Here is a 115,343-nt window from a genome sequence, read left to right on the forward strand (position 1 = left end):
CCTCACCGTAAGTCTCGCCAGTGCGACGCTGCACGGCCGAAATCGACGGCAAAGCGGTAAGGCGATCCCTCTCTTCGCCCAGCGTGACCATCCTGGCGGCCAACTCCATCACGTCCGCTCCAGGACGGTTCATCGCGGCATGGGTCTGACTGATTGCATCGAGCACGTTGTCCAGCCCCTCTGGCACGACCTCCTCACTGACAGTTTCGATAACTTCGACGTCACCCCACGCGTCGAGGAACTGCCGTTCGGCTTCCGCTTCCGCCGGATTGGCGGTCACCGTCTGGGGCCTTTCGCATGTGCGGCCTCGGTTCCGCGACTGGCACATGTAGACAGGAGGCTGTGTCGGGTGAGCGAAATGTCTGGGGGTCAACGGCATGCCACAGGATGAGCAGATAGCCAGTCGTTGCAGTAGCGGCACCCGTCCTCCTTCGGGAAGGCGGGGCGCTGCGATGTTCCCACTCAGAGCGCGCGACAGTGCATGCCACTCCTCGTCACTCACGAGAGGCGGCCATACGACCACCGGTAGCCCGCGGTCATCTCGCACCGCGTCCCCACCCTGCGTCGCATGTCCCCGAAGAGATCCGCGACGAAGGATGCGGGAGAGAGACGGGGGCGACCAATGAGACCCGCGGCGCGACGGGATGCCGTCGGAGTTGAGGCCGCGCGTCACCTCTGAGATGCCCTTTCCGCTCATCACCTCGTCCACGACTCGTCGGATGACCTTCGACTCCTCCGGGTGGTGCACAAGCGTTCGACCCGCAGTATCGGGGTGAGGTGCAGTGGTGAAACCGTAGGGCGGTGGTCCTCCTGGCCAACGCCCTACAGTTGGCAGGTGCCGGCGCATGGAACGAACTCGCTCGCCAATGGCCGTCGCTTCCAGCTCCGCGAAGACCTGCGCCATCTGGACCATGGCTTTACCTGTCGCAGTGGAAGCATCGAAGTTCTCCGTAGCGGAGACGATGACGAGGCCCTCGTCGAGTAGCTGGGAGATGTCGGCAACGGACCTTGCCATGCGATCCAGCCGGGACACCACGACAACGTCCGCTTCGCCAGCGCTGATGCGGCGACGCATCTCATGTATGCCTGGCCGGTCCAGTCTCTTTCGAGTGGCGGACTGGTCTATGTCCTCGATGATGTCTACGAAGTCCCACCCGCGCGCGTCGATCTGCCGGCGGATGTCCTTTCGCTGACGCTCGGGCGAGGTCGATGCCTCCGTGTCGCGAGAGAGTCGGACGTAGCCGAGCGCGCGGGTGGAAGACATGGGCTCAGTGACCCGCAGGGATGCCCTCGCCATGCGCAGGCTCCGCGGGCTTACGAACGAAAAGCGCCAGCAAGACTGCAGCCGAGGCGACGATGGCACCAACGAAGAACGCGGTGTGGACACCGTTCGCGGTCGCCGTCACCTGGTCAGCGCCAGAGCTCAGCGAAGATGCGAGCGTGACCGACATGAGCGTGACGAAGAGCGCAGTCCCCGCGGCACCAGCGACCTGCTGAACCGTCCCTACGACGGCAGAGCCGTGCGGGTACAAGTGCGACGGGAGCGATCCGAGAGCCGAGGTCATGAGCGGCGTGAACACGAAGCCGAGACCGAGGTTCAATGCCAAGTGCACTGCGATGATCCAGACGATGCTCGTGCCCTGGTCGAACGTCGCCATACCCCACAGTGCACCGGCCGCGATAGCCATGCCCGGGATGACCAACGGCGTCGGGCCGAACTTGTCGAAGAGGTTGCCCACGACGGGAGCGATGGCACCCATCAGAACGCCGCCAGGCAGCAGCATGAGCCCAACGCCGAGAGTGTCGAGCCCGAGCACTTGCTGCAGATAGATGGGAAGCAGGATGAGCGAACCGAACAGCGCGCTCATTACGATGACGACGAGTCCGACGGCGAGGCTGAACGACTTGCTCTGGAACACTCGAAGGTCAAGCAGAGCGCCGTCGACTTTCTGGAGCTGAAGTTGACGAAGCACGAACACAGTGAGTGCGACCGCGCCGATGACAATCGGGATCCACACGGGCACGGGGGCGTGGCCCGATGCTGCTTCACCGATGCTGCTAAGTCCGTAGATGAGACCACCGAAGCCGAGGGCCGAGAGAATCACGGACAGCACGTCGAATCGAGCGTGAGGGTTAGTCTCCGTGACGTTCCGAACCCAGATCAGTCCGAGTCCGATGGCGAGCAGCGCGATGGGGAACATGATCCAGAAGATCGCGTGCCAGGTCAGCGCCTGGAGGATCAGACCTGACACGGTCGGGCCGACTGCCGGCGCGACCGCGATGACGATGGTGATGACACCCATCATGCGGCCGCGATGACTCGCGGGGACGATTGTGAGGACCGTGGTGAAGAGCAGCGGCATCATCACGCCAGTGCCGAGCGCCTGCACGACGCGACCAGCGAGGAGGAACTCGAAGCCGGGCGCCAGCGCTGCGATGAGTGTGCCAAGTGCGAACAGGCCCATCGCAGAGAAGTAGACCTGACGAATGGTGAATCTGCTGAGAAGGAAACCGGTCAGCGGAATGACCACGGCCATAGTTAAGAGAAATCCTGTGGTGAGCCACTGACCCACCCCGGCGGTGATCCCGAGGTCCTTCATGATGTCGGTCAGCGCGACACCCATGGTGGTCTCGTTGAGGATCACGACGAACGCGCTGACGACGAGCAGCGCGATAACTGGGCCGGGCTTCGAAACGGTGTGAGTTGGGACGGACCCGGTCTGAGGCGAGGAGTCTTGGAGGGTCAAGGTGGATCCTAAGAGAGTGGTTCTTGCGGTGAGGGAGCTGTCCCGAAGATCGACGCTACCCGACTGCTAACGAGTTGGCGGACGCATCTAAAGGAGAACAGGATCGAGGCGGCGCGGCGTTCTGCCGCGAAACTCAGCCTAGTAACGCTGGTGCGTTCGTCAGCATGAAGGCGCTCGTGAGCCACTGGCCGAGCTCGGGCGGAATGCCCAGGTCGGTGTTCAGATGAGGGATCGCGATCCCCATCGTGGTCTCGTTGAGGATGGCGACGAAGGCGGCGACCAGTAGCAGCCAGATCACCCGCATGTCCTTGCGGGAGATCTCGCCCCCTGCCGCTGCGGGGGTCGTCGAGATGGAGCCGGTATCGACGGCAGACATGGGCGGCCTCCAGGGCGAAGAAGAAACGGAGTATCGCGAGAGTTCGCAAGAGTCACTCAGCGTAACGGCAGCCGCGGACATTTCATTCCGAATTCACAGATATCCGCCGACGGCGGAGGCGCGGGCCTCGGTGTCCCCGCACGTGAGTACGCTGGCGCCATGAGCATGGGCGGCGGCATGGGCGGTGGCCCGCGGGGTGGTGGCTTCCGCGGGGTCGACGAGAGCGCGCAGCGGAAGCTGAATGCCGAGGCCCCCCGGATCAACGGCCTCGGTGCGCGGGTCGTCTCGCTGTTCCGCGCGTATCGCTGGCGCATCTTCTCCACCGGCATCCTGGTGGTGGTCGGCGCCGCGATAGCCGTCGTGCCGCCGCTGATCGTGCAACGGATCTTCGACGATGCACTCTTCCCCGTCGCCGGGGGAGGGCCGCACCTCGAACTGCTGGCCTGGCTCGTCGCCGCCATGATCGGTCTCTTCCTGCTCTCCGCTGCTCTCGGAGTGGCCCAGACCTGGCTCACGGCAACCGTCGGCAACAGTGTCACCGGCGACCTGCGTGTGAAGCTGTTCGAGCACCTGCAGGCGATGGAACTCGGCTTCTTCACCCGCACCAAGACGGGCGTCATCCAGTCACGCCTGCAGAACGACGTGGGTGGCGTCTCCGGCGTGCTGACGAACACCGTCACCAGCATCCTGGGCAACGTCGTCACGGTGATCGCCTCGCTCGTCGCGATGATCCTGATCGACTGGCGTCTCACGCTCATCGCCGTGATCATGATGCCGTTCCTGATCTTCGTCCAGCGCAAGGTGGGCCAGGTGCGGGCACGTATCGCGGGAGAGACGCAGGAATCGCTGTCCGAGCTCACCTCGATCACGCAGGAGACGCTGAGCGTCTCGGGCATGCTGCTGTCGAAGGCCTTCAACCGCCAGCGCACCGAGTCGGAGCGCTACCAGGCGGAGAACCGCAACCAGGTGGTCCTCCAGGTGCGCCGGGCGATGAGCGGCCAGGGTTTCTTCGCCGTCGTGCAGGTGCTGATGGCCAGCGTTCCTGCCGTGATCTATCTCGTCTCCGGATACCTGATCGCCGGCGGCACCGGGGCGATCACCGCAGGAACCGTCGTCGCGTTCACCACGGTGCAGGCGCGGCTGCTCATGCCGTTGATGGGTCTGATGCGGGTGTCGCTCGATCTGCAGACGTCGTCGGCGCTGTTCGCGCGCATCTTCGAATACCTCGACCTCGTCCCGGAGATCCAGGATGCGCCCGACGCGATCACGGTCGACGACGCACCCGGGCCGCGAGGACGCCTGGAGTTCGCCGAGGTGGTGTTCCGCTACCCGGACGCGTCCTCCGACGCCCGTCCGACGCTCGACGGAGTGTCCTTCGTGGCGGAACCCGGCCAGCACGTCGCGTTCGTGGGCCCCTCGGGCGCCGGCAAGACCACGATCCTGTATCTGGCTCCTCGCCTGTACGAGGCGAAGGGAGGAGCCGTGATGTTCGCCGGTGCCGACGTGCGCGCGCTCACGCAGGAGTCGATCATCGACAACGTCGGCATCGTGTCGCAGGAGACGTACCTCTTCCATGCCACGATCCGTGAGAACCTGCGCTACGCCAAGCCCGATGCGACCGAGGAAGAACTGATCGCCGCTTGCACCGCCGCGAACATCCACCACATCATCGCCGGCTTCGAGCAGGGCTACGACACCGTGGTGGGGGAGCGCGGCTACCGGCTCTCCGGCGGCGAGAAACAGCGCATCGCGATCGCCAGGGTGCTGCTGAAAGACCCTCCGGTGCTGCTCCTCGACGAAGCGACCTCGGCACTCGACACGGTCTCGGAGCGCGTGGTGCAGGAGGCGCTCGACGAGGCCGCGAAGGGGCGCACGACCCTCTCCATCGCCCACCGGCTCTCGACGGTGATGGGCGCGGACGTGATCCACGTTCTGGAGGCCGGGCGCATCGTCGAGTCGGGTTCGCACGTCGAACTGCTCGCCCGCGGCGGTCTGTATGCCGAGCTCGCGGCCGAGCAGGTGGCGGCGTCGCGCGTGCTCGAGACCGAGGCCGCCGTCGAGGAGGAAGTGACCGGGGGCGCCGTGGCACCCCTCGACGATCGCCGCGCGGACAAGGCGCCCGCCGATTCCGCGGGGGCCGATGCGGTCGCGACCATCACCGCTGCGGTGCCGCTGCTCGCCGAGCCTCGACCGGACGAACGGGTCTACCCGCCTGAGCCCTGAGCCCTGAGCCCTGAGGAGGCGTCGTGGCACCGCGCGTCAGTGCACCGAGAGGCCGCCGTCGACGAACAGCGACTGGCCGGTGACGTAGGCCGAGCCGGCTCCGGCAAGGAACACCGCCGCTCCCGCGAAGTCGCTCGGCAGACCGTTGCGCCCGATCATCGTGCGCGCGGCGAGCTCCGCGACCTTCTCCGGGTCCTGCTGCAACCGGGCGTTCAGAGGGGTGAGCACGAAGCCGGGGACGAGCGTGTTGCTGGTGACGCCGGTTCCACCCCAGGCCTCGGCCTCGGAGCGCATGAGCGATTCCACCGCGCCTTTCGACGCGCCGTAGATGCCGCTGCCCACGAAGGCGCGGTGGGCCTGCTGGGAACTGATGTGAATGAGTCGACCGTATCCGCGTGCGGCCATGCCCTGCGCATAGCGCTGACCGAGCAGGAACGGCGCGAGGGCGTTGACTGTCATCGTCGCGTCCCAGTCGTCTTCGGTGATCTCCGCGAACGGCGGGCGGATGTTGATGCCGGCGGAGTTGACGAGGATGTCGGGCGCGCCGAACGGTGCGGCCGCTGCTTCGCCGACCGCGTGGATCCCGTCCCTCGTGCTGAGGTCGCCGATCACGCCGTGGGCGCGGCATCCGAGCGCGCGCAGCTCGTCGACCGTCTCGCGGACGCGATCCTCACCGCGCGCGACGATGACCGTCGACGCTCCGGCGCGAGCGAGTGCGGTGGCGATGCCCCGGCCGATCCCGGAGCTGCCGCCGGTGACGACGGCGGTGCGACCGTCGAGTGAGAACAGGGAGGAGAGGTAGTCGTTCATGTGTTCACCGTCAGGGGTTCGGAGGGTGGGGGTCACCACGCGAGCGCGGCGGCGATGGCGGGGTCGGGTGCGGCGTCGGCGAACTCGGGGAGGGCCCGCAGCTCCGAGATGAAGGCGTCGACCTCGGCGGCGTAGGTCGGGTCGGCATGGCTCTCGGCGATCTCGAGGAGCGAGGCGACGTCCATCGCGAGGATGAGTTCGATGCGAGCGGTCACCGAGGCGTGGGCACCGGCCTCGTGCAGCACGTGGAGGCCGCCGCGGAGGGCCGCGAGGTAGTCGCGCAGCACCGGCAGCTGTGCCTTGCCCTGAGTGATCGAGGTGCCATCGGCGCGGATCCGCCAGCGCACGACCACATCGGGGATCACATCGAATGCGCGTGCCCGGGTGTACATGAGCTGCGCGACCACCTGGTCTTCGTAGGCGACCCCCTCGGGGAAGCGCAGGTCGTGCCAGAACGAGGTGCGGCTCACCTTCGACCAGGCGACGATGTTCGAGACCGCCAGGGGGTGCGCGGCGAGGGTCGTGCCGAGTCGCTCCGGAGACGTGGCCGCAGCGACCCAGGGCTGCACGCGGCCGGCGACGTAGCCGTCACCGCGGACCCGCGAGCGTACGTAGGCGCCGGCGACGAAGTCGCTTCCGGTCCGGCCCAGTGTCTCCGTCATGCGGGCGAGGGCGTTCGGCAGCAGTTCGTCGTCGCCGTCGAGGAAACCGAGGTACGGGGTGTCGACGAGCTCCAGACCGACATTGCGCGCGGCGCCGAGACCGCGGGAGGCCCCGTGGCGGATCGTCGTGAAGCGGGGGTCTTCGGCTGCGGCGGCGTCGAAGATCGCTCCTGTGTCATCCGTCGAGCCGTCGTCGATGAGGATCGCCCGCCATCGTGACTCGGTCTGCGCGCGCAGCGAGTCGAGTGCGGCGGGGGCGAAGGCCGCGATGTCGCGTCCGGGGACGATCAGCGTCACGATCGGGGCGGAGGCAGTCACCTGCTGAGTCTATGACCGTGGCTCAGCCGCGGGCCGCGCGCACCGACTCGGCGACGAGCACAGCCAGCCATTCGGGAGCATCCGGGGGCAGAGCCGCGCGATCGAACGTGAAACGTACGGCGGTCTGCGCCACTTCGGGGGTCACACCGCAGGCGAGCAGCACGTGCGACGGCTCGTCGCTGCCCGCCGCGCATGCCGATCCGCTCGACGAGATGACCCCGCGGCGCTCCAGCTCGAGCAGAATCGACTCCCCGCTGGTGCCGGCGAACGTGAAGCTCGCCGTTCCGGGCAGACGGCCTCGGGAATCCCCGGTGAGCGTGGCTTCGGGGATGCTCGTGAGCACCCGGGCGATGAACCGCGCGGTCGCCGAGCCGACCTGCGCCGCAACCGTCTCGCGTTCCGTCTCGGCGAGTTCCAGCGCCGTCGCGAGTGCGACGGCGCCCGCGACGTTCTCGGTGCCGGAGCGTCTCCCGCGCTCCTGGCCGCCGCCGTGCAGCAGCGGCTCCACCGGCACGCGCCCGCGTACGGCCAGGGCGCCGATGCCTTTGGGTGCCCCGAGCTTGTGCCCGGCGATCGACACCGCGTCGGCGCCGAGGTCATGCAGAGGGAGCCACCCCGCCGACTGCACGGCATCCAGATGCAGGGGGACGCGGGCGGCACGGGCGACGGCGGCGAGCGCCGACACATCCTGGACGGTGCCGATCTCGTTGTTGGCGTGGCCGATCGAGATCAGAGCGGAGTCGTCCCTGATCGCCGCAGCCAGGTCATCCGGGTCGATCCGTCCGCGCGAGTCCACGGGCAGGAGGGAGACCTCGATGGCGTGGAAGCGTCGTAGATAGTCGGCGGATCCGAGGATCGACTCGTGCTCGATCGGCGAGGTCACCAGATGCCGCCGCCCCGTCTCGAGAGCCGCGAGCATGATGCCCTTCACCGCGAGGTTGTTCGCTTCGGTGCCGCCGGCGGTGAACACGACGTCGCCCGTCCGCATCCCCAGCACGCGCGCCACCCGTGCACGGGCATCGTCGAGCGCGCCCGCCGCGGCCTCGCCGGCCGTGTGATGGCTCGACGGGTTTCCGAACACGCCGGAGAGGAACGGCCGCATCGCTTCGAGCACCTCCGGTCGTACCGGGGAGGTCGCGGCGTGATCGAGGTAGAGCATGCCGGTGCGGGGCAGGTCCGAGGGCGACATCGCGGTCAGTCGATCCGCAGATCCAGGCCCAGATCGAGGGCGCGCGCGGAGTGTGTCAGCGCCCCCACCGAGATCACGTCCACTCCGGTGCGGGCGATGTCGCCGACCGTGTCGAGGTTCACGCCTCCCGAGGCCTCGACCGTGGCACGGCCGGAGATGAGGGCCACCCCCGCGCGCAGGTCGTCGAGCGAGAAGTTGTCGAGCAGCACGGTGTGGGCACCGCCGTCGAGGACGGCGGGGATCTGGTCGAGCCGGTCGACCTCGACGACGACGTGGGTCGTGTGCGGGAGGCGGGACAGTGCCTCGCGGAGCGCCGTCGCGAGGTCGAGCCCCGAACGCGTGAGCACGGCCAGGTGGTTGTCCTTCGCCATCACGGCATCCGACAGCGAGTACCGGTGGTTGTGTCCGCCGCCCGATTCGACCGCATGCCGTTCGAACGCCCGCAGTCCCGGCGTGGTCTTGCGGGTGTCGGCGATGCGAGCACCAGTGCCCTCGATCGCGGCGACGTACGCGGCGGTGAGGGTGGCGATACCGCTCATCCGCTGCGTGAAGTTCAGGCCAACGCGCTCTGCGGTGAGCACACTGCGGGCCGACCCCGAGACCGAGGCGAGCACGTCGCCCGCGGCGAACTCGTCGCCGTCACCGACGTGCAGGTCGATGTCGAGAGTCGCGTCGGTGAGCCGGAACGCGGCGGCGAAGACCTCTCCACCACTGAAGACTCCGGGTTCCCGGGCGACGAGATCGGCGGTCGCGGTGGCATCCGCTGGCAGCAGCGTGGTACTGGTGACGTCCCCCCAGGGCGCGTCTTCTTCGAGGGCCGCGCCGACGACGCGGTTCATGGTGGCGGTGGTCAGCATCAGACGGGCTCCAGGATCGATGAGGGGAGGCGAGAAGAGGCATCGGCGGCGGGTTCCGCCGCATCGACACGATGGTGGGCGCCGACGGATACCGTGCGGGCGAGCGCTGCGGTGGCCGTCGCCTGCGCGAGCAGCAGCAGATTCGCGTCTTCGTGCGCCGACACGGTCGTCGGCGCCGAGCTCTCCGCGGTCCAGGTCTGCAGGACGTCGAGCGCGCGGGAGAGACCGTCTCTGTTCCGCAGCAGTCCGACGTCTTCCCACATCAGCCGCTGCAGCGAGGCGCGGCTGAACGCGGGGGCGATCGCACCGCGGCTCCCTTCCGCACGGGGGCGGGCCTGAGGGGAGCCGTGCGCGACATCCGCCCAGGGTCTCGTCAACGCCGCCGCCGCACGGGCCCCGAACACCGCGCCTTCGAGCAGCGAGTTCGACGCCAGACGATTTGCCCCGTGCACCCCGGTGCGTGCCACCTCTCCCGCGGCGAAGAGGCCGGGCACGGTGGTGCGGCCGTCGAGGTCGGTGACCACGCCACCCATCAGGTAGTGCGCGGCCGGCGTCACGGGGATCGGTTCGCGGGCCCAGTCGAAGCCGCGTTCTCTGGTCACCCGATCGATCGTGGGGAACCTCCGCGCGAGGGTCTCGGCACCGAGCATCGTGGCGTCGAGCCTGACCGGGGCGGCCTGAGCCGTGGCGCGGCGTGCGATCGCTCGCGCTACCACGTCGCGCGGTGCGAGCTCGCCGTCGGGGTGGCTGTCGAACACGAACCGACGGGCGTCGTCGTCGATCAGTGTCGCGCCCTCGCCGCGCACCGCCTCGGAGATGAGGAACGCGGGGCCCTTCGCCAGGATCGTCGGATGGAACTGGACGAACTCCAGGTCGGCGACCGCAGCGCCCGCCCGTATCGCGGCGGCGATGCCGTCTCCGGTCGTCCCCGCCGCGTTCGTCGTGTGCGCGTAGAGGTGGCCGGCGCCGCCGGTGGCGAGGATGACGGCATCGGCGGGGATCTCGGAGACCTCACCGTCGAGGAGGATCCGGATTCCGCGCACGGCGCCTTCCTGCCTCAGCAGGTCGACCAGGAAGGCATGTTCGACGAGGGGGATGTCCGTCCGCCGCACGGACGCGACGAGCGCCGCGGAGATCGCCGCGCCCGTGGCGTCACCTCCCGCGTGCACGATGCGGGCGTGGCGGTGGGCGGCTTCACGCCCGAGCAGCAGAGTGCCGTCCACCGCACGATCGAAGCCGACACCGCGTGCGATCAGCTCGGCGATCCGTGCCGCTCCGTCCGTGACCAGCACCTGCACGGCGTCCCGGTCCGACAGCCCGGCACCGGCGTCTCGGGTGTCGGCGGCGTGCAGTGCGGCAGAGTCGTCCGGACCGTAGATGCCGGCGACGCCACCCTGAGCGAGCCCGGTGCAGCCGTCTCCGAGGTCGCGCTTGGTGACGATCGTCACGTCGTGTCCGGCCTCGTGCGCATGAAGCGCCGCGGTGAGTCCCGCAATGCCCGACCCGACGACGATGACGTTCATCGTGCGCCCGCGACCACCGGAGGCCTCGCCGCGAGCATCCGCTCCAGCGCCACACGCGCGGGGTCGGCCACATCGTCGGAGACGGTGATCCGGTTCGGCGTGCGGCCGGCCACCAGCTCCTCCAGAACCCAGGCCAGGTATCCGGGGTGGATGCGGTACATCGTCGAGCAGGGGCACACCACCGGGTCGAGGCAGAAGATCTCGTGCTGCGGGTACTGGGCGGCGAGCCGGCGGACGAGGTTGATCTCCGTGCCGATCGCGAATGTGGTCGGCTCGGTGGCCGTGTCGATCGCCCGGCGGATGTACTCGGTCGAACCGGCCTCATCCGCGGCGTCGACGACCTCCATCGGGCACTCGGGGTGCACGATCACGCGCACGCCGGGGTGCTCGGCACGGGCCTGGTCGATCTGGCCGACGGTGAAACGCCGGTGCACCGAGCAGAAGCCGTGCCACAGGATCACGCGCGAGTCGAGCAGGTCTGCGGCCGAGGATCCGCCGAGCGCTCGCCGTGGGTTCCACATCCGCATGTGTTCGAGCGGCACCCCCATCGCCTTCGCGGTGTTCCGACCCAGGTGCTGGTCGGGGAAGAACAGCACGCGGCGCCCACGCTCGAAAGCCCACTCGAGCACGGTCTCAGCGTTGGACGAGGTGCAGACGATCCCGCCGTGCCGTCCGACGAAGCCCTTGATCGCCGCTGAGGAGTTCATGTACGTCACCGGGATCACCGGCACGCGGCCGTCGGCGTCGACGGCGTCGAGGTCGCCGAGCACGTCTTCGAGCTGTTCCCAGCAGTCCTCGACCTGGTCGATGTCGGCCATGTCCGCCATCGAGCATCCGGCGGCGAGGTTGGGCAGGATCACCGCCTGGTCGGGCTGCGAGAGCAGATCAGCGGTCTCGGCCATGAAGTGCACGCCGCAGAACACGATGGCTTCGGCATCCGTCCGTCCCTTGGCCGCGGTCGCGAGCTGGAACGAGTCGCCGACGTAGTCCGCATGCTGCACGACCTCCTCGCGCTGGTAGAAATGGCCCAGGATCACGACGCGGTCGCCGAGGGTGGCCTTCGCGGCGCGGATCCGTCTGTCGAGCTCCTCCTCCGTCGCCTCGCGGTACTCGGTGGGCAGCTCTCCCTGACGCGGCGCCCCCGTCGGGATCACGTCGCCCATGGAAGAGCCGGGTCCGTAGCCCGGTCGCGCGTCGAAGTCCCACGGACCGGCGGCGAGGTCGGTGGTGCATGTGGCGTCGGTCGACGCGCCGCTGACGATGGCCTGGATCGCATGGTCGACCGAGGCGTCCAGCGGCGGGACGGCCGGCGCGGGGACGAAGGTGATACTCATCGGGTGCTCGTTTCTTCGGGACCGAGCGGGCCGCGATCGGCCAGCTCGACGTCGGTGTTGTCGCGGTACAGACGTGCAGGTCGATGGCTTCCGGTGCGGAACCGGTCGGTGGGGAGCAGGTTGCCCGCGGCCTCCACCTGACGCCGGAAATTGGCGGGGTCGAGGGTGCGGCCGAGAATCGCCTCGTAGGCTTCGCGCAGCTCGGCGAGGGTGAACTCCGCAGGAAGGAATCCCTGGGCGACGCGGCTGTAGCCGACCTTGTTGCGCAGACGCCACAGCGCGTACTCGATGATCTTCGCGTGGTCGAAGGCCAGCTGCGGCAGCTCGTCGATGTCGAACCACTCCACGTTCTCGGGCGCGTGACCGGACGCGCGATGCGCCGCGCTCTGCGCTGTCACATCGTCCTGTCGCAGCAGCGCCCAGTAGACGATCGACACGACCCGGGTGGGGGAGCGGTCGACGGCGCCGAAGGCGTAGAGCTGCTCGAGGTAGCTGGGGGAGAGTCCTGTGGTCTCGGCCAGGGTGCGTGCCGAGGCGTCGACGGGCGATTCGGTCGGGGTGAGCCAGCCGCCGGGGAGAGCCCATCGATCGGCGTACGGCTCGCGGGTGCGCCGCACGAGGGGCAGCGCGAGGACCGCGCGTCCGTCGTCCGTGCGACGCAACGTCAGGATGACCGTCGAGACGGCGACCCGGATGTCGCTAGTTTGAGTCATGGACACCTTAACCTCCGACACCGATCTTAGTGTCATTCGGACACTTAGTGGGCGCCGATGACGGCGGTCCGCGTCGAGTCCGAAACGTTATCTCGTGGGCGCAGGGAAGCTTGTTCGGCGGGGCGGGGTTTGTTAGGTTACTGTCCTAACAAACCCCTTCGGGAGGAGCCGACCGGCTGCCTCCCAGGGCCCAGGAACCCCACCTCCGGGGTTCTGCTCCATCCGGAGCGATCCCTCCTGCAGTGCAGCACCGAGAGGAAACAAGAGAAATGATCCGTAACGGAAGGCGCAAGATTGCGCTCACCGCGATTGCCGGAGCATCCGTCCTCGCCCTGGGCCTCACGGCCTGTGGTGGCGGCAGCGACAGCGGCAACGCCGATGGCGACCGGGCCCTGCGTGTCTGGGCCGGCAGCCAGACCCCGATCGCCGCGAACTACAACCCGTTCGCACCGACAGTGCTTCATGGCGCGCTCGGACCGATCTACGAACCGCTGTTCTTCTACAACAAGACCGCGGACTCCGAGCCGGTCGGCCTGATCGGTGACTCGTTCGAGTACAACGAGGACGGCACGGTCATCACCGTGACCATCAAGCCCGACCTCAAGTGGAGCGACGGCGAGCCGCTCACGGCCAAGGACGTGGCGTTCTCGTTCAACTACGAGGCCAACAACCCCGAAGGCAACGGTCTGGTCTCCGCCGAGGCCACCGACGACACGACCGCCGTCCTGACCTACTCGTCCGCGCAGTACACCACGGAATTCCAGCGGATGGGGTCGAGCTACATCCTCCCCGAGCACGTGTGGAAAGACGTCAAGGACTTCGCCAACTTCACGAACGAGGACCCCGTCGGATCCGGCCCCTACGTCGTCGACAAGACCACGAGTGAGTCCTACACGCTGGTGGCCAACGAGAACTACCGTGATGCCGACAAGCTCGGCATCAAGAAGGTCCAGTACATCGCGGTCGACAACAACCAGACCGCTCAGGATCTGCTCGCCGCCGGCAAGCTCGACTGGACCGGCATGTTCATCCCGAACCCGGACGACGTGACCGGCAACGGCAAGATCGACTGGATCAACACGCCCCAGGACCCGACGGTTCTCTACACCTGCTCGAACGCCGACCTCGGCTGCACCGGTCCGCAGACCGACGTCGCCGTGCGTCAGGCGCTCAACGTCGCGATCGACCGCTCCACCATCAAGGACAAGGCGTTCGTGGGGCTGACGGGCGACATCTCTCCCGCGTTCACTCTGCTGCCGCGCGACGAGAAGTGGCTCGCCGATCCGGCCAACGAGGTCAGCCCGCAGGAGGCGAACGCCGCCGAGGCTGGTTCGATCCTCGAGGCCGCCGGCTATACCAAGGGCTCCAGCGGCATCTACGAGAAGGGTGGCGTGCCGCTCGAGCTCACGCTCACCTCGGTCGACGGGTGGACCGACTACAACGACGCCGCGAAGCTGATCGCCGAGCAGGCAGAGGCGGCCGGCATCAAGATCACGGCATCGACCGTGCAGTGGCAGGAGTTCTCCGACTCCCGTCAGGGTGGCGACTTCCAGCTGATCATGGGTGGTGTGATCGGCACGTCCGTCGCCGACCCGTTCCAGATCTACCGCGACTGGTTCGGCGGCACCGCCGTCGAGTCGACGAGCCCCGTCGGCACGGAGGTCCCGGCAGGCCGTTGGAACTTCAGCCGTTACAGCAACCCGGTCGTCGACACCGCGATCCAGTCGGCGATCAGCACGAACGACGAGGCGACGAAGAAGGAGCTGTACGCGACGATTCAGACCGAGATCGTCCGTGACCTGCCCTACATCCCGCTCGTGATCAACGCGACGCAGACCTTCTACAACACGAAGGACTACACGGGCTGGCCGACCGAGGAAGACCTCTACGCCTTCCCGCCGTCCTGGGGTGCGATCGCGGCAGGCTACGTGCTGACGCAGCTGCAGCCGGTCAAGTAGTAAAGGAGTCGGGGAAGAAGGAAGTCAGGAAAACAGTGACATGAAGTTCTATGCACGAAGAATCGGGTTCTACGCGTTCACGCTCTGGGCCGCGATCTCCATCAACTTCCTTCTTCCCCGGCTCATGCCGGGGAACCCGGCCGACATCATGATCGCCAAGATGCAGCGAGCAGGCGGTGAGGTCTCCGAGACCGCCATCCGCAACATCAAGCTCCTGCTCGGCGGCGACGATTCCTCTCTCTGGGAGCAGTATCTGTCCTACTGGGGACGCATGTTCCAGGGCGATCTCGGAGTATCGGTCACCAAGTTCCCCACTCCGGTGACGGAGCTCATCGCCGGTGCGCTTCCCTGGACGCTCGTCCTGGTCGGCACCGCGACCGTCATTTCCTTCGTCCTCGGCGTCGTGCTCGGCGCCTGGGCCGGATGGAAGCGAGGCACCTGGGTCGACCACCTGATCCCCGTCACGACTGTGCTCCAGTCGATCCCGTACTTCTGGTTGGCGCTGATCCTCGTCTCGGTGTTCGCGGTCGGTCTCGGCTGGTTCCCGATCTTCGGCGGGTACGACGTCTTCGACTACCCGGACGGCCCCGAGCCGACCTGGGCGTTCTTCACCGACGCCGTCGCGCACGCGATCCTGCCCGCTATCACGATCGTGATCAGCTCGGTCGGCGGGTGGATGTTCGGCATGCGCAACATGATGGTCTCCACGCTCGCCGAGGACTACGTGCTGACGGCGGAGGCGAAGGGTCTCCGGCCCCGTCGCGTGCTCACCACCTACGCGGCCCGCAATGCGGCGATCCCCTCGATCGCGGGCTTCTCGATCACGCTCGGTTTCGTGGTCGCCGGCTCGATCGTGATGGAGCAGGTGTTCACCTACCCCGGAATCGGCAAGCTGATGTTCCAGGCCGTGACCAACAACGACTACGCGCTGATGCAGGGACTGTTCCTCGTCATCACCCTGACGGTGCTCGCCGCCAACTTCATCATGGACCTCGTCTATGGCTTCATCGACCCGAGGGCTCGCCAGAATGTCTGACACGAAGAACCCGCTCCTGACGCAGGAGCCACCCGTCACCGCCCCGGCCAGCACGGTCTCGCTCGCCACGCAGCAGGGGCGCAAGCGTCGTCGCATCCTTCCCAGCACTTCGCCGAAGTTCATCGTCGGCGTGATCCTGGTCGCGGCCATCGTGCTGTTCGCGATCATCGCGCCGATCTTCTCGCAGGACCCGCGCAGCACGGCGAACCCTGCGCTCCAGCCGCCCTCCGCGGAACACTGGCTCGGCACCACCAAGCTCGGCAACGACATGTTCGCGCAACTGGCGATCGGCGCTCAGGGGTCCCTGCTCATCGGTGTGACCGCCGGCGGCATCGCGATCGTGCTGTCGTTGTTCTTCGGCGTTCTGGCCGGATATCTGGGCGGCTGGCGCGAAGACGGTCTCGCACTCCTCACGAACGTGATGATCGTGATCCCCGGGCTTCCGCTGGTGATGGTCATCGCCTCGTTCGTGCCGCAGCGCAGTTGGCAGCTCGTCGCGTTCGTGCTCGGCATCACCTCCTGGGCCGGGGCGGCATATGTGCTCCGGCTCCAGACACGATCGCTCCGTACGCGTGACTACGTCTATGCGTCGAAGGTCGCAGGGGAGCGGTCGTTCCGCGTGATCCTGGTCGAGATCATGCCGAATCTCCTGCCGCTGCTCACGGCCCAGTTCCTCTTCGCGATCATCTTCGCGATCCTCGGAGAGGCCGGCCTGTCCTACCTCGGTCTCGGCCCCAACTCCTCGATCACGTGGGGGTCGATCCTCAACGACGCGCAGTCGGGGCAGGCCCTCGGACGCGGTGCCTGGTGGTGGTTCGTCCCGCCGGGGCTCATGATCGCGATTCTCGGCGCCGGCCTGTCGCTCATCAACTTCGCGATCGACGAGGTCATCAATCCGAAGCTACGCAATGCGCCCGAAGCCGCGCGGCGTGTGCGCAAGGCCGCCAAGACCAAGGGAGTCACCGCATGAGCGAGCCGGTCCTGACGGCGCGGAACGTGTCGATCGAGTATGAGGTGGATCCGCCGGTGAAGGCCGTGCGGGATGTGTCGCTGACGTTGAACCGGGGCGAGATCCTGGGGTTGGCGGGGGAGTCGGGCTGCGGGAAGACGACCCTGGCCTACGGCATGAACCGTCTGCTCAAGGCTCCGGCTCTGATGACGGGCGGGGAGATCGTGTTCCATGACCGGGATGGTCATGACATCGACATAGTGGGACTGGACGGCGAGGGTCTGCGCGCGTTCCGGTGGGACAAGATCTCGATGGTGTTCCAGGGGGCGATGAACTCGTTGAACCCGGTGATCAGTGTCAAGGCACAGATCTTCGACATCTTCGACACGCACCGGCCCGGGATGAGCAAGAAGGCGAAGACCGCGCGGGCGGAGGAACTGCTGACGCTCGTCGGCGTGGACCCCAACCGCCTGTCGAGTTTCCCGCATGAGCTGTCGGGTGGCATGCGGCAGCGCATGATGATCGCGATGGCTCTGGCCCTCGATCCGCAGGTGATGATCATGGACGAGCCGACCACGGCGCTGGACGTGGTCGTGCAGCGGGGCATCATCCGGGAGATCATGCGGCTGCGGGAGAAGCTCGGATTCGCGGTGATCTTCATCACGCATGATCTGCCGATGCTGATCGAGATCAGTGATCGGATCGCGATCATGTTGCAGGGGCAGATCGTCGAGGAGGGAACGGCGGAGGAGATCTACCGGACTCCGCAGCACGAGTACACGAAGCGGTTGCTGTCGAGCTTCCCGTCGCTCAAGGGCGAGCGGGGCGACTTCGTCCGCACCGGTGTGAGCCAGGAGGGCGTCCGATGACCACGAGCATCACGAGCTCCACCGCGGCCGTGCCGCAGGTGGCGACGTTGGAAGCGCGGAATCTGGTGAAGGATTTCCACCTGCGGTCGGGATTCAAGACCAGCATCCTCCATGCGGTGAAGGACGTGTCGTTCACCATCGAGGCGGGCAAGACGGTCGCCCTGGTGGGGGAGTCGGGGTCGGGGAAGTCGACGATCGCCCGGATGCTGATGAAGCTGGAGACGCCCACCAGCGGCGAGATCCTGTTGGACGGGAAGGCGTCCGGGGCTCGGGGGCGGGCGTTGGAGCGCTACCGCGCGGACGTGCAGATGGTGTTCCAGGACCCGTTCGCGTCGTTGAACCCGTTCCACACGATCGTTCATCATCTGGAGCGGCCGATCCGTCTGCACCACCCGGAGCTGTCGCGGGCGCAGGTGCGGGAGCGCGCGGTGGAGCTGTTGGAGCGGGTGCGTCTGACCCCAGGGGAGAGTTTCGCGGAGCGGCGCCCGCACGAGCTCTCGGGCGGGCAGCGACAGCGTGTCGCGATCGCGCGGGCTCTCGCCCCGGGCGCCCGGTTCATCGTCGCCGACGAGCCGGTCTCGATGCTGGACGTGTCGATCCGGCTGGGGGTGTTGAACCTTCTCGCAGATCTGCAGCGCGAGGAGAACCTGGGTGTGCTGTACATCACACACGACCTGGCCACGGCGAGGCACTTCTCGGATGAGATCATGGTGCTCTACAAGGGCGACGTCGTCGAGCGCGGCCCCGCGGACGAGGTCATCCTCAACCCGCAGCACGAATACACCAAGACGCTCCTCGGTGCAGCACCAGAGCCCGACAACCTCGGCCGCCTGCGCGACGAGGTGCGGGCCGAACTCGGCATCACCCGCTGACGGCCGGCGCTCCGCCTTCGAATCGCGTGAATGGTCGCGTCTGACCCCGGAACGGGACCATTCGCGCGATTCGAACGCGCTTCCGGAGAATCCGGCACCGAGGATCCGACCGGCTAGACTGGACCCACAATTGAAGACAGGCCGAATGAACCACGCGGGAGAGCCCCGGCGAACGCAGCCGGGCACCGAAGGAGCAAGCCTCCCCGCCAATCTCTCAGGTACGCGTACCGCGCGGTTCCGGCCACTCTGAAAAGCGATCCGGCGACTCTGCGGATCCGCCGACGGTGAAAGCCCCGCCTCCGCGCACGGGTGAAGCTCTCAGGCCCATGACAGAGGGGGAGTTCCGAGGAACGACGGTGCCGCCGTTCCGCCCGACACAGCCCGGGAGAACTCCATGTCCGACCCCCGCTACACCCCGCTGCGCGCATGCCATGAGGCGCTGGGCGCATCGTTCACCGACTTCGGCGGCTGGCAGATGCCGGTGCGGTACACCTCCGACCTCGCCGAACACCACGCCGTGCGCCAGAGCGCGGGCATCTTCGACATCTCGCACATGGCCGAGTTCACGGTCCAGGGCAGCGGAGCCGCCGATTTCCTCGACAACGCCCTGGCCGGCCGCCTCTCGGCGCTGGCCGTCGGGAAGGCGAAGTACTCGCTCCTGCTCGCCGAGTCCGGCGGGATCATCGACGACGTGATCGTCTATCGCCTCGAGGGCGATGACTTCCTCATCATCTCCAACGCGGGCAACCGCGACGCCGTCTCCGCTGCTCTGCGCGATCGCACCGACGGCTTCGACGTCGTGGTGCAGGACGTCTCCGACGACTATGCACTCATCGCCGTGCAGGGACCGAACGCCGAGGCCATCCTCGCCGAGACCCCGGGCATCACCGACGTCAGCATTCCCTGGACCGAGCAGAAGTACTACGCCTGGGCGTCCGCGAACTACGACGGCGTGCCCGTCCTCCTCGCGCGCACCGGTTACACCGGCGAGGACGGCTTCGAGCTTCTGGTCGCCGCCGACCGCGCCGCGTCGCTCTGGGATGCGCTCCTCGCCGCGGGCGCACCGCACGGCCTCGTCCCCGCCGGACTCGCCGCGCGCGACACCCTGCGGCTCGAGGCGGGTATGCCCCTGTACAGACACGAGCTGAGCCTCGACACTCGGCCGGCGCAGGCGGGCCTTGGCCGGGTCGTCGTGAGCGCGAAGGAGCAGTTCGTCGGCAAGGCCGCTCTCTCCGCCGCTGCGGAGTCGGCCGAAGCACCGGAAGCGCCGGTCCTGGTCGGACTCGTCGCCGAGGGCAAGCGCGCCGGTCGCGCCGGCTACGCCGTGGTCGACGAACACGGGTCGGTGCTCGGTGAGATCACGAGCGGCGCGCTCAGCCCCACGCTCGGTCATCCGATCGCGATGGCCTACGTGACCCCGTCTTCCGCGGAAGAGGGAACCGCAGTATTCCTTGATGTGCGGGGAACCAGAATCCCCGCGACCGTGACCGCCCTGCCTTTCTACCGGAGGACCAAATGACCGATCTCGCCGCACTCCACTACACCGAAGAGCACGAGTGGATCGCCGCTGACGGCGACACCGTGACCATCGGGATCACCGACTACGCCGCCGAGAAGCTGGGCGACGTCGTGTTCGTCGAGCTCCCCGCAGTCGGCACCGAGGTCACCGCAGGAGCGGTCGTCGGCGAGATCGAATCGACGAAGTCGGTCGGCGAGCTCTACGCTCCCGTCTCGGGCACGGTCGTCGAGATCAACGACGCAGCGGTGGATGACCCGTCGCTCGTCAACGCGGCGCCGTTCGAGGGCGGATGGCTGCTCAAGGTCACCGTCGCCGCCGGTGCTCTCGACGGTCTGCTCGACCGCGACGCCTATGTCGCTCTCACGGAGGGCTGATTCTCCAGTGGTCACTTTCGCCGATCGTCACATCGGACCCACGGATGCCGCGCAGCGCACGATGCTCGCCGCCCTCGGTCTCGACACCACCGCAGCCGACTCTGCGCTGAGTCCGGTAGAGGCGCTCATGCGCCAGGCCGTGCCGGCGTCGATCTACACCGGTCCGTCTGCCGAGGCCACGGATGCGCCCTCGCTCATCCCGTCCGCGGCGAGCGAGACCGAGGCTCTCGCCGAGCTCCGGACGCTCGCGTCGCGCAACACCGTGAACCGCCCGATGATCGGCTTGGGATACTACGGCACCATCACGCCGCAGGTGATCCAGCGCAACGTGCTGGAGAACCCCTCCTGGTACACGGCGTACACGCCGTACCAGCCGGAGATCTCCCAGGGGCGTCTGGAGGCGCTCATCAACTTCCAGACGATGGTCGCCGAGCTCACCGGGCTGACCACGGCCAACGCGTCGATGCTCGACGAGTCGACCGCGGTCGTCGAGGCGATGCTGCTCGCCCGTCGTGCCTCGAAGTCGGCGTCGACCGTGTTCGCGGTCGACGCCGATGCCCTCCCGCAGACGAGGGCGATGCTCGACACGCGTGCTGAGGCCCTGGGTATCGAGATCGTCACGGTCGATTTCGCCGCTGGCGAGGAGCTGCCGGCCGACCTGTTCGGTGTGTTCGTCCAGTACCCCGGGGCATCCGGACGGGTCTGGGACCCGTCCGCCGTCTTCGACGCCGCGCACCTCTCCGGTGCTCTCGCCGTCGCGGCGGCGGATCTGCTCGCACTCACCCTGATCGCCTCGCCCGGATCCCTCGGCGCCGACGTGGCGGTCGGCACGACCCAGCGCTTCGGCGTGCCGATGGGCTTCGGCGGGCCGCACGCCGGCTACATGGCGGTCCGCTCCGGCCTCGAGCGTCAGCTGCCCGGTCGACTCGTGGGAGTGTCGGTGGATGCCGACGGCAAGCCCGCGTACCGGCTCTCGCTGCAGACGCGCGAGCAGCACATCCGTCGCGAGAAGGCGACGTCGAACATCTGCACCGCCCAGGTGCTGCTGGCCGTCATGGCATCGATGTACGCGGTGTACCACGGCCCTGACGGGCTCCGGGCGATCGCCCTGGACGTGGCCCGCAAGGCGGACGCTCTGGCCACGTGGCTCATCGAGCTCGAACTCGACATCGAGCACAGGGAGTTCTTCGACACTCTCCGTGTCCGTGTGCCGGGCCGCGCCTCCGAGATCGTCGCCGCCGCGCACGACGCGGGCTATCTCCTCCACGAGGTCGACGCCGACACCGTCGGCGTCTCGGTCGATGAGACCACGACGTTCACCGACCTCGATCGGGTCGCGGGCTGCTTCGCGTCGGGTACAGGGCGCTCTTTCGGCTACATCGCCGCCTCCGAGCACGGCCGGCTTCCCGAGGCGCTGCGGCGTCAGGACGAGTACCTCACGCACCCGGTCTTCCACTCGCATCGCTCGGAGACCGCCATGATGCGGTATCTGAAGAGCCTCTCCGACCGCGACTACGCGCTCGATCGCGGCATGATCCCCTTGGGGTCGTGCACCATGAAGCTCAACGCCGCCACCGAGATGGCTGCCATCACCTGGCCCGAGTTCGCCGGCATCCACCCGTTCGCTCCGGCCGCCGATGTGCAGGGCTACCTCGAGCTCATCGGTCAGCTCGAGGGCTGGCTCGCCGAGGTCACCGGCTACGACGCGGTCTCGTTGCAGCCGAACGCCGGCTCGCAGGGCGAGCTGGCTGGTCTCCTCGCCATCCGCGGGTACCACCACGCGAACGGCGACACGCATCGCACGGTCTGCCTCATCCCGTCGTCGGCACACGGCACGAATGCGGCTTCGGCCGTGCTCGCCGGCATGAAGGTCGTCGTCGTCGCGACGGACGAACTCGGCAACGTCGACCTCGACGACCTGCGCGCGAAGATCGCCCAGCACGCCGACGACCTCTCGGCCCTGATGATCACCTACCCCTCCACGCACGGTGTGTACGAGGAGCAGGTCGTGGAGATCACGTCCGCCGTGCACGACGCCGGTGGGCAGGTGTACGTCGACGGCGCCAACCTCAACGCCCTGCTCGGCTATGCGCGCTTCGGTGACCTGGGCGGCGACGTCTCGCACCTCAACCTGCACAAGACGTTCGCGATCCCGCACGGCGGTGGCGGCCCCGGCATCGGGCCGGTCGCGGCGAAGTCGCACCTCGCACCGTTCCTGCCTTCGCACCCCCTCGCGCAGAGCGCGGAGCACTTCGGCGGCTTCACGTTCGAGGGCGGTGTGATCTCCGCCGCTCCCTACGGGTCCGCGGGGATCCTGCCGATCTCGTGGGCGTACGTGCGCATGATGGGCGCCGACGGGCTGCGTCGCGCCACGGCAGCAGCCGTGCTCTCGGCGAACTACATCGCCGAGCGCCTCGGCGGCCATTTCCCGGTGCTGTACACCGGCGAGAACGGTCGGGTGGCGCACGAGTGCATCCTCGATCTGCGTCCGCTCAAGGAAGCCACCGGCATCACGGTCGACGACGTCGCCAAGCGCCTCATCGACTACGGCTTCCACGCGCCGACCATGTCGTTCCCCGTCGCGGGAACCCTGATGGTCGAGCCGACGGAGTCGGAGGACCTCGACGAGATCGAGCGCTTCATCGAAGCGATGATCATGATCAAGGCCGAAGCGGAGGCCGTCGCTGCCGGTCGCTGGCCGGCCGATGACAACCCGCTGGTGCACGCGCCGCACACCGCTGTCTCGCTCATCGCGGGGGAGTGGAACCACGCGTACTCGCGCGAGGACGCCGCCTACCCGGTGCATGCGCTGGTCGCCGGAAAGTACTGGCCGCCCGTGCGCCGCATCGACCAGGCCTACGGCGACCGCAATCTGGTGTGCGCCTGCCCGCCCGTGGAGGCCTTCGCCTGAGCCTCGTGCTCATCCGAGCAGGCGGTGTCGCGCTTCCGAGTGGAGCGCGGCACCGTCTTCTGTTTCGTGGTGTTTCCCCGGTGTTACAGATGGTCACCACTCAGTAACAGTTCGTTAGCTGAGGGCGGCTGCGACAGAGGCGCGGGTTACTCTCAGGTATCCCTGCGTGCTCGACGATGCGCACGCAGAACCCCGAATGTCCACAGGAGGACACAAAGTGAAGCGCAACAAGATCGCCCTTGCGGGCACCGCGTTGTTCGTGATCGGCGCGCTGGCGCTGGCGGGCTGCGCCAGCGGTGGCGGAAACGACTCGAAGGGCGACGCCGGCGGCAACGTCGACGCGGACGCTATCATCACGACGAACGGATCCGAGCCGGAGAACCCGCTCATCCCGACCAACACCAACGAGGTCGGTGGCGGAAAGATCCTCGACGAGATCTTCGCTGGGCTGATCTACTACGACGCCGACGGCAAGCCGGTCAACGACGTGGCTGAGGAGATCACCACCGAGGACCCCCAGCACCTCACGGTCAAGCTCAAGAAGGGCGAGACCTTCACCGACGGCGAGGAAGTCACCGCCGACAACTTCATCAAGGCGTGGAACGAGGGCGCGAAGCTCTCCAACGGCCACCTCTCCAGCTACTTCTTCGAGGACATCGAGGGCTTCAGCTACGACGAGGACTCCGAGCTGACCGGCCTGCAGCAGGTCGACGACTACACCTTCACCATCGCGCTGAACAAGCCTGCGTCTGACTTTGCTCTGCGTCTCGGCTACTCCGCGTTCTACCCGCTGCCCGATGTCGCTTTCGAGGACATGGACGCCTTCGGGCAGAACCCGATCGGCAACGGTCCGTACAAGATCGCCGGCGATGACGCGTGGCAGCACGACGTCCAGATCGAGCTCGTCCGCAACGACGACTACGACGGCGGTCGCAAGGCAGCCAACGGCGGTCTCACCATCAAGTTCTACGCGACGCAGGAAGCGGCTTACGCCGACCTGCTGTCGAACGAGGTCGACGTCATCGACGCGATCCCGACGAACTCCCTGGCGGTCTTCACCGACGAGCTCGGCGACCGCGCCGTGAACCAGCCCTCCGCTGTGTTCCAGTCGTTCACGATCGGCCAGTTCCTGCCGCACTTCAGCGGCGAAGAGGGCAAACTGCGTCGTCAGGCGATCTCCATGGCGATCAACCGCGACGAGATCACCAAGACGATCTTCTCGGGTACGCGTACGCCCGCGAAGGACTTCACGTCGCCCGTCATCGACGGCTGGTCCGACTCGGTCCCCGGCAGCGAGGTCCTCGACTACGACCCCGAGAAGGCGAAGGAGCTGTGGGCCAAGGCCGACGCCATCGCCCCCTGGGACGGCGAGTTCAAGATCGCGTACAACGCAGACGGCGGGCACGACGCCTGGGTCGACGCGGTGAGCAACAGCATCAAGAACACGCTCGGCATCGAGGCGTCCGGCGACCCGTACCCGACCTTCCAGGACCTGCGGACCAAGGTCAACGACCGCACCATCACCACCGCTGCACGTTCGGGATGGCAGGCCGACTACCCGGGTCTGTACAACTTCCTCGGACCGCTCTACGCGACGGGCGCCGGTTCCAACGACGGCGACTACTCGAACCCCGAGTTCGATGACCTGATCAAGGCCGGCATCAGCAACCCCGACGCCGACGCACAGATCGAGGACTTCACCAAGGCGCAGGAGGTTCTGTTCAAGGACCTCCCGGCGGTCCCGCTGTGGTACTCGAACGTGACCGGCGGCTTCAGCGAGAACGTCAGCAACGTGACGTTCGGCTGGAACTCGGTTCCGCTGTACTACGAGATCACGAAGGCCGGCGAGTAAAGCCCGACGGCACTTCACCTGTGAGGCGGTGACGATTCTTCGTCACCGCCTCACAGGCTTGTGTTCGCCTCGCTTCTCTCACCCCTCTAAGAAGGGACAAGCGGATGCTCGGTTACATTCTGAGACGTCTTCTGCAGGTGATCCCGGTCTTCTTCGGAGCCACCCTGCTCATCTACTTCCTCGTGTTCGCCATGCCTGGCGATCCGATCCTCGCTCTGTTCGGGGACAAGACCCCGAACCCGGCTGTCATCGAACAGCTCCGCGAGCAGTACCACCTGAACGACCCGTTCATCGTGCAGTACTGGTACTACATCACCGGCGTCTTCCAGGGTGACCTCGGAACGACCTACTCGGGTCGTCCGGTCTCGGCGGTCCTGGCAGCCACCCTCCCCGTCACCGGGCGCCTCGCTGTCATGGCGATCGGGATCGAGTTCACGCTCGCGATCATCATCGGAACGATCTCGGCGCTGCGCAAGGGCAAGCTGTTCGACAACGTGTCGCTCGTCGTCGCCCTCGTGGCGATCGCGATCCCGATCTTCGTGGTCGCGTTCCTCGCACAGTACTTCCTCGCGATCCAGCTCGGATGGTTCAAACCCACCGTGGGTGCGGATAACGACTGGGGCGGTCTGTGGCTTCCGGCGATCGTGCTCGGATTCAGCCTCTATGCCGTGAGCATGCGTCTGATGCGCAGCTCCGTCATCGAGACCCTGAACCAGGACTGGGTACGCACCGCCTACAGCAAGGGACTGTCCAGGGGTCGCGTGCTTCCCGTGCACGTGCTGCGCAACTCGCTGATCCCCGTCATCACCAACTCCGCCACGAACTTCGGCGTGCTGCTCGTCGGTGCGACCGTCACCGAGGGAATCTTCAACGTCCCCGGTGTGGGTAACACGCTGTTCCAGGCGATCCAGCGCGGCGAAGGCCCGACGGTGGTCTCGTTCGTCACGGTGTTCGTCATCCTTTACGTGCTGGTGAACCTTCTCATCGACCTGCTCTACGGTCTGCTCGACCCGAGGATCCGCTATGCCTGACACCACTCCGCAGCACTACGTCGCCCCGGTCGAGACCGAGTCGATCTCTGTCGACGCCGTCCGCATCTCGGACAAGCCCAGCAACCTGTGGAGGGATGCCTGGGCCGACCTGCGCCGTCGTCCTCTGTTCTGGTTCTCGATCGCGCTCGCGCTGTTCTTCCTCGTGATGGCGTTGTGGCCGACGCTGTTCACCACGACGCCGCCGAACGACGACTGCCAGCTGTCCAACAGCAACGGCGGCCCGACCGAGGGACACCCCCTCGGCTTCACGTTCCAGGGATGCGATATCTACGCCCGCATCGTGTGGGGATCGCAGACGTCGCTGGCCGTGGGCCTGATCGCCACGGTGATCTCGTCCGTGCTCGGCCTGATCATGGGAGCCCTCGCCGGTTTCTACGGCGGCTGGCTCGACGGGCTGCTGTCGCGCATCGGCGACATCTTCTTCGCCATCCCGTACATCCTCGCGGCCGTCGTCGTGATGACGGTGTTCCGTGACGCCCGTTCGGTGTGGACCCTGGCATTCGCGATCGGCGCCTTCGCCTGGGCCTCCACTGCGCGAGTCGTGCGAGCGGAGGTGCTCCGAGTGCGACAGGCCGACTTCGTGATGGCGTCCCAGGCTCTCGGGCAGTCGAAGTTCCGGATCCTCGTGAATCACGTCGTCCCGAACGCGATCGCTCCGCTTCTCGTCGTCTCGACCCTCGGGCTCGCCGCGGCCATCGTCGCCGAAGCCACGCTCTCGTTCCTCGGAGTGGGTCTCGGCAGCAATGTGATGTCGTGGGGTAACGACATCGCGAAAGCCCAGGCCTCGCTTCGCGTCGCTCCGATGGCTCTCATCTATCCGTCGATCGCCCTCACCCTGGCGGTGCTGGCGTTCGTGACCCTGGGCGAGCTCATCCGAGACGCCCTCGACCCGAAGGCGAGGGCACGCCGATGAGCGAGCGCATCACCGAACAGGTCCCTCTGCTGAGCGTCCGCGACCTGAAGGTCGCCTTCCGCACCCAGGAGGGGCTGCGCGAAGTGCTCCACGGAGTCAGCTTCGACATCATGCCGGGAGAGACCGTCGCCATCGTCGGCGAGTCCGGGTCGGGCAAGTCCACGACGGCGACCGCCATCGTGAACCTGCTTCCCGGAACCGGACAGGTCACCGGCGGGTCCATCACGCTCGAGGGGCGAGAGCTCACGACGCTGAACCGTCGCCAGATCGAAGCCGTCCGCGGCCGGGACATCGGCTTCGTGCCGCAGGACCCGATGTCGAACCTCAACCCGGTCTGGAGCATCGGCTTCCAGGTCAAGGAAGCGATCCGAGCGAACGGCATCGCGGGAGATCGTGGGAGCGCCAAGGCGCGCACGGTCGAGGTCCTGCAGCAGGCGGGGCTGGCTGACGCTGAGAAGCGACTGCATCAGTTCCCGCACCAGTTCTCGGGCGGAATGCGACAGCGCGCGCTGATCGGGATCGGTCTCGCCGCCGACCCGAAGCTGCTGATCGCCGACGAGCCGACCTCCGCGCTGGACGTGACGGTGCAGCGCGTGATCCTCGATCACATGGCTTCGCTCACGCGCGACAAGGGCACCTCGATGCTTCTGATCACGCACGATCTGGGCCTCGCAGCCGAGCGTGCGAACAAGATCATCGTGATGAACAACGGCAACATCGTCGAGGCAGGTCCGAGCCGGCAGATCCTCGAGGACCCTCAGCACCCGTACACGAAGCGTCTGGTCGCCGCGGCGCCCAGCGTCGCCTCGCAGCGCATCCAAGCGGTGGTGGAGGACCGGGGCATCGAGACGACCGAAGACCTCGCTGCCATCCCTCCGACGGTGCGGGTCGCCGGCCTCACGAAGGACTACAAGATCCGTCAGGGGAACTTCCGCAGCGAAGCCTTCCGTGCTGTCGACAACGTGTCCTTCGAGATCCCGCGCGGCAAGACCCTCGCTCTCGTCGGAGAGTCGGGATCGGGCAAGTCCACGGTCGCCAAGATGGTCCTGAAACTCGAGGAGCCGACCAGCGGCACCATCGAGATCGACGGCGTGGACGTGTCAAAGCTGTCGAATGCTCAAGCATTCGGCCTGCGTCGACGGATGCAGCCGGTCTTCCAGGACCCATACGGTTCGCTCGACCCGCTGCGCAACATCGGCAACACCATCGCCGAGCCACTGCAGATCCACGGCGTCGGCGATCGCTCGTCGCAGCGCGAGCGGGTCGAGGAGCTGCTGGATCAGGTCTCGCTGCCGCGCGTGCTCGCCACCCGGTACCCGAATGAGCTGTCGGGTGGGCAGCGTCAGCGCGTCGCGATTGCTCGAGCGCTGGCCCTCAAGCCCGACATCATCGTGCTAGACGAGGCGGTGTCGGCGCTTGACGTGCTGGTGCAGGATCAGGTCCTGCAGCTCCTCGCCGAGTTGCAGTCCGAGCTCGGCCTAACCTATCTGTTCATCACGCACGACCTTGCCGTCGTCCGCGTATCGAGCGACCTCGTGTGCGTGATGGAGAAGGGGAAGATCGTCGAACAGGGCACTGTCGACGAGATCTTCGCCAACCCGCAGCAGGAGTACACCGACCGTCTGCTCAAGGCGATCCCCGGGGCGTCGATCCCTCTCGGCGGTCGCTGACGGTGATCGAGCCACAGCACCCCGAGGGCGCGCGTACCTATCGCGCGTCCTCGGGACTGGTCATCCTGATCCCGAGCACGCTACTCGCGCTCTTCCTTCTTGGCGACGCCGTTGTCCGAGGGAGCTGGGCGCAGATGCTGCTCCTCGCGCCTTGGGTGCTGCTCGCACTGTGGATCGTGTACGAGTTGAGCTACGTCTCCTCGGTCCGGGTGGACTCCGAGGGGGTCGTGGTGCAGAACATGCTGCGGCGGACCAGCTTCGGTTGGGCCAATGTGCGCGACATCGATCTTCGCTGGCAGCTGCAGTTCTCGCTCACTGACGGACGTGAACTGACCTGTTACGGCGGTCCTGCTCGTGCACGACCACCGCGTCCGGTGAGGGGCGGTGAGAGCGATACCAAAGCCCCGTCCGGACTGCGAGAGCTCACGTCGATCCGCGATCTGTGGGAAGCGGCCCCCGCTGGGGACTCGTCGATTCGTCGCACCTGGGATGTCCCCGGGCTCATCGTGCTCGCTGTGATCGCAGTCTGGGCAGCCGGCGCGGTCCTGGTCGTCAAGTCCACGATGCTCTGAGCGACCGGTATCCCCCCGCGCTCGTCGGAGAAAGGCGATCCCGGATACCCTTCCTTCGCCCTTTCGCAATCCTCCCTGTGTCAGGCTTTGTTCCTGCGCGCGTTCTAGACGTAGACATACGAGTTCGTTTCCTGGCTGAAGGTCGCTTTTCACTGATGCGCAGAGTGACATTTACTTGAGTTCTTCGGTGGCAACGAGATCGGGGCATAGAAGTCATTGCCGCCAACGACAAAGGAGGGGCAATGATGCTCAGAAAGAAGATTGGCTCTATCGTTGCGGCAAGTCTCTTGGCTGCGGGGCTCGTGGTCGGGACTACGATCCCCGCTTCCGCGGCTTCGTCCACGACCATAAACCTCGCTGATACCGCCGCAATTCAAGACGCCACACGAGATATGTCGATCGTGGACTCGGCCGGGAAGACGTGGTGGATCACCGTGACAACTTCCTGGCAGCGGCAGTCGAGTACGAAGGGTGTGCTGAGGACCATCATTCTTCGGCCGAAGACATTTCCAAGAAACGAGTGTCTATCGATCTCCGTCGGATCGACATCTAACATAAATTACAGCTCTTCACCACGCACATTGTGCGGCTCCGGAACTTTGACGTACACGCCGATGAGAACCACGACTGCGAATGCGGGATCGACGAACTTGGGTCAGCTTTGGTTCCAGATGCCCGACCCTTGGGCGCCACTCAGTGGCGGCTCGAGGACGATCACGATTCAGTACAACTCCTAGTGGCTTCGCGACACGCTTGTTTGGGATCTGTTCACATCTGAGGCGCGTCTGAACTGTCCCGGTCATCGGCGTAACTGCGCCGGTGACCGGGCCGGTGCGAGTGTCCAACACTCAGCCCGGCAACCCGAACAACTCCGGCCACATCGACGCTGCCCACGGATACCCGACGAACGCGGCGGCGTCGATCACGAAGTGCGCCACGAGGAACGGCATCAGTCGGCCCGTGCGCTGGTACAGCCAGCCGAAGAGCAGCCCCATCACCAGATTCCCGATGAAGGCGGGGTATCCCTGGTAGAGGTGATAGCTCGCGCGGAGGATCGACGTGGAGATGATGATCGCCCACGGACTCCACCCGAGCTGCCGGAGCCGGGTGAAGAGATAGCCGAGCACGACGAACTCCTCCTGCAGGGAGGCTCGGGCGGCGGCCAGCAGCAAGACGGGAACGGTCCACCAGAAAGCGCCCACCCCTGCGGGGTCGATCGCGACCGTGAGCCCGAGGGCGCGGCCGGCGAGGTAGAGGCCGAGTCCGGGGATTCCGATGGCCAGGACGAGGAGCACCCCACGTCCGACATCCTTCGCGATCCCCGTGCCGTCCAGCCCCAGCCGCGCCAGGTGCGGGCGACGCGAATGCCACAGCAGGAAGCACACCAGCAGGACGGGGACGAGGGAGAAGCCGATGGCGAGCACCTGGTAGATGAGGTCGAAGATCTCCCGGTCGCTTCGCGAGGGGTTGAGCGCGGCCACCTGGTCGGCGATGGGGGTCTCGTCGGTGAGCCGGTAGGCGAGCTGCACGATCGCGTATACCGCCGACTGGCCGAGGCCCAGCGCGAGGACGATGGCGATCTCCCACCACAGTCGTGCGCGGGAGGGAGCGGGGGAGAGGTCGGGGAGGTCCCACGGAGCCTGCGGTCGGGTCACGATCTCGATGCTACGACCTGCTTTTCAGGAACAAGCCCTGAGCTTGCGTTATCCTGGAACGTCGGCTTCCCGGCGAAACCCCACATCTTTTAGGACACCTGCATGGCGCACGCCCTCCGTTCTGACCTCCGCAACGTCGCGATCGTCGCGCACGTCGACCACGGCAAGACCACTCTCGTCGACGCCATGCTGCGTCAGACGGGCTCCTTCGGCGAACACGCCCACGTCGATGAGCGCGCCATGGATTCGAACGACCTGGAACGTGAGAAGGGCATCACGATCCTCGCCAAGAACACGGCGATCACATACAAGGGCAAGCACGCCCAGGGCAAGGAGATCACGATCAACGTGATCGACACCCCCGGTCACGCCGACTTCGGTGGCGAGGTCGAGCGCGGCCTGTCCATGGTCGACGGTGTCGTGCTGCTGGTCGACGCGAGCGAGGGTCCGCTGCCGCAGACCCGCTTCGTGCTGCGCAAGGCGCTCGAGGCGAAGCTCCCCGTCATCCTCCTGGTCAACAAGACCGACCGTCCTGACGCCCGCATCGCGGAGGTAGAGGAAGAGGCGCACGACCTGCTGCTGGGTCTCGCCTCCGACCTGGTCGACGATGTGCCCGACCTCGATGTCGACGCGCTCCTCGACGTTCCGGTGGTCTACGCCTCCGGTCGTGCCGGTGCGGCATCGCAGAACCGTCCCGCCGACGGCTCGCTGCCGGACAACGACGACCTCGAGCCGCTGTTCGAGGCGATCCTCGAGCACGTTCCCGCTCCGGAGTACGACGACGAGCACCCGCTGCAGGCCTGGGTCACGAACCTCGACTCCAGCCCCTTCCTCGGCCGTCTGGCGCTGCTGCGCGTCTTCAACGGCACGCTGAAGAAGGGCCAGACCGTGGCCTGGGTCCGTTCCGACGGCACGCACCAGAACGCGCGTATCACCGAGCTCCTGAAGACCCGCGCGCTCGAGCGCTACCCCGCCGAGTCCGCCGGTCCCGGCGACATCGTCGCCATCGCCGGCTTCGAGAACATCACGATCGGCGAGACCATCGCCGACCCCGAGGACGTGCGCCCGCTGCCGGCCATCACGGTCGACGACCCCGCCATCTCGATGACGATCGGCACCAACACCTCGCCCCTCATGGGCAAGGTCAAGGGGCACAAGCTCACTGCTCGCATGGTCAAGGACCGTCTCGACAAGGAGCTCATCGGAAACGTCTCGCTCAAGGTCGTCGACATCGGGCGTCCGGATGCGTGGGAGGTGCAGGGCCGTGGAGAGCTGGCCCTCGCCATCCTCGTCGAGAACATGCGTCGCGAAGGTTTCGAGCTCACCGTCGGCAAGCCGCAGGTGGTCACGAAGAAGATCGACGGCAAGACCTACGAGCCGTTCGAGCACCTCACGATCGACACTCCGGAGGAGCACCTCGGGGCGATCACCCAGCTGCTCGCGAACCGCAAGGGTCGCATGGAGAACATGACCAACCACGGCACCGGCTGGGTGCGCATGGAGTTCATCGTCCCGTCGCGCGGCCTCATCGGCTTCCGTAGCGAGTTCCTCACCACCACGCGTGGTACCGGAATCGCGAACGCGATCTCGCACGGGTACGAGCCGTGGGCCGGTTCCATCACGACGCGTCAGAACGGCTCCATCGTCGCCGACCGCCAGGGCGTCGTCACCCCGTTCGCGATGATCGCCCTGCAGGAGCGCATGTCGTTCTTCGTGCAGCCCACGCAGGAGGTCTACGAGGGCATGGTCATCGGCGAGAACTCCCGCGCCGACGACATGGACGTGAACATCACCAAGGAGAAGAAGCTCACCAACATGCGTGCGGCGAGCTCCGACACCTTCGAGTCGATGACGCCTCCGCGCCAGCTGACGCTGGAGGAGAGCCTCGAGTTCGCCCGCGACGACGAGTGCGTCGAGGTGACCCCCGAGGTCGTCCGCATCCGCAAGGTGAACCTCGACGCGAACACCCGCGCGCGGGAGACCGCTCGTCTGAAGCGTCAGGACGCGAACGTCTGAGACCACACTCGGCGAAGCTCCGAGTGAGAGGGCCTCGTGCCGCCGGAAGGCGTGCACGAGGCCCTCTTCTCATGTAAATCCCAGGTGAGGGATGGTTTTCGCTCAGGTTCGTGGTTCAGAGTGGTTGACTTGCGCCTGGGACGAGCTCCCGATGAGTCTCCTGCAAGGGCGTACGACCACCCGAAAGTCGAACCCATGCTTCAGAAAACCCGTGCGCTTCGGCGCGCCTCCGCGGCGGCGTCCGCCCGTTCCGCCGCCCACCGCCCCATGACCCTCCTCGGCCTCGCCTCCGCCACCCTGGTCGGCATCACCCTCAGCGTCGGCCTCGCGTCCGCGCCGGCGGTCGGAGCCATCAACCCCGCGGTGGCCGTCACCGCCCCCGCGCTGGCCGGTGCAGAACCCCTCGCGCAGATCACCGAGGATGCGGCCGCCACGCTGGCGAAGGCGAAGGATGCCGCGACGGCGGCATCCACGCTGGAATCCGAGGTCGTCGCGTCCGGGCTCGACGTCGGCGCGGTGACGTCCGTCGACACCACCGACCTGCAGTACGACATCGACAAACTCGACGACATCGACGTGACGCCGGTGCTCCTGGTGGGGGTCCTCGCCGACGAGGTCGAAGAGGAGACGGCGAACGTCGTCTCCGATACCGACGAGCTTCGGAGCGCGCTCACCGCTGCGCAGCAGAAGCAGGCCGAGGAGGAGGCAGCCAGGGTCGCGGCGGAGCAGGCCGCTGCGCAGGCCGCGGCGGAACAGCAGGCCGCGGCTGCTCTGGCCGCAGCCAACACTCCGGAAGGCGCCAAGGCAGCCGCGCAGCAGATCATGTCGAGCACCTACGGATGGGGCGGCGATCAGTTCTCCTGCCTGAACTCGCTGTGGAACAAGGAGTCCGGTTGGAACTACCAGGCGTACAACCCGAGCGGCGCGACCGGCATCCCGCAGGCCCTTCCCGGCAGCAAGATGTCGTCCGCGGGCTCCGACTGGCAGACGAACGCGGCCACCCAGGTCGCCTGGGGTCTCGGATACATCTCATCGGTGTACGGAACGCCGTGCAGTGCGTGGTCGCATTCCCAGGCCATGAACTGGTACTGACCCCGGGTCATCCCGCCGAGGATTCTCTAGCCGAAGGCGGCCGTCGAGCGCTACGGTGACTCTGACGGCTGGGGGCGTCACGGATCCGAGGAGGAGATGTGCTCGACCCGACGGCGTGGCGCGGTGTTTCGCAGGAGGTGTCCACCGGCACCCTGCCGGGATGGGATCGCGTCGAGGAGCTCGTACGCGAGGCGCACTCCCGCTACGCGTGCGAGCACTCGGGCGGCGTCGCCGACTACATCCCCGTGCTTGCGGAGGTGGATCCGGAACTGTTCGGGCTGGTGGTGATCGAGGTCGGCGGCGGGCTGCACGACGCCGGCGATGCCCTGCACCCGTTCTCCATCCAGTCGATCTCGAAGATGTTCGTCTACGCACTGGCGATCCAGGAGCACGGCCACGAACGTGTGCGCGACATCGTCGGCGTGAACAACACCGGACTCGCGTTCAACTCCGTGATGGCGGTCGAGCTCAACGATGGGCACCCGATGAACCCGATGGTCAACGCGGGTGCCATCGCGACGACCGCGCTCATGCCGGGCGGCACCACCGTCGAGCAGTGGGAGCGCGTGCGGGAAGGACTCTCGGCCTTCGCCGGGCGGCCGCTGAGCCTCGACGGCGTCGTCTATGCCTCGGAGGCGGAGACGAACGACCGCAATCGTGCGCTGGGGCGTCTGCTGCGCAGCTACGGTCGGCTCGAGGGGGATCCCGATGAGGTGGTCGACGTCTACACGCGTCAGTGTGCTCTGGCCGTGACGGCTCACGATCTGGCGGTGATGGGGGCGACGCTCGCCGACGGGGGAGTCAACCCCGTCAGCGGTGAGCGGGTCGTCTCGGAAGAGGTGTGCCGAGACACCCTGGCCGTGGTCGCGTCGACCGGGCTGTACGAACGCTCCGGCGACTGGCTGTTCGAGATCGGGCTCCCGGCGAAGTCCGGCGTCTCCGGAGGCGTCGTCGCGGTCGCCCCCGGGAAGGGCGCGGTGGCCGGCTTCTCGCCACGGCTCGACGAGGCCGGAAACTCGATCCGATCGCAGATGGCGATCGGCTATCTGTCGCGCGTCCTGGGGCTGAACCTGTTCGCCTCCGCCCCGGCGCGCAGAGACCCACCCGCTTTCTCGACCGCACCGCAGGAGCACTCATGATCCAGCCGTTGCAGAGCCCGACCAAGACCTCGTGGCTGCCGATGGTCAGCCTGTTCCTCGCTCAGGTGCTGATGTCGTTCAACGTGGCGGCGCTGCCGATCTCGCTCGGCGGCATGGTGAGCGAATTCGGTGTTCCGCCCACGGTCGCGAGCACCACCATCGTCATGTACGGCCTCGCGGTGGCCGCCCTCGTGATGACCGGAGCGAAACTCGGCCAGCGGATCGGCTGGGTCGTCATCTTCCGGATCGTGATCGCGCTGTTCGCAGGCTCCTCGGTCATGATGATCCTCGCTCCCACCGTGTGGTGGGCGATCGCCGGCCAGGCGGTCGCGGGAGCAGCCGCGGCGATCATCGTGCCGTCGATCGTCGCACTCATCGCCGAGAACTACCGCGGACCGCAGCAGGCGACCGCCATCGGCGCGATCGGTTCGGCCCGCGCGATCTCGGGGGTGAGTGCCTTCCTCATCGGCGGCACCCTGGGAACGCTGGTCGGCTGGCGCCCGATGTTCTTCATCGTCCTGGGGATCGCCGTGGTGGTCTTCGCGCTGAGCTTCACCCTGCGCGGTGATCGCGGTGACGCCTCGATCCGCATCGACCTCGTGGCGTCGCTGCTGATCGGAGCGGCGATCGTGCTGCTGACGCTGGGTTTCAACAACCTGAACTCCTGGGGTGCCGTGGCGGCGACGACCGACGCTCCCTTCAACATCCTCGGCCTCTCGCCCGCTCCCGTGTTCATCGTCGTCGGCCTCGTGCTCGGCCAGGCATTCTTCCTGTGGACGAGGAAGCGGATGGCGGAGGGGAAGGTGCCCCTGATCGACCTGAGCGTCCTCGGCTCTTCGCGGGAGCGGGCCGCCGTGTACGCCATGTTCATCGTGGTCGCGCTGGAGGCGTGCGTGAACTTCACGATCCCGCTCTACATCCAGATCGTGCAGGGCCGTACGCCGTTCGACACCTCCATGGCCATGATGCCGTTCAACCTCACCGTCTTCGTGACGGCCACCCTGGTGGTGCGACTGTACCGGCGCTTCCCTCCACGCACGATCGGTGTCGTGGGGTTCATCCTCACCACGGTCGCCCTGGTGTGGTTGTCGTTCGTCGTGAACAACAACTGGGAGACGATCCCGACCATCGTCGGGCTCATCGTGTTCGGCATCGGTCAGGGCGCGCTCGTCACGCTGGTGTTCAACGTGCTCGTGACCGCAGCCCCCGCCGAGCTCGCCGGTGACGTCGGGTCGCTGCGCGGCACCACCCAGAACCTCGCATCGGCGGTCGGCACCGCGCTGGCGGGCGCACTTCTGGTGTCGCTCCTCGGACTCAGTGTCGGTCGTGCCGTGGTCGAGCACCCCGAGCTGCCCCCGTCGCTCGTCGCCCAGGTCGACATGGACAATCTCAACTTCATCAGCAACGACGACCTGCGCGTCGCGCTCGAAGCGACCGACGCGACGCCCGCGCAGATCGACGCGGCGGTGGTGGTGAACGAGGAATCGCGGCTCGGCACGCTCAAGCTCGGCCTGCTGCTGCTGGCGGGGGTCAGCGCGCTGGCGATCCTCCCGGCCTCGCGGCTGCCGCAATACCGGCCGCACGAGATCCCCGACCCGTCTCCGGCCGCCGGTCCGGAATGACGGTCAGCGCAGCTCGGAGATGAGCACGGCGCTGGTTCCCGATGCGGTCGCCTCGAAGATGTGCGGGGCATCGCCGGGGTACGTGAGATAGTCGCCGGGGTTCAGCAGCACCGGTTCACCCGCCGGGCCGATCCGCGCCTGCCCGGCCATCAGGATCACGTGCTCGATCGTCCCGGGGTGATGAGGATCGGAACGGCGGGCATCGCCGGGCTCGGCCTGGATCAGGTAGATGTCACGGCGGGCTCCCGGCGGGCTCGCCGACAGCAGCGTCGCGCTGTACGCCGCGGCGGCGGAGGGGACACCGGTGAGATTGTCGGCGCGGATGAGCGTCGGTGTGTTCGCCTGCTGATCGACCAGCACGGCGAAGGGCACGCCGAGCGCGACGCCGAGAGCCCACAGCGTCTCGACGCTGGGGTTGCCGGCGCCGCTCTCGAGCTGGGAGACGGTCGCCTTGGAGATACCGGCGCGTCGAGCGAGCTCGGAGACCGACAGGCCTGCGGTCTCTCGCTCCCGGCGCAGGGTGCGGGCGATACGTGTGCGGAGTTCCTCCATGTGTTCATCATGTCAAACGTTCGTTCGCTTGACTATCCGATCTCGACTGTTCAGAATTATGATCATGTGTTCAGTGGAGCGAACGACAATGCGCGGGATGCCTGATGACCGCGGAGCGTGAGGTCTGGCGCGAAGCGCTCGGGGTCGTCATCGCGACCAGTGCGTACGGTGTCTCGTTCGGTGCGCTCGCCGTGGCATCGGGCCTCGACGTCTGGCAGACCTGTGTGCTGAGTCTGCTGATGTTCACGGGCGGATCGCAGTTCGCCTTCGTGGGCGTCTTCACGGCCGGGGGGCTTGCGGCCCTGCCATCGGCGGTCGCTTCGGCGGCACTCCTCGGCGTCCGCAACGTCGCCTACGGCATGCGGATGTCATCGATCGTCGGGGGAGGTCCCGTCCGTAAGGCGGCGGCCGCCCATTTCACGATCGACGAGTCGACGGCGGTGGCGATATCGCAGGGCGACCCACGGCTGCGACAGGTCGGCTTCTGGGTGACCGGGATCGGCATCTTCGTCGGCTGGAACATCACCACCCTCATCGGAGCGCTGGTGGGGGATGTGCTCGGAGATCCTCGGACATGGGGGCTGGATGCGGCGGCAGCCGCCGCCTTTCTAGCTCTGCTCTGGCCTCGTCTCCAGCAGCGCCAGGCCATCGCGGTCGGCATCGCCGCGGCGGTCGTCGCCGCGGCCCTCACTCCGTTCCTGATGCCCGGCCTGCCCGTGCTCGTCGCCGCGGTCGTCGCTATCGCGGTCGGCTGGTTCAACTGGATGGGGCGTCCGACCGCGCCGGGCCGCCCATCGTCGGGTGCGGGGTCGGAGGTGAGCTCATGAGCCTGTGGAGCGCGATCCTCCTCGCAGCGTTGATCTGTCTGGCGCTGAAGGCCGCCGGCTACCTCGTTCCTCCCCGGGTGCTCGAGGCGCCACGCACGGCCCGCATCTCGGATCTTCTGACGGTCGCGCTGCTGGCCGCCCTCGTGGCCGTCCAGACCCTCGGCGATGGGCAGGCGATCATCGTGGATGCACGTGTGCCCGCACTGCTGGTCGCTGGTGGGCTCCTGTGGTTGCGGCAGTCGTTCCTCGTGGTCGTCGTGGCGGCCGCGCTGGTCGCCGCCCTGCTGCGCCTGTTCGGCCTCGCCGGCTGATGCTGCGCCCCTCCGCCTGTTCGGCGGGGCCTCGTCGGTAAGATCGACAGGTGCGCGTGAGCTGGATGTCGAGAGTGTTGTCATGGATCGCTGCCGCCCTCGTGGGCGGTGTCTACGGCATCGCCGGCACCATCAGCCACAGTGTGATGTGGGGCCCGATCCCGATCGGCATGATCGTGGCCGCCATCGCCTGCGCGGCCATCCTCGTCGCCGTCCGCGCTCTGACCCACGACAGGGGCGCGGCCGTGGCCGCCGGTCTCGGGATGATCGGCATGCTGGTGCTGATCTCCGGCGAAGGGCCCGGAGGGTCCGTCGTGGTCCCGGCCTCGTTCGCCGGACAGATCTGGACCTATCTGGTCGCCGGAATCGTGCTGCTGGTCGTCGCGTGGCCGTCCGTTCGGCGTCTTCCCGTTCGCACCGAGGGGCCAGCCGCGCAGGAACCCGAGCCCCGCGAGTCGTAGACTGAGGGGGTGACGTATGTGATCGCCCTCCCGTGCGTCGATGTCAAGGATCGCGCCTGCATCGACGAGTGCCCCGTTGACTGCATCTACGAGGGCGAACGCTCGCTCTACATCCACCCTGACGAGTGCGTCGACTGCGGTGCCTGCGAGCCGGTGTGCCCGGTCGAAGCCATCTACTACGAAGACGACCTTCCCGACGAGTGGCAGGACTACTACAAGGCCAACGTCGAGTTCTTCGACGAGATCGGGTCGCCCGGAGGCGCAGCCAAGGTCGGCGTGTACGCGTTCGACCACCCGATCATCGCCGCTCTCCCGCCGCAGGGCGAGTAGGCGCATTCCGTGAGCGTCCGCGACCTCGCCGACTACCCGTGGGATGCCGTCATCCCGTTCCGTGAGCGTGCCGCGCGGCATCCGGACGGTCTGATCGACCTCTCGGTCGGTTCTCCCGTCGACCCGACTCCCGAGATCATCCGGCGCGCACTGGCGGAAGCCACGGACGCCCATGCCTACCCGCAGACGGTCGGAACGCCGAGCCTGCGCGAAGCCATCGTCGAGTGGTACGCGCGACGCCGGGGGGTGCCCGACCTCCGTGTCGACAACGTTCTCCCCACGATCGGCTCGAAGGAGCTCGTCGCACTGCTGCCGACCCTGCTCGGTCTCGGCGACGGCGACATCGTCGTCCACCCCCGAGTGGCCTACCCGACCTATGAGGTGGGCGCCCGCGTCGTGGGGGCGACGCCGCTGCCCGCGGATGATCCGGAGGACTGGCCGGAGGGTACGAAGCTCATCTGGATCAACACCCCGGGCAATCCGGACGGGCGCACCTGGACCGTGAGCGAACTCGCCGCCGCCGTCCGTCGTGCCCGTGAACTCGGTGCCGTGCTCGCGAGCGATGAATGCTACGCGGAACTCGGCTGGGACGGCGAGTGGGCGACCGAGCCGATCCCCTCCATCCTCGACCCGCGGGTGACGGACGGGAGTCGAGCGAACCTGCTCAGCGTGTACTCCTTGAGCAAGCAATCGAACCTCGCCGGGTATCGCGCAGCCTTCGTGGCCGGATGCGCACGCATCATCGGCGAGCTTCTCACGGCGCGCAAGCACCTCGGTCTCATGCCGCCGGCGCCGGTGCAGCACGCGATGGCGGTCGCCCTCGGCGACGACGAGCACGTGGCGGAGCAGAAGGAGCTCTACCGCGTCAGGCGCGACGCCCTGCGTCCTGCTCTGGAGGCGGCGGGCTTCCGCATCGACGGCTCCGAGGCAGGACTCTATCTCTGGGTGACGGAGGGGCGCGATGCCTGGGAGTCGATGGAGCGACTCGCCGCTCTCGGCATCCTCGCCGGTCCCGGGCCCTTCTACGGTGCCGACTCCGGGGAGCACGTCCGGCTGGCGCTCACGGCGCCGACCGCGCACGTCAGAGAGGCGGCGCGCCGACTCTCTGACGGCGATATATAGGTTCTCTCCCTGAAATGGGCTTCCCTTTGGCGGATGTCACAGTAGGCCTGCGCGACTACTAGGCTGTAAAGGCGATTCGGTCGTGACCCGACCTGGCGCTTCAGCGCCGTGAGATCGCCAGTTCAGGCTTGATCAAGATCTTGTCCGACAGCACCGCGACGAGCGGGCTCGGACACTACGAGGAGGTCCGCGTGAGTGCAGCGGCAGACCAGACGGCGAAGCTGACGATCGGCGACACGACCGCCGAATTCCCGGTGCTGCGCGGCACGGCGGGGCACGACAGCATCGATTTCTCCACGCTGACGCGGCAGACGGGGTACACGGGCCTGGACTACGGGTTCGTGAACACGGCCTCCACGAAGTCCGAGATCACGTTCATCGACGGAGACAAGGGCATCCTGCGGTATCGCGGGTATCCGATCGAGCAGCTCGCGGGCTCCACCAGCTACCTCGAGGTGGCCTGGCTGCTCATCTACGGCGAGCTGCCGTCCGCCTCCGAACTCGCGGAGTTCGACGAGAAGATCCGTCGCCACACTCTGCTGCACGAAGACCTCAAGCGCTTCTTCTCGGCGCTGCCGCACACGGCGCACCCGATGTCCGTGCTGTCTTCGGCGGTCGCCGCGCTGTCGACGTACTACGAAGGTCAGACCGACCCGCACAACCCGGAGCACGTCGAGCTGAACATGGTGCGCATGCTCGCCAAGCTCCCCGTGATCGCGGCGTACGCGCACAAGAAGAGCGTGGGCCAGGCCTTCCTCTACCCGGACAACTCGCTGAGCTTCGTCGACAACTTCCTGAAGTTGAACTTCGGTGTGCACAGCGAGGAGTACGAGGTCAACCCGGTGATGTCGAAGGCTCTCGAGCTGCTCCTCATCCTGCACGAAGACCACGAGCAGAATGCCTCGACGTCGACCGTCCGCCTGGTCGGTTCCACCGGTGCGAACCAGTTCGCCTCGGTCTCGGCCGGCATCCAGGCGCTCTCCGGCCCGCTGCACGGCGGTGCGAACGAGGCCGTGCTGACGATGCTCGGGCAGATCCGCGACTCCGGCCAGAGTGTCTCGCGTTTCGTCGAGCGGGTGAAGAACAAGGAAGAGGGCGTGAAGCTGATGGGCTTCGGGCACCGGGTGTACAAGAACTACGACCCGCGCGCCAAGCTCGTCAAGGACGCGGCCGACGAGGTGCTCTCGTCGCTGGGTGTCACCGACCCGCTGCTCGACCTCGCGAAGGAGCTCGAAGAGCTCGCGCTGGCCGACGACTACTTCCGCGAGCGTCGCCTGTACCCGAACGTCGACTTCTACACCGGTGTCATCTACAAGGCCATGGGCTTCCCGACCCGTATGTTCACGGTGCTGTTCGCCATCGGGCGCCTGCCCGGTTGGCTCGCGCAGTGGCGTGAGCTGCAGCTCGACCCCCAGACCAAGATCGGCCGCCCCCAGCAGCTGTACACAGGATCGCCGGAACGTCAGTTCCCCACGCGCTGAGCGCGTGACGAGAAAGCGCCCCCTCCGTCGAGACGGAGGGGGCGCTTTCTGCGCGCCTGACCTCACGGTGGCAGGGCCGAGCCGTCTCGGTCTCTCATCGAGGGCGGGTGCAGGAAGGCGCCCCCTCCGTGGAGCGGAGAGGGCGCCTTGATGCGTGAGAGCGGCAGGTCGTGGGTCAGCGGCCCTGCGAGCTGCGGCCACCCTGGCGGGACTGGTTGCTCTGCGTGGAGTACCCGCCGCCCTGACCATTGCCGGATGCGCCGGAGCGGGGGCGACGACGGCGACGCGACGGCGGGTTCGCCGCACCGTTCCTCTCGCCACCAGCGGGGCGCTGCTTCGACGACTGGCGCTGCTGCTGCGGAGCCTGCACGGGCGCCGGACGCACGTGAGGTGCGCGCTCGGGAACCAGCGCGGTGACGGCAGCGGCCGTGACATCCTCCAGCGGGGCCGAGATGGCTGCCTTGCGCAGCAGATCCTTGACGTCACGACGCTGCTCGGGGAGCACGACCGTCACCACGGTGCCGGCAGCCCCGGCGCGGGCGGTGCGGCCGGAACGGTGCAGGTACGCCTTGTGCTCGACGGGCGGGTCGACGTGGACGACGAGATCGACGTTGTCGACGTGCACGCCACGGGCGGCGACATCGGTCGCGACGAGCACGCGCACACCGCCGTCTTCCGGGGCCGCGGAGAACGCACCGAGGTTGCGCTCGCGGGCGTTCTGCGAGAGGTTGCCGTGCAGGTCGACCGCGGGGATCCCCGCGGCGGTGAGCTGCTTCGCGAGCTTCTTCGCCTGGTGCTTGGTGCGGGTGAAGAGGATGCGACGACCGGTGCCCGAGGCGAGCTCACGCACGAGGGCCGTCTTGTTGTCGGCCGAGTCGACGACCAGGACGCGGTGCGTCATCTCGCCGACGGGCACGCTCTCCTCGTCGACCTCATGGCTGACGGCGTTCGAGAGGAAGCGGCGGGCGAGGGTGTCGATGCCGCGGTCCAGCGTGGCGCTGAACAGCAGGCGCTGCCCACCGGCCGGCGTGGCCGTGAGGATGCGGGTGACGCCGGGGAGGAAGCCGAGGTCGGCCATGTGGTCGGCCTCGTCGAGCACGGTGACCTCGATCGCACTCAGGCGCACGACCTGCTGCTTCATGAGGTCTTCGAGTCGACCGGGGCAGGCCACGACGATGTCGACGCCGCCGCGAAGCGCCTGCTCCTGCGGGCGCTGGCTGACCCCGCCGAAGACGGTCGTGACGCGCAGGCCTGCGGCCTCCGCGAGAGGCGCGATGGTCGCGGCGATCTGGGTCGCGAGTTCACGGGTGGGCGCGAGGACGAGTCCGCGCGGAAGGCCGGCGCGACGCTGACCGCCCGAGGCGGCAAGGCGTGCGACGAGCGGCAGGGCGAAGGCGATGGTCTTGCCGCTGCCCGTGCGTCCGCGGCCCAGGAGGTCGCGTCCGGCGAGGGAGTCGGGAAGGGTGTCGCGCTGGATGGCGAATGCCTCGGTCTTGCCGGAATCGGCGAGAACGGCGGCGAGCTCGGCAGGAACGCCGAGTTCAAGGAAAGTAGACATGCAGAAACTCCGTCAGCGCACGAGTGAACGGCGCGAGATAGGGGGTGAGGTGGGCGACGGCGCAGGAATTGCGCATCGGTTCGCCGTGCGAAAGGCCAGCTCATGCTGGTGGTGGGAGCAGTTCCGCTCGCTTCGGTCCTCGGAGACCCCGTGACGACGACGATGTTGCGGGACCGGCGGTACGCGCAACGATGTCAGTCTACCAGTGCACGCATGCCGTCGGCTGCATGTCGCCTCCCGCGCGGGTCGTCGGCTCCGCGGAGACGGGCCGGAAGGCTGCTCTCAGGCGTGCAGAGCCTCGTTCAGGGTCACTCCGACACCGGCGCGACGGACGGCTTCCACCGCACCGCTGAGCGAGTTGCGGCGGAAGAGCAGGCCGTCCTGACCGGAGAGCTCCGCACCCTTGACGGTCTTGCGCCCGCCGTCGGCGGTCACGGGTCCGTCGACGAGGACGATCTTGGTGCCTGCGGTGACGTAGAGCCCCGCTTCGACGACACAGTCGTCACCGAGCGAGATGCCGATGCCCGCATTCGCGCCGAGCAGGGTGCGGGCACCGATCGACACCCGATGCGTTCCGCCACCCGAGAGGGTGCCCATGATGGAGGACCCTCCGCCGATGTCGCTGCCGTCTCCGACGACCACACCCTGCGAGATGCGGCCCTCGACCATCGATGCGCCGAGTGTGCCGGCATTGAAGTTGACGAATCCCTCGTGCATGACGGTCGTGCCGGGGGAGAGGTACGCCCCCAGGCGCACGCGGGAGGCATCGGCGATGCGGACGCCCGCCGGCTGCACATAGTCGGTCAGGCGGGGGAACTTGTCGAGCCCCTGTACCTGGATGCCCGCGCGCTGGAGCTGCGGGCGCAGGCGGGCGGCGTCAGCGGGGAGGACGGGCCCGGCGTTGGTCCAGGCGACATTCGGAAGGTGTCCGAAGACGCCGTCGAGGTTCAGCTCGTTCGGGCGCACGACGAGATGCGACAGGGCATGCAGGCGCAGATAGGCGTCGGCGGTGGAGGCCGGTGCCGTGTCGAGGTCGATCTGCAGCTGCACCACCTCGATCGTGACGTCGCGTCGTTCGTCGCTCCCCGCGAGGGGTTCGAGCGCAGCGACAGCCACCTCGTCGGTCGTGACCGCACCGGTGTGCACCTCGGGGTACCAGGCGTCGAGAACCGTGCCGTCCCCGGCGATGGTGGTCAGGCCGATACCCCATACGGTGCGTGCGTCGCTCATCCCTCCACGCTATCGCGCTCCCGGGGCGACGACCGCACTCATGACGGGGTAAGTAGGCTGGACCCATGGTGCTCGATCTGACCGCGTCCTCCGTCGACCTCACCCGTGCGATCTGCGACATCCCGAGCGTCTCCGGCGACGAGAAGACACTCGCCGATGCGATCGAGGCCGCAGTGTCCCCGCTCGACCATCTGGAGGTCTTCCGCCACGGGAACACGATCGTCGCCCGCACCGACCGCGGCCGGGCACAGCGCGTCGCCATCGCCGGTCACATCGACACCGTGCCGATCAATGCGAACCTGCCCACGCGCGACATCGAGATCGAAGGAGTCCCCCATCTCTGGGGTCGCGGCACCGTCGACATGAAAGCGGGCACCGCCGTGCAGCTGAAGCTCGCGGCCGAGCTGACCGACCCCGCGATCGACATCACGTGGATGTGGTACGACAACGAGGAGATCGAGGCGTCGAAGAACGGTCTCGGTCTGCTCGCCGCCGTGCGTCCCGACCTGTTCGAGGCGGACTTCGCGATCCTCGGCGAGCCGTCCAACGGTGAGGTGGAAGGCGGTTGCAACGGAACGCTCCGTGCGATCGTGCGCACCACCGGCGTGCGTGCTCACAGCGCGCGTGCCTGGATCGGCGAGAACGCGATCCACCGCGCGGCGCCCGTCCTCACGCGTCTGGCGGAGTACCGCGCCAAGGAGGTGCTGGTCGAGGGGCTGCTGTACCGCGAGAGCTTGAGCGCCGTGCGCATCGCGGGCGGCGTCGCGGGGAACGTCATCCCCGACGCCTGCGAGGTGGAGGTCAACTACCGGTTCGCGCCGAGCAAGTCTGCGGCCGATGCCGAGGCTCACCTCCGCGGAGTCCTCGCCGGCTTCGACGTCGAGATCACGGATGCCGCCGAGGGGGCTCGTCCCGGCCTCGACGCCGAGATCGCGAAGCAGTTCGTGGCGGCGGTCGGCGCCGAGCCGCGCCCGAAGTACGGGTGGACCGACGTCGCGCGATTCTCCGCGCTCGGGATCCCGGCTGTGAACTACGGGCCCGGCGACCCGCACCTCGCCCACCACGATGAGGAGCGTGTACCCCTCGCGCAGATCGACGCCGTGGAGCGGGGCCTGCGCGCATGGCTCACCTCGCACTGAGCGCAACGCGCCGCTGGGCGAAGGCGCCGGTCGCCGTGCGCGTGGCCGTCGTCTACCTCGGAGCCCGGGTCGTCACGACGGTGTTCCTGGTCATCGCCGCCTCACTGTCGACCTCGTCCTCGCGGTTCGGCGCGGAGGCGGGGCTCATCGATTTCGTGCTCGGCTGGGACGCGCAATGGTACTGGTTGGTCGCCGAGAACGGCTACCCGACGGATCTTCCGCTCACCGACTCGGGTGACGTCGCCGAGAACGCCTGGGCGTTCATGCCGGTGTTCGCATATGCGGCCAAGGGGATCGGCGTACTGCTCGGGTCCTGGGGTGCCGGTGCGCTCCTGCTCTCGCTCGTCGCCGGGTACCTGGCCTGTCTCGCGCTTCACCGCCTGCTTCGTGATCGCATCGGCAACTCCGCGGCGACGTGGGCCGTCGTATTCTTCGCGGCGGGACCGATCGCGGCGATGTTCCAGGTGGGGTACGCCGAGACGCTGTTCCTGCTGCTGCTGTTCCTCGCCCTCGATGCGACGACGCAACGCACCTATGCCTGGCTGTACATCCTCATCCCCGTGATGGCCTTCACACGACCCGGTGTCCTGGCCTTCGCCCTGTTCCTCGGGCTGCACGGACTGCTGCGGTGGATCCGACGTCGGCAGGATCCGCTCACCGGGCGCGAGATCGCACACATCCTCGCGCTCGGCGCGCTCGCGACTCTGTCCGGTTTCGCCTGGCAGGTGATCGCCGGCATCGCGACGGGGGATCCCGGTGCGTATCTCGCGACCGAGCTCGCGTGGCGCCAGCACTGGATCACCGGCGGAGTCGAGGGTTTCATCCCGTTCGAAGGGTGGATCCAGGCATCGCAGTTCTGGTTCGCCCTCTGGGGGATGCCGCAGTGGTGGGGGCCGATCGTGCTGGTGCTGTCGGTCGTCGGCGCTGCTGCCGCACTCCTCTTCTCTCCGCAGGTGCGCGCTCTGGGCGCCGACATCCGTCTGTGGAGTGCGAGCTACCTGCTGTATCTGCTCGCGGTGTTCTTTCCGCAATCGAGCACGTTCCGCCTGCTTCTCCCCCTGAGCCCGCTCTGGGGAGCGGTCGCGGTGCCGCGATCGCGGCTCTGGCGTGTCGGCGTGCTGGCCGCATGTCTCCTCGGGCAATGGTTCTGGATCTACCACGTGTATGCGCTCGGAAGCACGTTCTGGCAGGTGCCGTGAGGGTGAAGCTCGACCCAATTGTTGCTCCGTGACCTCCAGGTCCCGGTGACACCCGATAAACTCATCCCATACCACCGGAGGAAAGGGAGCCACGATGGCAGCGATGAAGCCGAGGACCGGAGACGGACCTATGGAAGCCGTGAAAGAAGGACGACTCATCATCGTGCGCGTTCCACTCGAAGGCGGCGGCCGCCTGGTCGTCTCCGTGAACGACGCCGAGGCCAAGGAGCTTCACGACGTGCTTGCCGCCGTCGTGGCACCGGCCTGATCGACCTGGGGTCCGCGTCGGCGGATCCGAAAGGGCGATGGATCCTCGGATCCATCGCCCTTTTCGCACGGTCTCGAGCCGCGCGGTCAGCCGCGTTCGGCGAGACTGATCAGCTGCAGCAGACCTTCGCCGGCGGGGGAGACCGTGGCGAGGACCGCCGAGGATTCCTGCGTCTCCTGCACGAGGGACCGGTAGGCGGAAGTGATCTCGTCGCGCTGGACCGGATCGGCGACGCGACCGCCGGCCAGCACGCGGGGCACGAGCACGAGTCCGCCGGTGCGTGCGAGACGCAGACCGTGTTCGACGTACTCGATGACATGCTCGGGGTCGGCGTCGACCAGCACGATGTCGTAGGAGTTCTCGTTCATGCGGGGGAGAACGTCGATCGCGCGGCCCGTGATGAAGCGGGCTCGGGTGGACGGCACCTTGGCATCGGAGAAGGCCTGTCGCGCCGCGGCGAGGTGCTCCGGTTCGTTGTCGATCGAGGTGAGGACCGCCTGGGGTGCGCCGCGCAGGAGCCAGAGACCGGAGACTCCGGCGCCGGTGCCGATCTCGACGATGGAGCGTGCCGAGGTCGCGGCCGCGAGCACGGCGATCTGCGAACCCACGGCGGCGCTGATCGGCATCGCTCCCAGTTCGACCGCATGCGCGCGTGCGCGGCTGATGGCGTCGGGTTCCACGATGGACTCGCGCAGGAAACGCGCGTTCGCGTCATGCTCGCTCATGGCCTGTTTCTCCCTGCCTGACTGTGATCCTCTCCAGAGTATTCGGTCGGCGAGTGCGGGGACCGCAGGCGCGGCGGTAGCCTGTAGAGATGACGTTCGGGCTCACCTTCGAGAAGCTGTTGCTGATCGGCCTCATCGCGGTTCTGATCATCGGCCCCGAACGTCTCCCGCGAGCCGCGGAGAGCTTCTCGCGCATGGTCCGCAAGGCCGGCGAGTATCTGCGCGCGACCAAGTCGAGGGTGCGCGAGGAGATGGGGCCGGAGATCGACGACGTCGACTGGCGCAAGCTCGACCCGCGCCAGTACGACCCGCGCCGGATCATCCGCGATGCGCTCATGGAAGAGCCCCAGCCGGCGACCCCGCTGCAGGCGGCCCAGACCATCGCGGAGCCGATCGCCGGAGCTGCGGCCGCGGCGACCACGGCTCCCGCGACCCGAGCCGTTCCGCAGGAGTTCAGTGCGTCGAACCGCCCTCCCTTCGACGCCGAAGCCACCTGACGGGAACGCTCGCCGATCGAGCGCGCAGGGCTCTGCGCGCTCGGCGCCTAGGAGATCTTCGAGCGGAGGGTGGCGATGTCGTCGTCCGTGAGCAGGCCACGAGGGATCGCGGTCGCGGCCGAAGTGTCTCGCAGCTTCAACAGCACGGCGTCCTTGCCCACTCGCATCCTCTGGAAGGTGCGGTAGGCGATGTCGGAGCGACGACGGCCGCTGCCCATCTGCAGGCTGTCCTCTTCCAGCGATACCCACACGACGGTTCCGACGGGCATCGCGATCCGGACGGCGGTTCGCGCGCCCGATACGGTCATCACGACGGCGAAACCCGCGAGCGCGACGATGATGACCGGCATCCATCCTGCTCCGAAAGGGCCCTGTTCCCCCGGACGGACGGGCGTGCCGAGGTTGAGGATGCTGAGCACGAGGGCTGCGGCGAGGGCGACCCACATGACGAGGGCGGCGGGTCGGGTCAGCGAGTAGATCGCTGCGTCCCGAGCCATTCGTCGCAGCAGACCCTCATCGACGGTCAGAGAGCGGGGAGGCATCGGTCCATCTTCCCACGCGTTCAGGTGAGCGACATCGGCAGCGATCGACCGGAGAGGCCCCTGCCCCGCCGCGCCAGGGTGCTCGCGAGGTCGCGGATGGTCGTCGCCGCGACATCGTCGCTCTCGGTGGAGACGATCGGCTCGCCTGCGTCTCCGCCCTCGCGCAGAGCGGGGCTCAGGGGGATCGAGGCCAACAGTGGCACAGGGACTCCCGGTTCGGAGAGAGCCTCCGATACGGCGGCGCCTCCGCCCGAGCCGAACATGTCGATGACCGTTCCATCGGGCAGTGTGTACGCCGCCATGTTCTCGATGACGCCGATCACGCGCTGACCCGTCTGACGCGCGACGAGACCGCTGCGGATCGCCACCTCGGCGGCAGCGGTCTGCGGGGTGGTCACGACGAGAACTTCCGCATGGGGGAGGAGCTGGCCGATCGAGATCGCGATGTCGCCCGTCCCCGGCGGCATGTCGATGAGGAGGACGTCGAGGTCGCCGAAGAAGACGTCGGTGAGGAACTGCGAGACCGTGCGGTGCAGCATCGGCCCACGCCACGCCACCACCGATTCGCCGTCGCGGAGGAACATCCCGATCGAGATCGTCTTCACGCCGTGCGCGACCGGGGGGAGCATCAGGTCGTCGATGCGTGTCGGCTGCGTGCCCGCAGGGATGCCGAGGAGCCCGGGGATCGAGAACCCGTGCACGTCGGCGTCGACGAGACCGATGGACAGACCCTGCGCGGCGAGTGCGACGGCAAGGTTCGCGGTGACGGTGGACTTGCCCACACCCCCCTTGCCGCTGGAGACGAGGATCACACGGGTGAGGGAATCGGGCCCGAACGGCATGTGGCGTGCGGGCCTCCCGGCGCGGAGTTTCTCGGTGAGAGCCTTGCGTTCTGCCGGCGTCATCACGCCGACCTCGACGTCCACCTCCGCGATGCCCGGAACGGACGCCGCGGCATCGCGGACGTCCGACTCGATCCGCGCCGCCGCTGGACAGCCGACGATCGTGAGGACGATGCCGACGCGGGCTCGACCGCCGTCGACGGAGATGTCCCGGACCATGTCGAGATCCCCGATGGGTCGACGGAGCTCGGGATCCGTCACCGCGGCGACAGCCGCGCGGACACGCTCCGCCGCGGTCACGACGCGGCGCCGGATCGGGGCTTCTCCGGCACGTCTTCGAGCTCGGCGAGAAGGGCTTTGAGCTCCTGGCGCAGCACGTCGCGCGTGACGACCTGCGAATTGCGCTCTTCGAGCGACATGCGCAGAGCCACGATCTCGCGGGCCAGGTACTCGGTGTCGGCCAGGTTGCGCTCCGCACGCTGGCGGTCCTGCTCGATCTGAACCCGGTCGCGGTCGTCCTGACGATTCTGCGCGAGCAGGATGAGCGGTGCGGCGTATGAGGCCTGCAGGGAGAGCATCAGGGTCAGTGCCGTGAAGCCGAGGGCGGCGTCGTCGAAGCGCAGCTCGTCGGGCATCAGCGTGTTCCAGACGATCCAGACCACACAGAACAGGCTGAGGATCAGCAGGAACGCGGGCGTCCCCATCGCGCGAGCCACCCACTCCGTGAAGCGTCCGAAGCGGTCGCGAGACGTCGCCCGCGGCCGTGTCGTGGTGCGGCCCGGCGCATCGAGGCGCGGAGAGCGGGGCATCAGCGCGTCTCCTTCGTCGGGGCGGCGGGGGTGGACCCAGGGACGGTGCTCGCAGCGGGGGAGGTGTCCTCGCTGTCATGCGAACGCCAGTCGTCCGGAAGGAGGTAGTCGAGGACGTCGTCGATGCTGATCGCTCCGACGAGGCGATGCGCCGCATCGATCACGGGGAGCGAGACGAGGTCGTAGCTCGCCAGCAGCCGTGCCACCTCGGCGGCGGAAGCGGTCACGGGCACGGGCTCGAGGCTGTCGTCGAGGATCGCGCCGAGCCGCTCATGCGGCGGGTAGCGCAGCATCCGCTGGAAGTGCACGAGCCCGAGCAGGCGCCCGGTCGGAGTCTCGAACGGCGGGAGGGTGACGAACACCGCGGCGGCCAGCGCGGGGTGCAGTTCGTGGCGGCGGATCAGCGCGAGCGCCTCGGCGACTGTGGCGTCGGCCGAGAGGATGATCGGCTCAGGCGTCATCAGACCGCCGGCGGTGTCCGGGCCGTAGCGCAGCAGCATCCTGACGTCTTCGGCTTCTTCCGGCTCCATGAGCTCCAGGAGCTGCTCCAGGCGGTCAGGCGCCAGCTGGGCGAGCAGGTCGGCCGCGTCGTCCGGTTCCATCTGGTCGAGGATGTCGGCGGCGCGTTCGTCTCCCAGACGGTCGAGGATGTGCACCTGTTCGTCTTCGGGCATCTCCTCGAGGGCATCGGCAAGGCGGTCGTCCGACAGCTCTTCGGCCACCTCGATCATGCGCTGCTGCGGAAGGTCGAGAAGCGTGTTGGCGAGATCGGCGGCGTGCAGCTCGGAGTACGAGGCGACGAGCTGCTCAGCCGACTGCGACTCACCGGGAGCGCGTTGCTCGGCGACCTCGCTCCATGCCGCGAACGTCGTCGGACCCTTCGCGAACGGGGAGGCACTGGTCTTCGGTCGGCGGAGGAAGAGCTGGCTGATCGCCCATTCGCCGAGGCGGTTCGGTTCGATCGCGATGTCCTCGATGACCGCGGTACCGCTGCCATCGACGAAGCTCACGCGTCGTCCCAGCATCTCGGCGAGCACGCGCACCTCGCCGGCGCGCGGGGAGAACCGCCGCACGTTGATCAGGCCCGTGGTGATGACCTGGCCGGAACGGATCGAGGTGACGCGTCCGATCGAGAGGAACACGTGGCGTCGTCCCGGGATCTCCACGACCAGACCGATGACGCGGGGCGCCGCGGTACTTCGATACACGACGACGACATCTCGGACCTTGCCGAGCCGGTCGCCGACGGGATCGAAGACGGCGCACCCGGCAAGGCGCGCGGCGAAAACCCGTTGTGTGCTCACTTCTCCAGCGTAGTCGGCGGCTCGCGTCTCCGGCGGGTCGGCCGTGCCTCGGGCCGTCCGACGGCACGCGTGGAAGAATAGCCGGATGAGCATGCTGAACCGGCCCGCGAGCGGCACAGACACCGGCGAGATCGTCGCGTCGATGCGCGACTACGAGAGCGCGCAGAAGACGGTCTCGAAGCTGATCGCGGGGGAGGTGCCGGCGCGCGACATCGCCATCGTCGGTCAGAGCGTGCGCACGGTCGAACGCGTGACCGGCAAGCTCGGCTACGCCGCCGCCGCGCGCTCCGGGGCGATCAACGGTGTGTTGATCGGGCTCTTCCTCGCCGCCATCCTCGTGCTCGGCAACCCGGAGGTGCCGATCCAGCTCTTCCTCGGCTTCGTCCTCATCGGTGTCGCGGTCGGGATGATCCTCAGCCTGGTCACCTACGCGATCGTCCGTCGCCGGCGCGACTTCGCCAGCGTCACGCAGTTCGCGGCCGATCACTACGAGGTCACCGTGCTGTCCTCGTCGCTGGGCAAGGCCCGGCAGGTCCTCGGCGCGAACAAAGTGGCGCCCGTGCGACCGCCGGTCAACCTCGACGAGCCGCCGCGCTACGGCGAGCGGATCACGCCCGGCGCGACCTCGCCTGAGCCCGCCCCGGCACCCGGGGATCCCGTGATCCCGCCGCGCCCGGCCGACCCCGTCGCACCGCCGGTCGCCGACCCCGTCGCCGACCCCGAACCCGAGACGACGCCCGAGCCCGGGTCCGCATCGGCGGGGACCGCTGCTCCGTCGACCGTGACCCCGGTCGAGCCGGACGCTGCTCCCGGCACTGACGGCATCCAGGGCGAACGGGCATGACGGCGACCTCCACGCTCTCCGTCTGATGGTCGAGATCCAGGTCGCGCTCCCGGCGGGACTCACCGCCGTGTCCGCCGACTGGACAGCCGGTGACAACGGGGCGACGGTGATCGTGGCCCACGGTGCAGGGACCGGCAAGGACCATCCGTTCCTCACCGGCTACGTCGATGCGCTGAGCGCGACGGGCTTCTCGACCCTTCGCTTCAACTTCCCGTATGTGGAGCAGGGGCGACGGATGCCGGGACCCGCCGCGCATGCGATCGCCACATGGAACGCCGTCGCGGCCTTCGCACGCGAGTCCGATCCCTCGGCGACCCTGTGGGCGACGGGCAAATCGTACGGCGGACGCATGGCGTCGATGGCGGTCGCCGAGGGCATGCGTGTCGACGGTCTCGTCTACCTCGGGTATCCGTTGCATCCGCCCGGACGTCCGGAGAAGCCACGGGTCGAGCATCTGCCGGGGATCACGGTCCCGCAGCTGTTCGTGGAGGGGACGAACGATCCCTTCATCCAGCCGATCTCGCAGTTCGAGGAGGCGATCGCGACCTGTCGGGATGCGCGCGTCGTCTGGATCGACGGAGGAGGACACACCTTCGAGGTGAAGGGCCGCAAACGCCCCGCCGCGGAGATCGGGGCCGCACTCGCCCCGATCGTGGCGGAGTTCGCCCTCGGCGGCGCGGAGGAGTGAGGGCCTCGGTCGGACGCTCCCTCAGTCGATGAGCCTCGACAGCTCCTCATCCGCGAGCACGCGCCCCACGGTCGAGATGCCCAGTGCGCTCATCCGCGGGTTCGATTCCGCGTAATACCATCCGAGCCCGAGCGCCTGCTGCAGCGCCCATCCCGCGCCGCGCCGCCACTCGAGGTCGTCGACAGCCAGGCCTTCGCGGAGCAGGTGTCGTCCCGGCGCGTCGAAGAGGTGCCAGGCGGCGACCAGGTCGAGTGCGGGATCCGCGGGACCGAAGTCTCCGCCGTCGAGCACACCGGCCAGACGGGTATCGCCCTCGTGCTCCGCGACGAGGAGATTGAACGGCGTGAGGTCCCGGTGGCTCATCACCGGAGCGCTGGCGGACGGGAGCTCGCGCAGCACCGACCAGAGCCGCCCTGCGCGGGCCGCATCGAAGAGATGCGCACTCCGCCTCAGGCACGTCGCGACCCATTCGTCGTGGTCGCCGAGGACTCCGCCCCGGCCCCTGCCGTCGAACACACGGTCGCGCACGTCGACGGTGCGCAGCGCCCGGATGAGGGCGACCAGGTCGTGCGCGAGCGTCTTGGACGTGGAGGAGAGCACAGGATCCGCCGGGTCACCCTCGATCCACGTCTGCACAGCCCAGGCCGAGTCGAACTCCTCCGACGCGGAGGCGGTGCCGTAGGAGCGCGGCGCGGGGAACGGACTCGACGCCGCGAACTCCTCGAGTGCTGCGGCCTCGCGGACGAGCTCGTGCGCCGCTGCCCCGAGGAGGGGGAAGCGGGCGACGAGTCCGTCGCCCACCCGGATGATCCTGTTCACCGTGCCCGTCATGGGGACCGGTCGCAGGGTCTCGCCACGGAGCTCGGGGAAGCGGCGCGCGATCAGGTGCGCCGCGACCTCGGTCCCGAGCGCGAGCTCGCCCTCATGCATCCGTCGGTGTCAGCTCTGCAGTCGCGCCATCCACGCCTCGACCTCGTCGGCCGTGCGGGGGATGCCGGCCGAGAGATTCACGGGGCCGTCGTCGGTCATCACGATGTCGTCCTCGATGCGCACGCCGATGCCACGGAGCTCGGCCGGCACGGTGAGGTCGTCGATCTGGAAGTAGAGTCCGGGTTCGATCGTGAACACCATGCCCGGGGCGAGGATGCCGTCGTAGTACATCTCGCGACGGGCCTGGGCGCAGTCGTGCACGTCGATGCCGAGGTGGTGCGAGGTGCCGTGCACCATGTACCGACGGTGCTGGCCGCCCTTGTCGGCATCCAGAGCCTCTTCGGCGGTGACGGGCAGCAGACCCCACTCGGCCGTCCGCTCGGCGATGACCTTCATGGCGGCTCCGTGCACGTCACGGAAGCGTACACCGACCCGAGCGGCGGCGAATGCCGCGTCGGCGGCCTCGCGCACCGTCTCGTAGACGCGCCGCTGCACGTCGGTGAACGTGCCGGAGACGGGCAGCGTGCGCGTGATGTCGGCGGTGTAGAGGCTGTCGGCCTCCACACCCGCATCCACCAGGATCAGGTCACCGGGAACCACGGTTCCGTCGTTGCGCGTCCAGTGCAGGTAGCAGGCGTGCGGGCCGGAGGCGGCGATCGTGTCGTAGCCCTCGCCGTTGCCGTCCTCGCGTGCGCGGCGGTGGAAGACGCCTTCCACGACGCGCTCGCCGCGTGCATGAGCCGTCGCGGCCGGAAGCTCGCGGATGATGTCGTCGAAGCCGTTCGCCGTGATCTCGACGGCGCGGCGCATCTCGGCGATCTCGAACTCGTCCTTGATGAGGCGCAGCTCCGAGACGAAGCGCGTGAGGTTCTCGTCCTCGTCGAGCACCAGCTCGCCCTCGACGGCTTCCCGGTCGTCCAGATGGGCGGTGGCGATGTCGAGATCGGCGGCGACCCCGGCGAGGGACGGTCGCGGACCGATCCAGAACTCTCCGACCGTGGCGTCGGCGTAGAACTCCGTCGTCGTGCGGTCGGCGCGCTCGCGGAAGAAGAGGGTGATGTCGTGGCCGGTCTCGGTCGGTGCGAAGACGAGGACCGAGTCGGGCTCGGCATCCGATGCCCACCCGGTGAGGTGTGCGAAGGCGGAATGCGCGCGGAAGACGTAGTCGGTGTCGTTGCTGCGCTGCTTGAGAGAGCCGGCAGGGATCACGAGGTGCTTGCCGGGGAAGGCCGCGGAGACGGCGGCACGACGCGTGGCCGCGTACGACGCCTGGGCGCGCGGCGCGGGAAGTGTCTCCGGGCGTTCGGCCCAACCGGTCGAGATCGTGTCGAGGAAGCCCTGGGGGAAGGGCTGCTTGCGGTTGGTGGTGCCGTTGTCGACAGACGCTTCGACGGTGGGTTCTGCGATCGTGTCGCGCTCTCCTGTGCTCATCCCTCCAGTCTGTCACCTGGCGGGCGGGTGCGGGAGTCAGCCGGCGGGCTCGAGCTGCACGACCAGAGCGCGGTGGTCGCTGCCACCGGCATCGTCCAGCACGACCGACCCCGTCGGAGACCAGTTCTGCGACGCCATCACATGATCGATCGGGGCGCCGGCGAGGGCAGGGAGAGAGCTCGGCCAGGTACCCGTGAGGCCGTTGCCGGTGCGGGACGCGACATCGCGGCAGTAGCCGATATCTCCGCCCTCGACTCCGAGAGGGGCCATGTGGTCGATCGTCGCGTTGAAGTCACCGGCCAGGATGAAGTCGCCCTGGGGGCACTGATCCGCGATCCACTGCAGGTCGCTGCGCCACTGCTGCATCTCCTCCATGCGCGGCGCGACCGCGTGCACGGCGACGATGGTGGGGCCGGAGCCGTCGATCGGCATGAGCACGACGCTGGGCACCGAGCCGGTGTTGCTGGTGCCATCCTTCGCCGACTCGATCACGGAGTACTCCCCGAGGTCCGGGGCGACCAGCACGGTCGTCTGCCACGACTGCGGCCCGTCCTGCACATCCGGGCGGAACTGCACGTGGTGCACCCACATGGGGTGTCCCTGCTCGCGGAGCATGATAGCGATGCGCTCGCCGACGGCCTCGGTCGTCTCGGGAAGGGCGACGATGTCGGCCCCCTGATCGAGGATCTGCTGGGCGATCACCTCGGCAGACACCGCTTCTCCCGCCGTGTTCCAGGTGAGCACGCGGACACTGTCCTCGGTCTTCTCCGGGAGTGGTGATCCCCCGAAACCGCGAACGGCACCGATCGCCGCGGTCGCGCCGGCGCCGAGCAGCGCAACGATCAGGACAGAGGCGGCGAATCCGCGGAGCGGACGGGCGAACAGGAGCAGGAGCGCGAGCACCGCGACGACGAGGAATCCGCCGAGCACGATGCCGCGCGCGGACACGAGCTGCGCGAACGGGTAGGTCTGCTCGAGACGGAAGAACTGCGGCCACACCACGACCGCCGTCGCGATCGCGAGCAGCACGGTGAAGAGGATCCCCAGGAGACGAAACATCCCCACCAGCCTAGGAGCGTCGCCTGTGAAGTCCCTGCCTCGACATCCGCTTCCGTGCGCCTCCGCGTCCGCGCGGGTCACCGCTCGGTACGCTCGGAGGATGGCCACTTCGTCCCACGGATTCGCCGGTCCCGCCGACCTGCACCTGCACTCCAACCATTCCGATGGCACGGAGTCGCCGGCCGAGGTCGTCCGGCAGGCGCACGCGCACGGGGTGCGCACGCTCGCGCTGACCGATCACGACCGCTCGACCGGTTGGGGCGAGGCGGGAGACGCCGCCGTCGCACGAGGGATGACCTTCATCCCGGGGATGGAGCTCTCCGCGAAGCACGAGTGGCGCAGCGTGCATGTTCTCGGCTACCTCTTCGATCCGGAGGATGACGCGCTGCGGGCCGAGACCGATCGCATCCGCGGTGATCGGATCGGCCGTGCCGAGCGGATCGTCCGCAACATCGGGCGAGACTACGACCTGCAGTGGGACGACGTGGTGGCGCAGACGGCACTCGACGCGACGGTGGGGCGTCCGCACATCGCCGACGCCCTCGTCGCCCGGGGCATCGTGCGGGATCGGACCGAGGCATTCGACGGCATCCTGCATCCGCGGGAGGGATATTACGAGCCGCACTACGCACCCGACCCGTTGACCGCTGTGCGTCTGATCACCGAGGCGGGGGGAGTGGCGATCATCGCCCACCCCGTGACGGCGGGGCGCGACCGCATGATGCCCGTGGCGTTCATCGAGCGCCTCGTCGATGCAGGCCTCGGCGGGTTCGAGATCGAGCATCGCGAGAACACGGAGGCAGGGAAGCGGCTGCTGCGAGAGATCGCCGCGAAGCACGACCTCATCATCACGGGCTCGAGCGACTATCACGGCGACGGCAAGCCCAACCGTCCCGGCGAGAACACCACCTCTGACGAGATGGTGGCCAGGCTCATAGCACGCGGCACGGGCACCGCCCCGCGTTTTCCCTGATCCTCGGCATTCTGGTGGTCATCTCCCGGCGACCTGTCGAGCGGGACCGATACCGTCCGAGGCATGCAGCGAGCGACTTCCCTCGAGCGACGCGTCGACGCGTGGGCTCATCGCCTCCTCCGCGATGCCCCGTCGAACGGCATCCGCGCCGGCCTGATCGAGTTCGCGGTGTTCGTCGTCAAGCAGGCGTGGGCGTGCATCTTCGGGGCGGCGCTGCTGGTCCTGATCGTCGCCGCGCGTCTGTGGTACCCCGACGATGCGGTGCTCGCCCGCAACGACGCACTCACCATCGCCGCTGTGCTCATCCAGGTGGCGATGCTCGTCTTCCGACTGGAGAGCGGGCGTGAGCTGTGGGTCATCGTCCTGTTCCACATCACCGGCACCGCCATGGAGCTCTTCAAGACCGACGTGGGGTCGTGGGCGTATGCCGCGGACGGGATCCTCCGCATCGGCGGTGTCCCGCTGTTCAGCGGTTTCATGTATGCGGCGGTCGGGTCGTACATGGTGCGCGTCTATCGGCTGTTCGACCTCGGGTTCACGCGGTATCCGCGGCGATGGATGACGGCCGTCCTCGCAGCGGCGATCTACCTCAACTTCTTCACCCACCACTGGTGGTGGGATGCCCGCTGGGTGCTCCTGGCGGGAGTCGTGGCGCTCTGGCTGCCCACAGTGATGCACGCGCGGGTGTGGCGGCGCACGATCCGTCTGCCGCTCCTGGCCGTCTTCGGCGGGGTCGCGGTGTTCATCTATCTCGCGGAAAACATCGGCACGTGGGCGGGCGCATGGGCCTACCCGGATCAGGCCGGAGGCTGGCAGCCGGTCTCGTTGAGCAAGCTGAGCTCGTGGTTCCTGCTGATGATCATCTCAGTCGTGCTGGTCGCCTGGGTGTATCCGCCGCAGGTACCGGCAGCCGTGCTGCGCACGGCCGCCGAGGCACGCGCACAGGAGTCGGATGTCGGCGACCGACGGTGAACCCGCCGCAACCGGCTCTCGGCTTCCGCGTCCACACATGCGAGAGGGCGCATACGCCGGAGTGAACCCGGTGGATGCGCCCTCTCGGTGACGTGCTCAGGCCCCGGTGACGGGAGCCGCGCCGGCGCCGGAACCGCCACGGCGACGACGGCGACGACGTGCCGGAGCCGGCTTGCCGTCGTGGTGCTCCTTGCCCGCACCGTCATGCGTGCCCGCGCCCTCGGCACCGCGATCGGCGGCCGGTGCGGACTGCCCCTCGCCGGACGTCGAGTCTGCCGCGCCTTCGGTGAAGGTCGAACCGACCGGAGTCGTGCTGTTGCGACGGCGACGACGGCGGCGGGTGCCGCCCTCATCGGTCCCCTCGGCGGCGGCGTCGGCCGCGCGCTCGGGTCGACGGGTGCGCTCGGTCTTCACGGACTCCGTCTTGGGCGCCGACACCAGGCGGCCCTTCGTGCCCTGGGGGATGTTGAGGTCCTCGTACAGATGCGGGCTGGACGAGTAGGTCTCGATGGGCTCGGGCTGGCCGAACTCGAGGGCGCGGTTGATCAGGGCCCACTTGTGCAGGTCTTCCCAGTCGACGAAGGTGACCGCGATGCCGGTCTTGCCCGCGCGGCCCGTACGGCCTGCACGGTGCAGGTACGTCTTGTCCTCATCCGGGATCGTGTGGTTGATGACGTGCGTCACGTCATCGACGTCGATGCCTCGGGCGGCCACGTCGGTCGCGACCAGGACGTCGCGCTTGCCCGCCTTGAAGGCGGCCATCGAGCGCTCGCGCTGATCCTGACCCATGTCACCGTGCACGCCACCCACATTGAAGCCGCGGTCGCTCAGCTCGTCGACGAGGCGCTGCGCCGCGCGCTTCGTGCGGGTGAAGATCACGGTCTTTCCGCGACCCTCGGCCTGCAGGATGCGGGCGATGACCTCGTCCTTGTCCATCGAATGCGCACGGTAGACGAGGTGCTTGATGTTCGCCTGCGTGAGGCCCTCGTCGGGGTCGTTCGCACGGATGTGGATCGGGTTCGACATGAAGCGACGCGCGAGGGCGACGATCGGGCCGGGCATCGTCGCGGAGAACAGCTGCGTGTGACGGACGGCCGGGACTTTCTGGAAGATCTTCTCGATGTCGGCGAGGAAGCCGAGGTCGAGCATCTTGTCGGCCTCGTCGAGCACGACCTCGGTGGCGTGCGAGAGGTCGAGCAGGCGCTGACCGGCGAGGTCGATCAGTCGACCGGGCGTGCCGACCACGATCTGCGCGCCGGCCTTGAGCTGGTCGATCTGACCTTCGTAGGCCTTGCCGCCGTAGATGGCGACGACGCTGGTCGAGCGGTTGCTGGTGAGCAGGTCGATGTCTTCGTACACCTGCACCGCGAGCTCGCGCGTCGGCACCACGATGAGTGCCTTGACGCCGTGCTCCGGGTCCTTGCCGAGGCGCTGGACGACGGGGATGCCGAAGCCGAAGGTCTTGCCTGTTCCCGTCTTGGCCTGACCGATGATGTCCTGGCCGGGAAGGCCGAGGGGGATGGTCTGCTCCTGGATGGGGAACGCGTCGACGATGCCCTTGGCGGCGAGTGCGTCGACGATGTCCTGATCGATGCCGAGATCGGCGAAAGTTGTCACTTTATTCAGATTGCCTGTCCGGCGAGCCTGCGGGATCGCCACGTTAACGGATCCACGCCGTCTCTTGTGCCACAGGCGCGGGGCCCCGCTCCGACGGCGGGGACACGCCCAGCCTACCCGAGGGGCGCATCCGGCCAGGAAGGAGCGTTCGGCACGAGTATTGTGAACGTCGTGGTGGACTCGGGAGGACGACCTCGTGGTTAAGTGGTTCTGGCAGCGCGACGACGCGCCGCGACGCACCCTCGCGCTGCGCGGCAGAGGCGAGCAGGGGGATGCGACGCGCATCGATTTCGCCGAACTCGCTCCCGAGCTCAATCGGTTCCTCGGGCAGGCCGCCTATCTGCAACTGGGCTACTTCGAGACGCTGACGCGTCTCATCCGCGCCACGACCGCGCTCTCCGAGAAGGAGTCGCTGTCTCGTGCGGCAGGGGCCGCCTTGACCAAGCATCGGGGGATCGTGGAGCTCATCGCCGAGCACGGTGACGACCCCACGCAACTGATGCTCCCGTTCCGGGAGAACCTCGACGCGTTCCGTCGAAAGACCATCGGCGCGCGCCCACGGGAGACGCTTCTCGCCGTGTACATCACCGCCGGAATGCTCGACGACTTCTATCTCGCGCTGGCGTCCAGCTACGGAGACACCGGGCGGCGCGTGGCGGAGATCCTCCGCGAGGACGACGCTCGACACGAGATCGTCGCCATCATCCAGGAGACGATCGAGAGTGACGAGGAGTGGCGTTCGCTGCTGTCGATGTGGGCGCGCCGCCTGGTCGGCGACACGATCCTCGTCTGCCGCTCTGCGCTGCGGCCCGAGCGTCTCGAGATCGACGAGGAGCGCATCGAACCGGTCTACACCGAGCTCATGGGTGCGCACGCTCGTCGCATGGACGCGATGGGACTGGCGTCCTAGGCGACACAGTTCGACGGGTCAGATGCCCAGCGCCGCCCTGCTCTGCGCGTCGGAGCGCTTGCGCATCCCGGTGATGGCCACGGTCGCCAGTGCGGCCACGAGGGGAGCGCCGAGGACGCTCGCGAGCCACAGCCAGATGCTGTCCTCGCCCACACCGGCCCACTGCAGGCCCGTGTAGGTGAGCGCCGAAACGGCGGTGGCGATCGCCGGGGTCAGGGCGACGCCGCGCAGCTCGCGATCACGGATCAGGAAGTGCGCGGCGATTCCCAGAGCGCACGCGCCGATGAGTGCGAGGAGGATGTACATCGCGCGGTCAGGCGACGAAGCCGACGCGGCGCGATTCCTCGGTGCCCAGCTCGATGTAGGCGAGGTTCGCGGTCGGGACGATGTAGGAGTTGCCCTTCACGTCGGCGAAGCTCACGTGCGACGCGCTCTGCTCGAGCGCCGCGGCGACCTGGGTGCGGACCTCTTCAGCGCTGGCGCCGGTGTCGAAGCTCAGTTCACGGCCGGTGTTGATGATGCCGATGCGGATTTCCACGCGTGCTCCTTGAAGTTCGGGGACTGCGCCAACTCTACCCCGCGGGCACCGGGCAGGATCGGCCGCGGGGACCGGTTTCGCCGTGAGCGCACAGCGCGGACGAGTGCGACCCCGGACGTGCCTGGCGGGTGCGGGCTGCGATGTCCGCACGTCCGGATAGCGTGGAGGTCATGACACCCGATACCGCTCAGCGTGCTGTGATCGCCGCAGAGCCGTCGGCATCCGGCGTCGTCATCGGCGCGCCGGGAACGGGCAAGACGCGCACCCTCATCGAGCGTGTCGTGCACCTGCTCGACGTCGAGGGGCTGCGCCCCGAACAGGTCCTCGCCCTCACCCCGAACCGCCAGGCGGCAACGGCTCTGCGCGATCGGATCGGCGTGCGCATCGGTCAGGCGACGCCGGGACCGTTGGCCAGATCGCTCGGTTCCTTCGCCTTCCAGATCGTCCGTGGAGCGATGGTGCGAGAAGGAGCCGAACCGCCGGCGCTGCTGACCGGTGCCGATCAGGACCGCATCATCGCCGAGCTGCTCGCCGGAGATGCGGAAGACGGGCGCATCCGGTGGCCCGACGCGCTGAGCCCTTCCGTGCGCGCCTCGAAGGGGTTCCGCTCCGAGCTGCGTGCCTTCCTCGCCGAGTGCACCGAGATCGGCGTCGGCGCCGCGGAACTCCGGGCCTCGGGAAACGAGGTGTGGGTGGCGACGGCGGAGTTCCTCGTCGAGTACCGCATGGTCCTCGACGCGCTCCGCTCGGCGCACCGCGACGCCGCTGATCTGCTCAGCGAGGCGAGCACCATCCTGGATACGGCAGACGCGAACACCCTCGGCCCGCTCGCTCCCTTGCGCGTGGTGCTCATCGATGACGCGCAGGAGCTCACCCGCGGTGGGATCGCCGTCGTGACGGCCTTGCGCAGCCGCGGGATCGCCGTGCACGCCTTCGGCGATCCTGACATCTCATCCGGGTCGTTCCGTGGAGCCAGCCCCGAGCTGTTCGCCCAGCTCGCCGGCGTGCTGGGAGACGTGCACGTACTCGACGGGCCGCACCGCCAGCGTCCGGCGCTCACGGCGCTCACCCGCACCGTGACGCAGGCGATCGGCGTGTCCGGACGGGTCGAGCACCGGCGCGCTCCGGTGCCGGTGACCGCCGAAGAGGTCGAAGCCGGAGTCGCGACGTTCGTTGCTCCTTCCCCCTATGAGGAGCTCGATCGCATCGCCGGCGTCATGCGCGAGTGGCACCTCTCCGACGGCATCCGCTGGGACCGGATGGCGGTCATCGCCCACGACACCCGGCAGGTCACCGCACTCGAGACCGAACTCGCCGCCAGGGAGATCCCGACACGAGCGGCCGGTGTGCAGCGCCCGCTCGGCAGCGAGGGGATCGTACGCGACATCGTCGGCATCGTGCGTCTGGCACTCACCCCGGTCGAAGAGCGCACGTCGCCCGCACTCGAGGAGGCGCTGCGCACCCCCTTCGGAGGGATGGACGCGATCGGGCTGCGGCGACTGCGTGCGCGCCTCCGACACGTCGAACTCGAGCAGGGAGGATCGACGCCTGCACGCGAACTGCTGCGCCGGGCGATGGCGAATCCTGCGCACCTCACGCTGATCGACGCTCCGGAATCGCGCACGGCCGAACGGTTCGCCGAGACGATCGAAGCGCTCTCCCGCGGTGCGGCGGCGGGGGAGACGATCCACGACCTGCTGTGGCGGGTCTGGGATCAGGCTCGGGCCGTCGACGGCCGGCGGCTGCAGATCGCCTGGCGCGAGATCTCGCTGCTGCCGACGGGAGCGGAGACGGCTCGTTCGCTCGATGCGCTGGTCTCTCTGTTCGACGCCGCGAAGCGCTTCGTCGAGCGTACGCCGAACGAGAGGCCCGAGGTCTTCGTGCGCGACATCCTCGACAGCGAGGTTCCGGAGGATTCGCTGTCAACTCCCGACCGGCCGGGAAAGGTCACGCTGCTGACCCCCGCCACCGCCCTCGGCACGGAGTTCGACGCGGTCGTGGTCGCCGGCGTGCAGGACGGCATCTGGCCGAACGTGCGGTTGCGTGGCGGTCTGCTGCAGACCTGGCGTCTGCCGGATGCGATCCAGGCCGCCCGCACGGGGATCTCCATCGAGGCTCCAGGGGTCCTCGACCGTCGACGTGCGGCACTGCACGATGAGCTCCGGCTCTTCGTGCGCGCTGTGTCGCGCGCACGCGATCGTCTCCTGATCACGGCGGTGGACGACGACGACCTCACGCCCAGCCCGTTCTTCGGCTTCCTTCCTGCGCCGGAACCACCCGAGCGGCATGCCTCGGCGGAGCACCCGCTCACCCTGCGCGGACTCGTCGCGCGGCACCGACGCACGCTCACGACGACGGTCGCCGAGCCGGTGCGCCGTGCCGCCGCGGCACAGCTCGCCGTCCTCGCTCGCGAAGGCGTCCCTGGAGCCGACCCGGCGGAGTGGTACGGGATCACCCCACCATCGACGCAGGCGCCGCTGCGCGATCTCGCCGTCACCGGAGCCCGGGTATCGCCCTCGAAGATGGAGTCCTACGAGGAATGCGGCCTCAACTGGGTCGTCTCGGCGCTCGGCGGCGACACCGTGATGCCGCCGACCGCCGGCATCGGCACGATCGTGCACGAGGCGATGGAGAGGGTACCCGAAGGAGATCTCGAGCGGATGCGGGAGATCGTGGCCGAGCACTGGCCGGAGCTCGATTTCGAGACCGAGTGGATCGGACGCAAGGAACGACGTCGTGCCGATCTGCTCGTCGATCGGCTGCACACCTACCTGGGCGACGTGCGCCGGGAGGGAGGGCGCGTCATCGGCAGTGAGGTCGAGTTCCGCTTCGCCGTCGACGTGGCTCCCGCGACCGACGAGGAGATCGCGCCGACGGTGCACGCGGTGGGGGAGGACCGGGCGAATAAGGCGATCATCCACGGCTACATCGACCGTGTGGAAGCCTACCCGCCGGGCGCCGGCGAGCATCCGGCAGCTCGAGGCCGCGGCTGGGAGCCGATGTCGGGGGGTCCTGACGGCCCGACGGTCGTGGTCGATCTGAAGACGGGGAAGAACGATCCCGAATCCGACTCCGGTGTGATCGAGCACGCGCAGCTGGCCGCCTATCAGGTGGCGGTCCAGCAGGGACTGATCGAGGGGGCGCCGTCGTCGTCGCTGGCCGGCGCTCGACTCGCGATCGTCTCCAAGACACTCGCCAAGAGCGACTACCGCATCGCCCATCAGCACACGCTCGACGATGAGTCGCGAACGGCGTTCCTGAAGCGCGTGTCGGATGCGGCTCGCGGCATGTCGGCATCGAGCTTCACCGCGCAGGTCGAGTCGCACTGTGCGGACACGCAGCGCCGAGTGCACCCCTGCCGCATCCACACGGTGCCGGCGGTGAGCTCATGACGGGCGTGAGCGGACCGGAGCGGAGCGGCGCAGGGTGGAGCGGCGGTGCGGGCATCTCCGCCACAGACATCGCGGCTGCGCTGGGGCAACCGTCGCCGACACCCGCACAGCAGCGGGTGATCGAAGCGCCGCCGGAGCCTGCCCTGGTCGTCGCCGGAGCAGGAAGCGGTAAGACCGAGACGATGTCGGGGCGGGTGGTCTGGCTCGTGGCCAACGGGCACGTCCGCCGCGACGAGATCCTCGGCCTCACCTTCACGCGCAAAGCCGCAGGAGAGCTCGCGGAACGGATCGCCCATCGGCTCGCGGTCATCGACGAGTACGGACGCCGGGGGCTCCTCCCGCATCTGCCCGAGATCGTGGCGGACGGGTCACTTCGGAGGGTCGACGAGGCCGTGCCGGGCCGACAGCGTGAGCTGGTGCGCGCGCACGTGCTCGACGAACTCGCTGCGCACCGCGGAACGGGATGGGATCCGGTGACCCCTCGTGCTGCGGAAGACCTGATGATCCGGCCGCGCGTCTCGACCTACAACGCCTTCGCCGACGGCATCGTCCGTGAGCACGCGGCGCGCATCGGACGGGACCCCGACGTGGCGATGCTCAGCCAGGCCGCCTCCTGGATGCTGGCACGCGAAGTGGTGCTCCGCAGCGACCTCCCCGAGCTGGAGAACATCGATTTCGCGCTCGGCACGGTCATCGACGCTGTGCAGAGGCTCGCCGGCGATGCCCTCGACCACCGCGTCGACCTCGACCGTGCCGAGCACATCGCCCGCGATCAGGCACTCGCGTTCGAGCCCTATCGGGGCAACGCCGACGTCGAGAAGGCGGCGGTGAACCTGCTCAGTCTGCCGACGCTGACCCGCCTCGTGCGCGACTACATCGCCGAGAAACAGCGCCGAGGCGTGCTCGACTTCGCCGACCAGGTGGGCGGGGCCTACGACATCGTCGAATCGGCTCCCGACGTACGGGCCGAACTGCGCGAGCAGCACCGTGTCGTGCTGCTCGACGAGTACCAAGACACGTCGGTCATCCAGACCCGCTTCCTCGCCGAGCTGTTCCGCGACTCCGCGGTGATGGCCGTGGGCGACCCGCATCAGTCGATCTACGGTTGGCGAGGTGCGAGCGCCGACAACCTCTACGCCTTCTCCCGCACGTTCTCGAGCACCGCAGCGGCGCAGACCTACAGCCTCATGACCAGCTGGCGCAATGATCGAGGCATCCTCGGGATCGCTAACCGCGTGCTCGAACCCCTGCAACGCCCGGGGCTCGACGTGCCGCCGCTCGAACCGCGCCCCGGCGCCGGGGAAGGCACCGTGACCATCGAGTACCCGTTCACGGTCGACGAAGAGGCATCCGCCGTGGCGGAATGGTTCGCCGAGCGCCGTGCCGCGCACGACGCCCGCAGCGCCGGTGAGTCCCCGGGCGCGAAGCCGCACACCGGTGCCATCCTGTTCCGTTCGAAACGCCACATGCAGACGTTCGCCGCCGCGCTCGCGGCGCGTGGCATCCCGCACCGCATCCTCGGCCTCGGCGGTCTGCTGGCGACGCCGGAGGTGGTCGACGTCGTGTCGACGCTGCGCGTGGTGCACGACCCCACCGCGGGGTCGGCGCTCATCCGCCTTCTCACGGGTCCTCGTTTCGGTGTCGGCGTTGCCGACATGGCGGCGCTCTACGACCTCGGGCGCACACTCTCCGAGCGCGACCCCGCCATGGCTCCGTTGCCCGAGGAGGTGCGCGCGCGGCTGCGTTCCTCGCGGGGGGCCGACGAGGCGGTCTCGATCATCGACGCGGTCGACGTGGTGCGTGCGGTGCGCGACGACTATCGGCTCCTCGAGTCCATCACGCCCGACGGCAGGGCGAGGGTGCGTGCGGCGGGGGAGATGCTCGAGCGACTGCGCCGCGCGTCCTCCCAGCCGATCCCCGAGCTGATCCGGCTGGTCGAGCTCGAACTGCGGCTGGACATCGAGTTGGCGGCCAACGAGACCAGAGGCCCGGCCCGTGTCGCCGCGACCCAGCTGCGGGCCTTCGCCGATGAGGTACGAGCCTTCCTCGCGGCGGACGAGCGGGGGAGCATCGGCAGTCTGCTCGCGTGGCTCGACAAGGCCGAGAGCACCGACGAGCTCATGCCCCGGCCCGAGCCGCCGGAGGCCGGAGTCGTGCAACTGCTGACGATCCATGGGTCGAAGGGGCTGGAATGGGACGCGGTCGCCGTGGTGCGGCTCGTGATCGACGAACTTCCCAGCCGGGTCTCCGACACCTCCGGCTGGTTCGGCTTCGGAGTCGTTCCGTTTGCTCTGCGCGGTGACCGCGACGCGCTGCCCCGATTCGAGTGGGATCCGGTCGAGGCGATGGGTGACGAGGCCGACCCCGTCAAGCGCCAGAAGCTCGCGCAGGCCTCACTGTCCGGTGGTGCGACGAAGGCGAATCCCCGGGGCGGCGCGATCAAACGCTTCAAGGATGCCTACCGGACCTATCAGCAGCAGGAGGAGCGGCGTCTGGCGTACGTCGCGGTCACCCGCGCGCGCACCGATCTGCTTCTCAGCGGTGCGCATTGGGCAGGACAGAAGTCTCCGCGCACCCCGAGCCCCTATCTGGTCGAGGCCATCGAGGTGCAGGGGCTCGACGAGGTCGAGGCGGTCGACCCCGACGACAACCCCTATGACGGCCCCGGTTCGACGCTGCGGTGGCCCCTCGACCCGTTGGGGGCACGACGAGAGGTCGTGTCCGCGGCGGCCGCGGCCGTGGACGACGCCGCACGCAGCGGGACGGCGGAACCGTCGGTGGAGCTCGCCCGCCTGTTGGCCGAGCGTGCGGCGCGGCAGCGCGGAACCGACGCGGACGCCCCGACGCGCGTCCCGGCATCGCGATTCAAGGACTACGTGACCGACTTCTCCGGCACGCTCTCCTCGATCGTCAGACCCATGCCCGAGCGACCGTACCGGCAGACCCGGCTCGGCACGCTGTTCCACGCCTGGGTGGAACAGCGTTCGGAGCTGGTCGGTGTCGGCAGCCGCCCGGATGAGGCCCTCTGGGAGCTCGACGAGGATGAGATCGCGTCGGAACCCGCGCAGGCGACGGTGGAGACGCGGGAGGGGGCGGCAGCGACCGCAGATGCCGCCGATCTCGCCGCTCTGCAGGCGACCTTCGAGCGCAGCGAATGGGGAGGACTGCAGCCGATCGCCGTCGAGATCGAGATCGACTTCGCCCTCGGCGCCGGACTTCCCTCGTCGGAGGTGGCAGGATCGCACATCGTCATCTGCAAGCTCGACGCCGTCTACCGACGTGCCGACCGTGGTGGACGCATCGAGATCGTGGATTGGAAGACCGGGAAGGCTCCGCGAACGGCAGACGAGCGCGAGGAGCGGATGCTGCAGCTGGCGCTCTACCGTCTGGCGTACCATCGGCGCTTCGACGTGCCTCTGGAGGACATCGACGTCGCGCTGTACTACGTCGCGGACGACCTGATCATCCGTGGCGACCGTGTCTACTCGGAGGAAGAGCTCTTCCAGCGCTGGAGCGCCGCCCGCGCCGCACGCTGAGCTTCGTCCGAGTCGGACTCGTCGTACTCGGCCGCAGCGTCCGATGCGGAAGGACGTGTCTGTTCGCGGGGCTCGAAACCACGGGTACCCGCGAAGATGCTCCGAGCCTCGGAGAGATCCTCGGTCTCGACATTGAGCATCTCGGTGCGGTGAGCGCTGTCGTCCTGGTCCCGGTCGGTCGTGCGTCCGGTGTCGATGGTGCGCACCGGTTCCAGTGACTCCGTGTCCTGCGGCGACGACTCCGCCTCCTCCGGGACTTCGATCCACAGTTCTTCGGGGTTGTAGGCATCGGTGTGCATGGAGGTGTCGACCTCGGCGACGGCATCCCGGGGCACGCGGTCGAGCGCGTCCATGGCGGAGTCGACGCCGGCAGCGCGGGCATCGATGATGCTGAGGTCGTCCGTTCGCAGGCCCTCGGCGAGAGCATCGAGCAGTGCGGCGGCATCGTCGACGATGTCCGGCCGATGCATGGAGTCGCCGTGCACGAGCCAGCGTGCGAACTCGAGTTCGGCGAGCAGGCGGGCTCGCACCTCGAGGCCGGGATCGGGGGCACGGTCGACGGCGCGGGCATACGCGGCGTGGACGTCGTCTGACGCATCGGGAGCTGCGGACAGCCAGGAGAGGTCGACCGCCGGGTCTCCCACCGCGAGCCCATGCCAACCGACGAGGCCGACCACTTCGGGCCCGCGCTCCGGATCGTCGTCGAACAGGAACGAGGTCGACTGCACGCCTCCGAGGACCACGGTGGACTCGAAGCGCCAGAGGTCGTCGTCGGCGACGGCATCGCGCCACCGCACCGTGAGACGTGCCGGCACGCGCCCGGTGGCCGCCGCGGTGTCGATCAGGCGCTCCAATTCGGCGCGGCTCTCCTCGGCGGTGCGGGTTCCGAGTCCTGCGCCCCGGACGACCGAGGTGGGAAGGCCGTGCACCGCGGCGATCGCGGCTCCCATCGACGGCGCGGCACCGCGCCCCGCGGGCACCAGGGCCGCCTCGATCTGGAAGCCGGGGAGGAGCTCGGTGACGAGCGCGCGACCCTCGCCGATGCGCGTCTCCCCGATGTAGGCGGGCACGCGGAACGGCAGCATGGCGCGGGCGCCGTCGGTGAGCGCTCGAAGAGCGAGGGCTTCGGCGGCGAGTTCGCGCGCCGTCTCGTCGTCGTCCGCGACGCGGATCGCGAGTTCACGGCCGTCCGCCAGCGAGGCGATGGCGGAGTCGAATCGACCGTCGCCGTCCGCGCTCAGACCGCGGGCACCCGTGACCTCCGCCCCGGGCAGTGCGGCGGTCACTGCCGCGGCTAGAGTGAAAGGAGAGCGTCCCATGCCCCCAGGGTAGGTCGGCTCAGGGGCGGTCCCGCCTCCGCCACGCCCGTGAAAGAGGGAGTCGATGACCATTCAGCGCCCGTCCCTCGACCGTGCAGCCGAACTCCGCGAGGAGCCGGATGTGCTCGATCGTCTGCGCGCCGACCCGGCGACCCGCGTCATCGACGTGCGTGAGGGACGTGTCCGGGTCGTCGATTCCGCGCTGCTGCGCGTCGCACCGGATGCGGTCGTCGAGGCGACCTGGGCTCTCCTCGGCCGCGATGTCGACGGCACCGTGCTGCTCCTCGCCGCCGCCCCGCCGGAGAACGACGCACTCGACACGGCCCCGGACGAGATCTGGCTCGGCCTCCGTGACCTCGGCGGACGTCTCGACGGGCAGGAGTCCGAGCTCCTGATCGGCGCGATCGCCCTCGCGGGATGGCTGCGCGATGCCCCGTTCTGCCCTGCGTGCGGTGGAGCGACGCGACTTCAGCAAGGCGGATGGTCGCGGCGCTGCCTCGTGTGCGGGCGCCAGCATTTCCCGCGCACGGATCCAGCGGTGATCGTCGCCGTCGAGAGCCGGGACGGCGAGCGCCTCCTGCTCGGCGCCAACGCGAACTGGGGCGGACGGATGTTCTCGTGCTTCGCGGGCTTCACCGAGGCCGGGGAGTCCCTCGAATCGACCGCATATCGCGAGATCGAGGAGGAGTCGGGCGTGCGACTGTCCGCTCTGCGGTACGTCTCGTCCCAGGCCTGGCCGTTCCCGCGCTCGCTCATGGTGGGCTTCCGCGCCGTGGTCGACGACGAGTCCGCTGCACGCCCCGACGGGGAAGAGATCATCGAGGTGCGCTGGTTCACGCGCGCGGAGATCGGCTCCGCACTCGCCGGAGACGGGCCTGTGGGCCTTCCGGGCCCGGCATCCATCGCCCGTGCCCTGATCGTCGAATGGTACGAGGACCACGCGTGAGCGCACTCGATGCCCTCGATGAGCGGCAGCGGGCAGCGGCATCCGTGCTGCGGGGACCCGTCGCCGTGCTCGCCGGTGCCGGGACCGGAAAGACACGGGTGATCACGCATCGCATCGCGCACGGCGTCGACACCGGCGCCTATTCGCCTTCGCGTGTCATGGCCGTCACGTTCACCGCCAAGGCCGCGGGCGAGCTCCGCGGTCGCCTGCGTGCTCTCGGAGTCGAGGGTGTGGCTGCCCGCACCTTCCACGCGACAGCACTCGCTCAGCTGAACTTCTTCTGGCCCACGCTGGCCGGTTCCCCGGCGCCCTCGATCATCGACAACAAGGTGCGGATGCTGGGGCAGGCCGCCGACGCGATACGCCTCCGTCCCAGCACGGCCACACTGCGCGACATCGCCTCCGAGATCGAGTGGCGCAAGGTCTCGATGCTGTCGATCGACCAGTACGCGGCACTCGGGCGTCCGATCAGCGGTGTCGATGCGGGCCAGCTGATCGAACTGATGCGGGGATACGAAGCACTGAAGGACGATCGTCGTCAGCTCGACTTCGAAGACGTGCTCCTCGCCTGCGCGGGCATGCTGGAGGCGGAGCCCCGGGTCGCCGCATCCGTCCACGAGCAGTACCGGCACTTCACGGTCGACGAGTTCCAAGACGTCTCGCCGTTGCAGAACCGGCTGCTCGAGCTCTGGCTGGGCGATCGCCATGACATCTGCGTGGTCGGCGATGCCAGCCAGACCATCTATTCGTTCGCGGGGGCCGAGCAGCGGTTCCTGCTCGATTTCGAGCGCCGCCACCCGGACGCGACGGTTGTGAGGCTGGAGACGAACTACCGCTCGCAACCGCCGATCCTCACCGCAGCCAACGCCCTGATGCACGGCCGCCCCGGCGCGTTGGAGCTCGTGCCGGCCCGGGAGCAGTTCACCGCGGATGCGCCGACCATCACCGCCTACGACACCGAGGGGGAGGAAGCCGCGGGGATCGCTGCGGCGATCTCCGCCCGCATCGAGGCGGGTGCCTCCCCCTCGGAGATCGCAGTCCTCTACCGGGCGCACGCGCAGTCCGCGGTTCTGCAGCAGGCGCTCGCGGCCGAGGGCATCGCGACGTCGGTGCTGGGCGGCACACGCTTCTTCGCCATGCCGGAGGTTCGTCAGGCGATCCTCGCGCTCCGGGCCGCCGCCGTGGCTCCCAGCGAGCAGGGCTTCCTCCCCGGGGTGGAGCGGGTGCTTCGCGAGCTCGGTCTCACAGAGGAGCCGCCGGCGGCAGGGGGAGCGCAGCGCAGCGGATGGGAGGCGCGACGTGCCATCCTCCGGCTCGCGGAGGAGGCGGGGCCCGAGGCGGATCTGCGAAGCTTCAGCGACGCGCTGATGGCGCGGGCGAAGGACCAGCACGAGCCGACCATGCGCACCGTCACGCTGTCGACCCTGCATGCCGCCAAGGGGCTGGAGTGGCCGCACGTGTACCTCGCCGGATGGGCGGAGGGATCGCTGCCGATCTCGTATGCGACGACGTTCGAGGCGATCGACGAGGAGCGGCGACTGGCCTACGTGGGCGTCACGCGCGCCGCCCGTACGCTGGCGCTGTCGTGGTCGAGATCAGCGGGTCGGGGGGAGCGCTCTCCGTCGCGGTTCCTCGCTGAGATGGGGACCACGGGCCGCGGCACCGGCATTCTTCGTGAAACGACACCGGACGCCACTCGCGGGAACCGTCCGCGCTGATCCGCACCATCCTCCCGGACGCACCTTCGTCGTCGGCGAGGAGCAGCGCGGCGAGCCGCCCGGCTTCAGCGACCTGCGCGGCGCGGATCGGGCCCGGATCACGACCGATCATCTGCGTGTGCAGCAGTGGCCAGGCCGGGTCGAGGTCTCGGGCATGGGCGTCGCGACACGCGAGACAGGCGGACACACCGGGGACCACGAGCGGCCCGACGGTCACGCGGCCGGGCTCGAACGCGACCGGTAGGTGCGCGACGTCCTCGCGCAGGTAGCGGGCGAACTGCAGTGCCGCGGACACGCCGTTCACGAGCACGATGGCCACGCCGGGCCGGTGACCGATGTCCACGAGTTCGATGCCTTCGTCGGAGAGTGCCTCGCGCATCCGGTACTCGCTCCGGCCGTCGGCGATCCCGATGTTCTCGACCCAGGCAGGGCGTGCCGCAGCGACATCGTCGAGGAGCACGTCGTCGAGACGCGCGAGGAGTGTGCGTGCCGCCTCCCGCGGAGCGCCGGCCGCGTGCGCGATCACGTCGAAGGAACCCCGCCGGAAACCGGAGCGCAACCGGCTGAGAAGCGGTTCCACCCAGGGGTCCTCCGCATCGATGCGCAGGCCGCCGTCATCTCCGAGCTGAAGGGTGTGCTCGTCGCGCCACAGCAGGGGAGAGCTCGGGTGCAGACGTGTGAGGAGCGGAGGGGTGAGCGGCATCTCTCCGATTGTGGGGAGGATGGCGGCATCGCGGGGCCGCAACCGGGCATCCGTGGACAACTCGCCGACGTTCGTCGAGCGGGGGAGGAGAGGTGCGGGCATCCTCGGACGCCCGCACCCTGCCTCAGACCGGTCGGTCGCCCTCCGGGGCCGCGTCGCCGTCTCCGTCCGCTTCATCCGTGGTTCCCGCTGCGGGCTCGTCGGCCGAGAAGTCGTCGCCGTCGAGCAGGCGGGCCAGTGCTTCATCGAACTCGTCGGCCACCGGCTGTTCGCCACGCTCAGCCGCCTGCAGCCGGGCGACGAGTCCGCTCGGGTCGTCGATGTCCTCGGCCGTCGGCATCAGGTCGGGGTAGTCCCACAGCGAGTCGCGTCCGCTGATGCCGACGGCGTCGGTCACCGCCTGCCACATCGCGGAGGCTTCGCGTATGCGTCGGGGGCGCAGCTTGAGCCCGACCAGTGCGCCGAGTGCGTCTTCCGCAGGACCGCCGACGGCGCGTCGGCGTCGAGCGGCTTCCGCGATGCGGGCACCGTCGGGCAGCCGCGAGGTCGCCTCGGCTGTCACCACGTCCACCCAGCCGTCGATCGTCGCGATGAGGTTCTCGAGTCGGGTGAGCGCCTCGCGCTGCGCCTCGCTCTGCACGGGGAGGAGAGCGCCGCCCTCGATCGCCGCGCGCAGTTCCTCGGGGTCGGAGGGGTCGAGGCGGCTGGCCACGTCTTCCAGCGCGTCCACATCGACGGTGACTCCGCGCGCGAAGTCGGTGATCTGCGCCATCACGTGCAAGTGGAGCCACTTCGCGTGCCGGTAGAGCCGCGCGTACGCGAGCTCGCGGGTGGCGAGGTAGAGCGCGATCTGGTCTTCGGGGATCTCGAGACCTTCGCCGAACGCGGTGAGGTTCTGCGGGATGACGGCCGCCGTCCCCGCGGGGAGCACGGGGATGCCGACATCGCCTCCGGAGACCACCTCGAGCGAGAGGTTGCCGAGCACCTGACCGAACTGCGCGGCGAACACCGAGCCGCCCAGGCCTCGCATCAGCTTGCCTGCCCCCTGGACGACGTCGCGCATCTCCTCCGGCACCTGCGTGTCCAGCGCGGAGGTCAGCGCGTCCGCGATGCTCGTCGACACCGGGTCGGCGATCTCCTTCCACACCGGCAGCGTCTTCTCGACCCACTCCCCGCGGGTCATCGCTGTCGGTGTCTCGGAGAGCTCCGAGATCGTCGTCGCCTCGCCGAGCCACAGATTCGCCAGCGCGAAGGAATCTGCGAGCGAGGTGCGTGAACCGTCGGTCACACCCTGCCCGTCGCGGTTGGCGATGAACAGGGCCTGGCGCAGCGCGTTCTCCCAGGGATCGCCACCGAAGGCGCCCTGCAGCTGCGACATGATCGTCTGCATCATCGCGGGATCGAGTGTGAAGCCGTCCATCCCCTCAAAGGCGCCCCGGAGCGCTTCGGGGTCGATGTCCCCGCCGCCCTGATTCGAGAGCATCTTCCGCAGGAACTCCTGGAAGTCCTCGGGTGTCGGGTCGTTGTCTGCCATGTCGCTCGCCCTCTCAGCACTTCTGTTGCCGTGGCCTCTACGCTAGTCACAGGTTTCTGCGCGCGAACCCGATGCGGGCAGATCGGTGTACGCCGCTCGCGAACGACGGAGGAATGCAGTGGATCGAACGCGGTCTGGGAAGCTCGGACTCGGAGTCTGGGCGCTGGTCGTCGCGCTCATCGCCCTGGTCGTGCTGACGTTCCTGCCGTCGCCCTACGTGATCCAGCGGCCGGGCCCGGTGTACGACACCCTCGGCACTGCGGAGGGAGCGGACGGCGAGCAGGTTCCGCTGATCAGCGTCGAGGGCGCCGAGACCTTCGAGACCGCGGGCACTCTGGACCTCACGACGGTCCAGGTCGTCGGCAACCGCGAGCGCACACCGAGCTGGTTCGAGCTGGCACTGGCGTGGATGGACTCGTCCAAGGCGGTCGTCCCGCTCGACACGGTGTTCCCGCAGGGGGTGACGAGTGAGCAGCGCGACGAGCGCAACGCCACGCTGATGGTGGACTCGCAGCACGAGGCGACGGCCGCGGCGCTGAACGAGCTCGGGTACGACACCGGTGCTCAGGTCGTCGTCGTCGACGCCGTCGCCGACTCCCCAGCCGCCGGCATCCTCGAAGCCGACGATGTGATCACCGCGATCGACGGCATGCCGGTCACCTCTGCGACGCAGCTGCGCGAGGCGATCCAGGCTGCCGAGGGAGCCCCCGTGCAGCTCACCGTGCTGCGCGCCGGAGCCGAGCAGACCGTCGAGATCACTCCCGAGAAGCACACCGAGGGCGACGCGACCCTGTGGCTCATCGGCATCACGCTCCGCACCGACTACGACTTCGAGATCGACGTCACGATCCAGCTCGACAACGTCGGCGGCCCCAGCGCCGGGATGATGTTCGCGCTCGGCATCATCGACACCCTGACCGAGGGCGAGCTCAACGGCGGGAAGGACGTGGCCGGTACCGGCACGATCGACGCGGCCGGCACCGTCGGGCCTATCGGCGGCATCCGGCAGAAGCTCTACGGTGCCAGGGACGCGGGGGCCGAGTACTTCCTCGCTCCCGAGGCCAACTGCGACGAGGTCGTCGGGCATGTGCCGGACGGGCTCCAGGTCATCCGCACCGCGACGCTCGACGAGTCTCTCGCCGCGCTCGAGGTCATCGCGGACGACGGAGACGTCGCCGCTCTTCCGACCTGCGAACGCGCCGGGAGCTGAACACACATGTGCGGCCGTGACCTCGCCGTGACCGGGATGACAGCCTGCCCACAGTGAGCGATGCCTAGGATGGTGGGGTGACCTCCTCGCCTTCAGCTCCGAACCCGGCCACGCCTCGAACCTCACGACGCATTCTCGGCATCTCCCTGGTGATCATCGCCGCCTTGATCGCGGTGTTCTTCGTGTTCGCCTCCCTGTACACCGAGTTCCTCTGGTTCGACCAGGTGGGCTTCACCGGCGTCCTCACGACGCAGTGGATCGCCACGGCGGTGATGTTCGTGGTCGGCTTCCTCGGGATGGCCGTTCCGCTGTTCGTCGTCATCCAACTCGCGTACCGCCTGCGTCCGGTGTACGTGCGACTCAGCTCGCAGCTGGATCGGTACCAGGAGGTCATCGAACCGCTGCGTCGCCTGGCGATGTGGGGCATGCCCATCTTCTTCGGACTGTTCGCCGGCTTCGCGGCCGCGGGGCAGTGGAAGACCGTCTGGCTCTGGGCCAACGGTGTGGCGACGTCCGACGTCGACCCGCAGTTCGGCATCGACACCGGCTTCTACATGTTCGCGATGCCGTTCTACACGATCCTGCTCGCCTTCATCTCGGCCGTTCTGCTGCTCTCGCTCCTGGTCACCGCCCTCGTGTCGTACCTGTACGGCTCGGTGCGCATCGGCCAGGGTGAGCTGCGCATCTCGAAGCCCGCACGCATCCAGCTCGCGGTCATCGCGGGCCTCTACCTGCTGGTGCAGGCGGCGAGCCTCTGGCTCGATCAGTACAAGACGCTCGTCGAGCCCGACGACCGCATCACGGGCGCGGCGTACACGGGCGTGAACGCGACGATCCCGGGTCTCGCGATCCTCGCGATCATCGCCGCCGTCGTCGCGATCCTCTTCTTCGTCACCGCCGTCATCGGCCGCTGGCGCTTCCCGCTGGCCGCGACGGCGCTGCTCATCGTGGCGTCGCTCGTCGTCGGCGTGGGATACCCGTGGGTGGTCACCACCTTCCAGGTGAAGCCGAACCAGAACGCCTACCAGGCCGAGTACTACCAGCGGAACATCGACGGCACGAAGGAGGCGTACGGGGTCGCAGACCTCGAGACCACGCCCTTCGCCGCCAAGACCGACGCAGAGGCGGGGCAGCTGCGCGCCGACGCCGAGACCACCGCTTCGACGCGCATCATGGACCCGAAGGTCATCCCGCCGACGGTACGCCAGCTCGAGCAGTACCGCGGGTACTACCAGTTCCAGACGACGATGGACGTCGACCGGTACGAGATCGACGGGAAGATGCAGGACACCGTGGTTTCCGTGCGCGACCTCGACATGTCCGGACTCGGCGACGGCGACAACTGGAACAACCGCGTCGCGGTCTACACCCACGGCTACGGCCTCGTCGCAGCCGCCGGAAACCAGCGCACCACGGACGGCGAACCGGTGTTCCTCGAGCGCGGCATCCCCACCTCCGGGTTCCTGTCGGACCGCGAGAACTTCGAGCCGCGCGTGTACTTCGGCGAGAACTCGCCCGAGTACTCGATCGTCGGCGCCCCCGAGGGGTCGGAGCCTGCGGAGATCGACTACCCACGCGGCAAGGACGGCTCGAGCGAGACGAAGACCACGTTCGAGGGGAACGGTGGTCCGAAGATCGGTGACACGTTCACGAAGCTCCTCTACGCGCTGAAGTTCCAGTCCGAGCAGATCCTGTTCTCGAACCTGGTGAACGAGGACTCGCAGATCCTCTACGACCGCGATCCCAAGACGCGCGTCCAGAAGGTGGCGCCGTACCTCGAGCTCGACAGCGACCCGTACCCGAGCGTGGTGGACGGCCGCATAGTCTGGATCGTCGACGGCTACACCACGAGTCAGACGTACCCGTACTCGACGAGCGTGAGCCTGTCGGATGCGATCGCCGACTCCAACATCCCGTCGCCGACGCTCGCCATCGACGACATCAACTACATCCGCAACTCGGTCAAGGCGACGGTCGACGCCTACGACGGCTCCGTGACGCTCTACGCGTGGGACGACGAGGACCCGGTGCTGAAGACCTGGCAGAAGGTCTACCCGTCGACGGTGAAGCCGATCAGCGAGATGTCCGGCGAGCTCATGAGCCACGTGCGCTACCCGACCGACCTGTTCAAGGTGCAGCGTGACATCCTCGGGGTCTACCACGTCGACAAGGCCGGATCGTTCGCACAGCAGGACAACCGGTGGCAGACGCCGAACGACCCGCGCAGCGAATCGATGCTGCAGCCGCCGTATTACCTGACGATGCAGATGCCGGGGCAGGACACTCCGAGATTCTCGATGTTCTCGACGTTCATCCCGAACTCGCAGGGCGCGGGTGGAAGCCGTGACGTGCTGATGGGCTACCTCGCGGTCGATTCGGACGCCGGCTCGGAGAAGGGCAAGAAGGCAGAAGGTTACGGCCAGCTGCGCATGCTCGAGATCGACACCGACACGACCGTCCCCGGCCCCGGTCAGGTGCAGAACACCTACAACTCGGACACGTCCGTGGTGCCTCAGCTCAACCTGCTGCAGCAGGGGGAGTCCGAGGTCATCTACGGCAACCTGCTGACACTGCCCGTCGGTGGCGGTCTGCTCTACGTGCAGCCCGTGTACGTGCAGTCGTCCGAGGGGACGCAGCTGCCTCGACTGCAGAAGGTGCTGGTCGCCTTCGGTGACCGCGTGGCTTTCGAGAACACGCTCACCGAAGCCCTCGATACCCTCTTCGGCGGTGACTCCGGTGCAACCGGCGGCGATGACACGGTCGAACCCGATCCGGACGCTCAAGTGCCCGATACCGGCGAGGTGCCGACGACGGAGCCCACGCAGCCCACGGGGGCCGAGGCGGAGGCGCTCGCGGCTGCGCAGTCTGCTTTGGTCGACCGTGAGACGGCGCTGAAGGCGGGAGACCTCGCGAAGTTCGCCGAGGCGGACGAGCGTCTCACCGCAGCGGTGCAGAAGCTGATCGAGCTCGACTCCGCCGCAGGCAACTGATTCGAGACATCCGCATCGAATGGGCGTCCCTCCGGGGGCGCCCATTCGCGTCTCTCCGGTGGACCTTCCTCGGTCAGGCGGGCCGAAGTGCGGCGGAGGCGGCGTCGATGGCCTCGACGTCGAGGGAGAAGTACGCCCAACGTCCACGCTGCTCGCGCCTGACGAGTCCCGCGTCGGAGAGGAGCTTCATGTGGTGGGAAACGGTGCCCTGAGAGAGCCCGACGGGCTCCGTGAGATCGCAGATGCACGCCTCCCCGCCGTCACCGGCGGCGATGAGGGAGAGCAGACGCACACGGGTCGGATCTCCCAGCGCCTTGAACACGCGCGCCACCCTCTCGGCCTCCTCGGTGCTGATGGTCGAGGTGATGCGCGGTACGCAGCAGGAGGTGCCGGCGTCGATCGTGGCAGGGATGGTCATAGGGCCATGCTACCCACGTATTGACAAACATCGATAGATCACGCACTGTGGTCATATCGAAGTTCATCAATGTAAGGAACGTGATGTCCGAGCTTCCCGTCGTCGTCATCGGCGCAGGCCCCCAGGGGCTGGCCGTCGCCGCACACCTCACCGAGCGCGGGTGCGATGTGATCGTGTTGGAGCGTGGATCGGGCCCCGCCACCGCGGTCTCCGAGTGGGGGCACGTGCGCTTGTTCTCCCGCTGGCCCGAGCTGACCGATGCGGCCTCCCGTCGCCTGCTGGAACCCTCGGGATGGACCGCTCCGACGGACGGGTATCCGACCGGCGCGGAGTGGATCGTGCGGTATCTCGCGCCCCTCGCTGAGGTGTTGGGGGAGCGGGTCCGCTACTCGACGACGGTCACCGGCGTCGCGCGCAAGGGGCGGGACCGTGTGGTCGAGAGCGGTCGCGCAGGACAGCCCTTCGTCGTTCATGCGCTCGGCGCGGATGGCGAAGAACTCCGGATCGGTGCACGTGCCGTCGTCGATGCGAGCGGTACCTGGGGTCGCCCCAATCCGGCCGGAGCCGAGGGGCTCCCCGCGATCGGCGAGACAGGCTTCGCCTCGCATATCTCCTACCGGATTCCGGATGATGTCACGGCCCAGGCCGGGCGGCACGTGGTCGTCATCGGGTCCGGGCACTCGGCCACGCACACCGTGCTGCGCCTGACCGCGTTGGCGCGACGACACCCCGGTACACGGGTCTCGTGGCTGATGCGCCGGGGAAAGGCGGCGTCCCGCCTGCTCGGTGGTGCAACGGGCGATGCGCTTCCCGAGCGCGCGGCGCTGGGCGCGCGGGCTCGAAAAGTCATCGAGTCCGGTCTCGTCGATGTCATCCAGGGGTTCCGCGTCGCGGAGTTCCGCGCGGACGAAGAGGGTCTCACGATCATTGCGGACAGCGGAGGTGCGGTGAGGGGCGTCTCGCACGTGTTCGCCTTGACGGGATTCCGTCCCGACCTCGGCATGCTCTCGGAGGTGCGTGTGGCATGGGACCCCACTCTGGAGGCGGTGGCCGGCATCGCCGCGGACATCGACCCGAACGTCCACTCCTGCGGGTCGGTCGGGGCGACAGGGGCGGCCGAGCTCACCCAGCCGGAAGACGCTTTCTACATCATCGGCGCGAAGAGCTACGGGCGTGCGCCCACATTCCTGGCGCTCACGGGATTCGAGCAGGCACGCAGCGTCGCCGCACGGCTCGCGGGCGACCTGATCGCCGCGCGGAGCACGCAGCTCACCCTGCCTGCGACGGGTGTCTGCGGGGGATCGGGTGACTTCGATGGCGAAGGCGGCAGCTGCTGTGGGAATCCCCTCGTCCAGGTCGGCACGGTTCGGGCGAGAATGGAGTTGATTCCGGCAACCGCCGATCACGCCGCAGAGAATTCCGACAGCACGCCCGCGAGGAGCATCCGATGACCGACGTACCCGTCAAGCCCTCCGTCCTCTTCGTCTGCGTGCACAACGCCGGCCGCTCGCAGATGGCCGCGGGTTTCCTGCGTGACATCGCGGGGGATCGGATCGACGTGCGCTCTGCCGGTTCCCTGCCCGCGGATCAGATCAACCCGGTCGCGGTGGAAGCCATGGCCGAGCTCGGTGTCGACATCACGGCGGAATCGCCCAAGGTGCTGACCACCGAAGCCGTGCAGGCCTCCGATGTCGTGATCACGATGGGCTGTGGCGATGCCTGCCCGTTCTTCCCGGGAAAGCGCTATGAGGACTGGGAGCTCGACGATCCTGCCGGACAGGGGATCGACGCCGTGCGACCGATCCGGGACGACATCCGCGCCCGGATCGAACGTCTGGTGGCCGACCTGATCTGAGCCGGGTGCGACGCACTCGATCGAATCCGATCGAGTGCGTCGCACGCGAAGCAAAGCGAAAGGCCCCCTGACCTGGATTTCTCCGAGTCAGAGGGCCTTTCATTTGTTGCGGGGACAGGATTTGAACCTGCGACCTCCGGGTTATGAGCCCGGCGAGCTACCGAACTGCTCCACCCCGCGGCACAAGAAGTAACTTATCACGGATTCCGGAGTCGGTCGAATCGAGAGGGCATCGGGACGACGTCCCGGGCGTGTCGATGCGAGAGGATGGAGTCATGTCCGAGATCGCAGCCGTCCCCGTCGCCGTGTGCCAGTTCGCGCCCACCGCATCCCGAGCCGACAACCGCGAGCGGATCGCCGAATTGACGGCCGATGCCGCCGCGCGTGGTGCGAAGCTGGTCGTGTTCCCGGAGTACTCGAGCTACTTCGTGGATCCTCTGGACGAGAGCCTCGCGGCGAACGCCGAGGACCTCGATGGGGAGTTCGTCGCGACCTTGGCCGCTCTGGCCGCCGAGTACGCCGTCGTGATCGTCGCCGGTCTCGCGGAGCGGGCCGCGGACGGTGAGCGGGTGCGGAACTCCGTCGTGGCGGTGCGCGGCGACGGCATACTCGCCGTGTACCGCAAGCAGCATCTGTACGACGCATTCGGGCAGCGGGAGTCCGACTGGGTCGAACCGGGTGAGCTGGGCCCAGCGGCCACCTTTGACCTCGGCGGTCTGCGCTTCGGACTCATGACCTGCTACGACCTCCGCTTCCCCGAGGTGGCCCGTTCGCTCGTCGATGCGCAGACCGACGCCCTCGTCGTGCCGGCGGAGTGGGTCAGAGGACCGCTCAAGGAGCATCACTGGACCACGCTGCTCGCCGCCCGTGCGATCGAGAACACCGTCTATGTGATCGCCGCGGACCACCCGACTCCGATCGGCGTTGGACATTCGCAGGTCATCGATCCGCAGGGCGTGATCCTCGCCGGTGTGGGCACTGCTCCCGGGATCGCGGTCGCCGTGGTGGAGGGGGAGACGATCGCGCGCGTGCGGGCGACGAACCCGTCGCTGCGGGTGCGGCGCTACGCGGTCGTGCCGCATGACACCGTCCCCGGCGGAGCGGTCGCCCCCGGGGCTCCCTCCTGATCCGCAGTCAGGCGGAGAAGCCTGCGAGACGCGCAGCTGCCTCTTCGAGCACGTCGACGCGCTTGCAGGCCGCGAAGCGCACCAGGCCCGAGTACTCGCCCCGGTGCGCCTCCGAGACGAAGGCCGTGAGCGGGATCGCGACGACGCCCGCGCGTTCGGGCAGAGCGCGGCAGAACGCTGCGGCGTCCGCGCCGCCCAGTGCGGTCGCATCGGCGACGGTGAAGTAGCCGCCCTGCGGGGCGTGCACGGTGAATCCGGCCTCCCTCAACCCGGCTCCGAGGATCTCGTGCTTTCGCGCGAGCGCGGCGGCCGCATCCGCGAAGTACGCGTCGTCCATCCGCAGCCCCACAGCGATGGCAGGCTGGAAGGGGGAGCCGTTCACATACGTGAGGTACTGCTTCACCGTCAGCACGGCCGTGATGAGCGCGGCCGGCCCGTGCACCCAGCCGATCTTCCATCCCGTCGTGGAGAAGGTCTTGCCGGCGGACGAGATGGTCAGTGTGCGCTCGGCCGCTCCGGGGAGGGTCGCGATCGGCGTGTGCGGCGCATGGAAGGCCAGGTGCTCGTACACCTCGTCGGTGACGATGATCGCGTCGTGCCTCTCCGCCAGACGCACCACCTCGCTGAGAACCTCGCGCCCGAACACCGCGCCCGTGGGGTTGTGCGGGTCGTTGACCAGGATGATCCTGGTGCGGTCGGTCACCGCTGCCGCGAGTCGGTCGAGGTCGGGCTGGAAGTCCGGGGCCCGCAGCGGGACAGTGCGAAGGCGCGCCCCCGCGAGAGCCACGGCCGCGGCGTAGGAGTCGTAGTACGGCTCGAACACGACCACCTCGTCGTCCGGGCCGTCGATCAGCGCCAGCAGTGTCGCGGTCAGCGCTTCCGTCGCCCCGGCCGTCACGATCACCTCGCGTGTGGGATCGACGGTCAACCCGTAGAAGCGACGCTGATGAGCGCTGATGGCGTCGAGGAGATCCGGGGTTCCGCGACCGGGAGGATATTGGTTCGCTCCATCCGCGATGGCCTGTCGCGCCGCCTCCAGCACCGCTGCGGGACCGTCTTCGTCGGGGAAACCCTGACCGAGATTGATCGCTCCGGTTCGGGCCGCTGCTGCCGACATCTCTGCGAAGATGGTGGGCGCGACGGTTCCGTCCGCAGCGAGCAGACCTGCACCCGCTGCTGTACGACGCCATGCGCCGGGAATGACACTCATGAAGAACAGGCTAAGGCCATAGCTGAAACTCATCTTCGGCATAAGGAACGCACAGATACAGGCGTCATTCTGAAATGGTCGTCGAAGGAGCACACACCATGAACGAAGACAACCCCCAGGACCAGTCGGCACCCGCGTCGAACGACGCCGTGCCGTCCACCGAGGCCGCAGAGGTCGCCGCTCAGTCGGCGACGGATGCCGCCGCTGACAACGCCACACCGGCGCCCGCCACGCCGGCGTCGGCCGCGCCGGCACCCGTCACACCGGCGTCGGCCGCGCCGGCACCCGCTGCGCCGGTGCACGGGCATGAGATGCCGTCGACGTTCGCCTCGCAGGCCCCGGCCGCACCGGTGATCGCACCGGTCCCGCAGGGCTACGCGGCACCCGCCGCCACCGCGCCGGCAACCGCCACCGCGCAGGGCGCGGCGTTCGGCATCCCCACCGCATCGTCGTACACCCAGCCGACGCAGCCGCTCGACGGCGGTGCCGGCCTTCCGGGCGAGGGGACGAAGACCAAGGAGCAGAAGCCGCGTAGCGGCGCGAAGTTCGCCGCTTTCATCGTCGCGGCCGCTCTGGTCGGCGGGGTCGCCGGTTTCGGCGGAGGCGCTCTGCTGAACGGGCTCCAGGACCAGCCCTCCTCGGGCACGGCGACCGGGCCGCAGACGGTGACCGTGAACAACCCCGGTTCCGTCAACGAGACCACGGCTGTCGCGACCGCCGCACTCCCGTCCGTCGTCACCATCGAGGTGGCGGGCTCCGACCAGGCAGGCAGCGGATCCGGTGTCATCATCAGCGATGACGGCTACGTGCTCACCAACACGCACGTCGTGACGCTGGGCGGCGCTGTCGCGGATCCGACGATCCGGGTGACCACGTCCGATGGACGCATCTTCGAGGCGACCGTGGTCGGCACCGACCCGATCTACGATCTGGCCGTGATCAAGCTGAAGGATGCCAAGGGGCTCACCCCGATCGACTTCGCCGATTCCTCGAAGCTCAACGTCGGCGATACCGCGGTGGCGCTCGGAGCCCCGCTCGGGCTCGCGAACTCGGTCACGACGGGCATCGTGAGCGCGCTGAACCGGAGCATCCAGATCGCTTCCTCCGCTCTGCCCGACTCGTCCTCCGAGGACGCTCCGAACCAGCAGCAGACGCCCGATCAGGGACAGGGCCAAGGGCCGTTCCAGTTCGACATCCCGGGCAGCGGCACGCCGCAGACCTCGGACTCCATCTCGATCGCGGTGATCCAGACGGATGCCGCGATCAACCACGGGAACTCCGGTGGTGCGCTCGTGAACAGCAAGGGCGAGCTGATCGGTATCAACGTGGCGATCGCGAGCTCGGGAAGCTCCGAGGAGTCGGGCTCGATCGGCATCGGCTTCGCCATCCCGTCGAACATCGCCAAGCGGGTCTCCGACGAGATCATCGCCGACGGTGCGGCGACGCACGGCCTTCTCGGCGCCTCGGTCCAGGACGCGTCGAGCGTGCAGGGTGCCACCGTCTCCGGCGCGTACATCGCCAAGGCGACGGACGGCGGCGCTGCGGCTGCGGCCGGCATCCAGGAGGGTGACGTCGTCACCACGTTCAACGGAGTCCCGATCACCAGCGCGAGCGATCTCACCGCTCAGGTGCGTGCGGCGGCGGCCGGCAGCGATGCCAAGGTCACCTACGTGCGCGGCGGCAAGCAGTACGACGTCGAGGTGAAGCTCGGCGAACTCGCCGGCTGAAGCCCACCGCGCGCCGAGAAGGACGCCACCCCGCGATAGGCTCGCGGGGTGGCGTCCTTCTCTTTCGGCACCGGCAATGCGGCCAAGCTCCTGCGGATCCCGCTGTATGCCGTCGGACGCATCGGCACGGTCCTCCTTCCGCGCGGTCGGCGCTGGGTCTTCGGCTGCGGAGCCGGGGTGGGCGACGGCGCCCTCGCACTGCAGCGCTTCGCATCGGCGGCCGGCCACGACACGATATGGCTCACATCGTCGGAGCGCGAGGATCGGGATGCGGCGGCGCTCGGCATCCGGTCCGCGCGCAAGGGCGGGCTTCGCGGCTGGTGGCACACAGCGCGGGCCGGGGTGCTCGTCGTGACGCACGGGCTCGGCGATGTGAACCGCTACGCGAACGGCGGTGCCTTCGTGGTGCAGCTCTGGCATGGGATTCCCCTGAAGCGCATCGGCCTGGACTCGCCCGCGACCACCCAGGTTCCGAACGTTCCCGGCGCAGCGCTGCTCCGCCGTGCCGTCGGCATCCTCTACCGCGCGGCGGCCCAGCGCATCCGAGTGCTCCCCGCGGCTTCGCACCGCGCGAGAGGGCGTCTGGAGTCCGCCTTCGGACTCGGGGGCGACCGCGTGGTGGTGACCGGAGAACCCCGAGTCGACGTGCTCTCGCGTGGTGCGGTCGACGAGGTGCGGTCGGCGGCATCCACTCTTCTCCGTGCAGTGGCGGGAGAGATCCCGGAGACGGCGCGCTCCATCCTGTATGCGCCCACCTGGCGTGACGGTGCCCCCGACCCGGCGGTTCCCACTGCCGACGAGTGGATCCGCATCCTCCGGCTCCTCGAAGAACGTGACGCCGTCCTTTTCGTACGCTCGCATCCTCTCGGCGAAGGCGGGTATGCGCCGCCACTTCCGAGCAGGCGGGTGCGCGCGCTCGGGGCCCCAGTGCTGTCGGACGTGACACCGGCGCTCGCGGCATTCGACGTGCTCGTGACCGACTACTCGTCACTCGCGTACGATGTCGGTCTCCTGCGCATGCCGGTGCTCTTCCTGGCCCCCGATGCGGAGGAGTACGCCACCACCCGTGGGTTCTACGGTCGGTTCGACGACGTCGCGGGCCCGGATGCCGCCGCTGACTGGACGGAACTGCTCGCGCAGCTCGACGCCCTCCTCGCAGACGATGCCGTCCGCGACGGGGCATCCGTCCGTTCCGCTACGCTCAGCGCGGAGATGCACGCGTATCGGGACGGACGCAACACCGAACGCGTCTATCAGGTCATCCGCGCACGGGGGATTCCCGCGCCGAAGGGAGCAGTATGACAACGGCCCGCATCGATGACGCGGCGGAGGCCCTGATCATCGAAGGGACCGGTCAGCGACCGGAGACGGCCGACCTGCGCGGACCGCGGGCGCACGTCGAGGCTCGTATCAGCGGAGGCGGCGCGACCTGGAAGGCGACGTTCCCGCTGCAGGCATCGCGTTGGGGCGGGCCCTCGCTCCCGCTGCCGACCGGCTCCTACGAACTGCGGATCGCCGGCGCCGACCTCGACGGCGTGCGCATCGCTCCGGTGGTGCTCACCGGGGTGCGCATCGCCGTCGAGGCCGGTGTCGTGCGCATCGCCGCGCCGATCGATCCGGTGTACGAGACGGCGGAAGGACGATCCACCCTCGAGGAGAGGTACGTCGCACAGGCGGGAGGCACGGAGAACGCCGTGTTCTTCGAGAGCTTCTACGGACGCAGCGTCGGCTGCAACCCTCGGGCCATCGACCGGGAACTGGCGGCGCGAGCCCCCCAGGTGCGACGGTATTGGAGCGTGGTCGACCTCTCCGTCGAGGTGCCGGAGGGCGCGATCGCGGTCGTCGAGGGCAGCCCGCAGTGGTGGCACGCACGCGGAGCCGCTCGACTGCTGGTGGTGAACGACTGGCTGCGACGGCGCTTCGCTCGCAAGCCCGGCCAGAAGGTCCTCCAGACCTGGCATGGCACACCCCTCAAGCGGCTCGCGCTGCACCGTCCCGGTTTCGATCCGCGCCGGATGGCGGCGGTCGTGAAGGAATCCCGGCGCTGGGACGTCCTGCTGGCGCAGAACCCGTATTCCGAGCGCATCCTCCGGAAGGCGTACGCCTTCTTCGGGCGACCGATCTGGGTGGAGGGATACCCCAGGAACGATGCGCTCACGACGGGTGATCCCGTCGCGGTCCGTGCAGCGCTCGGCATCGGCCCCGATGAGCGGGTGCTGCTGTACGCGCCGACCTGGCGTGACGATCGCGCCGAGATGGTCGACTTCGTCGACGCGGAGCTTCTGGCACGCCAGGCGAACGCCGTGGTCCTCGTTCGCGGTCACTCCCGCACTCTGGAACAGGGGCGGGATCTCGCCGGTGCACGGGTCATCGATGTGACCGGCTACCCGGAGACGGCGCGGCTGCTGCTCGCCGCGGATGCGCTGATCACCGACTACTCCTCGGTCATGTTCGACTTCAGCGTCACCGGCAAGCCGATGTACTTCCTGGTGCCCGACATCGATCACTATCGCGGACAGCTGCGCGGTTTCTACTTCGATCTCGCGGAGAGGGCGCCCGGTCCGCTCGTGCGGACGCAGGAGGAGCTCACCGCTGCCCTCGACGACGAGCGCCATGAGGCGACGTATGCGGATCGCTATGCCGCCTGGCGTCAGCAGTTCAACGTTCGCGACGACGGTCATGCCGCGCGGCGCGTGGTCGACCGCATCCTGGACCTCGGGTTCGTCACGGCCTGAGCGCGGCGGGGCGCGAGCACGCTCGCGTGGAACACCTCCGGCGAGAGATCTCGTCAGCGAGGGCGTCAGCTCGACGGTTTCCGTGCGAGGGGGTCAGGGCAGCGGGGTGTTGCGGGTGCCGAGACGCGAGGCGTCCACGGTGTCGTGGGCTCCCCGGAGCACGCCGCCGAGGAAGCCCAGACCCCAGGAGATGTGCATCGTCGGCAGGACGAGGAGCGTCCACATCCGCTGTCGCACGCCCCCTCCGCCGGGAGCCAGCGCGACGCCGAGGATGAGCAGCAGGTAGAGGGCGAGCGGTCCGTACACGAGAAGGGAGGCGACCATCGAGGCCACCCCGGTGAGCACGCCGGTCACCTGCAGGACCCCGACGAGGACGGCGAGGGCGACGACCACGACAAGCGCGGGCGGGGCGAAGTATCGAAGCCCGTTGCTCCGTCCGAACCGCCGAACGAGCTCGCCCCGCCAGGCCCCGGTGGCACGGAACTGTCGGGCCAGACGCAGCCAGCTCTCCCGTGGCCAGTAGGTGACGGACAGGTCGGGGTCGAACCAGACCCGATGACCTGCCTGGCGGATCCGGAGGTTGAGCTCCCAGTCCTCGCCGCGTCGAATCGACTCGTCGAACAACCCGACCTCGTCGAGCACGTCACGCCGCATCACGCCGAGGTAGGCCGACTCCGCCTCGCCTTCCTGGGAGCTCCCGTGATATGCGCCACCACCGAGCCCGACCGGCGAGTTGTACAGACGCGCCACGGCCTTCTGGAAGGGGGTGCGTCCTTCGGCATGCATCACGCCGCCGACGTTCGCGGAGTCGGTGCGTTCCAGGGTCTTCAGCGCCCGAGCGGCGTACCCGGGGGAGAGCTCGGAGTGCGCGTCCACGCGCACGATCGTGTCGTAGCGGCTTGCGCGGATCGCGGCGTTCAGGCCGACGGGGATGTGCGCCGCAGGATTGTCGACCAGCCGGATGCGGTCGTCCGCGTCGGCGAGCCGTCGCGCGAGCTCGGTGGTGCCGTCCGTCGACGGCCCCAGCGCGAGCACGAGTTCGGTGGGAGCGTCGACATCCTGTGCGAGCACCGACGCGATCGCGTGTTCGAGGTATGCACGCTCGTTGAGCACCGGCATCACGAAGGACACCCCGGGCCGGGGAGTGGGGAATTCGTCTGCGGGCACATGACGATCATGGCACGGCGTCGACGGACGTTGCCTGAGGGTGTGGGAGGGGCAGACCTCGGGTACGTGGCTGGGGCTCAGCCGGAGGAAGCGACGCGGACGAACTATTCTGGAGGGATGGGTGCACTGTCTGACGCGAAGAAGGCATATCGTCTGCTGAAGCGGGCGCTCGCGTCTCGCACCGCGGTGCAGCGTGTGCGGCGGCGTCTCGCCGAGCGCGAACCGCTTCCGGCCGATCATTTCAAGGTCGCGGTCTACTTCGCCGACGGCGCGGTGAACATGTACCAGATGCGCCAGTGGTACCGCCCGCTCGCCGAGCTCTCGAAGCGCTGGCCCGTCGTCGTGCTCTCCCGCCAGGCGACCGGGACCGAGAAGCTGCTCGAGGAGGATTCGCCGCCCGTGGCTTTCGTGCCGAAGGTGCGCGACATGGAACGCTTCATCGCGACCCAGGACATCCGCCTGGTGCTCTACGTGAACCAGAACACTCGGAACTTCCAGATGTTCCGCTACGGGCGGCGTTGGCACGTGTTCATCAACCACGGCGAGTCCGACAAGATGTACATGACGACGAACCAGTACAAGGCCTACGACTACGCGTTCGTCGCCGGACAGGCCGCCCGTGATCGTCTCTCGCGCACGCTGTGGGACTACGACGTCGACCGCCGCACGATCGAGATCGGTCGCCCGCAGGCCGATCATTACGCCGGCACCCTTCCGTACACTCCCGATGAGCGCACCGTGGTGCTCTACGCGCCGACGTGGGAGGGAGACCGACCCAGCGCGCACTACGGTTCGATCGCATCGCACGGCGAGGTTCTCGTGTCTCGCCTGCTCGCGACCGGCGCCCACCGTGTCATCTACCGTCCCCACCCTCGCAGCGGGGTCGTCGACGAGGAGTACGGAGCCGCGCACCGACGGATCGTGGCTGCGATCCATGCGGCGAACACGGCGGACCCGAACGCACACCACATCTACGATGCAGCTCCGGAACTCGGTTGGCAGCTGACGGCGGCTGACGTCGCGATCGTCGACATCTCCGCGATGGTGTACGACCGGCTTGCGGCGGGGAAGCCGCTGATGATCACGCGTCCGACCGACGAGCAGGCATCGATCGACACGCAGGGCTACCTGGCGGACTGCGAATGGTTGACCGCCGAGGCGGCGGCCGACATCGTGGCCGAGGTCGACCGCGTCCGCGCGGATGAGGCTGCGATCGCCCGGTTGCGGATGTGGGTCCAGCACTATTTCGGTGACACGACGCACGGGGTGGCCACCGCGAAGTTCCATGCGGCTGTCGACGGCCTCATGCAGGAGTGGGAGCGCTGGCAGGCTCACGAGGTCGGGACCGTTCGAACCGACGAGGATGACGACGACGACGAGGAAGCCGACGAGGACTCCTGATCATGGATCTCCCCCTCGCGCGTGCGATCGCCGCTCGTCTCGATCTGGTGGGTGCCACCGGCTCCACGAACGCCGATCTGCGCGCGCACGCGTCCGATGCCGACGCGTGGCCGCACCTGGCGGTCCTGGTCACGCACGACCAGACGGCCGGACGTGGCCGCCTCGACCGCACCTGGACGGCACCCGCGGGCGCGGCCATCGCCGTCTCGGTCCTGCTTCGGGCGCTTCCCGCCGATCCTGCCGCGCGCGGGTGGATCCCGCTCGCCGCAGGGGTGGCCATGGCGGAGGCGATCGCTGAGCAGCTTCCGACGCACGACGTCGCCGTGAAGTGGCCGAACGATGTCCTCGTGGATGGACGCAAGATCTGCGGCATCCTCGCGGAAGCGACGACGGACGCCGTCGTTCTCGGCGCCGGCGTGAACACCGCCATGACGGCCGAGCAGCTTCCCGTGCCGTCGGCCTCGTCGTTCGCCGCACTCGGCGCCGTCGCGGACGACGATCTCCTGCTCTCCAGCTACCTCGAGAGACTCGACGGCCTGCTCTCCGCGCTGACCGTCACGGAGAACGCGGTCGTGAGCGGTCTGCACGGCGCCGTGTCGGCGCGGTGCGCGACTCTCGGGCAGACGGTGCGGGTATCGCTGCCGGCTGGACGCTCTCTCGAAGGAGTGGCGACGGCGATCGACCCGGACGGTCGTCTTCTCGTCGAATCCGAAGGTCTCCAGCACGCGATCTCTGCGGGGGATGTCGTGCACGTGCGCCCGGCCGGAAGCTGACACGCCGCCGCACAGACGGCTTTGTCGCAGATCACGGGCACAATGGTGGGGTGACCCAGCCTGTGACGCTCGGCGGGCGGCCCCTGATGCCGCCGCCCGGTACGCCTTCGGAGGAGCTGTTGATCGCGCGCTTCCGAAGCCACGCACGTCGGCTGTTCTGGTCGGCTCTCGTCCTCATCGCCACCTTCGGAGCGACGGCGTACTTCTTCGGCAACCTCCCGGCGGGGTTCGAGGACTGGATGCTCCTCGCCGCGGCGTGTGCGCTGTTGCTGTTCGCCGTCGTGCTGCCGTTCATCGTCTGGTACTCGCGGAGCACGACCGTCACGACGCGGCGGGTCATCGTCCGCCAGGGGATCGGTTCTCGTCGGCGCCATGAGATGTCGCATGCCCGGGGCTACACGATCGCCGTTCGGCGGGGGCCCTTGCAGCGGTTGTGGGGGTCGGGCACGATCACCCTCTCGAACGGCGTCGACGCGCCGCTGCGACTGCCGAACGTGCCGAACGTGACTCTGGTGCACGAGACGCTTGCCGACCAGATCGAGGTCGGGCAGATCCTCGCCCACCGCGACGCGCAGGCCGTCGGCGACTGAGTTCCCTCGCCGGGCATGCCGCGGAGCGAGCCGGCGCCGGCGACGCCCATCGGCAACCGGTCGTGCGCGCCCGGTCGCGTGCGGAAGAATGGGTGCAGACGAATGGAGGCGGCACATGGCGTTGCGTGTTGGCGTGATCGGCGGAGGACAGCTGGCCCGGATGATGATCGCTCCGGCGGTCGAGCTCGGGATCGAACTGCGGGTGCTCGCAGAGGGGGAGGGGATGTCTGCCGAGCTGGCGTCCACCGCCGTGGGCGACTACCGCGATCTTGATACGGTGCGGGCTTTCGCGGCCGGCGTCGATGTCGTGACCTTCGACCATGAGCACGTGCCGCAGGACGTTCTCCGGCAGCTGGTCGCGGACGGCGTCTCCGTGCACCCGGGGCCGGATGCGCTCCAGTACGCCCAGGACAAGCTCGTGATGCGCGCGCGCCTCGCAGAGCTGGGGATCCCTCAGCCCGAATGGGCGGCTGTGCGCACCGCCGCCGAACTGCAGGCTTTCCTGGACGAGCACGCCGGAGCAGGCGTGGTGAAGACGCCACGCGGAGGCTATGACGGCAAAGGCGTGCGGGTCGTGCGTGCGGCGGAGGAGGCACAGGACTGGCTGGCGGCGCTCGCCGACGGAGACGCCCTGCTCGTCGAGGAGCTCGTCCCGTTCGTGCGTGAGCTCGCCCAGCAGGTGGCGCGTGGCGTCGGCGGCGAGATCGTCGCCTACCCCGTCGTCGAGACCGTTCAGCGCGACGGGGTATGTGCCGAGGTCATCGCCCCGGCTCCTGCCGCGACCGAGCGTTTGGTGGAGGTCGCGGAGTCGATCGGTCGCACCATCGCGGAAGGTCTGGGCGTGACGGGCATGCTGGCGGTTGAGCTGTTCGAGACCGACGACGAGCGGATACTCGTCAACGAGCTCGCGATGCGTCCGCACAACAGCGGCCACTGGAGTCAGGACGGCGCCGTCACCGGCCAGTTCGAACAGCATCTGCGGGCGGTCGCCGATCTTCCTCTCGGGAGCACCGCGCCGCGCGCCGCGTGGTCAGTGATGGTGAACATCCTCGGCGGCCCGGCCGAAGGGACGTTGGACGAGCGCTTCGGGGCCGCGATGTCTGAGCACCCGCAGGCGAAGATCCACACCTACGGGAAGGCGCCCCGGCCCGGTCGGAAGGTCGGCCACGTGAACGTTGCAGACGATGATCTCGACGATGCGGTCTACGTCGCCCGTGCCGTCGCCGCGCACTTCGTCTGATCAGATCGCATGTGGCGGCTCTTCGCCACACATGCGCGGCAAGTGGTGTGCCGTTCGGGGAATCTCACAGCGGCAGACCGTACCCTGATCTGGTGACCGAGCCACTGCATTCTTCCGCCGAGCCCCTGGTCGGCGTCGTGATGGGATCCGACTCCGACTGGCGCGTGATGAGCGATGCGTCTCAGGCGCTCACGGATTTCGGGATCCCCCACGAGGTGGAGGTCGTCTCCGCGCACCGCACACCCGACAAGCTCATGTCGTACGCGCGCGACGCGCGTTCACGTGGCATCCGCGTCATCATCGCCGGTGCCGGGGGAGCCGCCCATCTGCCCGGCATGCTCGCCTCCATGACACCGCTTCCCGTCGTCGGCGTGCCGGTGCCGCTCGCATATCTCGACGGCATGGATTCCCTGCTGTCGATCGTGCAGATGCCCGCGGGTATCCCGGTGGCGACCGTGTCCATCGGCGGGGCGCGCAACGCCGGTCTGCTGGCCGCGCGGATTCTCGGAACGTCGGATGAGGCTCTCGCCGATAGCGTCGAGGAGTACGCACGTGCGCTCGAGGCGCAGGTCGAGGAGAAGAACGAACGGCTGAAGGGTTCACTGTGACTCTTGCGCCTCCGCGCGCAACACGGCGCCCGCTCATCGAGACCCGGCCGCTGCGGCATCCTGATCCCGCCGATTCGGGGACGATGGTCAAACGCGGGTGGTGGCTGATCGCGGTGAACCTCCTGGTTCCGGGCTCCGCGCAGGTGCTCGCCGGCAACCGTCGCCTCGGGCGATTCGGTCTCGGTGCCACGTTGCTCTCCTGGTTCCTCGCGATCGTGGCACTGGGCCTCGCGCTCTTCGCCCGCCCTGTCCTGCTCTGGCTCACGATCGGTGGCGGGTTCTTCTCCGCCGTGGTCCTGACGATCGTGCAGGTGCTGCTGGTGGGGTACGTCGTGCTCTGGGCCGTGCTCACCTTCGACACTCTCCGCCTGGTGCGACTCGTGAAAGTGCCTGGGCCGTCCCGATTCGCCATCCCGGTCGTCGCGTTGGTGCTGTTGGGACTCGTGGGAGGCGGCGCAGGCTACGCTGCGACCGCCGTCGGATCGGTGCGCAACACGATCGGCTCGATCTTCGGACAGAGCGGACCGAGCGTGCAGCCCAGCGACGGCTACTACAACATCCTTCTCCTCGGCGCCGACAGTGGTGACGGGCGCGATTCGATGCGGTTCGACAGCATCTCGGTGGTCTCCGTGAACGCCGACACCGGGGCTGTCACGATCACCGGTATCCCGCGAGAGCTTCCGAATGCGCCGTTCAGCGACGGCAGTCCGATGCAGGAGCTGTATCCGAACGGGTTCGAAGGCCATGGCTCATCGACCTGCGGCTGGAACGGCTGGATGAACCATGTACGGAACGCCGCGGAGGTCTGTCGAGAGGATGGTGGCACCGGCCTCTATCCGGATGCCAAGGCCAACGGCTCGGAACCCGGGATCGAGGCGACGAAGGACGCGGCGGAGGGAGTTCTCGGAATCGAGATCCCGTACTACGTCTTCGTCGACATGCACGGCTTCGCAGAGCTCGTCGACGCTCTGGGCGGCGTGGAGATCGACGTCACCGAGCGTCTGCCGAAGGGCGGCCCGCCGGAGGGATGGACGGGCAGCGATGTGAACGAGTGGGCTATCGGATGGATCGAGCCCGGCAAGCAGCGCATGGATGGCGATACGGCGCAGTGGTACGCCCGCTCGCGGTACACCACCAGCGACTGGGATCGCATGAAGCGTCAGAGAGAGCTGCAGGCCGCGATTCTGGCGCAGTTCACCCCGCAGACGGTTCTCACGCGTTTCAACGAGGTGGCCGCGGCGGGGACGGCGCTGATCAGCACCGACCTTCCCTCCGACAAGCTCCCGGAGTTCTTCGATCTGATGCTCAAGGCCAAGGAGCAACCGGTCACCTCGATCGAACTCACACCCGAGACCGGCGTGGACGAGCACCAGCCCGACTACGCATTCATCCACGAGATGATCCAGCAGAAGCTGCATCCTCCGACGGAGACGCCGACTCCTGAGCCGTGACCCCGGGTGTCCCGGAGCGGCGGAATTCTGTGCGGGTCCGTGCCCGCTGGAGCGCGAGGTCAGTGCGCATGACAAAGCCCACGGTCGCCTCCCGAAGGAGAGCGGCCGTGGGCTTCCGGTGGGTTCCACCGGATGCACCAGACGACGGTGATCGGAGGGGGAGGGATCACCGTCGTCCAGTCGACCACCGCACGAGGCGGCAGCCGGACCTAGGCGCGCTTGCGGCGTGCAGCTCCGACCGCGACGAGTGCTCCGCCGGCGACCAGCGCAGCTGCTCCGCCGCCGAGGATCCACGGCGAGACGTTCCCGCCCGTGAGGGCCAGCTCGATACCCCCGCCGGTGAGCGGCAGCTCAGAACCTGCGGCCGCGACTCCAGGATCGTGGTCGCAGCTCACGGCAGCATCGTGGCCGTGCGAGACCGTGATCGTCGCCGTGTACGAACGCGAGCCGTTGAAGGCGACGGCGTAGGAGCCCTCTCCGTCGGACGGCGGACGGAACGTGAGCGTCAGGCTGCCGTCTCCGGCAGCGGTGTTGCCGGAGACCGCGGCTTTCCCTGCGTTGTAGCCGGAAACCGAAACGTTCACGTTCTCGGACGGCAGGAAGTAGCCCGGTCCGAACACGATCGTCGAGGCTTCGCAGATGTCGATGATCGGATCGCCGACCTTGGCGCCGGGAGGCGTCGGATACGAGTCGGACGACGCGGACGGAACCGTCGGCGCAGCGGTTGCGACGGTGGGCGCGACGAGTACGAGCGCGCCGGCGGCAAGGCTGATGGCAGCCAGTTTCTTCAGCATGATTTCTCCCCAGAATTTCACGCGGAATCGCCTTTGGATACACCCCTGCATCCAACTGCGTGACGTCGTCCTGCCCCCACGGCAGGATTGCGGACGTCAGATATTCCCCAGTGAGTCGACAGTACCCTATCGAGCTGTTAATGTCACGAAGCGCATCGGAGCGGTGATCGAGTCGTGACGGGGGTGTCGATCAGCGGGGTATGCAGCACTTCGGTGAGACGCTCACCTGCGCCGGTGCCCTCGAACTCGATCGTGATCGTGGTCGATTCTCCGGGCGCGAGGGAGACCTCGTGCTGCACCGCCGATCGATCCCCGATCATCGCCGTCTGCACGCCCTCCTCTGCGCCGTCCCGATCGATATGCGACGGTGTCGACCCCTCGGGGCCGTATACGGCGATCAGAGTGCGCACCGCTCCTGCCGGTACGCCGTAGAAGCCATCGGCCGTGACGTAGGCGGGCAGGGTGGTCGCGGCGTCGGCGGGGGCTGTGTTCGTCCACGTCACCCGCACCTGCGTGGTGGGTGTTCCCTGGCAGGAGCCGACCGATGTCGAGATGGCCGCGCGGGTGTAATAGTCCATCTTGCCGCCGGTGGTGTCGTTCATCAGCACCCCGACGGAGATCGTTTCGGAGGTGTCGTCGGGGATCGTCCCGCCCAGGGCGGAGGCCGCGAGCACGGTCTCCTCGGGCTCGTGGGCACTCCAGATGCGGATGCGCCCCTCGGCCGCCGAGTCAGAGAGAGCTCCGAGCAGTGCGCGCGGTTCCGCGCGGGACAGGGCGGCACCGAACAGGGCTCCAGCGGCCTGAGCGAAGATCTCGTCCTGTACCGCGGGATCGGGGACGGCAGCGTAGATCTCCGACAGGAGGATGTCGGTGATGTTCTCGGACGTGGCCGTGAAGGGGCCGAACGTGAGATCTCCGGTCGCGGCGATCAGATGCTTTGCGACGACGGCGTCCACGGCGATGACGCCGTCCACGGTCCCGCCGAACCGTCCCTCCCACCGCGCGGCGATGGCGGCGCCGGCCTCACGGAAATCAGGGATGCTGGTGAGATTCTGCAGATATCGGCCGGGGCGATCCTCGAACAGGGCGATCGTGGAGTCGCTGAGAGGCAGGCCGGTCTCCAGCGGAGGAAAGTCCCGAGTCGATGCCTGGGTCTGAAGCGAGATCTTGCCGCCCTCGGCATGCAGCAGGGCGATCGATCCGATGATCCCGCCCGAGGATCGCAGCTCCGCGTTGTTCTGCATCGCGAGCACATAGTTGCGCGGGCCTTCGCCGCCGAGCATCGTCGGCAGCAGCACGGCGGCGCCGTGGAGCGAGCCGACGACGGTCGCCGCCTCGTCGACCGATGAACGCATGGTGCGGATGGCATCGGCGAGCGGGGGGAGCGTGGCGTCCGCGTCGATGCGTCTGCCCTTCGACTCCGCGGTGCCGAGCGCCGTGTCCGCGGCGCCGAGCGGGCCGGCGATCTCGGCGAACGGTGCGAGGTCGATGGTTCCGCCGGCGAAGCCGAGGCTCGCCAGGTCGAAGTCCGCGGCAACATCCAGGAGCGGCGTGAGGGCGTCGTTCGACACATCGTCGGCGATCTCGGCGATGTCGCTCACAGCGCTGAAGTTCGGTCCGATCCAGGGGAGGGCGCCGAAAGCGTGCCACACCGGGTCGGAGGTCAGGGCGTGCGCAGACTCCGCGTTGTGAGCGATGCTCCGCGCGATCGGCCTCGCGCCGTCGAGATCACCGGTAGCGATCGAGGCCTTCAGCTGCGAGGCACCCTTCGCGACCTGCTGAAGGTCGTTCACGGCGCCGATCCCGCGGACGGTGACCCAGCCGACGGCGATGAGGAGAAGGGTCAGCAGAATGCCGACGGTCCACCCGATCCATCGGCGCCGGACGGGAAGTCGACCATCGCTCACCCGAGCATTCAAGCATGAACCGCTGCGGCCGTGGTGGGCGAAAACTGTGCGAACGCTGACACTACGGCGGCGCGGGCGCTGACCTCACGGGGGGAGCGGCACAGCGGGGATAGCCTGTGTGCATGGGTGCTCGACTGCGTGTTGTTCTGGATCAGCTCGTGGATGTCGTCGATGCCGATCACGCGGACGCCGCGGTGGGAATCACCGCCGGCCTGGTCGCGACCGCCCCCTCCGGTTGCGCCGTGGACGCCATCGTTCCGGCCGGCGCGTCCGTGCCTGTGGCGGGAATAGGGGACATCCGCACGCTCGGGATGGGGCGTCGTGAACTCGCCGCAGCCTGGCAGCTCGGGATCGCTCCGGGTGTCGGCGGCGGACTCATCCATTCGCCGACGCTGATGGCGCCCCTTGTGCGCCATGATCGGGTGCACGACAACCACCAGACCACGGTCACGGTGTGGGATCTGCGAGCCTGGGATGCGCCGGAGCTGCTGTCCAAGGGGAATGCGGCCTGGCAGCGAGGCATGCTCCGTCGAGCTGTGAGACATGCCGACGCGGTGGTGGTGCCGTCTCACGCCGTGGCTGAGCGTCTTTCGGAGCTGGCGAAGATCGGCGACCGCGTTCGGGTGATCGCGGGCGCACCGCCGCAGGGATTCGACGTTCCCTTCGACGCTGCTGCGCGTCGGAACGCGCTGTCGCTGCCCGACCGCTACATCGTGGTCAGCGGATCTCCGTCGGGACTTGCCGACGGCATCCGAGGTGCGGTGGCCGCGGGGCTCGACGCGGTGGTGTTCGACGCTCCCGAGGGGTCGGAACCACACTATGTGGAAGTCGCCTCTGCCGCCGGGCTGCCTGAGCGGCGCGCGCACGTCCGCGGGGTGCTGTCGATCGAGGATCGCGCCGCCATTCTCTCGGGTGCATCCGCCTATGTCGCCACCAGTGCCGTCGCCGGGTGGCCGTGGCGCGCCGTCGAGGCGATGGCACTCGGCATCCCGGTGGTGGCAGTCGACAGCGGGTCGCACCGTGATGTTCTCGCAGACGGCGGGGTGCTCGCTAGCGCCGATGAACTCTCCGAAGCCGTTGCCGCAGCTACCGGAGACTCCGCGACACGCCTCAGTGTCCTCGCCGCCGACCGTTCGCGAGCGTTCTCGTGGGCGAGCGCAGCTGAGCGGCTCTGGGCCCTTCACGCCGACCTCTGATTGGCTGAGAGCCACCTGCGCATACGTGCGACACGCCGGAAACTTGTGGTGCGATCCCGGCAACAGTGGCATCATCCCGCAACTTCCGTCACACTGGTCACATGTCTCGACGTGCCCCACGCTCGCGAAACACCCTGAGGACCGCCCGTCTCCTCACCTGTTTCCTTGCTGCCTCCGCCCTGGTCCTCGGCACCGTGGCCCCCGCCACTCCTGCCACGGCGTCGGTCTCCTTGAGTGCTCCGAGTACGTCTCGAACGATGGTCGACCCCGCCGCGAGCGGGATCGTCAAGACGACGCTGGCCGGCTTCACGCCTGGCAACCTCATCAGCGATGCCGTGTTCACGGACAAGACCACGATGACCGAGGCTCAGATCCAGGCATTCTTCAACAGCAAGGTGTCACGGTGTCAGGGGGGAAGGGACGAGAACAACGAGCCGATCGTGTGCATCAAGGACTTCACGATGAACACCGTCACTCGTCCGGCCGACGCTTACTGCAGCGGGTACTCGGGGGCGGCGAACGAATCGGCGGCTCGCATCATCTATCGCGTCGCGCAGGCCTGCAACATCAACCCGCAGGTGCTTATCGTGATGCTCCAGAAGGAACAGGGGCTCGTCACTCACATCTGGCCCAGCGCATGGCGCTACCGGATCGCACTCGGGCAGGGATGTCCTGACACCGCGCCCTGCGACCCGAACTACATCGGGTTCTTCCATCAGATCTACGGCGCAGCACGTCAGATGCAGATCTACATGGAGGGCAAGTGGTTCCAGTGGTATGCCCCGGGCAGGACCTGGAACATCCTCTACAACCCCAACGCCAACTGCGGGAGTTCACCGGTGTACGTCGCCAACAAGGCGACGTCGGCTCTCTACTACTACACGCCGTATCAGCCCAACGCCGCTGCGCTCAACGCCGGATACGGTCTGGGAGACGGGTGCTCCGCGTACGGAAACCGCAACTTCTACAACTACTTCACCGACTGGTTCGGATCCACCCAGGTCTCGTCGGGCCTCGCCACGGCGACGGCAGCGATTCAGGGTGAGTACCTGGCGCAAGGCGGTGCTGCCGGGCCCGGAGCCCCGGTCTCCGACGTCACTCGTCTGCAGCAGAACGGCGGGGGCTACGGGCGTGCGTTCTCCATTGCCTCGATCTACTGGACGGGATCCTTCGGAGCGAAGACGGTGTGGTCCGGTCCGCTCCGGGAGTACTACTTCGCGCGGCAAGGCGCCGACGGGCCCCTGGGGTGGCCCGTGCTGAACCAGCAACCGCTCACACAGGGCATCGGGCAGCTCTTCTCCGGAGGATCCGTGTATTCGGGCTCCAAAGGTACGTTCGTCGTCGCGGAACCGTTGCGCTCAGGCTATTTCGCACAGAACGGTGCGAACGGTGAACTGGGGATGCCTACTGCCGATCAGGTGTGTGCGGGTGGGGTGTGTTCTCAGACCTTCGAGGGTGGGATGGTGTCGTCTTCTGGGGCGGGTGCGTTCGGTGTGTCGGGCCCGGTCTATGCGGCGTATGCCGCTGCAGGCGGGATCTCCGGTTCGTGGGGGGTGCCGGTTTCTGCGGTGGCCGCTCTGCCGGGAGGGACCGGTCAGGCGTTCGGGAGTGGTTCCGCGTATGCGGTGACGAATGGGACGGCGTTCTTCGTGTCGGGTCCCATCCGTGATCAGTACTTCACGCTTGGTGGGGCCACGGGTCGGCTCGGTTTCCCCGTGGGGGCGCAGACGTGCACGTCCACGTTGTGCTCGCAGGAGTTCCAGTACGGGTGGATCAGTTGGTCGGCGGCTGCCGGAGCGCGGGTGGGTGCGCCTGCGATCGATGCCGTGGCGACGGCTCAGGCCGCGACGCTGGGGGCGAGGATTCCTTCGTCGTTCGTCTATTACTCGTTCAACGGCGGGGGGATGGCCGAGGGATTCGCGAATGGCGCCGTCTTCTTCAAGCGCACCCTGGGTGCGTTCGCGGTCACCGGAAAGGTTCGCGATGCGTACTTCGCCGCGGGAGGTGCCTCGGGTTCGTACGGATGGCCTACCAGCGCACAGGTGTGTGCGGGTGGGGTGTGTTCTCAGACCTTCGAGGGTGGGATGGTGTCGTCTTCTGGGGCGGGTGCGTTCGGTGTGTCGGGCCCGGTCTATGCGGCGTATGCCGCTGCAGGCGGGATCTCCGGTTCGTGGGGGGTGCCGGTTTCTGCGGTGGCCGCTCTGCCGGGAGGGACCGGTCAGGCGTTCGGGAGTGGTTCCGCGTATGCGGTGACGAATGGGACGGCGTTCTTCGTGTCGGGTCCCATCCGTGATCAGTACTTCACGCTTGGTGGGGCCACGGGTCGGCTCGGTTTCCCCGTGGGGGCGCAGACGTGCACGTCCACGTTGTGCTCGCAGGAGTTCCAGTACGGGTGGATCAGTTGGTCGGCGGCTGCCGGAGCGCGGGTGGGTGCGCCTGCGATCGATGCCGTGGCGACGGCTCAGGCCGCGACGCTGGGGGCGAGGATTCCTTCGTCGTTCGTCTATTACTCGTTCAACGGCGGGGGGATGGCCGAGGGATTCGCGAATGGCGCCGTCTTCTTCAAGCGCACCCTGGGTGCGTTCGCGGTCACCGGAAAGGTTCGCGATGCGTACTTCGCCGCGGGAGGTGCCTCGGGTTCGTACGGATGGCCTACCAGCGCACAGGTGTGTGCGGGTGGGGTGTGTTCTCAGACCTTCGAGGGTGGGACGATCCGCTTCTGAGGGGGCGTGAGGCCTTGGGCACCGGTCCGTTCATCGGCCGGCGCCCAAGGAGTCCTCAACCAGCGTTCAAGTAGGCGTTCAGCGTCTCGCGGAACGGAGCCGGCTCGAATCCGGATTCCACGATCTTATCTAGCGCGAGCACACTGTTCGCCGGGCGCGGGGCGACCGGCGTCGAGGCAGAAGCGAAGTACTCGGAGGTCGAGACACCGCTCACGCGCTCGGGCGCATTCCCGGTCAGAGCGAAGACTTCGGCAGCGATCTCCGCCCAAGTTGCGGGTTCGCCGGTACCGGACAGGTTGTAGGTGCCGTAGGCGGCGTCGGTGTGAAGAAGGTGCACGATCGCCGCAGAGATGTCGCTCGTGAACGTCAGCCGTCCCGTTTGATCGTCGACCACTTGCGGATCGATGCCGCGCTCCGCAAGCGACACCATGGTGCGGACGAAGTTCTTGCCTTCGCCGATCACCCATGACGTGCGGACGATGTAGTGCCTCGGCACAGTGCTGACGATCGCGTCGCCCGCAGCTTTGGTCTGGCCATAAACTCCGAGCGGGCGGAAACAGTCGTCTTCGGTGTAGGCATCTTCCTTTGTGCCGTCGAAGACATAGTCGCTCGAGACGTGCACGAGGGTGATGCGGTTCTCCGTTGCCACTTGAGCCAGCGCAGCGACTCCGGCGACGTTTGCCGCCCACGCGGCGGCGCGCCCTTCCGGTGTCTCCGCGAGGTCGACCGCGGTGAACGCGGCGGCGTTGATGATCGTCTCGTAGTCACGCCAGCGCCGTGCGGAGGCGAAGCCGGGGTCAGTGAGATCCAACTCGCTGCGTCCGGCGTACTCGTACTGCGCCGAATCGCCGAGGAGTCTGCGCAGAGCGACACCGAGCTGACCGTTGGCCCCGATCACCAGGGTCTTCTTTGCCGGAATCGGGGCGATGTCCGCGAGGCGCGGATGTGCGAGGTCCTTGGCCGAGATCTCGACCTCGGACAGCGGGATGGGCCACTGGACGGACGCGGTCTCGTCAGCCAGATTCAGGAACGAGTACTCCGCATCCGCCGACCAGTGGTCGTTGACGAGATAGACATAGGCGGTGTCCGGCTCGAGTGTCTGATACGAGTTCCCGACTCCACGCGGGACGAAGATCGCGCGTGACGGATCGATCTCAGCGGTGAACACCGCGCCGAAAGTCGGGCCCTCGCGGAGGTCGACCCACGCGCCGAAGATGCGCCCGGTCGCCACCGATACCCACTTGTCCCACGGCTCCGCGTGGATGCCACGTGTGGTCCCGACCTCGTCGTTAAAGGAGATGTTGTTCTGCACAGGACCGAAGTCCGGAAGACCTGCGGCGATCATCTTCTCGCGCTGCCAGTTCTCCTTGAACCAGCCACGGGAGTCCCCGTGAACGGGAAGGTCGGCGATCAGGAGTCCGGGGATGCCCGTCTCCGACACTGTCAGCGACTTTCCGAACTCCGTCATCACTGTCCCTTGGATGCGTAGAACGTCTCGGTCGCGTCTTTGGAGGGAGCCCACCACGCCTCGTTGTCGCGGTACCACGCGATCGTCGAGGCGAGACCGGATTCGAAGTCCCCGTATGTGGGCGTCCAACCGAGCTCGTTCCGGAGCTTGGTCGAGTCGATCGCGTACCGCAGGTCGTGGCCCGCGCGATCCGTGACGTGATCGTACGCGTCCGCAGGCTGACCCATCTCGGTGAGGATGAGTTCCACGACCGACTTGTTGTCCTTCTCGCCATCGGCGCCGATCAGGTAGGTCTCGCCGATTTCGCCCTTGTCGAGGATCGTGAGAACGGCTGACGAATGATCGTCGGCGTGGATCCAGTCGCGCACATTCTGTCCGGCGCCGTAGAGCTTCGGACGGATACCGCGCAGCACATTCGTTATCTGACGCGGGATGAACTTCTCGACGTGCTGGTACGGACCGTAGTTGTTCGAGCAGTTCGAGATCGTGGCGCGCACACCGAAGGAGCGCACCCAGGCGCGGACGAGGAGATCGCTGCCTGCCTTGGTGGAGGAGTACGGAGAGGAGGGGTTGTAGGGGGTCTGTTCGGTGAACCTCTCGGGATCGTCGAGCTCGAGATCACCGTAGACCTCGTCTGTCGAGATGTGGTGGAAGCGGCGGTCATGACGGCGCGCTGCCTCGAGAAGGGTGTAGGTGCCGATGATGTTGGTGTCGAGGAACGGACGCGGATCGTGCAAGGAGTTGTCGTTGTGCGACTCCGCCGCGTAATGCACGACGGCGTCCACCTCGGAGAAGAGGTCGTCGACAAGCTCGGGGTCCGCGATATCGCCTTCCACGAACCGGAGACGATTCGCCGGGAGGCCCTCCAGCGAGGCCCGATTGCCCGCGTAGGTGAGCTTGTCGAGCACGGTGACATGGGCATCGGTCTTCTCGATGACGTGGTGCACGAAGTTGGAACCGATGAAGCCGGCGCCGCCGGTGACGAGCAGTCTCTGCATGACGACCAGCGTACCGGGTAGGGTCTGCCCGATTCGGGGCGTTTGTTCAGGCGAGCGCGATCAGGGAGACTAGTGATCATGCGTGGCATCATTCTCGCCGGCGGCACAGGCTCCCGGTTGCACCCGATCACCCTCGGCGTCTCCAAGCAGCTGGTCCCGGTGTACGACAAGCCGATGATCTACTACCCGCTGTCGACGCTGATCCTCGCCGGCATCCGCGACATCCTGATGATCACGACGCCCCACGACGCAGAGTCCTTCCAGCGTCTGCTCGGGGACGGGTCGAAGTTCGGTGTCTCCATCACGTACAAGACCCAGCCGTCCCCGGATGGCCTTGCGCAGGCATTCATCTTGGGGGAGGAGCACATCGGCGACGACTCGGTGGCCCTCGTCCTTGGTGACAACATCTTCTACGGCCAGGGCATGGGCACGCAGCTTCGTCAGTACACAGAACTCGACGGTGGCGTCGTCTTCGGCTATTGGGTCGACGACGCCGCGGCATACGGGGTGGTGGAGTTCGACCGCGAAGGCAAGGTGGTCTCCCTCGAGGAGAAGCCCGCCCACCCGAAGAGCAACTACGCCGTTCCCGGGCTCTACTTCTACGACAACGACGTGATCGAGATCGCGAAGGCTCTCAAGCCCTCACCTCGTGGAGAGCTCGAGATCACCGACATCAATCGCGAGTACCTCGACAGGGGAAAGCTCAAAGTGCAGCTGCTCACCCGTGGCACCGCTTGGCTCGACACGGGGACATTCGATTCACTCGCCGAAGCGACGGACTTCATCCGCACGGTGGAGAAGCGCCAGGGACTCTCGATCGGTTGCCCGGAAGAGGTCGCGTGGCGGATGGGGTTCCTCACGGATGACGAGCTGCGAGAGCGCGCGGAGCCGTTGCGCAAGAGCGGGTACGGCGAGTACCTCCTCAAGGCGCTCGCACAGGGACGCTGACTAGGCTCGTCCGAGTTCAGTGACATTCCGCGCTTGGCGCGGGCATGAGTTGTGCCCTCCCACCGAGGGTCTGGAGGGATCAGATGACGACGCCGGGGCAGAAATCAGCGACATTTCCTGATGGCGGGAAGCGGCTGGTCATCTACGTCGTCTACGACCGTCGTGGGACGGTCGAGGAGTTCGTCCGGTTCGCGTTGGAAGGCATGCGAGACGACGCCGCGCACATTCTCGCGGTGGTGAACGGGCCTCTGGACGATGCCGGTCGAGCCACGCTCGAGAGCGTGACCGACGACATTCTGGTGCGCACCAACACCGGTTTCGATATCTGGGCGCACAAGGAGGGACTGGCGCATATCGGCGATCGAATCGCCGAGTTCGACGAGGTGCTGCTGACGAACGACACCTGGTTCGGCCCGGTTCGTCCGTACGGTCCGGTCTTCGAGCGGATGAATGCTCGTGAGGTGCATTTCTGGGGCATGACCGATCACGAGTGGGAGCCGCTCAACAAGTTCACGAACGAGGGTGAGCTTCCGTATCACCTCCAGTCCTTCTGGATCGCCGTCCGCAAGGAGATGTTCTTGTCTCCCGAGTGGCAGGAGTACTGGCGGGATCTGCCGGAGATGCCGTCCTACTTCGATGCGGTGCTCAAGCACGAGACACAGTTCACGAAGCATTTCCAAGAGCGCGGCTACTCTGCTTCGGTCGCTTTCGCGTCGCACGACTATCCGACCGAGCACCCCTCGCTGTTCAACGCCGATCTTCTTCTTGCCGACGGCTGCCCTCTGGTCAAGCGTCGTCCCTTCTTCCACTATCCCCCCTTCCTCGACCGGCATGCCGTCATCGGACGGCGGACGGCTGCGGCGATCGCCGGATACGGCTATCCGATCGAGTTGATGTGGAGCAACCTCGCGAAGAACGTGCAGCCGAAGACGCTGAACACCGATGCGGGAATGCTCGAAGTGCTCGACGAGAGCGCTCATGCCCCGGCACCGAGCAGACGCATCGCGGTCCTTGCTCACTGCGCGGATCCGCGGACGATCGACCATATTCTCAATCGGCTCGAGCAGATCCCCGTCGATTTCGATCTGGTGGTGACGACACTCGACGACGACAGCGCGACCCGTATCCGGACGGCGATCGATGATCGGCGACTCACGAAGGCGACCGGCTTCGACATCCGTGTCGTGCCGTCGAAGCACGGACGCGACATGAGCGCGTTCTTCATCGGATGTCGGGACATCCTCGTGTCCGACCGGTACGACCTCGTCGTCAAGATCCACTCCCGCGCCCCGCGGAAGCGCGGGGCGAACATCGCACGGTACTTCCGCCGCTACCAGCTCGAGAACCTCATCTCGAGTCCCGGGCAGTTCTCGAACCTTCTCGCCCTGTTCGAGCGTGAACCAGGACTCGGAGCGGTCTTCCCGCCGATGATGCATATCGGATACGCCCTCGCCGGGCGAGGATGGTCGCAGTACCGGGAGCCCGCGCTCGAGATCAGCGAGCGTCTCGGCATCAACGTGCCGTTCGACGGCGCCTCGCCCCTGGCCCCGATGGGCGGCATGTGGGTTGGACGTCCGAAGGCTCTCCGCCTGCTGCTGGATGACCAGCTCCGTTATGAAGACTATGTCGCCGCGAAGCGTGGCGGGGCCGACCTCGCCCGCGTGCAAGAGCGTCTTCTGCCGCTTGCACTGGGCGAGATCGGCTACCACTGCCGCACGGTGCTCAATCAGGAGCACGCGGGGATTGCCTACGCGAATCTTGCGTACAAGCTCGATCAGCTCTCGATCACGCCCCCGGGCTACCCTCTGGAGCAGATCCAGTGGCTGCATCGCGCAGGATGGGCCGGCGCCGGCGGAATCGTCGCGATGACCCGCATGTATATGCGTTTGAACCATCCGACGACTTCCGCGCGTCTCGCGCCGGTCATGCGCCCGTTCGTCGCCGTGGCCCGCATCGGGATGCATACGCTCCGCAAGGTGCTCCGACGAGGACGTCCGATCGAGGGAGAGCTGCTGTGATTGTCAACGATCAGCCATCGGGACTCACGTCGGAGAGCAGACGCGCGGTCATCTACGTCGTGTTCGACCGCCGCGGCGCGGTCGAGGACTATGTGCTGTATGCGCTGGAGCAGATGCGCGCAGACGCGGACCACATCCTCGCGGTCGTCAACGGCGCCCTGAGTCCGGAGGGACGCGAGCGTCTCGAGGCAGTGACGGACGACATCCTCGTGCGTCCGAACGAGGGGTTCGACATCTGGGGCCACAAGGCAGGTATCGATCACCTGGGCGACGGCATCGAGAAATTCGACGAGGTCGTGCTCACCAACGACACCTGGTTCGGTCCGGTGCGACCGTACGGGCCGGTGCTGGACAGGATGGCGTCGCAGGATCTGGACTTCTGGGGCATGACGGACAACGTCCGAATGAAGAATCCTGCGACAGGTGAGGGGCGGGTGCCTGACCACCTGCAATCGTTCTGGATCGCGGTGCGCAAGCGCATGTTCATGTCCGGCATCTGGCGCGACTACTGGCGCGATCTGCCAGCTATGGATGATTACTATGCGGCTGTCCTCAGTCACGAAGTGACGTTCACACAGCGGTTCCATGACGCGGGTTTCGTCTCTGCAGCGGCTTTTTCCGCCGAGAACTATCCGACGGATCATCCCGCGCTCTTCAACGCCGATCTGCTCATCGCCGACGGATGCCCGCTCGTCAAGCGTCGTCCGTTCTTCCACTGGCCGCCGTACCTGGACCGTCACGGCGTGATCGGCAGGTGGATCGCCGAGGACATGGCATCGCACGGATATCCCGTCGAGTACATGTTCTCGAACCTCGCCCGCAATGTGCCGCCGAAGGATCTCAACGTCGATCTCGGGTTGAACGATGTTCTGGGCGACATCGACCACGGGTTCGACCCCTTGCGCGCCCCGCGGGTCGTCGCCATCCTCCACATCTTCTACGTCGACATGACGGACGAGATGCTGGACCGCGTCGACATGCTCCCCACCACCTACGACCTCGTCATCACGACCCAGGATGAGAGGCGTGCTGCGGACATTCGTGAGATCGTCGATGCGCGGCCGCGTGACGGTCGCGCGGTCGACGTGCGCGTGGTCGCGTCGAACGATGGTCGTGATCAGAGCGCGTTCCTCGTGGGCTGCAAGGATGTGCTCCTCGACGGCGGCTACGATCTCGTCGTCAAGCTTCACTCGAAGAAGACCCCGCAGGATGGGTTCAACGTCGGGCGCGCCTTCAAGGAGCAGCAGTTCACGAATCTGCTCGCAAGTCCGGGATATGCCGCGAACGTGCTCGCCCTGTTCCAGCGCGAGCCGGGACTCGGGATCGTCTATCCGCCCATGGTGCACATCGGCTACCCGACCATGGGGCGCGCCTGGTGGGCGAACAAGCCGGGATTCGAGAAGCTTGCTGCCCAGATGGGGATCATGGTGCCTCTCGACGACATCTCACCGCTTGCGCCGTACGGTTCGATGTTCATCGCGCGACCGGAGGCGCTTCGTCTCCTGGTAGAGCAGCCGTGGGAGTACTCGGACTTCGGAGGTGCTGAGGCCTACCAGGACGGCGGCCTCGCCCACGTCCTGGAGCGGGTACCGAGCTATGCGGCTGCGGAGCTCGGGTTCCACACGCGCACGATCACGAACGCCGAGTACTTCGCCGTGAGCTACACGACGCTCGACTTCAACTTCGACGAGATGTCCTCGACCGTTCCCGGACGCACCTACGAGCAGATCACCTTCCTGCGCGGTATCGGACATGTGGGGGAGGGGAAGCTGCGCGATTTCGCGCGGATGTACATGCGTCGCAACCACCCTGGCGCCGGAGCCCGAATCCGTGCCGCGCGCGAGCGTATCGTCGGCGGCATCCGCCGGCGCCTCCCCGGGCATCGGTGAGGCGCGCCGCGCCGAGGCACAGGTTCTGCTGAGGATAGGCTCAGGGACGACCCGAACACCCGAAAAGGAAACCCCCGTGGACAGATTCACTCGGCTCGCCGCCGAGCCGTTCACCACGATCGACGCGCGCGGACTCCGCGACGGTGGTCGTGGCGGCAAGGTCGGCGAACTGTACCGACGGCGCGAACTTCTGATACTGCTCATCCGTCGCGACCTCCAAGCACGCTATCGCGACAGCTTCCTCGGGTTCCTGTGGACCGTGATCCGCCCGCTGGTACAGTTCCTGGTCTATTTCATCGTGCTCGGACAGATCCTCGGCGCTTCACGGGGGATCGACAACTTCGCGATCTACCTTTTCGCCGGTTTCACTCTCTACACGTTCTTCGCCGACGTGATCTTCGGCTCGACGGGGTCGATCATCTCCAACGCCGGACTCGTGAAGAAGATCTATCTCCCGCGTGAGATCTTCCCGCTGGGAAGCATCGGCGCGGCCAGCTTCATGTTCCTGGTGCAGCTGGGTGTGCTGCTGGTCGCGGCGCTGCTCCTCAACGGACTCCCAGAGCCGGTGCACATGCTGTGGTTCTTCCCGTCGCTCGGGATGGTGCTGCTGTGGGGAATTGCGACCGGGCTGCTGCTGTCCGCCCTCAACGTCTACCTTCGGGATATCCAGTACCTCACCGAGGTCGTCATGATGCTCGCGATGTGGGCCTCGCCGATCGTCTACTCGTGGACCATGGTCAAGACGGTGGTGGCGCAGTACGACCTTCCCGCGTGGCTTCTCGAGGTGTACCTCGCGAACCCGCTCACCGTGGGGGTATTCGGATTTCACCGGGCGTTCTGGGGCTCCGGCACCGTCGCCGACTACCCCCCGAACCTCGGGCTGAGGATGGCGATCATGAGTGTCATCGGGCTCGTGTTCCTCTGGATCTCGCATCGCGTCTTCACGCGCATGCAGGGCAATTTCGCGCAGGAGCTGTAGGCCATGATCGATAACACCGACCTCTCATCCCGCCCGGACATCATCCGTCTCAAGGGCGTGAGCAAGAAGTTCCGCGTGCGCAAGGACAACAACCTCAAGGACCGCATCGTCCACTTCGGAAGGCACGGCAAAGCCTTCCGAGAGGAGTTCACCGCTGTCGACGAGATCTCGCTCGACATCAAGGCGGGCACGACCGTCGGGCTGCTGGGCCAGAACGGCTCGGGAAAGAGCACGTTGCTGAAGCTCATCGGCGGTATCGTGGCGCCGACGACCGGTACCGTGGAGGCTCGGGGGCGCATGGCCGCGCTTCTGGAGCTGGGCGCAGGGTTCCACCCCGATCTCTCCGGCAGGGAGAACGTCTATCTCAATGCCGCGATCCTCGGGCTCAGTCGCGCTCAGATCGACGAACGGTTCGACGACATCCTCGAGTTCAGTGGAATCGGCGAGTTCATCGAAACCGCCGTGAAGTTCTACTCGTCCGGAATGTATGTGCGACTGGCTTTCGCTGTTGCGGTGCACACCGATCCGGACGTGCTTCTCGTCGACGAGGTTCTCGCCGTCGGCGATGAGGCTTTCCAGCGCAAGTGCATGGACCGCATCCACCAGTTCCGTGAGGAGGGCCGGACGATCATCCTCGTGAGCCACTCCGCGCAGCAGGTTCAGGAGCTCTGCGACCGCGGCATCCTGCTCCATCACGGGAAGCTGGTGTTCGACGGGGACATCAATCGCGCGGTGGACGGACTGCGTGACGTGCTCGCCGACCGCGAGGTGGGCGAGGCGCCTCCGGAGGAGACCATCCATCCGATCCAGGTGAAGCGCATCGAGCTGGTGGACGACGATGGCGCAACCATCAAGGAGCTCCAGACGGGCGATCCGTTCACGGTCCGTGTGCATGTCGATACGCTGCGGCCGATCGAGCGATGGGAGATCGGCTTCAGCATGGACACCCCGCTCGGGCAGATGGTGATGGCCTCGAACACCGAGGTGCTCGGCGTGGTGCTCGATCCGATCGCAGGCAAGACCGTCGTGGATCTCCGCATCGCCCAGGCCGGATTCGGTCCGGGGGACTACTTCGTGAATGCGAACGCCGCCGGCGTGAGCGAACCGAGCAGCCACGGCCTCATGCGCGGCGCCACGTTGCGGGTGCGGACCGACGACACCACGATGGGTACCGTGGCGGCGAAGATCACCGTGGACTCCTCGGTGGGACGATGACGCCACCGCCGAAGGTCGCCGCTGTTGTCCTGGCCTACCGTCCGTCATCGAGCATCCGCGACAACCTTGCGAAGCTCGCCGCCCAGGCAGACCACATCTACCTGGTGAACAACTCGCCGGACGACGAAGGCACTGAGAAGCTCCTCGCCCCGTTACGCGACGGTGACGCCCTGACCGTCCTGGACCAGACGAAGAATGTGGGCGTCGCCGCAGGATTCAACGCGGGGATGAGGCAGGCTCTCGGCGCAGGATTCGACTATGTGTGGGTCTTCGACCAGGACAGCACTGTGGCAGACGGGATGCTTGAGGCGCTCATCGGTGCCTTCTCGCCTGCCGGCCGTCCCGTCGCCATCGCCGGGCCGGCGCTGCGTGCCGAGGAGACCGGCCACTTGTACGACGGCGAGAACCGGGTGGGTGTCGAGGAGCAGGTGGCAGTGATCTCCTCGGGTGCGCTCTTCTCCCGGGCGGCGCTGGAGAAGATCGGGCTTCACGATGAACGCCTCTTCATCGACTACGTCGATCACGACATTTCGCTCCGAGCACGCCGAGCGGGTTACCGCGTGGTCAAGGTGTACGACACGGTACTCGACCATCGGTTCGGCGACTCGGTGCCGTCTACTTTCCTCGGCAGACGGATCTACCTCTCGAACTACTCGCCCATGCGTCAGTACTACATGACGCGTAACCGCATGATCATGATCCGACGGTACGGCTTCGGCCGTTGGTTCTGGGACGACGCTGCATACGCGACGAAGGCCTGGATCAAGATGCTGCTCTGCGAGCGCGAACGGGGCCCGAAGATTCGCGCTGGCATACGCGGGTTCATCGACGGAGCGCGGTTTCGTCAGGTGAGATCAACCGTCGGCTGAGTGCGTGCCTTGGGCGGGCCGGCCTGCGAACGGGGGAGCACCGCGTTCTCAGGCTTGATCAGATCCTGTCGATAGGATGTGACCTGCTGTTCGGCTCGACGGGCAGTTCCCTCTTCCCGCCATCATGGCAGTGATCTAGTGAGGCATGAGTTGTTGTCATCGTCAACGCCCCCGAACGAGGCAGGGTCCAGGCCGTCCCGCTGGGCGGCGGTCCGAGATTCCTACCGCAGTTTCGTCATGCCGAGGGAGGACGGGCTGCCCAATCGTCGAGTCCTGCTCGCCCCTCTGAGCCTGCTGGCAGCGGTGTTCGTGCTACTGGTCATCCTCGGCATCACCGGTTCGTCCACGGGAGTGATGCACGGCCTCGTGAGCAACGACGCCGATTCGGATCTGATCGCAGGCATGCCCGAGCCGATCCGGAGCGACGAGTGGTTCGTGCAGACGACATGGACGATCTCGCAGGTCGAGCAGGGGCTGCCTACCCGCAACGAGACCTTCCCGGGCGGCATGGACGCGACGGTCCAGCATGACCTGCCGACGCGCGACTGGTCGACAGCCCTCCGCCCGCACCTCGTCGGCTTTCTCTTCCTTCCACTCGACCAGGCGATGGCCGTGAAATGGTGGCTCCCGGCATTCGCATTGGTCGCCGCCGCGTTCCTGTTCGCCGTGACGCTCCTCCCTCGACGCCCGATCACCGCCTTGCTCCTGTCTTGCGGCTTCTTCCTCGCGCCATTCTTCCAATGGTGGTTCTTGTCGATCACGCTTTATGCGCCCGCGTGGGCGCTTCTGGTGATGGCGGCGATCGTCTGGTGCGTGAGGTCTCGGCACCGGACGGGGAAATGGGTGCTGGCGGCGCTCGTGGCCTACCTCACCGCGACGATGGGAACGGGAATCTACGTGCCGTTCATCGTCCCCGTCGTGTGGGTGGTCGCTGCCTTCGGCGTCGGATTCGTCCTCATGCCCTCTGTCGACAGACCGCGATTCGTGGACCGTCTGAAGGCGGTGGTCCCGGTCTTCATCGCCGGTGCGGCCGGTGTGGCACTCCTCTGCATCTGGCTGGTGACCCGTTGGGACACGATCGTGGGCTTCACGAGCACGGTCTATCCCGGGGAAAGACTCCAGCCGGTCGGTGGGGGTGGCGGGTACGAGCTCGCGGCTTTGTTCAGTGGTCCCTTCTCGCCGATCATCGGACCGTCCGGCGGCGTGCCATGGGGCATGAACAGCTCCGAATCGGCGACATTCGTACTTCCCGGTCTCTTCCTGCTCGTGCCGCTCATCTGGATCGCTCTTCGCCGCTTCCGAAGAGGCGAGGGGGTCGATTGGCTCACCGTATGCCTCTCCGTCGTCGCCGTGGTGTTCCTGGCATACATGTTCCTGCCCGGGTGGGACCCGGTCTCGCACCTGCTCCTGCTGGATCGAACAACCTATGGCCGGGTGAGGCTCGGATTCGGACTTCTCAGCCTCGTCCTCGTCGTGGTCGCCGGCACCCGACTCGCCGATGAGCGCGGTCGGGGCGGCGGTCTTCGGCTGCCTGCCGCGGTCGCGACGATACTCGCCGCCGCGAGCGTCGGGGTCGCCGCTCTCATCGGCGCTTCCGGCGACTTCAGCTTCCGGGACTTCGCCGCGGCGAATCCATTGGTCGCGGGGGCCACGGTCCTGTGCGTCGCTCTGTTCGTCGCGAGCGTGTGGCTGTTCGCGACCAACCGGATCGCTGTCGGGGCGGGGCTCGTGCTCGTGCTGTCGCTGCTGTCCACGGCGGGTGTCAATCCGCTCTACCGTGGTGTGCTCGACCTCCGCGAGACGCATGCGGTGGATGCCATCGAGAAGATCGACGCGACGGAACCGGGGGATTGGGTGGGCATAGCCGACTCTCCGCTGCCGACGATGATGCTCGTTCAAGCCGGGGTCGCCTCCTACAACGGTTTCCAGAGCGCACCGTCGCCGGAGATGTGGGAGGAGATCGATCCGACGAACAGCAGTGAGAAGAACTGGAACAGACTGGCGAACGTCTCGTGGGTGGTAGGCGATGGAGATCCCGATCCCCGCAACCCGGCACCGGATCAGATCCAGTTGACCTTCGATTCCTGCAGTGCGTTCGCGCAGGCGAACGTGGAGTACGTGATCGCCGAGAGCGACATCTCGCAGGACTGCGTCCGTCTGGTGACCACGACGACGGACGGACCGACCAAGATGCGCATCTACGAAGTCGTTCCCGTGTCCTGACGGCGATTCGGACGTCGGCGGAGGAGCCGGCGTCCGAATCCGCTCAGTCCAGGAAGCCGGCCTTCCGGCAGATATCCTCCGCGATGACCAGGGCGCTCGTGGCCGCCGGTGAAGGTGCATTCAGCACGTGCACCTGCTGAGGGGCGATCTCGAACAGGAAGTCATCGACGAGTTTGCCGTCCTTCGTGATCGCCTGCGCGCGGATACCGGCGGGGGACGAGGTCAGGTCACGGGCTTCGATACCGGGGACGAGGACCGACAGACTCTGCGCGAACATCCGTCGGGAGAACGAGCGCAGGACCTCTTTCACGCCGACCGGGATGTTGTGAGAGGCCATGCGGAGGAACCCGGGGTAGGTGATGTCGCCGATCGCCTCGGGAATGTTCAGTTTCGCCCAGCTGTAGCTCTCTCGTCCGAGTGCGGTGACCGCGTTCGGACCCGCATGGCGACTGCCGTCGATCATCTTCGTCAGGTGGACGCCGAG

Annotated in this window: 95 protein-coding genes, 1 tRNA gene, 1 pseudogene and 2 riboswitches (2 of these 99 only partly in view); of the genes and pseudogenes, 60 read left to right on the forward strand and 37 right to left on the reverse strand. The window is 67.7% G+C overall.

The annotated features are described in order from the left end of the window. The 4 genes and pseudogenes from ACLFA2_RS15530 to ACLFA2_RS15545 all read right to left on the reverse strand — a co-directional run. Nucleotides 1-280: the 5' portion of a hypothetical protein gene (locus tag ACLFA2_RS15530; RefSeq protein WP_233486855.1), read on the reverse strand. The gene continues 149 nt to the left of window position 1, outside the view; 280 of the gene's 429 nt are visible here — the first part of the coding sequence; the start codon lies at nt 278-280; its stop codon lies off the left edge, out of view. Between the two features lie 36 nt (nt 281-316). Beyond that, nucleotides 317-1,297, reverse strand: a pseudogene (locus ACLFA2_RS15535) (recombinase family protein); the annotation flags it as partial. After that, nucleotides 1,269-2,747, reverse strand: a complete 1,479-nt coding sequence (locus ACLFA2_RS15540; RefSeq protein WP_101846693.1) for an MDR family MFS transporter — start codon at nt 2,745-2,747, stop codon at nt 1,269-1,271. The gene ACLFA2_RS15540 and the pseudogene ACLFA2_RS15535, both read right to left, overlap by 29 nt. A gap of 133 nt (nt 2,748-2,880) precedes the next feature. Continuing rightward, the gene (locus ACLFA2_RS15545; RefSeq protein WP_426621589.1) at nt 2,881-3,123 is read right to left on the reverse strand and encodes a hypothetical protein; all 243 of its coding nucleotides are present in this window, start codon (nt 3,121-3,123) and stop codon (nt 2,881-2,883) included. A 165-nt stretch (nt 3,124-3,288) separates the two neighbouring features. On the opposite strand from ACLFA2_RS15545, the gene ACLFA2_RS15550 reads away from it, so the two are divergent. After that, entirely contained in the window at nt 3,289-5,346 is a 2,058-nt protein-coding gene (locus ACLFA2_RS15550) for an ABC transporter ATP-binding protein (protein WP_426622481.1), read from the forward strand. 36 nt (nt 5,347-5,382) lie between these two features. On the opposite strand, the gene ACLFA2_RS15555 is transcribed toward ACLFA2_RS15550, so the two are convergent. Genes ACLFA2_RS15555 through ACLFA2_RS15585 form a run of 7 tightly spaced genes read right to left on the reverse strand, consistent with a single transcriptional unit; the run spans nt 5,383 to nt 12,752 of the window. After that, complete coding sequence (locus ACLFA2_RS15555) at nt 5,383-6,156, reverse strand: SDR family NAD(P)-dependent oxidoreductase (RefSeq protein ID WP_029260361.1); 774 nt, start codon at nt 6,154-6,156, stop codon at nt 5,383-5,385. Between the two features lie 32 nt (nt 6,157-6,188). Next, nucleotides 6,189-7,136, reverse strand: coding sequence for a glycosyltransferase family 2 protein (locus ACLFA2_RS15560; protein ID WP_426621590.1), 948 nt, complete (start codon nt 7,134-7,136; stop codon nt 6,189-6,191). A gap of 22 nt (nt 7,137-7,158) precedes the next feature. Further along, complete coding sequence (locus ACLFA2_RS15565; RefSeq protein ID WP_426622482.1) at nt 7,159-8,295, reverse strand: cysteine desulfurase family protein; 1,137 nt, start codon at nt 8,293-8,295, stop codon at nt 7,159-7,161. Between the two features lie 35 nt (nt 8,296-8,330). Then, nucleotides 8,331-9,182, reverse strand: coding sequence for a carboxylating nicotinate-nucleotide diphosphorylase (nadC, locus tag ACLFA2_RS15570; RefSeq protein ID WP_021199582.1), 852 nt, complete (start codon nt 9,180-9,182; stop codon nt 8,331-8,333). Then, nucleotides 9,182-10,705 (reverse strand): L-aspartate oxidase, encoded by a 1,524-nt coding sequence (nadB, locus tag ACLFA2_RS15575; protein ID WP_426621591.1) that lies wholly within the window; start codon nt 10,703-10,705, stop codon nt 9,182-9,184. Before nadB ends, nadC begins: the two co-directional genes overlap by 1 nt. After that, on the reverse strand, nt 10,702-12,039 hold the full coding sequence (gene nadA, locus ACLFA2_RS15580; RefSeq protein WP_167254560.1) for a quinolinate synthase NadA: 1,338 nt from the start codon (nt 12,037-12,039) through the stop codon (nt 10,702-10,704). Before nadA ends, nadB begins: the two co-directional genes overlap by 4 nt. After that, nucleotides 12,036-12,752 (reverse strand): NUDIX hydrolase, encoded by a 717-nt coding sequence (locus ACLFA2_RS15585; protein ID WP_167254558.1) that lies wholly within the window; start codon nt 12,750-12,752, stop codon nt 12,036-12,038. The genes nadA and ACLFA2_RS15585 overlap by 4 nt, the downstream gene beginning before the upstream one ends. 269 nt (nt 12,753-13,021) lie before the next feature. Between ACLFA2_RS15585 and ACLFA2_RS15590 the strand changes: the two genes are divergently transcribed. The 13 genes from ACLFA2_RS15590 to ACLFA2_RS15650 all read left to right on the forward strand — a co-directional run bounded on the left by ACLFA2_RS15590 (nt 13,022) and on the right by ACLFA2_RS15650 (nt 29,299). After that, entirely contained in the window at nt 13,022-14,710 is a 1,689-nt protein-coding gene (locus ACLFA2_RS15590) for an ABC transporter substrate-binding protein (RefSeq protein ID WP_029260355.1), read from the forward strand. 40 nt (nt 14,711-14,750) lie between these two features. Beyond that, the gene (locus ACLFA2_RS15595) at nt 14,751-15,746 is read left to right on the forward strand and encodes an ABC transporter permease (protein ID WP_021199587.1); all 996 of its coding nucleotides are present in this window, start codon (nt 14,751-14,753) and stop codon (nt 15,744-15,746) included. Next, nucleotides 15,739-16,716, forward strand: coding sequence for an ABC transporter permease (locus ACLFA2_RS15600; protein WP_021199588.1), 978 nt, complete (start codon nt 15,739-15,741; stop codon nt 16,714-16,716). The genes ACLFA2_RS15595 and ACLFA2_RS15600 overlap by 8 nt, the downstream gene beginning before the upstream one ends. Continuing rightward, a complete protein-coding gene (locus ACLFA2_RS15605; protein ID WP_021199589.1) occupies nt 16,713-17,564 on the forward strand; it encodes an ABC transporter ATP-binding protein in 852 nt (283 codons plus the stop codon). Before ACLFA2_RS15600 ends, ACLFA2_RS15605 begins: the two co-directional genes overlap by 4 nt. Beyond that, nucleotides 17,561-18,436, forward strand: coding sequence for an ABC transporter ATP-binding protein (locus ACLFA2_RS15610; RefSeq protein WP_021199590.1), 876 nt, complete (start codon nt 17,561-17,563; stop codon nt 18,434-18,436). The genes ACLFA2_RS15605 and ACLFA2_RS15610 overlap by 4 nt, the downstream gene beginning before the upstream one ends. 145 nt (nt 18,437-18,581) lie before the next feature. Continuing rightward, a riboswitch (glycine riboswitch) is annotated at nt 18,582-18,676 on the forward strand. Nucleotide 18,677: 1 nt separating this feature from the next. After that, nucleotides 18,678-18,776: riboswitch (glycine riboswitch) on the forward strand. Between the two features lie 54 nt (nt 18,777-18,830). Continuing rightward, nucleotides 18,831-19,955 carry a glycine cleavage system aminomethyltransferase GcvT gene (gene gcvT / locus ACLFA2_RS15615; RefSeq protein ID WP_426621592.1) on the forward strand — a complete coding sequence of 375 codons (1,125 nt, stop codon included), beginning with the start codon at nt 18,831-18,833 and terminating at the stop codon, nt 19,953-19,955. Continuing rightward, nucleotides 19,952-20,329, forward strand: a complete 378-nt coding sequence (gcvH, locus tag ACLFA2_RS15620; protein WP_021199592.1) for a glycine cleavage system protein GcvH — start codon at nt 19,952-19,954, stop codon at nt 20,327-20,329. Before gcvT ends, gcvH begins: the two co-directional genes overlap by 4 nt. After that, nucleotides 20,307-23,240, forward strand: a complete 2,934-nt coding sequence (gene gcvP / locus ACLFA2_RS15625; protein WP_426621593.1) for an aminomethyl-transferring glycine dehydrogenase — start codon at nt 20,307-20,309, stop codon at nt 23,238-23,240. The genes gcvH and gcvP overlap by 23 nt, the downstream gene beginning before the upstream one ends. Before the next feature lie 217 nt (nt 23,241-23,457). Beyond that, nucleotides 23,458-25,092 carry a peptide ABC transporter substrate-binding protein gene (locus ACLFA2_RS15630; RefSeq protein ID WP_292776304.1) on the forward strand — a complete coding sequence of 545 codons (1,635 nt, stop codon included), beginning with the start codon at nt 23,458-23,460 and terminating at the stop codon, nt 25,090-25,092. 104 nt (nt 25,093-25,196) lie between these two features. Next, entirely contained in the window at nt 25,197-26,123 is a 927-nt protein-coding gene (locus ACLFA2_RS15635) for an ABC transporter permease (RefSeq protein WP_045263068.1), read from the forward strand. Next, nucleotides 26,116-27,057, forward strand: a complete 942-nt coding sequence (locus ACLFA2_RS15640) for an ABC transporter permease (RefSeq protein ID WP_045263069.1) — start codon at nt 26,116-26,118, stop codon at nt 27,055-27,057. The genes ACLFA2_RS15635 and ACLFA2_RS15640 overlap by 8 nt, the downstream gene beginning before the upstream one ends. Then, entirely contained in the window at nt 27,054-28,727 is a 1,674-nt protein-coding gene (locus ACLFA2_RS15645; protein WP_167254546.1) for a dipeptide ABC transporter ATP-binding protein, read from the forward strand. Before ACLFA2_RS15640 ends, ACLFA2_RS15645 begins: the two co-directional genes overlap by 4 nt. Before the next feature lie 2 nt (nt 28,728-28,729). Continuing rightward, nucleotides 28,730-29,299: a PH domain-containing protein gene (locus tag ACLFA2_RS15650; RefSeq protein WP_167254544.1), complete on the forward strand. Its 570-nt coding sequence runs from the start codon at nt 28,730-28,732 to the stop codon at nt 29,297-29,299. An 848-nt stretch (nt 29,300-30,147) separates the two neighbouring features. Here ACLFA2_RS15650 and ACLFA2_RS15655 read toward each other — a convergent pair. Further along, nucleotides 30,148-30,954 (reverse strand): CPBP family intramembrane glutamic endopeptidase, encoded by an 807-nt coding sequence (locus ACLFA2_RS15655; protein WP_426621594.1) that lies wholly within the window; start codon nt 30,952-30,954, stop codon nt 30,148-30,150. A gap of 102 nt (nt 30,955-31,056) precedes the next feature. Between ACLFA2_RS15655 and typA the strand changes: the two genes are divergently transcribed. The 4 genes from typA to ACLFA2_RS15675 all read left to right on the forward strand — a co-directional run bounded on the left by typA (nt 31,057) and on the right by ACLFA2_RS15675 (nt 36,823). After that, a complete protein-coding gene (gene typA / locus ACLFA2_RS15660; RefSeq protein ID WP_021199602.1) occupies nt 31,057-32,970 on the forward strand; it encodes a translational GTPase TypA in 1,914 nt (637 codons plus the stop codon). A gap of 195 nt (nt 32,971-33,165) precedes the next feature. Then, the gene (locus ACLFA2_RS15665; RefSeq protein ID WP_401122211.1) at nt 33,166-34,062 is read left to right on the forward strand and encodes a phospholipase; all 897 of its coding nucleotides are present in this window, start codon (nt 33,166-33,168) and stop codon (nt 34,060-34,062) included. A 98-nt stretch (nt 34,063-34,160) separates the two neighbouring features. Beyond that, a complete protein-coding gene (gene glsA / locus ACLFA2_RS15670) occupies nt 34,161-35,201 on the forward strand; it encodes a glutaminase A (protein WP_426621595.1) in 1,041 nt (346 codons plus the stop codon). Further along, entirely contained in the window at nt 35,198-36,823 is a 1,626-nt protein-coding gene (locus ACLFA2_RS15675) for an MFS transporter (RefSeq protein WP_426621596.1), read from the forward strand. Before glsA ends, ACLFA2_RS15675 begins: the two co-directional genes overlap by 4 nt. Nucleotides 36,824-36,826: 3 nt before the next feature. On the opposite strand, the gene ACLFA2_RS15680 is transcribed toward ACLFA2_RS15675, so the two are convergent. Beyond that, nucleotides 36,827-37,375, reverse strand: coding sequence for a helix-turn-helix domain-containing protein (locus tag ACLFA2_RS15680; protein WP_426621597.1), 549 nt, complete (start codon nt 37,373-37,375; stop codon nt 36,827-36,829). A gap of 104 nt (nt 37,376-37,479) precedes the next feature. Here ACLFA2_RS15680 and ACLFA2_RS15685 point away from each other — a divergent pair, with 104 nt between their 5' ends. From ACLFA2_RS15685 to ACLFA2_RS15710, 6 genes are all read left to right on the forward strand, one after another. After that, nucleotides 37,480-38,202, forward strand: a complete 723-nt coding sequence (locus ACLFA2_RS15685; protein WP_347123031.1) for an AzlC family ABC transporter permease — start codon at nt 37,480-37,482, stop codon at nt 38,200-38,202. Continuing rightward, nucleotides 38,199-38,513, forward strand: a complete 315-nt coding sequence (locus tag ACLFA2_RS15690; protein ID WP_021199608.1) for an AzlD domain-containing protein — start codon at nt 38,199-38,201, stop codon at nt 38,511-38,513. The genes ACLFA2_RS15685 and ACLFA2_RS15690 overlap by 4 nt, the downstream gene beginning before the upstream one ends. A 50-nt stretch (nt 38,514-38,563) precedes the next feature. Then, a complete protein-coding gene (locus ACLFA2_RS15695) occupies nt 38,564-38,974 on the forward strand; it encodes a hypothetical protein (protein ID WP_029260340.1) in 411 nt (136 codons plus the stop codon). 9 nt (nt 38,975-38,983) lie between these two features. Beyond that, the gene (fdxA, locus tag ACLFA2_RS15700) at nt 38,984-39,304 is read left to right on the forward strand and encodes a ferredoxin (RefSeq protein ID WP_021199610.1); all 321 of its coding nucleotides are present in this window, start codon (nt 38,984-38,986) and stop codon (nt 39,302-39,304) included. 9 nt (nt 39,305-39,313) lie between these two features. Continuing rightward, nucleotides 39,314-40,426, forward strand: coding sequence for a succinyldiaminopimelate transaminase (dapC, locus tag ACLFA2_RS15705; RefSeq protein ID WP_426621598.1), 1,113 nt, complete (start codon nt 39,314-39,316; stop codon nt 40,424-40,426). A 191-nt stretch (nt 40,427-40,617) separates the two neighbouring features. Continuing rightward, a complete protein-coding gene (locus ACLFA2_RS15710) occupies nt 40,618-41,907 on the forward strand; it encodes a citrate synthase (protein ID WP_051671213.1) in 1,290 nt (429 codons plus the stop codon). 175 nt (nt 41,908-42,082) lie between these two features. Here ACLFA2_RS15710 and ACLFA2_RS15715 read toward each other — a convergent pair whose 3' ends face one another. Together ACLFA2_RS15715 and dapD are read right to left on the reverse strand one after the other, a co-directional pair. Beyond that, entirely contained in the window at nt 42,083-43,465 is a 1,383-nt protein-coding gene (locus tag ACLFA2_RS15715) for a DEAD/DEAH box helicase (protein WP_021199613.1), read from the reverse strand. Between the two features lie 282 nt (nt 43,466-43,747). Beyond that, nucleotides 43,748-44,695: a 2,3,4,5-tetrahydropyridine-2,6-dicarboxylate N-succinyltransferase gene (gene dapD / locus ACLFA2_RS15720; RefSeq protein ID WP_021199614.1), complete on the reverse strand. Its 948-nt coding sequence runs from the start codon at nt 44,693-44,695 to the stop codon at nt 43,748-43,750. A gap of 65 nt (nt 44,696-44,760) precedes the next feature. On the opposite strand from dapD, the gene dapE reads away from it, so the two are divergent. From dapE to ACLFA2_RS15735, 3 genes are all read left to right on the forward strand, one after another. Then, nucleotides 44,761-45,834 (forward strand): succinyl-diaminopimelate desuccinylase, encoded by a 1,074-nt coding sequence (gene dapE / locus ACLFA2_RS15725; RefSeq protein WP_292761437.1) that lies wholly within the window; start codon nt 44,761-44,763, stop codon nt 45,832-45,834. Continuing rightward, nucleotides 45,816-47,033: a hypothetical protein gene (locus ACLFA2_RS15730; protein ID WP_426621599.1), complete on the forward strand. Its 1,218-nt coding sequence runs from the start codon at nt 45,816-45,818 to the stop codon at nt 47,031-47,033. Before dapE ends, ACLFA2_RS15730 begins: the two co-directional genes overlap by 19 nt. A gap of 94 nt (nt 47,034-47,127) precedes the next feature. After that, nucleotides 47,128-47,301, forward strand: coding sequence for a DUF3117 domain-containing protein (locus tag ACLFA2_RS15735; RefSeq protein ID WP_017203323.1), 174 nt, complete (start codon nt 47,128-47,130; stop codon nt 47,299-47,301). Between the two features lie 86 nt (nt 47,302-47,387). On the opposite strand, the gene ACLFA2_RS15740 is transcribed toward ACLFA2_RS15735, so the two are convergent. After that, complete coding sequence (locus ACLFA2_RS15740; protein WP_021199617.1) at nt 47,388-48,026, reverse strand: O-methyltransferase; 639 nt, start codon at nt 48,024-48,026, stop codon at nt 47,388-47,390. 89 nt (nt 48,027-48,115) lie between these two features. On the opposite strand from ACLFA2_RS15740, the gene ACLFA2_RS15745 reads away from it, so the two are divergent. After that, nucleotides 48,116-48,523 carry a twin-arginine translocase TatA/TatE family subunit gene (locus tag ACLFA2_RS15745; RefSeq protein ID WP_021199618.1) on the forward strand — a complete coding sequence of 136 codons (408 nt, stop codon included), beginning with the start codon at nt 48,116-48,118 and terminating at the stop codon, nt 48,521-48,523. Nucleotides 48,524-48,570: 47 nt separating this feature from the next. Here ACLFA2_RS15745 and ACLFA2_RS15750 read toward each other — a convergent pair whose 3' ends face one another. Genes ACLFA2_RS15750 through ACLFA2_RS15765 form a run of 4 tightly spaced genes read right to left on the reverse strand, consistent with a single transcriptional unit; the run spans nt 48,571 to nt 52,020 of the window. Next, on the reverse strand, nt 48,571-49,065 hold the full coding sequence (locus ACLFA2_RS15750; RefSeq protein ID WP_021199619.1) for a hypothetical protein: 495 nt from the start codon (nt 49,063-49,065) through the stop codon (nt 48,571-48,573). A gap of 20 nt (nt 49,066-49,085) precedes the next feature. Continuing rightward, complete coding sequence (locus tag ACLFA2_RS15755; protein WP_021199620.1) at nt 49,086-50,207, reverse strand: Mrp/NBP35 family ATP-binding protein; 1,122 nt, start codon at nt 50,205-50,207, stop codon at nt 49,086-49,088. Next, entirely contained in the window at nt 50,204-50,716 is a 513-nt protein-coding gene (locus tag ACLFA2_RS15760; RefSeq protein ID WP_021199621.1) for a DUF1003 domain-containing protein, read from the reverse strand. The genes ACLFA2_RS15755 and ACLFA2_RS15760 overlap by 4 nt, the downstream gene beginning before the upstream one ends. Next, nucleotides 50,716-52,020: a magnesium transporter MgtE N-terminal domain-containing protein gene (locus tag ACLFA2_RS15765; protein ID WP_029266737.1), complete on the reverse strand. Its 1,305-nt coding sequence runs from the start codon at nt 52,018-52,020 to the stop codon at nt 50,716-50,718. The genes ACLFA2_RS15760 and ACLFA2_RS15765 overlap by 1 nt, the downstream gene beginning before the upstream one ends. Before the next feature lie 85 nt (nt 52,021-52,105). On the opposite strand from ACLFA2_RS15765, the gene ACLFA2_RS15770 reads away from it, so the two are divergent. Together ACLFA2_RS15770 and ACLFA2_RS15775 are read left to right on the forward strand one after the other, a co-directional pair. Next, nucleotides 52,106-52,864 carry a general stress protein gene (locus ACLFA2_RS15770; RefSeq protein ID WP_029260328.1) on the forward strand — a complete coding sequence of 253 codons (759 nt, stop codon included), beginning with the start codon at nt 52,106-52,108 and terminating at the stop codon, nt 52,862-52,864. Between the two features lie 25 nt (nt 52,865-52,889). Further along, nucleotides 52,890-53,552, forward strand: coding sequence for an alpha/beta hydrolase family protein (locus tag ACLFA2_RS15775; RefSeq protein ID WP_136023671.1), 663 nt, complete (start codon nt 52,890-52,892; stop codon nt 53,550-53,552). A 21-nt stretch (nt 53,553-53,573) separates the two neighbouring features. On the opposite strand, the gene ACLFA2_RS15780 is transcribed toward ACLFA2_RS15775, so the two are convergent. From ACLFA2_RS15780 to ACLFA2_RS15790, 3 genes are read right to left on the reverse strand one after another with little or no spacing between them, the layout of a single operon-like run. Then, nucleotides 53,574-54,482: a phosphotransferase gene (locus ACLFA2_RS15780; protein ID WP_426621600.1), complete on the reverse strand. Its 909-nt coding sequence runs from the start codon at nt 54,480-54,482 to the stop codon at nt 53,574-53,576. 9 nt (nt 54,483-54,491) lie between these two features. Beyond that, nucleotides 54,492-55,913, reverse strand: coding sequence for an aminopeptidase P family protein (locus ACLFA2_RS15785; RefSeq protein ID WP_021199626.1), 1,422 nt, complete (start codon nt 55,911-55,913; stop codon nt 54,492-54,494). Between the two features lie 36 nt (nt 55,914-55,949). Next, complete coding sequence (locus ACLFA2_RS15790; RefSeq protein WP_021199627.1) at nt 55,950-56,972, reverse strand: endonuclease/exonuclease/phosphatase family protein; 1,023 nt, start codon at nt 56,970-56,972, stop codon at nt 55,950-55,952. Between the two features lie 100 nt (nt 56,973-57,072). On the opposite strand from ACLFA2_RS15790, the gene ACLFA2_RS15795 reads away from it, so the two are divergent. Then, on the forward strand, nt 57,073-57,945 hold the full coding sequence (locus ACLFA2_RS15795; RefSeq protein WP_029260323.1) for a PHP domain-containing protein: 873 nt from the start codon (nt 57,073-57,075) through the stop codon (nt 57,943-57,945). A 63-nt stretch (nt 57,946-58,008) separates the two neighbouring features. Next, entirely contained in the window at nt 58,009-58,917 is a 909-nt protein-coding gene (locus ACLFA2_RS15800) for a DUF817 domain-containing protein (RefSeq protein WP_426621601.1), read from the forward strand. Nucleotides 58,918-59,013: 96 nt separating this feature from the next. Here the strand turns inward: ACLFA2_RS15800 and ACLFA2_RS15805 are convergent, their stop codons facing one another. Then, nucleotides 59,014-60,534, reverse strand: a complete 1,521-nt coding sequence (locus ACLFA2_RS15805) for a DEAD/DEAH box helicase (RefSeq protein WP_167254509.1) — start codon at nt 60,532-60,534, stop codon at nt 59,014-59,016. Between the two features lie 196 nt (nt 60,535-60,730). On the opposite strand from ACLFA2_RS15805, the gene ACLFA2_RS15810 reads away from it, so the two are divergent. Next, a complete protein-coding gene (locus ACLFA2_RS15810; RefSeq protein ID WP_021199631.1) occupies nt 60,731-61,444 on the forward strand; it encodes a ferritin-like fold-containing protein in 714 nt (237 codons plus the stop codon). Nucleotides 61,445-61,462: 18 nt separating this feature from the next. Here the strand turns inward: ACLFA2_RS15810 and ACLFA2_RS15815 are convergent, their stop codons facing one another. Both ACLFA2_RS15815 and ACLFA2_RS15820 read right to left on the reverse strand, forming a co-directional pair. Next, nucleotides 61,463-61,750: a hypothetical protein gene (locus tag ACLFA2_RS15815; RefSeq protein WP_426621602.1), complete on the reverse strand. Its 288-nt coding sequence runs from the start codon at nt 61,748-61,750 to the stop codon at nt 61,463-61,465. A gap of 7 nt (nt 61,751-61,757) precedes the next feature. Next, entirely contained in the window at nt 61,758-61,982 is a 225-nt protein-coding gene (locus ACLFA2_RS15820) for a DUF3107 domain-containing protein (RefSeq protein WP_017828623.1), read from the reverse strand. A gap of 170 nt (nt 61,983-62,152) precedes the next feature. Here ACLFA2_RS15820 and ACLFA2_RS15825 point away from each other — a divergent pair, with 170 nt between their 5' ends. Both ACLFA2_RS15825 and ACLFA2_RS15830 read left to right on the forward strand, forming a co-directional pair. Beyond that, nucleotides 62,153-65,374 (forward strand): ATP-dependent helicase, encoded by a 3,222-nt coding sequence (locus tag ACLFA2_RS15825; protein ID WP_426621603.1) that lies wholly within the window; start codon nt 62,153-62,155, stop codon nt 65,372-65,374. Continuing rightward, nucleotides 65,371-68,910, forward strand: a complete 3,540-nt coding sequence (locus ACLFA2_RS15830) for a UvrD-helicase domain-containing protein (protein ID WP_426621604.1) — start codon at nt 65,371-65,373, stop codon at nt 68,908-68,910. The genes ACLFA2_RS15825 and ACLFA2_RS15830 overlap by 4 nt, the downstream gene beginning before the upstream one ends. Here ACLFA2_RS15830 and ACLFA2_RS15835 read toward each other — a convergent pair. Further along, nucleotides 68,856-70,229: a hypothetical protein gene (locus tag ACLFA2_RS15835; protein WP_040569699.1), complete on the reverse strand. Its 1,374-nt coding sequence runs from the start codon at nt 70,227-70,229 to the stop codon at nt 68,856-68,858. The genes ACLFA2_RS15830 and ACLFA2_RS15835 overlap by 55 nt on opposite strands. A gap of 64 nt (nt 70,230-70,293) precedes the next feature. On the opposite strand from ACLFA2_RS15835, the gene nudC reads away from it, so the two are divergent. Together nudC and ACLFA2_RS15845 are read left to right on the forward strand one after the other, a co-directional pair. Next, complete coding sequence (gene nudC / locus ACLFA2_RS15840) at nt 70,294-71,175, forward strand: NAD(+) diphosphatase (protein ID WP_426621605.1); 882 nt, start codon at nt 70,294-70,296, stop codon at nt 71,173-71,175. Beyond that, a complete protein-coding gene (locus tag ACLFA2_RS15845; protein WP_031207240.1) occupies nt 71,154-72,893 on the forward strand; it encodes an ATP-dependent helicase in 1,740 nt (579 codons plus the stop codon). The genes nudC and ACLFA2_RS15845 overlap by 22 nt, the downstream gene beginning before the upstream one ends. A gap of 827 nt (nt 72,894-73,720) precedes the next feature. Here ACLFA2_RS15845 and ACLFA2_RS15850 read toward each other — a convergent pair. Then, nucleotides 73,721-75,130 (reverse strand): zinc-dependent metalloprotease, encoded by a 1,410-nt coding sequence (locus ACLFA2_RS15850; RefSeq protein ID WP_021199639.1) that lies wholly within the window; start codon nt 75,128-75,130, stop codon nt 73,721-73,723. 118 nt (nt 75,131-75,248) lie between these two features. On the opposite strand from ACLFA2_RS15850, the gene ACLFA2_RS15855 reads away from it, so the two are divergent. Both ACLFA2_RS15855 and ACLFA2_RS15860 read left to right on the forward strand, forming a co-directional pair. Next, nucleotides 75,249-76,340: a YlbL family protein gene (locus ACLFA2_RS15855; protein WP_426621606.1), complete on the forward strand. Its 1,092-nt coding sequence runs from the start codon at nt 75,249-75,251 to the stop codon at nt 76,338-76,340. 77 nt (nt 76,341-76,417) lie between these two features. Continuing rightward, nucleotides 76,418-79,330 (forward strand): UPF0182 family protein, encoded by a 2,913-nt coding sequence (locus ACLFA2_RS15860; RefSeq protein WP_029260315.1) that lies wholly within the window; start codon nt 76,418-76,420, stop codon nt 79,328-79,330. A gap of 73 nt (nt 79,331-79,403) precedes the next feature. Here the strand turns inward: ACLFA2_RS15860 and ACLFA2_RS15865 are convergent, their stop codons facing one another. Continuing rightward, a complete protein-coding gene (locus ACLFA2_RS15865; protein ID WP_029260314.1) occupies nt 79,404-79,748 on the reverse strand; it encodes an ArsR/SmtB family transcription factor in 345 nt (114 codons plus the stop codon). Nucleotides 79,749-79,831: 83 nt separating this feature from the next. Between ACLFA2_RS15865 and ACLFA2_RS15870 the strand changes: the two genes are divergently transcribed. Together ACLFA2_RS15870 and ACLFA2_RS15875 are read left to right on the forward strand one after the other, a co-directional pair. Then, nucleotides 79,832-81,199, forward strand: coding sequence for an FAD-dependent oxidoreductase (locus tag ACLFA2_RS15870; protein WP_426621607.1), 1,368 nt, complete (start codon nt 79,832-79,834; stop codon nt 81,197-81,199). Then, nucleotides 81,196-81,603 carry an arsenate reductase ArsC gene (locus ACLFA2_RS15875; protein ID WP_021200357.1) on the forward strand — a complete coding sequence of 136 codons (408 nt, stop codon included), beginning with the start codon at nt 81,196-81,198 and terminating at the stop codon, nt 81,601-81,603. The genes ACLFA2_RS15870 and ACLFA2_RS15875 overlap by 4 nt, the downstream gene beginning before the upstream one ends. A 106-nt stretch (nt 81,604-81,709) precedes the next feature. Here the strand turns inward: ACLFA2_RS15875 and ACLFA2_RS15880 are convergent. After that, a tRNA-Met gene (locus ACLFA2_RS15880) sits at nt 81,710-81,783 on the reverse strand. A gap of 95 nt (nt 81,784-81,878) precedes the next feature. On the opposite strand from ACLFA2_RS15880, the gene ACLFA2_RS15885 reads away from it, so the two are divergent. Continuing rightward, nucleotides 81,879-82,730, forward strand: a complete 852-nt coding sequence (locus ACLFA2_RS15885; RefSeq protein ID WP_167254499.1) for a carbon-nitrogen hydrolase family protein — start codon at nt 81,879-81,881, stop codon at nt 82,728-82,730. 7 nt (nt 82,731-82,737) lie between these two features. Here ACLFA2_RS15885 and ACLFA2_RS15890 read toward each other — a convergent pair whose 3' ends face one another. Next, the gene (locus ACLFA2_RS15890) at nt 82,738-83,940 is read right to left on the reverse strand and encodes an aminotransferase class I/II-fold pyridoxal phosphate-dependent enzyme (RefSeq protein WP_315069219.1); all 1,203 of its coding nucleotides are present in this window, start codon (nt 83,938-83,940) and stop codon (nt 82,738-82,740) included. A 98-nt stretch (nt 83,941-84,038) separates the two neighbouring features. On the opposite strand from ACLFA2_RS15890, the gene ACLFA2_RS15895 reads away from it, so the two are divergent. From ACLFA2_RS15895 to ACLFA2_RS15905, 3 genes are read left to right on the forward strand one after another with little or no spacing between them, the layout of a single operon-like run. Continuing rightward, nucleotides 84,039-85,667 carry a S1C family serine protease gene (locus ACLFA2_RS15895; protein ID WP_426621608.1) on the forward strand — a complete coding sequence of 543 codons (1,629 nt, stop codon included), beginning with the start codon at nt 84,039-84,041 and terminating at the stop codon, nt 85,665-85,667. Nucleotides 85,668-85,715: 48 nt separating this feature from the next. Beyond that, on the forward strand, nt 85,716-86,969 hold the full coding sequence (locus tag ACLFA2_RS15900; protein WP_426621609.1) for a CDP-glycerol glycerophosphotransferase family protein: 1,254 nt from the start codon (nt 85,716-85,718) through the stop codon (nt 86,967-86,969). Then, on the forward strand, nt 86,966-88,402 hold the full coding sequence (locus ACLFA2_RS15905; protein WP_426621610.1) for a CDP-glycerol glycerophosphotransferase family protein: 1,437 nt from the start codon (nt 86,966-86,968) through the stop codon (nt 88,400-88,402). Before ACLFA2_RS15900 ends, ACLFA2_RS15905 begins: the two co-directional genes overlap by 4 nt. Nucleotides 88,403-88,495: 93 nt before the next feature. Here ACLFA2_RS15905 and ACLFA2_RS15910 read toward each other — a convergent pair whose 3' ends face one another. Next, nucleotides 88,496-89,521 carry a glycosyltransferase family 2 protein gene (locus tag ACLFA2_RS15910; RefSeq protein WP_046398976.1) on the reverse strand — a complete coding sequence of 342 codons (1,026 nt, stop codon included), beginning with the start codon at nt 89,519-89,521 and terminating at the stop codon, nt 88,496-88,498. Between the two features lie 165 nt (nt 89,522-89,686). Between ACLFA2_RS15910 and ACLFA2_RS15915 the strand changes: the two genes are divergently transcribed. From ACLFA2_RS15915 to ACLFA2_RS15940, 6 genes are all read left to right on the forward strand, one after another. Beyond that, a complete protein-coding gene (locus ACLFA2_RS15915; RefSeq protein WP_021200313.1) occupies nt 89,687-90,970 on the forward strand; it encodes a CDP-glycerol glycerophosphotransferase family protein in 1,284 nt (427 codons plus the stop codon). Nucleotides 90,971-90,972: 2 nt separating this feature from the next. Further along, nucleotides 90,973-91,743, forward strand: a complete 771-nt coding sequence (locus ACLFA2_RS15920) for a biotin--[acetyl-CoA-carboxylase] ligase (protein ID WP_167254491.1) — start codon at nt 90,973-90,975, stop codon at nt 91,741-91,743. 86 nt (nt 91,744-91,829) lie between these two features. Then, nucleotides 91,830-92,333 (forward strand): PH domain-containing protein, encoded by a 504-nt coding sequence (locus ACLFA2_RS15925; protein WP_208323730.1) that lies wholly within the window; start codon nt 91,830-91,832, stop codon nt 92,331-92,333. A gap of 115 nt (nt 92,334-92,448) precedes the next feature. After that, nucleotides 92,449-93,573: a 5-(carboxyamino)imidazole ribonucleotide synthase gene (locus ACLFA2_RS15930; RefSeq protein WP_021200310.1), complete on the forward strand. Its 1,125-nt coding sequence runs from the start codon at nt 92,449-92,451 to the stop codon at nt 93,571-93,573. 140 nt (nt 93,574-93,713) lie between these two features. Beyond that, nucleotides 93,714-94,181: a 5-(carboxyamino)imidazole ribonucleotide mutase gene (purE, locus tag ACLFA2_RS15935; RefSeq protein ID WP_036271441.1), complete on the forward strand. Its 468-nt coding sequence runs from the start codon at nt 93,714-93,716 to the stop codon at nt 94,179-94,181. Continuing rightward, nucleotides 94,178-95,632 (forward strand): LCP family protein, encoded by a 1,455-nt coding sequence (locus ACLFA2_RS15940; protein WP_029266776.1) that lies wholly within the window; start codon nt 94,178-94,180, stop codon nt 95,630-95,632. The genes purE and ACLFA2_RS15940 overlap by 4 nt, the downstream gene beginning before the upstream one ends. Before the next feature lie 209 nt (nt 95,633-95,841). Here the strand turns inward: ACLFA2_RS15940 and ACLFA2_RS15945 are convergent, their stop codons facing one another. Further along, a complete protein-coding gene (locus tag ACLFA2_RS15945) occupies nt 95,842-96,426 on the reverse strand; it encodes a hypothetical protein (RefSeq protein ID WP_029258296.1) in 585 nt (194 codons plus the stop codon). Between the two features lie 143 nt (nt 96,427-96,569). Then, nucleotides 96,570-98,333, reverse strand: a complete 1,764-nt coding sequence (locus ACLFA2_RS15950; RefSeq protein ID WP_426621611.1) for a DUF4012 domain-containing protein — start codon at nt 98,331-98,333, stop codon at nt 96,570-96,572. A 122-nt stretch (nt 98,334-98,455) separates the two neighbouring features. Here ACLFA2_RS15950 and ACLFA2_RS15955 point away from each other — a divergent pair, with 122 nt between their 5' ends. Both ACLFA2_RS15955 and ACLFA2_RS15960 read left to right on the forward strand, forming a co-directional pair. Continuing rightward, nucleotides 98,456-99,529, forward strand: coding sequence for a glycosyltransferase (locus tag ACLFA2_RS15955; RefSeq protein WP_167254485.1), 1,074 nt, complete (start codon nt 98,456-98,458; stop codon nt 99,527-99,529). Between the two features lie 257 nt (nt 99,530-99,786). Next, nucleotides 99,787-102,252, forward strand: a complete 2,466-nt coding sequence (locus ACLFA2_RS15960; RefSeq protein WP_347123003.1) for a hypothetical protein — start codon at nt 99,787-99,789, stop codon at nt 102,250-102,252. A 55-nt stretch (nt 102,253-102,307) separates the two neighbouring features. On the opposite strand, the gene ACLFA2_RS15965 is transcribed toward ACLFA2_RS15960, so the two are convergent. Next, nucleotides 102,308-103,720 (reverse strand): sugar nucleotide-binding protein, encoded by a 1,413-nt coding sequence (locus ACLFA2_RS15965; RefSeq protein WP_021199797.1) that lies wholly within the window; start codon nt 103,718-103,720, stop codon nt 102,308-102,310. Beyond that, nucleotides 103,720-104,718: a dTDP-glucose 4,6-dehydratase gene (gene rfbB, locus ACLFA2_RS15970; protein WP_021199798.1), complete on the reverse strand. Its 999-nt coding sequence runs from the start codon at nt 104,716-104,718 to the stop codon at nt 103,720-103,722. Before rfbB ends, ACLFA2_RS15965 begins: the two co-directional genes overlap by 1 nt. 78 nt (nt 104,719-104,796) lie before the next feature. Here rfbB and rfbA point away from each other — a divergent pair, with 78 nt between their 5' ends. From rfbA to ACLFA2_RS16005, 7 genes are all read left to right on the forward strand, one after another. Further along, nucleotides 104,797-105,666, forward strand: coding sequence for a glucose-1-phosphate thymidylyltransferase RfbA (gene rfbA, locus ACLFA2_RS15975; RefSeq protein WP_031207335.1), 870 nt, complete (start codon nt 104,797-104,799; stop codon nt 105,664-105,666). 83 nt (nt 105,667-105,749) lie between these two features. Beyond that, nucleotides 105,750-107,684, forward strand: coding sequence for a rhamnan synthesis F family protein (locus ACLFA2_RS15980; RefSeq protein WP_426621612.1), 1,935 nt, complete (start codon nt 105,750-105,752; stop codon nt 107,682-107,684). Further along, nucleotides 107,681-109,573, forward strand: coding sequence for a rhamnan synthesis F family protein (locus ACLFA2_RS15985; protein ID WP_292776396.1), 1,893 nt, complete (start codon nt 107,681-107,683; stop codon nt 109,571-109,573). The genes ACLFA2_RS15980 and ACLFA2_RS15985 overlap by 4 nt, the downstream gene beginning before the upstream one ends. Before the next feature lie 76 nt (nt 109,574-109,649). Next, on the forward strand, nt 109,650-110,552 hold the full coding sequence (locus ACLFA2_RS15990; protein WP_021199802.1) for an ABC transporter permease: 903 nt from the start codon (nt 109,650-109,652) through the stop codon (nt 110,550-110,552). A gap of 3 nt (nt 110,553-110,555) precedes the next feature. Further along, entirely contained in the window at nt 110,556-111,767 is a 1,212-nt protein-coding gene (locus ACLFA2_RS15995) for an ABC transporter ATP-binding protein (protein WP_021199803.1), read from the forward strand. Then, complete coding sequence (locus ACLFA2_RS16000; RefSeq protein WP_167254482.1) at nt 111,764-112,636, forward strand: glycosyltransferase family 2 protein; 873 nt, start codon at nt 111,764-111,766, stop codon at nt 112,634-112,636. The genes ACLFA2_RS15995 and ACLFA2_RS16000 overlap by 4 nt, the downstream gene beginning before the upstream one ends. A gap of 237 nt (nt 112,637-112,873) precedes the next feature. Then, on the forward strand, nt 112,874-114,859 hold the full coding sequence (locus tag ACLFA2_RS16005) for a DUF7657 domain-containing protein (protein ID WP_021199805.1): 1,986 nt from the start codon (nt 112,874-112,876) through the stop codon (nt 114,857-114,859). A gap of 43 nt (nt 114,860-114,902) precedes the next feature. On the opposite strand, the gene lhgO is transcribed toward ACLFA2_RS16005, so the two are convergent. Further along, a protein-coding gene (lhgO, locus tag ACLFA2_RS16010) for an L-2-hydroxyglutarate oxidase (protein ID WP_426621613.1) crosses the window boundary here: on the reverse strand, nt 114,903-115,343 show its 3' end. 750 nt of this gene lie beyond the right edge of the window; the window shows 441 of its 1,191 coding nt (coding positions 751-1,191); its start codon lies beyond the right edge, outside the window — the gene reads right to left on this strand; it ends in the stop codon at nt 114,903-114,905.

This window comes from Microbacterium sp. As-52 (genome assembly GCF_049949185.1).
Lineage (GTDB): Bacteria > Actinomycetota > Actinomycetes > Actinomycetales > Microbacteriaceae > Microbacterium > Microbacterium maritypicum_A.

Coding starts and splice junctions, on each gene's coding strand:
- ACLFA2_RS15545 (WP_426621589.1), bottom strand. CDS start 3,123: ATGTCTGCCGTCGATACCGGCTCCATCTCGACGACCCCCGCAGCGGCA.
- ACLFA2_RS15550 (WP_426622481.1), top strand. CDS start 3,289: ATGGGCGGCGGCATGGGCGGTGGCCCGCGGGGTGGTGGCTTCCGCGGG.
- ACLFA2_RS15555 (WP_029260361.1), bottom strand. CDS start 6,156: ATGAACGACTACCTCTCCTCCCTGTTCTCACTCGACGGTCGCACCGCC.
- ACLFA2_RS15565 (WP_426622482.1), bottom strand. CDS start 8,295: ATGCTCTACCTCGATCACGCCGCGACCTCCCCGGTACGACCGGAGGTG.
- nadC (WP_021199582.1), bottom strand. CDS start 9,182: ATGCTGACCACCGCCACCATGAACCGCGTCGTCGGCGCGGCCCTCGAA.
- nadB (WP_426621591.1), bottom strand. CDS start 10,705: ATGAACGTCATCGTCGTCGGGTCGGGCATTGCGGGACTCACCGCGGCG.
- nadA (WP_167254560.1), bottom strand. CDS start 12,039: ATGAGTATCACCTTCGTCCCCGCGCCGGCCGTCCCGCCGCTGGACGCC.
- ACLFA2_RS15585 (WP_167254558.1), bottom strand. CDS start 12,752: ATGACTCAAACTAGCGACATCCGGGTCGCCGTCTCGACGGTCATCCTG.
- ACLFA2_RS15590 (WP_029260355.1), top strand. CDS start 13,022: ATGATCCGTAACGGAAGGCGCAAGATTGCGCTCACCGCGATTGCCGGA.
- ACLFA2_RS15595 (WP_021199587.1), top strand. CDS start 14,751: ATGAAGTTCTATGCACGAAGAATCGGGTTCTACGCGTTCACGCTCTGG.
- ACLFA2_RS15600 (WP_021199588.1), top strand. CDS start 15,739: ATGTCTGACACGAAGAACCCGCTCCTGACGCAGGAGCCACCCGTCACC.
- ACLFA2_RS15605 (WP_021199589.1), top strand. CDS start 16,713: ATGAGCGAGCCGGTCCTGACGGCGCGGAACGTGTCGATCGAGTATGAG.
- ACLFA2_RS15610 (WP_021199590.1), top strand. CDS start 17,561: ATGACCACGAGCATCACGAGCTCCACCGCGGCCGTGCCGCAGGTGGCG.
- gcvT (WP_426621592.1), top strand. CDS start 18,831: ATGTCCGACCCCCGCTACACCCCGCTGCGCGCATGCCATGAGGCGCTG.
- gcvH (WP_021199592.1), top strand. CDS start 19,952: ATGACCGATCTCGCCGCACTCCACTACACCGAAGAGCACGAGTGGATC.
- gcvP (WP_426621593.1), top strand. CDS start 20,307: ATGTCGCTCTCACGGAGGGCTGATTCTCCAGTGGTCACTTTCGCCGAT.
- ACLFA2_RS15635 (WP_045263068.1), top strand. CDS start 25,197: ATGCTCGGTTACATTCTGAGACGTCTTCTGCAGGTGATCCCGGTCTTC.
- ACLFA2_RS15640 (WP_045263069.1), top strand. CDS start 26,116: ATGCCTGACACCACTCCGCAGCACTACGTCGCCCCGGTCGAGACCGAG.
- ACLFA2_RS15645 (WP_167254546.1), top strand. CDS start 27,054: ATGAGCGAGCGCATCACCGAACAGGTCCCTCTGCTGAGCGTCCGCGAC.
- typA (WP_021199602.1), top strand. CDS start 31,057: ATGGCGCACGCCCTCCGTTCTGACCTCCGCAACGTCGCGATCGTCGCG.
- ACLFA2_RS15665 (WP_401122211.1), top strand. CDS start 33,166: ATGCTTCAGAAAACCCGTGCGCTTCGGCGCGCCTCCGCGGCGGCGTCC.
- ACLFA2_RS15675 (WP_426621596.1), top strand. CDS start 35,198: ATGATCCAGCCGTTGCAGAGCCCGACCAAGACCTCGTGGCTGCCGATG.
- ACLFA2_RS15680 (WP_426621597.1), bottom strand. CDS start 37,375: ATGGAGGAACTCCGCACACGTATCGCCCGCACCCTGCGCCGGGAGCGA.
- ACLFA2_RS15685 (WP_347123031.1), top strand. CDS start 37,480: ATGACCGCGGAGCGTGAGGTCTGGCGCGAAGCGCTCGGGGTCGTCATC.
- ACLFA2_RS15690 (WP_021199608.1), top strand. CDS start 38,199: ATGAGCCTGTGGAGCGCGATCCTCCTCGCAGCGTTGATCTGTCTGGCG.
- ACLFA2_RS15715 (WP_021199613.1), bottom strand. CDS start 43,465: ATGTCTACTTTCCTTGAACTCGGCGTTCCTGCCGAGCTCGCCGCCGTT.
- dapD (WP_021199614.1), bottom strand. CDS start 44,695: ATGAGCGACGCACGCACCGTATGGGGTATCGGCCTGACCACCATCGCC.
- dapE (WP_292761437.1), top strand. CDS start 44,761: ATGGTGCTCGATCTGACCGCGTCCTCCGTCGACCTCACCCGTGCGATC.
- ACLFA2_RS15730 (WP_426621599.1), top strand. CDS start 45,816: ATGGCTCACCTCGCACTGAGCGCAACGCGCCGCTGGGCGAAGGCGCCG.
- ACLFA2_RS15735 (WP_017203323.1), top strand. CDS start 47,128: ATGGCAGCGATGAAGCCGAGGACCGGAGACGGACCTATGGAAGCCGTG.
- ACLFA2_RS15740 (WP_021199617.1), bottom strand. CDS start 48,026: ATGAGCGAGCATGACGCGAACGCGCGTTTCCTGCGCGAGTCCATCGTG.
- ACLFA2_RS15745 (WP_021199618.1), top strand. CDS start 48,116: ATGACGTTCGGGCTCACCTTCGAGAAGCTGTTGCTGATCGGCCTCATC.
- ACLFA2_RS15750 (WP_021199619.1), bottom strand. CDS start 49,065: ATGCCTCCCCGCTCTCTGACCGTCGATGAGGGTCTGCTGCGACGAATG.
- ACLFA2_RS15760 (WP_021199621.1), bottom strand. CDS start 50,716: ATGCCCCGCTCTCCGCGCCTCGATGCGCCGGGCCGCACCACGACACGG.
- ACLFA2_RS15770 (WP_029260328.1), top strand. CDS start 52,106: ATGAGCATGCTGAACCGGCCCGCGAGCGGCACAGACACCGGCGAGATC.
- ACLFA2_RS15775 (WP_136023671.1), top strand. CDS start 52,890: ATGGTCGAGATCCAGGTCGCGCTCCCGGCGGGACTCACCGCCGTGTCC.
- ACLFA2_RS15780 (WP_426621600.1), bottom strand. CDS start 54,482: ATGCATGAGGGCGAGCTCGCGCTCGGGACCGAGGTCGCGGCGCACCTG.
- ACLFA2_RS15785 (WP_021199626.1), bottom strand. CDS start 55,913: ATGAGCACAGGAGAGCGCGACACGATCGCAGAACCCACCGTCGAAGCG.
- ACLFA2_RS15790 (WP_021199627.1), bottom strand. CDS start 56,972: ATGTTTCGTCTCCTGGGGATCCTCTTCACCGTGCTGCTCGCGATCGCG.
- ACLFA2_RS15795 (WP_029260323.1), top strand. CDS start 57,073: ATGGCCACTTCGTCCCACGGATTCGCCGGTCCCGCCGACCTGCACCTG.
- ACLFA2_RS15800 (WP_426621601.1), top strand. CDS start 58,009: ATGCAGCGAGCGACTTCCCTCGAGCGACGCGTCGACGCGTGGGCTCAT.
- ACLFA2_RS15815 (WP_426621602.1), bottom strand. CDS start 61,750: ATGTACATCCTCCTCGCACTCATCGGCGCGTGCGCTCTGGGAATCGCC.
- ACLFA2_RS15825 (WP_426621603.1), top strand. CDS start 62,153: ATGACACCCGATACCGCTCAGCGTGCTGTGATCGCCGCAGAGCCGTCG.
- ACLFA2_RS15830 (WP_426621604.1), top strand. CDS start 65,371: ATGACGGGCGTGAGCGGACCGGAGCGGAGCGGCGCAGGGTGGAGCGGC.
- ACLFA2_RS15835 (WP_040569699.1), bottom strand. CDS start 70,229: ATGGGACGCTCTCCTTTCACTCTAGCCGCGGCAGTGACCGCCGCACTG.
- nudC (WP_426621605.1), top strand. CDS start 70,294: ATGACCATTCAGCGCCCGTCCCTCGACCGTGCAGCCGAACTCCGCGAG.
- ACLFA2_RS15845 (WP_031207240.1), top strand. CDS start 71,154: ATGGTACGAGGACCACGCGTGAGCGCACTCGATGCCCTCGATGAGCGG.
- ACLFA2_RS15850 (WP_021199639.1), bottom strand. CDS start 75,130: ATGGCAGACAACGACCCGACACCCGAGGACTTCCAGGAGTTCCTGCGG.
- ACLFA2_RS15865 (WP_029260314.1), bottom strand. CDS start 79,748: ATGACCATCCCTGCCACGATCGACGCCGGCACCTCCTGCTGCGTACCG.
- ACLFA2_RS15870 (WP_426621607.1), top strand. CDS start 79,832: ATGTCCGAGCTTCCCGTCGTCGTCATCGGCGCAGGCCCCCAGGGGCTG.
- ACLFA2_RS15875 (WP_021200357.1), top strand. CDS start 81,196: ATGACCGACGTACCCGTCAAGCCCTCCGTCCTCTTCGTCTGCGTGCAC.
- ACLFA2_RS15885 (WP_167254499.1), top strand. CDS start 81,879: ATGTCCGAGATCGCAGCCGTCCCCGTCGCCGTGTGCCAGTTCGCGCCC.
- ACLFA2_RS15890 (WP_315069219.1), bottom strand. CDS start 83,940: ATGAGTGTCATTCCCGGCGCATGGCGTCGTACAGCAGCGGGTGCAGGT.
- ACLFA2_RS15895 (WP_426621608.1), top strand. CDS start 84,039: ATGAACGAAGACAACCCCCAGGACCAGTCGGCACCCGCGTCGAACGAC.
- ACLFA2_RS15905 (WP_426621610.1), top strand. CDS start 86,966: ATGACAACGGCCCGCATCGATGACGCGGCGGAGGCCCTGATCATCGAA.
- ACLFA2_RS15910 (WP_046398976.1), bottom strand. CDS start 89,521: ATGCCGGTGCTCAACGAGCGTGCATACCTCGAACACGCGATCGCGTCG.
- ACLFA2_RS15915 (WP_021200313.1), top strand. CDS start 89,687: ATGGGTGCACTGTCTGACGCGAAGAAGGCATATCGTCTGCTGAAGCGG.
- ACLFA2_RS15920 (WP_167254491.1), top strand. CDS start 90,973: ATGGATCTCCCCCTCGCGCGTGCGATCGCCGCTCGTCTCGATCTGGTG.
- ACLFA2_RS15925 (WP_208323730.1), top strand. CDS start 91,830: ATGCCGCCGCCCGGTACGCCTTCGGAGGAGCTGTTGATCGCGCGCTTC.
- ACLFA2_RS15930 (WP_021200310.1), top strand. CDS start 92,449: ATGGCGTTGCGTGTTGGCGTGATCGGCGGAGGACAGCTGGCCCGGATG.
- purE (WP_036271441.1), top strand. CDS start 93,714: ATGGGATCCGACTCCGACTGGCGCGTGATGAGCGATGCGTCTCAGGCG.
- ACLFA2_RS15945 (WP_029258296.1), bottom strand. CDS start 96,426: ATGCTGAAGAAACTGGCTGCCATCAGCCTTGCCGCCGGCGCGCTCGTA.
- ACLFA2_RS15955 (WP_167254485.1), top strand. CDS start 98,456: ATGGGTGCTCGACTGCGTGTTGTTCTGGATCAGCTCGTGGATGTCGTC.
- ACLFA2_RS15960 (WP_347123003.1), top strand. CDS start 99,787: ATGGTCGACCCCGCCGCGAGCGGGATCGTCAAGACGACGCTGGCCGGC.
- ACLFA2_RS15965 (WP_021199797.1), bottom strand. CDS start 103,720: ATGACGGAGTTCGGAAAGTCGCTGACAGTGTCGGAGACGGGCATCCCC.
- rfbB (WP_021199798.1), bottom strand. CDS start 104,718: ATGCAGAGACTGCTCGTCACCGGCGGCGCCGGCTTCATCGGTTCCAAC.
- rfbA (WP_031207335.1), top strand. CDS start 104,797: ATGCGTGGCATCATTCTCGCCGGCGGCACAGGCTCCCGGTTGCACCCG.
- ACLFA2_RS15980 (WP_426621612.1), top strand. CDS start 105,750: ATGACGACGCCGGGGCAGAAATCAGCGACATTTCCTGATGGCGGGAAG.
- ACLFA2_RS15995 (WP_021199803.1), top strand. CDS start 110,556: ATGATCGATAACACCGACCTCTCATCCCGCCCGGACATCATCCGTCTC.
- ACLFA2_RS16000 (WP_167254482.1), top strand. CDS start 111,764: ATGACGCCACCGCCGAAGGTCGCCGCTGTTGTCCTGGCCTACCGTCCG.
- ACLFA2_RS16005 (WP_021199805.1), top strand. CDS start 112,874: ATGCCGAGGGAGGACGGGCTGCCCAATCGTCGAGTCCTGCTCGCCCCT.